We start from the raw sequence: 111,619 nt of genomic DNA on the forward strand, positions 1-111,619 counted from the left end.
GCGCTATCTAATGTGGCCTTCCTCGCGCAACTGGTCCGCTTCTTGCTTCTCGTAGCGCCACGTGATGTCGGCTTTCTCGTCCTGCCAGTCCCACGGTTCGACGAGAACGATGTCGTCCTCGCGGATCCAGATGCGTTTTTGCATCTTGCCGGGAATCCGTGCCGTCCGCTCCTCGCCGTCTGCACAACGCACTTTCACGCGGTTCGCTCCGAGCATGTTCGTGACCTCGGCAAAGACCTCGTCCTCGTCGGGCATCCTGAGGTCGTTTCGTCCGTTGTCGTCGCTCATACTGGAATATTGGTCAGGTGAGGTTTTAAATTCGGTGGAGTCGCTTCCGGCCCGAAACCATCGGATTATTGTACGCGCCCCGACCACCGACGGTATGATCAAACGACTCGGTGCGGCCGGCATCGTCGGCCTGCTGGCACTGCTCGGCGGAATCGTGCTTATCGCCACTCAGAACCTCCTTATCGCGGGCGGCCTGGCGCTGATCGTCGCCGGTCTCGGCCTCGTGGTGCGCTCGCTGATCCAGAGCGTGATGGGTTCGATGGGAATGGGCGGGATGCTCTGAGGCAGAGCGCTCGTCGTCGGCCCGATGCTCGGTGATGAGTTGATCGACCATCTCCGTTTTCCGTTCTTTGCGGCGCTCCTCGGCCCGGTCCTCCCAGTCGTCGATGACGCTCTCGATGTCTGCTCCCCGAGCGACCGCGAGTTCGTCCACTTCCTGCATCCGGACGTCCGACACCGGTCCGACCGGGATTCCGTGCTCGAAGAGGATCTCGTCGGCGATGTCCGAGAGGTTTCCGCCGTTTTTCAGGACGACCTGTGGCTCGACGTCGACCAGCCGTTCGGCCGTACTGCGGCCCGCACCGCTGGCGTCCCGGAGATAGATCACGTCGTCCTCGGCGAGTCCGTACTGCTCGTGGGCCGCTTCGAGCGCGTTCGTCGTGAATTTCTCGACGGGCTTGACCGGAACGAGGTCTTTCTTCTTCGCCGAGACGTCCGCGAAGTTCGAGTGATCGAGTTTCCAGAGCTCTTTGAGTCGGTCGAGTTTCGCTTCGATGTCCTCGGCCCGCTCTTCGGCGTCTTCGACCTGGCGTTCGAGCCGTTCGTTCTTCCGTTGCAAGCGCGTGACGTCGCGGCGTTCACGCGCCTCGCGGCGCTCCTCGCGTCGCGCGTCGGAGAGTTCGCTTTCGAGTTCCTCGATCCGGTCGTCCTTCTCGGTGATGGTGCCTTCGAGGCTCTCGACGTGCTCTTCGAGGCGCTCGACCTGGCGCTCCAGGTCGCGGATCCGTTTTTCGTCGTCGGTTAGTTCGCGCGGCGTGTGCTCTGACTCCGCAATCTCTTCTTCCTCGTCCTCGCGCAGGCGCTGGATCACCGTTTCGACGGACTCGTCGTTGCGCACCACCTCGGCGGTCACCTCGCCGCGCTCGAACGCGCTCGGCACCTTGCGGGCGATGCGCCGGAACTGGTCCTCGTGGTCGTCGAAGGCAAACAGCGCGGCGGCCATCGCGTCCCGTTCATGATCGTTGTTGTAACTGTGATCGCGGGTGCGGTGTTGTTTGGTGTCGATCGGCAGATCAGTGTCGGGCGTCCACGGTGCGGCGTCGAAGCTTCGCCGGATCTTCTCGACGGTCTCGGGCATCGGCGTGACGTCTGCGGCAAGCACGACCGGCCGCCCGCGTTCGATGATCCACTCGATCACCGCCGCGGTGTCCGCCGTACGGGTACTCAGCACGTCCAGCAGGTCGCCGTCGAGCGAGACGACTGCGACCGCGGTCGTCGTGCCGGGATCGATCCCGACGATGACGTGATCCCGGCGCTTGGCGAGGGGATGGAACTCGATGCCGTCGCGGCGTTCGCGCTCGATTTCGATCCGCGTGTCCCCCGAGCGTTCGCGCGAGAGCGGGATGTCCTGTGGCCGCGCCGATACCTCGAAGACGGCGTTGCTGTAGCCGCCGTACTTCTCGGTGACGTCCATCTCGTACTCCAGATTCGCGTCGTCGAGTACGCTCTCGACGTCGCGGGCGCGACGCTTGACCGAGCCGTGGATCCGGCGCGTGTAGCGGTCCTGGCTGAAGCCGCCCTTGCCGGTCGAGCGGCCGCGAGAGACCTTGACTTCCGTCGTATCTGTAAAGGCCGACACCTCGTGGCCGACGTTCTGGGCGGCGAGTCGCGCGGCCGCCTCGGCCTCTTTCATCGGCTCTTTGCCGTAGGGGACGCCGTGGCGCTTGGCGACCCGCGAGAGTGGTTCGGGCTGTTCGTCGCCGGTTACCTGCACGAGGCGGGTTCCGTCGGGGAGGCTCCCCAGAAACCCGACGAGGGCATCCTTGTTCTCGGCGAGTTCGTACATGTTGTCGGTGGCGAGCATCGCCGGTTCGCGATCCTCGATCAGCCGACGGAGCTTTCGATAGGTGACGACGTCGCGTTCGAGCGACTCGCCGTCGTGGATACACAGCGCGTAGGAAGGTGTCGATCCCCGAACATCCCCACTCTGGATGTCGACGCCGAAGACGACGGCGTCGAGCGCACTCGTTCGATGGCTCACGTACCGTGGTAAGCGGTGACGGTAAGTGAATCTTGTCCCCGTTACCCCTTCGTCTGACCCCAGACTGCGCCCCCGGCGAACAGCACTGTCAGGCCGAGAACGATCCCTACCTCCGGCGAAATCAGGAACGCAATCAGGACGAGGGGGAGTGTGATTCCCGCCGCGACGAGGAGCTGAATTTTCGTGATAGTGGCGTCGAGTCGTGTTTCCAGGTCGTCGATCCGTTGTTCGAGCTCTTCGGTGGAGGGCTCGCTCGCCATATTCGGATATCGTGACGACTAGCTGATAAAATCTCCCGTTTTTCAGCGCTAAGTATCGGCGCTGCCCCGGTCTGAGGCGCTCAGGAGTCCGGAAACGGCACGTCGACGGTATCGCCGTCGTCGGGGACGAACACCTCGCCGTCGAACGCTTCGCTGGCCTCCAGGCGGTGGTCGCTCACGTCGCCGGTATACCGCGAGGAGATGTGGACGAGTGCGAGGCGTTTCGCGTCCGCGCGCTGGGCGACCCCGGCGGCCTCGCTTGCCGTCGAGTGGCCAGTCTTCAGAGCGCGGTCGAGTCGGTCCTCGGCGAAGGTGGCGTCGTGGACGAGCAGGTCGGCGTTCTCGGCGATATCGACTGTCTCGTCGCTGGGTCGAGTGTCGCCGGTGTAGACGAACGTCCGGCCGGGCCGTGGCTCACCGACGACCTGCTCGGGGTCGACGACCGCCCCGTCGTCGAGTTCTACTGGCTCGCCCTCGTGGAGTTGCGAGAACTTCGGCCCGACGGGAACGCCGAGTTCCTCGGCGTGCTCGCGGTCGAAGCGGCCCTTCCGGTCGTCCTCGATCAGGGCGTAGCCGACTGCGGTCGTCCGATGGTCGACGGGGAAGGTGCGGACCACGTACTCGTCGGTCCGGAGCACCACGTCGTCGTAGCCGACCTCGTTGATCCGGAGCGGAAAGGAGGGTCGCCCGCCTGCGGACTCGATGAAGGCCTTGATACTGCCCTTTTCGCCCGGCGGGACGTGAATCGTCATCCCCGTCTCGCGGTCGTTGAAATCCATCGTGTCCAGCAGGCCGGGCAGCCCGTAGGTGTGATCGCCGTGGGTATGGGTAATAAAGAGATGCGAGACGTCGAAGCCGGTGCCAAAGCGCATCATCTGGCGCTGGGTGCCCTCGGCGCAGTCGAACAGGAGGTGGTCGCCTTCGCGGGCGACCGAAATCGCGCTGGGGTTGCGTCTGGTTGTCGGTACGGCCCCGCTGGTCCCCAGAAACGTCACGCGAAGCGTCATTACCTCTCACTGGTCGCCCGCCCGGTAAACCGGCTTCGGATCCCGACCGACCGATTCTTACCCCCGCGAGCGCTACGACCGGGTAATGGACTCGCCGCTGTGGACCGACGTGCACGCCCCCGATCTGGACGAGCTGCCCCAGGACGACGTCCGCGAGTATCTCCAGCGCGGCGTCGACGACCCGCTGAACCTGGTGCTTCACGGCCCGCCGGGGAGCGGCAAGACCGCCGCCGTCCGCGCGCTCGCTGCCGAAGCCCACGAGGACCCGGACAACGATCTGATCGAGATCAACGTCGCGGATTTCTTCGACCGGACGAAGACGGAGATCAAGAACGACCCGCGCTTCGCCTCGTTTCTCGAGGGGCGCAGTTCGATGGCGAAACGCGACATGATCAATCACGTCCTCAAGGAATCGGCCAGCTACGCGCCGGTCTCCGGCTCCTACAAGACGATCGTGCTGGACAACGCCGAGGCGATCCGCGAGGACTTCCAGCAGGCGCTGCGGCGCGTGATGGAGCGGCATCACCAGACCACGCAGTTCGTCATCACGACGCGTCAGCCGACCAAGCTCATCCCGCCGATCCGCTCGCGATGTTTCCCGGTACCGGTCCGCGCACCGACCCACGAGGAGATAGCGACCGTGCTCGAACGGATCGCCGTCGCCGAGGACGCCGAGTTCGACCAGAACGGCATCAAGTTCATTGCGGGCTACGCCGATGGCGACCTCCGCAAGGCGATTCTGGGTGTGCAGACGACCTACGAGCAGGAGGGTGAGATCACCCGCAACGCCGCCTACGAGGCGCTCGGCGAGGTCGGTACCGACGATCAGGTCAAGGAGATGCTGACGCCGCCGAGGCGGGCGAGTTCACCGACGCCCGCTCGACGCTCGATGACCTGCTCGTCGACGAGGGACTCTCGGGCGAGGAAGTCGTTCAGGATATCCTGCGGATCGCACAGTCCCGATACGACGGCGACCGGCAGACGAAGCTCTATCGCCTGGCGGGCGAGATCGATCTGGATCTCACCGAGGGAACGAATGACCGCCTGCACGTCTCGCATCTGCTCTCGCGACTGCCGGAGTTGACCTGGTCGGCCGAAGCCTAACTGCGAATTTTGTAGTCATACACTTCGGGAACCGCAGCTCTACACTTCAATAGACGTAGTATTGGCCGAGAAACGGGTTACTCGCTACTTAGTACGAGGACATAGCGCGTTAGCGAGCGGTGGACGCGTCGCTCGAATCGCGCGTCGACCGTCCAGTCGGCCGCTCTCGCTTCCTGTTCCCACGAGCGGTCCGCGACGACGACCGCGCGGTCCGCGATGCGGCGCGCTTCGGCAAGCGCGCCCGCGACCAGATCCGAGAGATCCAGATTGGCGATTTTCGACTGGCGACCGTAGGGAGCGTCGAAGACCACGGCGTCGGCGGCGCCGTCTGGCAGCGGGAGGTGGGTCGCGTCGCCGCGCAGGGTGCCGAGGACGTGCTCCTCGTCGACGGCGTCGGCGAGGTTCCGGGCCGCTCCGCGGACCATCTTGTCCTGGGCGTCGACGCCGAGCACCGACGCGCCGACCAGTCCTCCCTCGATCAGGACGCCGCCGGTGCCACACATCGGATCGACGAGCGTTCGACCGGGCTCCGCACCGGCGATGTTCACCAGTGCGCGCGCCAGCAGCGGATCCATGCTTCCAGGCTGGAAGAAGGGGCGGTCGGTCGGCGCGCGCGACCCGTACTCCCGGACGCTCTCGACCGCAAGCCAGCCCAGAGCGCAGAGTCTCTTGGGGTCGTCTTCGATCGGAACGGGGGTGGCGGTGCCGGCCGTGACGGCCTCGCGTGGGTCGATATCGCCGTCGCGCTCCCACGCCACTTCCCCGGAAAATACCGCCTGCAGGACGTGGTCTGGGTCGTCGAGGTCCACCGAGAACCCCCGGTCGACGAGCACGTCGCCGAGCGCGCGCTCGACGCGCTGGGTATCGATACCGGTGCTCGCCCGGACGTCGACGGCGCGCACCGCGACAGAGCCGGAGCGGTCGAGCGGTGCCGCGGAGAGCAACGCCTCGGCGCTCCGGACGTCCGCGTCTGCTGTCCCGACGAGTTCGCTCGCTCGGCGCGTGTACGCGAGTTTCGAGACCTTCTCGCGGTCGATTGCGGGTGCCCGTACGACGCCCGGCGCGATCAACTCGGCACCGCTGGCGGCGCTCGCCGCCTCACAGGCCCCGAACCGGTCGTCTTCGCCGCCGAGTTCCAGCAGGTACACACGTGATGATGGGTCGCCGTCGCTCAAGAATCGGCCGGTTTCGGCTGTCATTTCGGATCGTTGACCTGCAAGGAACCCAACGTATGGTTCCGTGGCATCAACCTTTATAAAGCTTAAATACAACCTTTAAACGTACTATGAGCGACCCCAAGGAAACTATCAATATCGAAAACGTCGTCGCTTCGACGGGGATCGGACAGGAGCTCGATCTCCAGAGCGTCGCAATGGACCTCGAAGGCGCGGATTACGATCCCGAGCAGTTCCCCGGTCTCGTCTACCGCACCCAGGAGCCCAAGTCGGCCGCGCTCATCTTCCGCTCCGGTAAGATCGTCTGTACTGGCGCGAAGTCGACCGACGACGTCCACGAGAGTCTGCGGATCGTCTTCGACAAACTCCGTGACCTGGAGATCAACGTCAACGAGGATCCCGAAATCGTCGTCCAGAACATCGTTACGTCTGCGGATCTGGGTCACAACCTCAATCTGAACGCCATCGCGATCGGTCTCGGTCTCGAAAACATCGAGTACGAACCCGAGCAGTTCCCCGGCCTCGTCTACCGTCTCGACGATCCGGAAGTCGTTGCGCTGCTGTTCGGTAGCGGCAAACTCGTCATCACCGGCGGCAAAAGCCCGTCGACGCCGAGCACGCCGTCGACAAGATCGTCTCCCGCCTCGAAGACCTCGGCCTGCTGGAGTAACGACTCTTCGATACCGATTCTTCGAGCACAGTAGATCAGCATTTACAAGTTCACCCACTGGAACACCGACATATGATAGCTCTCTCTGTCGTTCCCGAGACGATTCCGGCCGTGCTCGGGACGCTTCTCATCGTGACCGTCTTTTACGGCATTACCGCGCATCTGGCCGCCCGGTTCGTGCTCGGCGACGTCCGCATCGAGCACGGACTGATGGTCGGTGCTGTCCCCGCCGTCCTCATCGTCGTCGGGGTCCAGTTGCTGGGTGGGGGTCCCGAAGTACTCCTCGTCATTATCGCGGCACTCGTCGCCGATTACTTCGCTATCAAGCGGTTGTACGACACCGACCGACGCTTCGCTGGCGCGATTACGATCTCTCACTTCGCGATCAGCATTCTGCTCGGGTCCGTGCTCACTTCGCTGCTTATCTGACGCCGCAGAAACGGCTGCACGAACGGTCTCGTCACTAAAACGGTGTTAAATATGCTTAGAAACGCCATGGGCTGTTTTCACAGATGAGTTTTCACCCCCACCGCTAACTGAGAAGCCGTCGTACGTACTAGCGTGACTCGTATGATTCACCACGCCCTCGCAGACGCTATCGACAGTTCGGTGACCGGCACTCACGTCGGGATGACACACCGGAACGCGACAGCAGCGGCGGCGGTGGTAGCATGAGCAACGACAGCGGTGTGCTGCGCGCGGTGTTGCTCGTCGTCGGTCTCCTCGTCCTCCTGCCGATGCTGTGGATGGGATCGATGATCCTGTTCGGTGGCTTCGGCGGCGTCGGCGGCGTCGGCGGCGTCGGCGGCCACATGGCACCCGGTGGCGGCGGCTGGTTCGGCCTGTTCGGCATCGTGCCGCTGCTGTTGTTCATCGCGCTGGTGTATCTGCTGTACGTCGGCCTCCGCGACGGTGGACAGGAGCAAGAAGACGCTGCGCTCGAAGAACTCCGCACCGCGTACGCTCGGGGGGACCTCTCCGACGAGGAGTTCGAGCGCCGGCGCGAACGGCTTCGTGAGGAGCGCTGAGGCGTTACTCGACGAGTCGTTCGATCTCTGTTACGAGGATATCGCTTGCCCCCTCGGATTTTACCTCGGTGATCGTCTCGAAGACGTCCCGCTCGTCGACGACCGCGTGGACCGCGACCATCCCGTCCGTGCCGTTCTCGCTGGCGATGTCCATGACTGTGGGGCCGCCCATACCGGGGATCACGTCACGGACCGCGTCGAGGCGGCTCTCGGGGACGTTCATCATCAGATAGCGTTTGCCGTCCGCGCTCAGCACCGACGAGAGCGCGGTCTCGATCTGGCCGACCTTGTCGTCGTCGAGCACGTCGTCGCGGGCGAACAGCCGTACTGAACTGTCGAGCACCTCGTCGATGATCCCGAGCCGATTGACTTTGAGCGTCGTCCCCGTGCTCGTGATGTCGATAATGGCGTCGGCCATCTCGACGTGCGGGGTGAGCTCTGTCGCACCGGTAACCTCGACGATGTCGGGGTCGACACCCTGCTCGTCGAAGTAGTTCCGAGCAATCGTCGGGAACTCGGTGGCGACCTGCTTCCCATCTAGTTGCTCGACGCTCTTGATGTCTCCCTCTTCGGGTGATGCGAGGACGAGTCGGCACTGCCCGAAGCCGAGATCCAGCAGTTCGGTGACGTTTTCGGGGGCGGCCTCCGCGAGCTGGTCGTGGCCGGTGATGCCCACGTCGGCCGCGCCGTCGCTGACGTACTTTGGGATGTCAGCCGCGCGGGCGAACAGTAGCGTGACATCCGGATCGACCGTCTCGGCGTACAGTTTCCGATCCGCGCCATCGACGACGTGCAGGCCCGAGCGCTCCAACAGATCGAGTGCTGGCTCGTGTAGACGACCTTTGTTGGGGACAGCGATTCGCATTGCCAGTGGCTTCGCGGCCCCGGGTCAACTGTGTTTCGGCCTGCACCGGTTCGGTTAACTGGCTCCCCTCCGAACTCCGCGCCATGACGACATTGCGAATCGCGGGCGGGAAGGTTCTCCGTCCCGATATGTCCGTGATAGACGCCGACGTGCTGGTCGATCAGGACGCCGGCGAGATCCTGGAGATCGGCCCCGATATCGAGGGCGAGGACGAGTATCTCGACGCGGAGGACTCGCTGGTGATTCCCGGCCTCGTCAACGCCCACTGTCACGTCGCGATGACGCTACTGCGTGGCTACGCCGACGACAAGCCGCTCGACCGCTGGCTACAGGAGGATATCTGGCCGACCGAGGCCGAGTTGACGCCCGAGGACGTCTACGCCGGGACGAAACTCGGCGTGCTGGAGATGATCAAGTCCGGGACGACCGCCTTCGGCGACATGTACTTCATGGTGCCCAACATCGTCGAGGCGATCGAGGAAAGCGGTCTGCGCGCCCGTGTCGGTCACGCCACCGTCACCGTCGCGAAAGACGACGAGGCGGCCGCCGAAGACGTCCAGACGAGCGTCGAAATCGCCGGCAAGTACGACGACATCGAGGACGACAGGATCACTACTGCCGTGATGCCCCATAGCCTGACGACCGTCGCCACCGAGTACTTCTCCGACTTCGTCGAAGGGGCGCGGGGCCTCGACGTCCCGCTGCATTACCACGCCAACGAGACGCCGGGCGAGGTCGCCCCTATCGTCGACGAGCAGAGCCTCAGGCCCATCGAGTTCGCCGACGAACACGGGATGCTCGGTGCCGACGACTATCTCGCTCACTGCGTTCACGTCGACGACCGGGAGATCGAACTGCTCGCAGACTCGGGCGCGGCAGCGATCCACTGTCCGGCCTCGAACATGAAACTCGCCAGTGGGATGGCTCCAGTTCAGGACCTGCTCGACGCGGGCGTCACAGTCGGTCTCGGCACCGACGGCGCGGCCTCGAACAACGACCTCGACATGTTCGACGAGATCCGCGACGCCGCCATGATCGGCAAACTCGCGGCCGACGACGCCAGCGCGGTCGACGCCGAAACCGCCTTCTCGCTCGCGACGACCGGTAGCGCCGACGCGCTCGGTTTCGACAGCGGCCGCATCGAACCCGGTGCCAACGCCGACCTCGCGGTCATCGACCTCGACGCCCCGCGACTGTCCCCGCCCCACGACCTCGTGAGCCACCTGTCCTACGCCGTTTCGGGCAGTGACGTCCGGCATACGGTGGTCGACGGCGAGGTTCTGATGCGCAATCGCGAGGTTCTGTCCCTCGACGAGGAGGCCGTAATCGAATCCGCGACCGACCACGCCGCATCGCTGGTCGCCCGTGCGGAAGCGGACGACTGACTCTGCATATCGAAGTTAAACGTTTAGAAGAGGTATTAAACTCTGTAACGGCTTTTGATAGGTTGCAATTTACTTGCCAGATCGTCTGAACCGACTGAACGAGACTCTCCCTTTATCATACTGACCTGTCTGGTATCAGTACAGATGACACGCAACCGTACTCAACTGTTCGCAATCCTCGGTGCCGTGCTGATGATTGCGTCGCTCGTGGCACCGGCGGCCGCGGGAGCGGCTGTGGCAGAAGATGATACAGAGGACCTGACGATCACCGTCTCCGATGACAACGTCGTCACGGTCAACGACACCGACGGGCCCGTCGAGGGCGCGAACGTGACTCTCGAAATCGTCGACGACGATGTCGAGGATGAAGAAGAGACTGAAGAGGAAGAAGAGACCGAAGAAGAGACTGAGGACGACGAATCGGACGACGAAGAGTCCGATGAAACGTCTACAGAGGAAGAAGAGACTGAGGACGACGGATCGGACGAAGACGAGGAAGAATCCGAAGACGACGAAGAGTCTGAGGAAGACGAAGCGGAAGAAGAGGACGAGGCTGAAGAGGAAGAAGAGGACTACACCTACGACGGTACTGAGGAGTACACGACCGACGAGAACGGCACGGTCGAACTCCCCACGCCCGAGGATGCGGTCGAAGTCACGTTGACGGCGACCGACGGCGAGCGAACCGGTGAGACGACCGTCACGCTATCGCCTGATGACGCAGCGACGAACTTCGGACAGGAAGTGTCCTCGTTCGTCGCGACCCTGCAGGACGAAGACGTTAGTGGGCCGATGGGTCTGCAGGTCGCCCAGTTTGTGACTGACAACAACCCGGCAGCTGACAAGATTCCGGACCACGCGGGTCCGCCAGAGCACGCAGGTCCTGACGGTGAGGACGACGACAAGCAGGGACCGCCGGCCAACGCAGGACCGAGCGATGACGACGCCGACGAAGACGACGAGGAAGACAAACGCGGTCCGCCGGCCAACGCTGGACCGGGCGGTGACGACGTGGACGAGGACGAAACGGAAGAGGACGACACTGACGCGGACGACACCGAAGAGCAGACTGACGGCGACGACGCCGACGTCTGATCGGTTCCGTAGCGTTTCTTTTTGTAGCTCACTCCTCGCTGCGCCGTCTATACTCCCACGTTCGCGCATCAGTCTGGTGCCACGGTTGAGCCAGTCCCGCTGGTAGTAGACGCTCCCGAGGAATAGGTCGCGCCAGACGTAGTCGGCGACGATGGCGACGTAGGCGGCGAGGACGCCGTACTCCAGGTGGACGCCGCCGACGTAGGTGACGCCGAGCAGGAAGACGAACGTCCCGGTCACTTTGGCGACGAAGGGCGGGCGCGTCTCGCTACCGCCCCGGAGCGCACCGGCGAGGATGGCGTACGGGCCGATGAGCACGGTAGCGACGGCGTAGGCCCGAGCGAAGTTGACGGCATAGCCGATCGTCACCGGATCACGCGTGAAGATGCGGACGAACTCGTCGGCGACGAAAAAGAGCACACCGCCGAGGCCGCCCACGGTGAGCGCCCCCAGTGCAGCCGTCGCCAGCCCGTCGTAGTAGGCGCTCTCCGGTTCGCCGCGGCCGAGCGCCTGCCCGACGAGGACGTTCGCCGCGACGCCGTAGCCCCGCGAGAGCGGTGCGGCGACCTGCTGGTAGAGCCGCATCCCGATGTGGTAGGCGGCGTTGACCTCCGTCCCGAACGTGAGCAGGATGGCGTTGAAGGGGAACTGTGCGACGACTTCCGAGAGCCCTTCCGCGATCCGCGGCGCGCTGATGACCACGAGTTGTTTAGCGATGACGTGATCGGAGGGGCGGATGAGACTGATCTCGCTTGCCTCGCTTCCGAGGACCAGCAGGAAGACGACCGCCGCAAAGACGTCCGCGACCGCCGTCGCGATTGCGATACCGACCACGCCGTACTCGGGTATCCCGGCGACGCCGAACGCCAACCCGACCGTCAGTCCGATGTTGAGGACGTTGCTGGCGAGATTGACGTACATCGGCGTCCGCGTGTCGCCAGTGCCCTGGATCGACTTGGCGGCGATCAGGGTCGTATGCCGCGCCGGCGAGGAAAAGAGGATGACGGCGAGATAGCTCGCGCCGATCACCACGACGTCCTGTTCGGCTCCGAGTACGCCGATGGCGGCCTGTTCGAACAGCAACCCGAAGACGACGAAGGGGATCCCGGCGAGCAGGCCCAGCGTGAGCGCCGTGCTCACCGCTTCGTCGCGGTTGGCGCTCGCGCCACTGCCGGTGTCCTGACTCGATAGTGCAATCGCGCCGTCGCCGACGCCCAACCCGAACCAGAGCGGTAGCCGGGCGTAGATATCCGCTGCCCGACGGCGGTGATGGCCGCTGGCGAAAAGAACCCAGCGACGATCACGTCGGTCGTCCGCATCAGCGTTCGCAACACCTGCTCGGTCATCACCGGCCACGAGAGAGCGAACACCGACTGCCAGACCGATCTGAGGCGGGCCCATCCGGTCGAATCGGTGCTCGAATCGCTCACTAACTCCGCTTGGTGGAGGTGATAGTTGAACGTTGAGGAAGGGGAACTACCGGTCGACCGGAGTTTGTTGCCCGTGGGGATCGTGATCGGCCTTCGAACGCGACGCCGGATGCCCGGGCGCGCGTCGCTCCGGCCGTCGCACGATCTTCGTGCTACGCAAGGCCTTTACCTTAAAATACCCTACCATGGGTAAGGTTAGCCGGTCGATCGGCCGGTGACCGTACTCAAATGCAAAATCAATCCCAACAGCAGGCCTACGACCGCGGGACGACGATATTCTCGCCCGACGGTCGCCTCTATCAGGTCGAGTACGCCCGCGAAGCAGTCAAGCGCGGTACCGCGAGCGTCGGCGTCCGGACGCCCGACGGCGTCGTGATCGCCGCGAACCGAAGCGTTCGCTCGCCGCTCATGGAGCGCTCCAGCGTCGAGAAGATCCACCGAGCCGACGATCATGTCGGTATCGCCAGCGCCGGCCACGTCGCCGACGCGCGCAAACTCGTCGACGTCGCGCGCCAGCGCGCTCAGACGGAACAGCTCCGCTACGGCGAGACGATCGGTGTCGAGACGCTGACCCGCGCAGTAACCGACCACATCCAGGAGTACACCCAGACCGGCGGCGCGCGCCCGTTCGGCGTCGCCCTGCTCGTCGCGGGTGTCGAAGACGGTACGCCGCGCCTGTTCGAGACTGACCCCTCGGGTACCGACTACGAGTGGCAGGCAGTCGCCATCGGCGGCGGCCGCGAGGACAGCCAGGCGTTCCTGGACGACCACTACGACGACAATCTCGATCTCGACGGCGGGATCGACCTCGCACTCGGCGCGCTCGAGGAGACCGTCGAGGATGACCTCACTGCAGACGACGTGGAGGTCGCCACCGTGCCGGTCGACGACGAAACCTACCGGACCGTGGCCCACGACGACCTCGAAGCGATCTTTGCGGAGATGAGCTTCGATGAGTAACTGGAACACCGGTCGGTCGCCGATGGACCCCAAACTCGGCCCGCCAAACGGTCACGAATCCCGAAACGACGACGATGTGGTCACGTCGACCGGAACGACGACGGTGGGCATCGCCACCGAGGACGGCGTCGTAATCGGTACCGACATGCGCGCCAGTCTCGGCGGCCGCTTCGTCTCGAACAAGGACGTCCAGAAGGTTGAGCCGATTCACCCGACGGCGGCGATGACGCTCGTCGGTTCCGTCGGCGGTGCACAGTCGTTCATCCGCTCGCTTCGGTCGGAGGCGGCGCTGTACGAGACCCGCCGTGGCGAATCGATGAGCATCCCCGCGCTGGCGACGATGGCCGGCAACTACGCCCGCGGCGGCCCGTTCCGCGCGATCAACCCGATCCTCGGCGGCGTCGACGCAGAGGGCAGTCACGTCTACAGCATCGACCCCGCAGGCGGCGTCGTTTCCGACGACTACACGGTCACGGGGAGCGGGATGCAGGTCGCCTACGGCGTCCTCGAAAACGATTACGAGGAGGGCCTCTCGCTGGAGGAGACCCGCACACTCGTCGCTCGCGCCGTCCACAGCGCGACCGAGCGCGACACCGCTAGCGGCAACGGCGTCTTCCTCGCCGACATCACGGGCGACGGCGTCGAGATCGAGGGCCACAAGGACTTCGACGACGTGCTGTAGCGTCGGGTTTTTCCATTGGGCCGTCTACTGGCTGTCGAACGGGTTTTCGGCGCTCGATAGCCGGATACAACTATCGAGGGCGTCGAAGTCATCGTCCCAGGTATACAGATACTCTAACTCCGTCCGTTCCATGTATGCCGCGATCGTCGCATCTCCGAAGGCGAGGCCCTCGTAGGTTTGGAACAGTTCTACTGCTCGGTGAAAGTCGGCTTGTGCCGAGTGAACGATCTCGAAGCCTGCTGATTCGGACAGGCGTTGACGGAGGTCGATAGCAATATCGTGACGTTGACGCTCGTGAATCCAGTTCAACGTCTCTAGCAGGACACTATCTGTTACCACACCGGTCGGTAGTTCTCCGCTGTCGATGCCCCGAACGATATCGACTGCTCGTCGGTGGCGATCGTCTGCTCTCGTGTTCTTGTAATCAATGAGGACGTTCGTATCGACGACAGCTCTTCCCATCAGTTATCCTCTTCAAACGTTGGATCGGATTCGTATCCTGCAACATCGTGTCCCTCGAGGCCATCGCTCCCGAGATCGGCCTGTAGATCGTCGTCGTCGAATGCCCCGTATCGCTGGCGAACGATCTCTACGGACAGATTTCCTTCTTTGTCGACGTCCCAGCGGAGCCTGTCGCCAGGTTCGATGTCCAGCCGTCGGCGGAGCGAAGCGGGGACAGTGACCATCCCACGGTCACTAACTTTCGTTTCTTCGGGTGTTCCGTCGGTTGCCATATCACGAAATACTGCGTCTCTTCATATACATGTTGCCCTACATGTGATATGCACTCGTTAATAACGAATCACTTCGTACCGAGATCCGAGACAGGTCCGGTAGCGTAAAGGAGATGCTGGCCCTCCGTTCGAGCATGAGTGATTACCAGCCGATCTCCGAGCACCTCGACGACGTCGAGGGCGCTCGCGAGGACGGCCACCGAAAGATGGACTGGGCACGCCAGCACATGCCGATTCTGAACGCGCTTCGCGACGACTTCGTCGCCGACCAGCCCCTGGAGGGCCAGCGCATCGGGATGGCGATGCACGTCGAAGCGAAGACGGCGTGTCTGGTCGAACTGCTCGCGGAAGGCGGTGCTGACGTGGCGATCACCGGCTGTAACCCCTCTCCACCCACGACGACGTCAGCGCGGCGCTGGACGAGCACGACCACATCAGTAGCTACGCGAAACGCGGCGTCGACGACGAGGAGTACTACGCCGCCATCGACGCCGTTATCGACCACGAACCGACGATTACGGTCGACGACGGCGCGGACCTGATCTTCCGCATCCACGAGGAGTACCCCGAACTGATCGACTCCATCGTCGGTGGCTGTGAGGAGACCACTACCGGCGTCCACCGCCTGCGCGCGATGGACGAGGACGACGCGCTCGACTACCCGGTCTTTGCCGTCAACGACACGCCGATGAAGCGGTTGTTCGACAACGTTCACGGCACCGGTGAGTCCTCGCTGGCGAACATCGCCATGACGACGAACCTCTCGTGGGCCGGCAAGACCCTCGTCGTCGCCGGCTACGGCGACTGTGGCCGCGGCGTCGCGAAGAAGGCCTCGGGCCAGAACGCGGACGTCATCGTCACCGAAGTCGAACCACGCCGCGCGCTCGAAGCCCACATGGAAGGCTACGAGGTCAAGCCGATGGCCGAAGCCGCGAAAGAGGGCGACGTCTTCATCACCACGACCGGGAACCGCGACGTCATCACCGATGAACACTTCGAGGCCATGCAGGACGGCGTTCTGCTCGCCAACGCGGGCCACTTCGACGTCGAGGTCAACCTCGATCAGCTATCGGACCTCGCAGTCGACACCTACGAGGCCCGAGACGGCGTCCAGACGTACGAACTCGACGACGGCCGCCGCCTCAACGTCCTCGCCGAGGGTCGTCTGGTCAACCTCGCCAGCCCCATCGCGCTGGGCCACCCCGTCGAAGTGATGGACCAGAGCTTCGGGATTCAGGCCGTCGCCGCCCGCGAAATCGCCCAGAACGGTGACGAGTACGCGGCCGGCGCCCACGACGTCCCGGACGACCTGGACCGGGAGATCGCCGAGATCAAACTCCACGCCGAGGGTGTGGAGTTCGACTCGCTCTCCGACGAGCAGGCCGAGTACATGAGTAGCTGGGACCACGGGACGTAAGCGCTCAAACCCGCTTCTTTGCGGCTATTCTGCGGTTTCGACGGCTGTGGTAGCGTCTGCTGATTCCTCGCTCTCGTCGCTGTCGATCACGCCCTGATCCCAGTTCCCGACGACGAACCAGACAGCAACGACGCCGGCGGCGGCGACGTGCGAGAAGGCGATGCCCCACCAGACGCCCATCGCGCCCATCGAGAGCGCCGTGATGAACACCAGCGTCGGCGGGATCCGCAGGCCCCACTGGGCGAGCGCGGAAAAGAGAAACGCCGTGCGAGTGCTACCAGCGCCGCGAAAGCCGGCGTTGATGACCTGAAACAGGCCCATGAACACGTAGGTCGGGCCGATGATCTTGAAGTAGTCCGTCCCCATCCGGACGACGGCCTCGGCCCCCTCGCCCTCGATGAAGACCGAGACGATAGCCTCGGCGAAGACGAACGCGAGCAGGCTGAAGACGGCGAGGACGCCGAAGATAATCCCCGAACTGAGCAGGACGGCCTTGCGCGCTCGGCCCTGTTTGCCTGCGCCGAGGCTCTGTCCGACTGCGGTTTCGGTGCCCTGTGCCAGGCCGACAGCGGGGAGATAGACCAGCGTGTTGATCCGGTTTCCGATCCCGTAGGCGGCGACGGCGTCGGCGCTCACCAGCCCCACCAGCGCCGTCATACCGGTGTACGCCAGCGAGTCCGCACCGCGTTCGAGGCCGGAGGGCCCGCCGACGTCGATGATCTTCCGGACCACGTCGAGTTCGGGTTTGAGATCCGCGAGCGAGAGGTCGATGCCGACCCGGCCGGTAAACAGCAACCAGAAGCCGATGGCTGCGCCGACGCCCCGCGAGAAGACGGTGGCGACGGCAGCACCCTGCACGCCGTAGCCGGTAAAGCCCGTCGCGGCGAGCAGGTCAGCCTGGAGGTCGACCAGACCGACCCACGCGAACAACGGGTTGCCCTCGAAGCCGAGGATCAAGAACGGATCTAGCAGGACGTTGATGCTCACGCTGAGCACCATCAGATACAGCGGTGTCCGCGTGTCGCCCCACCCACGGAGGATGGCCTGGAAGATGAAGAAGCCGAACATGAAGACGACGCCGATGAAGATAGTCCGGGTGTACTCGACGGCCATCTGATGGGTCGCTGTGCCGGGATCGGTGCCGATGTACGGCAGCAGGATGGGCGCGAGCAGGTAGCCCATCGCGGCCAGTAGTACGGAGGTAATAGAGACGAACGTGATCGTCTGGCCGGCGACGCGGGCGACTCTCTCCTCGTTGCCCGCACCCTTGTGCTGGGCGACCAGCACCGTTCCGGCGACGGTCAGCCCGCTCCCGACGCTGATCATCAGGAAGGCAAAGGGAAGCGCAAAGCCGAGCGCGGCGACGGCGTCCGCACCGAGGCGTCCGACGAAGTACGTGTCGATCAGGTTGTAGGTGACCTGCAGGAGCTGTGAGGCGACTATGGGACCCGCAAGAACGAGCAATGGAACCAGTAGTCGCCCCTCGGTGAGGTCGACCGACCGGTCGTCACTCATCGTTCACCTCGCTCCGGATCTTTGAACAAGTCGTCGTTCACAGTTAGGATAGTCGAGGCTCTCCGTCACTGAGTTAAACATCTCACGGTCCTGGCACGGAAGAGGGCGGTCCCGGCGGGAGAATGTGGGTAGAACTGTCGTCGGCGTTACTCGGTGAAGTCCTCGATTGTCGGCCGGTCGTGGTCGCCGGGGAACTCGTCGACCGGTGCCTGCACCTGGTCGCCGCTTTCCATGTCCTTGATCGTCACTTCGTCGTTTTCGAGGTCGCGCTCGCCGACGATGACGACCGTGTCGGCGTTGATCGAATCGGCGTAGTTCATCTGTGCGCCGAAGCTACGGTCGGCGACGTCGCTCTCGACGACGTTGCCAGCGCCCCGGAGTTCGCGGGCGATCCGTGCGGCGACGGGCCGCGTATCCCCGACCTGGAGGACGTAGTAGTCCGTCGAGAGGCTTTCCTCGGGCCAGACACCGGCGCGCTGGAGGAGCAGCGAGAGCGTCGCGTCGCCGGGCGCGAAGCCGACTGCGGGTGTCGGCTGGCCGCCGAAGCTCTCGATCAGGTCGTCGTAGCGCCCGCCGCCGAAGACGGCGCGGGAGACCTCGCCAGTCGAGTCGAAACACTCGAAGACGACGCCGGTGTAGTAATCGAGTCCCCGCGCGGTCTCGAGAGAGGTCGCAGTACTCGCGGACGCCGAAGTCGGCGGCGGCGTCGAGGACGTTCTGGAGATTGGTGACCGCCGCCTCGATGCGGTCAGTTCCCGCGAACTCGATCAGGTCGTCGAGTTCGTCCTCGTCGACGTCGAGCAGGTCGTCGAACTCGCGGGCCTGCTCGTAGGAAAGCCCCGCGTCGACGAGCAGTTCGTGATACTCGGCCTCTTCGATCTTTGCGCTCTTGTCGACGGCACGGATCGCGGCCTGTGTGGCGATTTCGCCCTCGAAGCTCTCCAGCAGGCCGCCGAGGATATCCCGGTGAGAGACGCGGAACTCGAAGTCGTCGGCGTCGAGGCCGAGGTTCGTCAGCATGTCGGCCGCGACGGCCAGCACTTCGGCGTCGGCGGTCGGCTCGCTGGAGCCGAAGATGTCGACGTTGGTCTGATAGAACTCGCGAAAGCGTCCCTGCTGGGGCTCCTCGTAGCGCCAGAACGCCCGTGTCGAGAACCACTTGATCGGCTTCGAGAGCTCCTGCTGTTTGGCGACGACCATCCGTGCGACCGTCGGCGTCAGTTCGGGCGTCAGCGCGATGTGTCGGCCACCCTTGTCCTCGAAACTGTATAGCTCCTCGACGATTTCCTCGCCGCTCTTGTCGATATAGAGCTGTGCGTCCTCCATCGCGGGCGTACCGATCTCACGGAAGCCGTAGCTTCGTACCGTGGACTCGACCGCGTCGAACATCTGCCGACGGGCCTGCATCTCCTCCGGATAGAAATCCCGGAACCCCTTGATACGTTCGTACATGTCCTCCGGTTGGCCGAGCGGACGCTTGAAACCTGCCTTTCCTAGATGGCGATCATCGTTACACCGGCCACGGCAAGCACCGCAGCGACGATCCGGATCCGGAAGTGTTCTTCCCCGAGCACGACGCCGCCGAGGATCACCGCGACGATGGCCTGTGTGTTCACGATCGGCGAGGCGATGCTCGCCGGAATCAGCGAGAACGCCAGAGTCGTCGTGTGCTCGCCCAGCGCGACGATCACACCCGCCCCGGCGAGTTTGGGCAGGTCGGCGCGCAGGGTATCGGGGACGTTCTGTACCGCCGAGGGGAGAAAGACGAGGAGGACGCCGGCGAGCAACAGCGGCACCCACAGTGCGGTCGGCACCGCGAGTTCCTGGAGAACGACCCGCCTGCCGACGTCGGTGACCGCAAACAGCATCGCCGAGAGCAACGCCAACTGTGCCGGACGGGAGTGGGCGGCGCGCCGGATCGGTTCGAGCAGGCTCCCGGCCCGGTAGTTCGCCACGTAGACTGCGAGCGTCGCGACGACCACGCCAGTGACCTGCAACAGCGTGAGGAACTGGCCCAGCAGGAGCACCTCGATTGGGAGCACGAAGACGGGAACGATCTTGTTGATCGGCGCGACGTAGGAGACCTCGCCGGTCTGGATCGCGTACAGAAAGAGGATGAACGCGCCCGCGGTGCTCAGGATCGTCAGTGCGATCACGATGACGTGTTCGAGGCCAGCCCCGGACAGCGAGGCGGCGTCGCCGTTGGCGAGCCCTCTCGCCGTTATCGGCGCGTAAAACAGGATCGCGAAGGCGTTCACACAGACCGCGAGCGTCGTCGCCGGGAACTCGTCGAAGTAGCGCTTGAGGACGAACAGGTAGCTCCCCCAGACGAACGCGGCGAGAATCGAGTAGACAATGCCGATTTCCATCGAGTTACCACCCCAAGCCGCTCGAATCGACTGTCGGCTTCGCCAGGAAAATCATACCAGGAAATTGCCTGTGATCTCTGAAACATCCGTCGAAACCCCGTTTGGATGCCTTGCAGTGTAGCGGTCCCATCGCAAGCGTTTACTTGGCCGGTACAGTAGCTCTCGCCATGGCTCACTGTCCACTGGCGGATGACTGCCCGAGTTTCTCCGAACGCATCGAAGGGATGGGATGTAGCCACTACGGCGACCGTGGTGGCAAGGAGTGGTGTAACCACTACGGTCAGCCGATCTCCGAACTGAAGACGCAGCCCGTCAAACCAAACGAAGAAGTCGTCGTCGACGTGACCGACATCCACGAGAGCGGTGCCGGCGTCGGCCGGACCGAAGACGGATTCATCATCCTCGTCGATGGAATCCTTCCCGAAGCCCGCGCACGCGTCAAGATCACTAACGTCCACTCCAACCACGCCCAGGGCGAGGAGGTAGAGCGACTCCCGATGGACGAGGAGGAGGAAGACGAAGAGACCGAGGACGCCGATGCCGACGACGAGGAGACGTCGGACCGCGAGCGAACTGATCCGACCGACCGCAGCCCACAACTCGGAAGTCGCGAAGACTTCTGGGGCTCGTAAGCGGCAAACGTCCCGACCCGCCAGCTCTGGACAGCCACCGGCCCGCGATTCTATCGGCGACATACCCACTTGCGTTCTTCCCGTTGCATCCGCCTTATTAACGCTTGTTTGGCGAATACTGCTCACATACGTTACTTTTTTTATGCCTCATTAAAACGATAGCTGTATGGCATCTGACAGAGGAGTACCAAAATACAGCCGCCAGGACCTGCGGAAGGCAACGCGCTTTACCGATGGGGACTACCGGGGTATCAATCCCCGTGAGTTCTACCGGCGACTGAAACGACGGCTCGAAGAGATCCAGACGAAAAACGACTTCAAGTACGAGACGGTCGGGACACAGGACTCTGATCTGGACATCATCAGCGAGGAAGTCGGCCAGAAGACCGGGCGCCTCGACGGCCGGCTCATGGCGGAATCGGACTGGGGCATGCTCGGCACCGGCAAGATCGAATACAAACCGTACGGCCCCCACGGGGCACTTATGATCGTGATCGGCCTGCTCGTGGCCGTTGCCACCGGACTCGCCGAGGAACTCGTGTACGCGGCCCTCGGTGGGGTACTCGTCGTCGCGGGGATCTACCTGTATTTCAAGACCGAGACTGGGGAGTTCCCCGTCGCTGAAAGGACATCATCCGGATTCTGATGACTGGCGAGGTTAGCGAACGAACCATCGAGGACACCGACGAGGAACGGACCGACATCTTCGCGAATATGAGTGTCATCTACGCCGGTGACACGTTTGTCAACGTCTACACCGGCCGGATGAGCTCGAACATCGACGCCGACTCCTTCGAGGAACTCGACTGGACGCTCGGCCGCCAGCTATCGAAAACCGTCCAGGAGTGGCACGACGACATCGTCTCAAGCGAGCACGCGCTCAACCCTAGCTCCGGATTCATCGACCATCTCGGCGCGTGGTCGAACCGCGACACCTCGAACCGCCGATACAAGAATACGATCGATCAGGTCCAGTCACGTATCAACGGCTCGTTCGACGTCCGACTCGCGTACACCGAAACGCTTCTCGACGAAGTCGAGGCCGACGTGCGCGACGATGTCGCTGACCAGCAGGAAGCGATCAACGCGGAACTCGAAGAGCTTTCACAGGAGATGGAGGTCTACGTCGAGCGAGAAGGGCTCAAACACACGCAGTAATCGCAGTTCCGCCGTATCCGTCAATTATATTATTTCCGATTACAGTGTTAGTCTATGTCACATATCAAGGGAACTATCCACGGACTCGCTTCGATGGGTGCGATCATCCTCGCCGGCCTGACCAACAATCTGCTCACGGAACACGTCGGCGTCGTCGAGCGCCTCTCGGAACTCTCCGTGCGGCTACTGGTCGAGACCGCACGGCTCCCGGTCGACGAGGGCGTGGCCCGGATCGTCATCCCGGCGGGCCTCGTCGTGGGCCTGTGGGTGTTTCTCTTCGAACTCAAACAGGTGACAAACGAGGGTTAGCTCTCGCCAAGCCCCGCGAGTGCGCCGCCGATCCCCCTGCAATGATCGGATACCCGAGTCCGCGCAGGACCGCATCGGACATCGCTGGACCGACGCTGACGAGTCCGTCGGCGCTCTCGACGGTTGCAAAGGCCAGACTGAGACAGAACAGTCCGCCGTAGCCGATCACGACGAACGCACCGCCCATCGCTCCCTCGACGGGGTTGCTCACGCCGGCGCGCCGAGCCAGAATCAGCCCACACAGGCCCAGGGCGACCGCCGGTACGGCGAGATACATCGTCTCGGTGGCGCTCGGAATCGTCGCCCAGTACTCCAGAAACTGTATCGACTCCGTCCGATCGCCCAGATCGAACTGGATCGGGACACCGTGGCCTGCATAGAACACCCAGAGCACCGCTTCGACCATCGGCTCCGACCCGAACTGTGCGCTCGACAGTGCGTTATCGACCAGTTGTATCTGTGCTTCTAGCTGCTGATCTACGTACTGTTCCGGGTTGTTCGGTGCCGTCGAGGCGTGATAGGCGCCCAGTCCAGCCCAGGCGGCGAGGGTCAGGATCAGCCCGACGACCCCCAGATCAGCCCGCCCAAGAGTCCGGGTAGCCCGCCATCCTGGTGTGAGGTGCCAGTTGTTTCAACAGTTGACATGTGAGTGTATAGAGGTATATCGGGAAAGTAAATATTACGGCTCCAACAAGTAACCCGGAAACCGCCACGGCGACTCGATTCGCGGGCAATCCACTTTTGAGCACTGATGCGTTATTCTCTGTCATGACACTCGATGCCGATTCTACCGCACTGGTCGTCGTCGACATGCAGAACGGCTTCGCCCATCCCGACGGCACGCTGTACGCGCCGGGGAGCGAGGAGGTGATCGAACCGATCACTGGGTTGGTCGAGCGGGCCCGCGATGCGGGCGTCCAGGTCGTCTACACGCGCGACGTTCATCCGCCCCAGCAGTTCGACGGTAACCACTACTACGACGAGTTCGAGCAGTGGGGTGAGCACGTCCTCGAAGGCTCGTGGGAGGCCGAACTCGTCGAAGAGCTAATGATCTACCCCGAGGATCACGTCGTCGAGAAACACACCTACGACGCGTTCCATGAGACCGAACTCGACGGCTGGCTGAGCGCACGCGGGATCGACACTCTGGTCTTCTGTGGGACGCTTGCGAACGTCTGCGTGCTCCACACCGCCGGGAGCGCGGGCCTGCGGGACTACCGACCGGTTCTCGTCGAGGACGCTATCGGTGCCATCGAGGAGGACCACCGCGAGTACGCCCTCGAACACGCCGACTGGCTGTTCAGCGAAGTCAGCACCCGCGAGGACGTCGCTTTCGAGTGAGTCAGAGGAGATATACTGCGGGCGGGCGTATCCGCCGGAACGATGAGCGATGAGTCCATCGAACGCGACCTCTCGGACCGGCTATCGACGGCTATCGGCGCCGACGTGACCGATATCACCGAGCAGAGGGCGGCCTGGTCGGCCGCGTGTTTCGCGTCAGCCTCGCCGGTCGGGAGCCAGTCGCGGTGAAAGTCGACGACGTCCCGCTGGAGAACGAAGCGCGGATGCTCGCGTATCTCGCCGACGAGACGGCGCTTCCCGTCCCCGCGGTCCACCACGTCGAATCGGGGCTGCTGGTGATGGAGTACGTCGACGGCGACGGTATCTTCGACGAGCGGGCCGAGCGCGCGCTCGCCGATCATCTCGCCGCGCTCCACGACATCTCGGCCGACGCCTACGGCTTCCCGTTCGACACGCTTTCGGGGCCGTTCCTCCAGTCGAACCCGTGGGCCGACTCGTGGATCGACTTCTTCAGAGACCAGCGCCTGCTCCCGTTCGCGCGAGCGGCCAGCGACGACGGGTCGCTCTCCAGTGACGGGTTCGAGCGCGTCCAGGCGCTTGCCGAGCGCCTCGACGACCTGCTCGTCGAACCGGCCGAGCCAGCACTGCTCCACGGCGACCTCCATCCCGGCAACGTCGTCGTCGGCGACGGGGCGGTACAGGCGGTGATCGATCCGGCTATCTACTTCGGCCACGACGAACTCGGCCTGGCGTACGCGGAACGTTCGCCAGAACTCGGCGAGAGCTTTCTCGACCAGTACCGACGCCATCGGCCGATCCCGACGGGCTATTTCGAGGAGCGCCGCGACGTCTACACCGCGTTTCACGTGCTCGAAAACGTCCGGTACTTCGGCACGGAGATCCGCCCGCGACTCGACGAAGCGCTCGCGGCGGTCGGGGTCTGATTCGGTCGTAGATCGGGCAGATTCCTGACAGCGGCGCCCCCGGATAGAACGCCTTATGGGGCCGATGACGAACAGGGAACCATGGACGTTCAACACACCGCAGTCGCTGTCTCGGATCTCGATGCGACGAAAGCCTTCTACGAGGACGGACTCGGACTGACTCACGATCAGGACTTCTACGCCGGCGAGACGCACCACTACTACGTCACTGGCGACGAACTGGATACCGCGATCCAGTTCGTCCACGAGGAGGGGCAGTCGGTCTCCCCTCGGGCATCGTCCACCTCGCGGTCCGTGTCGAAGACGTCGAGGCGACCGTCGAGGCGCTCGTCGCGGCCACCGACTGCCCGGTGACCAACGGACCACTCACCATCGAAGCGGCCGGTGCTCGCGCCGCCTTCGTCGAGGACCCCGACGGCTACGAGGTCGAGATTTTCTCGCCGCTCGAATAGATCGGCTTACTCGATCCTGACGCGCACGTCCTCGCCCACCGGGAACGTCGTGTCCGGACAGATCAGTTTCGCACCGAAGGTCTCCCGGTCGGCGAACAGCGCGATGCCGGTGATGGGTTCGTCGTTCGCCAGCACGCTCACGTCGTCCCACGCGACGTCACGGCCCGTCGCGACGCCGACGCGGCGTCCTGCCAAGTCGACCTCGGCGTCGTCCGTACTCGCGCCGAGCAGTCCGCCACAGTCGTAGTGTGGGAAGCCGCCGTCCAGCACCGCTCGCCCGCCGAGTGTCCCCATCCCGACGAACTGCTCGCCCGGTGCGGGATGGGCGGGTGTGTCCAGAATCGCATAGGTGTCGCCGCGCTCTGTGACGCGACCCGTCCCGTCCCACGAGAGCGGTTCGACGTCGACCGCTGGCTCGATCCGGATCGATCCCGACGCCCTGAGCGGGTCGGCATCGCGCGGCCGGAAGCCGACGTGGAGGTGGTTGTCGACCCAGGGTGCGAAAAAGCCCGCGCGGATCGGCCGCCCCAGCGAATCCCCGACCGCGACCTGCGTGCCCGGTTCGACGCCCGGATCGACGTGCATGACGCGAGCCAGGTGACTCCCGGTGTCGATTACGATCAGGTGATCCTCGTCGGCGGCGTAGGACTTCGGCGGCGCCTGGACGCTCCGAACGAGTTCGACCGTGCCCGCAACGGGGCTTGGCGCAGCCGTGGCGTCGGCGTCGGGATACAGATCGACCGCCGATCCGGTGTCGTGTGCGGTGTAGGGAGAGTTGTACAGCGAGAACCGGCGATACCGGTCGAGGACTCGCCCGGGCAGAGTCACCATCGAACCGATTTTAGCATGGGGCTCCCTAACACGTGTCGATGCGTCTCGTTCGCGGCCGCGCGGCGACACCGACCACCGACCGAGAAGCCACGGCGGCGATGCTTGATCGGACGGCAACGGACCGACAGCCCTCGGTTCGCGTCTGGACGCCCCATCGCCAGGTCGCGTTCGGGCGTCGTGACGCCGCTTGCGAGGGCTACGACGCCGCCCGCGCCGCGGCGACCGAACACGGGTTCGTGCCAACCGAGCGGAGCGTCGGCGGTCGTGCCGTCGCCTACACCGGCACCACGATAGCGTTCGCCCACGCCCGCCCGATCGATGACCTCCGGCGCGGCCTCGGCGAGCGGTACGACGCCGCGACGGCCACTGTCCGGCAGGCGCTGTCGAGTCTCGGCGTCACCGTCTCGGCGGGGGAACCCGCGGAGTCGTTCTGCCCCGGTTCGCACTCGCTCCAGGCGGCCGGCAAACTCGCCGGTGTCGCCCAGCGAGTCCGGGCCGATGCCGCACTCGTCTCCGGTGTAGTCATCGTCACCGATCGCAAGGAGATAGCCGACGTTCTCTCGCCCGTTTACGACGCGCTCGGCGCCCCGTTCGACCCGAAATCGGTGGGTGGCGTGGCCCACGCCGGCGGTCCGGACGATCCGGATCTCGTGGTGCGAGCGCTCGAAGATGCGTTCGTCGACGGCGACCCGCGACCGATTCTCTCGGTCGACCGATTTCTCGACGACTAGAACAGTCCGGCCAGCGTTACGAGGCTCTCGATTCCGATGGCGAGTGCAACCAGCGCGCCGCCGTAGACGGCCGACCCAGCCATCGACCACGCTGAGAACCGATAGCACGGGGTGTCCGACATCGCGGTCGGGACGATCAGCGATCCTCGCACGACCGGGAGGACGTTCGTCACGGCGACGGCGGCGGGTCCCCAGCGGTCGAGCAACCCCGTTGCCCGATTCATGCGATCGGCGTCGATCGGTACGTGTTCCATCTCGGCGAGGTCGATGCCGTACCGTCTGACGAGCAAGAACAGGACCGACTGGCCGACGGTCGCTCCGAGGACGGCGGCGGCGAGCACTGGCACGAAATCGAGCAGGTTCGTCCCGGCCGCCACGACGACTGCCACGAACAGCGTCCGCGTCGGGATCACCTTCCCGACGAGCGCACCCTCCAGTACGAAGACCAGAAAGAGCACTGCGATGCCGTAGTGATCGATGATGTCGATCACCGGGCCCGCTACCGCATCTATCATTTCAATGCTGAAATAGGTCTCTGCGTATATAGCTCTTCTATTCCGGCCGAGCGCGGGCATTCGGGACGTTTAGGAACCCCGACGACCCAGTGTTGGTATGCTCATCACGAACGCCCTCCTGCCGGACGACCGCGAGGTCGACGTCCGGACCGAGAACGGGCGCATCGCCGCCCTCGAACCATCGCTCGACGGGTCGGCCGATATCGACGCGGACGGCAAACGGCTCTTCCCGGGCGCAATCGACGTCCACGTCCACTTCCGACAGCCGGGGTACTCCCACAAGGAGACCTGGGAGACCGGTTCGAAAGCGCCGCGGCCGGCGGCGTGACGACTGTCGTCGACCAGCCAAACACCGACCCGCCGACGATAGATGGCGAAGGATTCGACCGGAAGGCCGAACTCGCCGCCGCCTCCTACGTCGATTACGGCATCAACGGCGGCGTCACCGCCGACTGGACTCCCGAGGAGTTGTTCGACCGGCCGCTCTTTGCGCTCGGCGAGGTGTTTCTCGCTGACTCGACCGGCGACATGGGTATCGATGCCGACCTGTTCGCCGAAGCGGTCGAGCAGGCCGGCGAACGCGACACGACCGTGACCGTCCACGCCGAGGACGCGACGCTGTTCGACGAGTCGGTCCAGGAGATGCCAGCCAACGGTACCGGCCCGGACGCCAACGCCGACCTGTGGAGCGCGTTCCGCACCGCGGAGGCCGAGGAAGCCGCAGTCGAGCGCGCTATCGAGGTTGCAGGCGACACGGGGACGGACGTCCACATTGCCCACACCAGCACGCCGGAGGGTATCGAGGCCGCCGTCGACGGCGGCGCGACCTGTGAGGTCACGACCCACCACCTGTTCCTCTCGCGGGAGGATCTGGACGACCTCGGTACTCATGGCCGGATGAACCCGCCGCTCCGTGACGAAGAGCGCCGCCGGGACGTCTACGAGGCGGTCGCCGACGGCACCGTGGACATGATCGCCACCGACCACGCACCCCACACTCGCGACGAGAAAGACGCCGGCATCTGGGATGCGCCGAGTGGCGTCCCGGGCGTCGAGACGATGCTACCACTGCTCCTGGAGGAAGCGCGCCAGGATCGGTTCTCCTACGAACGCGTCCGTGACCTGATCGCCGCCACCCCCGCGGAGACGTTCGGCCTCTCCCGGAAAGGTCGTATCGAGGAGGGCTACGACGCCGACCTCGTGCTCGTCGACACCTCCGAGGCGACCGAGATCGACGGCGAGATGCTCCACTCGAAATGTACGTGGACGCCGTTCGAGGGGCGTCCGGGCGTCTTCCCCGAACTGACGATGGTCCGGGGCGAGGTCGTCTACCGCGATGGCGACTTCGGCGACGCCGCCGGCGAGAACGTCCGCGAACTCGACGGGCAGTAGCTACTCGGCGCTCGCGTGCAGGTCGCCGCCACAGTGTGGACAGTCGTCGGCGTCCTGGCGCAGTTGCTCGCTCGACGATCTGACCTCCCGCATCACCGCCGAGATCCGGTCCTCGGTGTCGAGTTCGTCCTCGACGTCCAGGTCGACACCCTCTACCTCCAGCAGGAACTTCGCGACCTCGGTGACCTCGTACATCATGTCGTCGAGTTCCTCGGCAGTGAAGAAATCCGACATTGCGCCGTAGAGAAACGTCGCACCCGCAGTTCGGACCTTCTCCTCGAACGAGGAGCGGGCCTGATTGACTGCCTGTGGGCTGTAGGTGTCGGTCATGAAGGGGACGAGTTCGGGCAGGTTCTCGCCGACCTTTGTCATCTCGACGCCCGTCTCGGTTCGGAAGTCCGCACAGAGTCGCGCGATTGCCCACTCGCGTGCCGTGATGTAGGTCCGGTCGCGCAGAAACTCGTTGACCCGGTCGTACTGCGCGCCGTCCATCTTGGTGAACTTCTCGTACTTTCGGACGTCGTCGGGGACCTGCGAATCAGTCTCCGGAACGGAGGGCTGTGGCGAACTCGACGATTCGGTGTCGTCCGGTTCGGTCTCCTCGTCCACCTCGTGGTCCTCCTCCGATCGCTCGTCGTTCGGGCCTACTCGCTCTGTCATGTCCTGCCCTTGCCGAGGCGTCGGCAAAAGAATTGCCGTCGTGACGGGGCGTGGAGCGGGACAGCGCTCGAAGGAAACGCATTTGCGTCCCCGACCCACGCTATCTGATGATGGAACTCGCCGAGGTCCTCGCCGATTTCGAGCTTGCAGATTTCGCCGACGCGTTCGCGTTCGAGTCGTTCAACGAGATGCAACGCGAGGCCCTGCCCGGACTCCTCGGGACGGACGGGAACGTCGTCGCCAGCGCACCCACCGCGAGCGGCAAGACCGCGCTTGCCGAACTCGCGATCTGCAAGACGCTCGCCGAGGGCGGCACTGCCCTCTTCGTCGCCCCGCTTCGTGCCCTGACAAACGAGAAGGAAGCGGACTGGGAGCGCTTCGAGGATCTGGGCTACTCGGTGTACGTCGTCACCGGCGAACGGGATCTGAACCCCGGCGGGCGCGCCGGGCCGACATCTTGGTGATGACCCCCGAGAAGACCGACTCGGCGACTCGCAAACACGATAGCCGCCGCTACGACTTCATCACCGACGTGGACGTCTGTGTCATCGACGAGGTGCACTTGCTCGACTCGGATCGGCGCGGCAGCGTCCTCGAAGTAACGATTTCACGGCTTCGACGGCTCTGTGATCCTCGCGTCGTCGCGCTCTCGGCCACGATGCCCAACATCGACGACGTGGCGGCGTGGCTCGACGCCCCCGCCGAGACCACCTTCGAGTTCGACGACGAGTACCGGCCGGTCGACCTGCATGCGGACGTGCGAACGTACACGCACGGAGAGAACTCGTTTGCCGACAAGTACCGGCGGCTCTACCGGGCGATGGACCTCGCCGAACCCCACATCGACGACGGCGGGCAGGCCCTCGTCTTCGTCTCCTCGCGCCAGGACACCGTCCAGGCGGCCAAGAAGGCACGCGACGAAATCGCCGAACGCGACCTCGATATGGGTGCCCGTGGCGATTACGACTACCACAACGAGACCCAGCAACTGGAGAACGATACCCTGCGCAAGTCGGCGCTCGACGGCGTCGGCTTCCACCACGCCGGACTCTCGAAAAACGACAAGGACCTGGTCGAGGAGTGGTTCCGACAGGGACAGATTCAGCTCCTCTTCTCGACGTCGACGCTCGCGTGGGGTGTCAACCTCCCCGCACGCTGTGTCGTGATCCGGGACACGAAGTATCACGACCCGCTGGAGGGCGAAGTCGATATGAGCCCCCTGGACGTCCTCCAGATGCTCGGGCGGGCGGGCCGACCGGGCTACGACGACGTGGGGTATGGCTGGATCGTCTGTGACCGTTCGGACGCCGACATGTATCGCAAGCTTCTGCGGGACGGCAAAGAGATCGAGTCCCAGCTGCCGATGACCTCGACTCCCACCTCAACGCCGAGATAGCGATGGGTACGATCAACGACCTCGACGACGTGATGGGCTGGCTGGAGACGACGTTTTACTACCAGCGCGCACAGAGCGCGCCGGTACAGTACGACTTCGAGAGCCTGCGCGAGCGCGTCCGCGAGACGCTTTCGGAACTGGTCGAGGCTGGCTTCGTCGAGACCGACGAACTGGGCGTCGATCCGACGCCGCTGGGCACGCTCGCCTCGAAGTACTACCTGCGGCTGGATACCGCCGGACGGTTCCACACGGTGGCGACGGCGGCCGAGCAAGATGTCGACGCGGTGCTCGAAGCGGTCGCGACCGCCGAGGAGTTCGACAGCGTCACCGCCCGGCAGGCCGAGCGAGACGCCATCTCCGCAGTCCTGTCCGGCAAGAGCTATTCCGACGACATCGAAGCGGGCCAGCGGAAAGTACTCGCCATCCTGCACTCCTCGATGACTGGCTCGACGCCCGCCGATCTGACGAGCGACGCGTGGGTGATCCGCCAGAACGCCGTCCGCCTGATCTCCGCGCTCGGGGCCTTCTGTGAGCGCTTTGCCGGGCCACAGGCCGCCAACCTCGTCCAGCGCGTCGAAGCGCGCCTCGAAAACGGCGTCAGCGAGGGGGCGGTCGGACTCACCGCCATCGACGGGATCGGTTCGGGGCGAGCGAGCAAACTCGCCTCCGAGGAGATCACGACGCCGGGCGAGGTTATCGCCGCCGGCGTCGACGGACTCGTCGCCGCCGGACTCTCGGAGGGCGTTGCCGAGCGCGTCATCGAGTCGGCAGGCGAACTGCCGACCATCGAAATCGAGTGGGGAGAGTTTCCCGAATCGATCGCACGCGGCGAAAACGAGATGTGTGAAGTCACGATCCGAACTGTTGCCGGTAACGCCGCGGTCGGCGTCCGTGTCACGGTTAACGGCGTCGAGATGACCGCCGACGAGACCTACCTGAGCGACGAACTCGCCGTCCCGGTCGGCGTCTTTGGGGGCGACGAATCGCCGCTGGAGTACGCCATTGAGGTCTGTTTCCCGGAGTTGCCCCTGTTGCCGGTGCGGGACTCCCGGACCGTCGACGTCGAGTAGGCTCTGCTACTGCACCGTTCCGCCGTTGACGACTGCCAGCACGGTCTCTCGCAGGTCTTCGGGGCCTTCGGCTACGACGTCCGCCCCGGAAAAGTCCATGCCGGGGTTGATATCGGTCCGGTAGGCGATACTCGTCATTCCTGCGCGGTTTGCCGACTCGATCCCGTTTTCGGAGTCCTCAACGGCGACACAGTCCGCCGGATCGACGTCGAGCGCGGCGGCCCCTTCCTCGTAGACAAGCGGTTCGGGTTTGCTGCGGCCGTCGACGGCGTTGCCGCTGACGACGCCATCGAAGTGGTCCCGGATGCCGAACCGGTCGAGCACGATGTCGATCCAGTCGTGTGGCGAGGAGGAGACGACGGCGAGGTCGACCTCTCGCTTCTGGAGTTCTTCTGCGAGTTCCTCGAACCCGGAAAGTAGGGCGACCCGCTCGCCGTATAGCTCCTCGGCGGCGGCCTCGTAGTGGGATTCGAGGGTCTCACGGTCGACCTGTAGCTGGTCAGCGTAGTTCTCTTCCAGATAATCGTAGATCTCCCGGTAGTTCATGCCCGTTATCTCCTCGTCCTCGACGACGCCCTCGCCGACCGCCTCGGGGAGCACCCGTTCCTCCTCGAGTTCGACCCAGTACTCCTCGGAGTCGACCAGTACGCCGTCCATATCGAACAACACGGCCTTCATGTACGGTGCATAGACGACTCGCCCGGATATAGCTCCCGTCATCGTACTGTGGGTTGCACCGGTACCGTCCACAGGTTCAAGTACGAATCCGGGCCCAGAGCGGTCCATGTCCGACACAGCCGATCCAGTCCTGCACGAGACCGACCACTCGATCCGCGTCTTCGCCGGCGAGTGTACCGCCATCTACGACAGCGAGGGCCGCGAGGAACACCGCGGTCACGTCACCGTCGTCGTCAAACCCGACAACACCGTCCTCGTTCACGACGCCGACGGCTACCAGCCAGTCGCGTGGCTCACCCGCGCCGATTCGGTGACCTGCGCCCGCGACCGCGGCTTCTCGGTGACGGCCCAGTCCGGCGACGAGACGCTCCGCGTCGTCGGCCACCGCGAGGACGGCTACGCCAGCTATCCGGCGACCGAAGCGGGCGTACCGGTCGGCACCTGCCCCGACTGCGGGCGCTCGCTCGTCCGCGCGAGCGGGGCCGTCTCCTGTCTTGGCTGTGGCGAGCGCTACGGTCTGCCGGCCGGCGCGTCGATCCGGTCGGAGCAGTGTGAGTGCGGTCTCCCCCGGCTTCGCGTCGAGCGCGGGGTCCCCTTCGACCTCTGTATGGACCGCGAGTGCGAGTCCCTCGACAGCGCGGTCCGCGAGGAGTTCGACCGCGCCTGGGACTGTCCGGAGTGTGGGGACGACCTTCGCGTCCTCCGCCGCGGCGGGCTTATCGCTGGCTGTAACTCCTACCCCGACTGCGAGACGGGCTTTTCCATTCCCGCGGGGACCGTGATCGGCTCCTGTGAGTGTGGGTTACCGCTGTTCGAGACCGCGACCGGGCGGCGGTGTCTGGACGCGACCTGCGAGCGCGTCGCGCAGGCAGACACGTAACCGTCGACGAGGGCGTGCGGCTGAGGACCGACCGTAGCACCTTTGCCCGCCCACGGGCGAACGTTTACCAATGGAAGGCACACTCCGCGACGGCGTCGTCCACCTTTCGGGCAACGCACGACAGCAGTTCTACGACGCTCGCGGCTACGGCTATCCGACCGGCGGGAACGATATCGCGGTCGCCCCCGTCGAGGCCGCGCATCTCCTCTTCCGGGGCGATCTGGATGCGGTCGTCGACGGCGACCGACGCCTCGGCTTCCGCGAGTTCCTCACCGGCACCGGCAGCGATCAGTTCGGCCTGCGATTCCTCGTCTACGCCGACCTGCGCGCACGCGGATTCTATCTCTCTCCGGCCCGCGAGCGGTGGACGCCGAACTCGGCCGACATCGAAACCGTTGATTTCGTCGTCTACCCGCGGGGCAAGGGCCCGGAAGACGGCCGGGTCGCCTACCGGATCCGCGTCGTCGGCGAGCGCCAGCGCCAGCCCGCCGCGTCGCTCGGTGACTGCACGCTCGCCATCGTCGACGAGGAGAGCGAGATTACCTACTTCGAGACGGGACGACCCGATCTCACTGGCTCGACGACGGTCGACCTCCCCGACGGGGTGCCGGCGGTCCTCTTCGCTGACCGGGCTATCTGCTGGGAGCCGCCCGAACAACTCCACGATAGTGGCTTTTATGGCCAGCCTCTCGCCGAGCGAAACGCCGACGGGATCCACGGACTCCAGTTGTCCCTCGTCGAGGCGGCACAGCTCGCCGACGCGGCTGCAATCGACGTTCCCGGCGGCTACGAGGCTGTCGTCGAACGCGGCCGTGCCGTGGAGGGCGAGCGGTTCGACCGGCGGCTCACTGCCTACTCCGCGCTCCGGGAGCAGGGAATCGTTCCCAAGACCGGCTTCAAGTTCGGCGCGGATTTCCGGACCTACGCCGACGTGGAATCGGTCGAAGAGCTCAGTCACTCCGAACGTCTCGTCCGGGTACTGCCGTCGAACCACGAGTTCGCGCCGCGAGACCTCTCGCAGATATTCGGCTGGCCCACGGCGTCCGCAAGGAGATGTTGTTCGCGCTGCCCGACGGCGAGGGCATCGACTGGCTCGCAGTCGGGCGCATCACGCCCTGACGGGGTCCCGAAACGAACGGTTTATGCGCCCGCCCGTACCAACCTCGGATAGTCGCACGGATGACCCGAGATACAGACTCCCGTGACGCCAGCGCATCGCCGTCCGAACGACACGCCTCGGACGGGGAGGACTGGCACTCGTCGGTCCGAACCGACGGTTCAGGCGCTACCGACAGCGCCGCGGGGGCCGACGAGGTCGCACTCGACCCCTGGGGCTCCTCGTCGGTCGCGGACTACCGCAAACTGTTCGAGGAGTTCGGCATCGCCGAGTTCGAGGAGCTACTGGACTCGGTGCCGAACCCCCACTACCTGATGCGCCGCGGCGTCATCTTCGGCCATCGGGACTACGAACCCGTCGCGGAAGCGATGCGAGAGGACGATGCGTTCGCCGTCCTCTCCGGGTTCATGCCGACGGGTGATCCCCACATCGGTCACAAACTCGTCTTCGACGAGATCATCTGGCATCAACAGCAGGGCGGCGATGCCTACGGGCTGATCGCCGACCTCGAAGCCCACAGCGCACGCGGCCTCTCCTGGGACGAGATCGACGAGCACTCGCGGGACTACATCCTCTCGCTGCTCGCGCTCGGCTTCGACCCCGAGGCAGGAACGCTCTACCGGCAGTCCGACAACCGTGAGGTGCAGGATCTGGCCTTCGAACTGGGTATCGAGGCGAACTACTCCGAACTCGGTTCGATCTACGGCTTCGACGGCGAAACCGACGTCTCGCACATGCAAAGCGTCGTCACGCAGATGGCCGACATCCTCTACCCGCAGGTCGCCGACCAGCCCAAGCCGACGGTGATCCCGGTCGGCCCCGATCAGGACCCACACATGCGTCTGGCCCGGGATCTGGCCGCTCGAACCCGCTTTTTCGGCGTCACGGAGGCGTACGCCAGTTTCGAGGCGAACGAGACCGAGCGTCGTCTGATCGCAGCGGCATACGAGGCCCTGACGGCGCGGCGGCCCGCACGGACGGAGAGCGCGACACCGTCCGCTGTGAGGACGTCGCCGACTGGCTGCGCGAGCACGAACCCGCGCCCGAAGAGGCCCGCCAGTCCGTCGTCGAAAAGCTCGACGCCGCGGGCAAGGAGCCGGTTCGACCCCGCGTCCGGCTACTCGACCGGAACGCCACCGAGGACGCCTTCGAGGCACTGATCGAGCGGATCGAGGGCGAGAAGCGCGTCTACGAGAACCACATCGACACCTTCGAGCTCTCCCGCGAGGCTGCCGACGAACTCGCTCGGCAGGCCGAACTCGATCACGGCGGCTACGGCTTCCGCCCGCCGTCCTCGATCTACCACCGGTTCATGACGGGGTTGACCGGCGGAAAGATGTCCTCGTCGATTCCCGCGTCGCACATCTCGCTGCTCGACGACCCCGAGGACGGCTACGACAAGGTCAAATCGGCAACTACGGGCGGCCGCGAAACGGCAGAGAAACAGCGCGAACTCGGCGGGAAAGCCGACGAATGTCCCGTCTACGAACTGTACGCCTACCTGCTCGCGGACGAGGACGACGAGTTCGCAAAGGACGTCTACGACGAGTGTGTCGGCGGCGAACGGCTCTGTGGTGGCTGCAAGGAGCAGGCCGCCGAACTCATGTCGGAGTTCCTCGAAGAGCACCAGGAGAAACGCGACGAGTGGGAAGCGAAACTCGACGACCTCGATATCGACCTCGATAGCGACCGGAAACGACAGTAGACCCTCGCGAATCCTTTTTGCCTGACCGCCGTGAAATTTTTTACCTGGCTCGAAGAAGCCGTAGCTATGTCCACTCGCGTCGACACGCTCAAACAGTCCGAGTACACCGGCGAAAACCGGTGTACGCCCTGTACAGTCGTCAACGTCTGTATCGCGGCCGTGCTTTCGGTCGCGGTCGGTTGGCTCGTCCCGCTTCTGGGTGTCGCCGTCTTCGGCCTCTCCCTCCTCGCGATATATTTCCGGGGCTATCTCGTCCCCGGGACGCCCGCGCTGACGAAGCGGTATCTTCCGGATCGCGTGCTGGCGCTGTTCGACAAAGCGCCCGAATCCGACTCGACTGGAGGCTTCGTCCCGGCATCCGAGGACGGGGCGACTACCGGAGCCACCGCGTCGGACGACGACGGGGACAGTACTACCGATGCCCCAGCTAGCGAGACGGGCGCGACCGATCCGGACTTCGTCCCCGAGCAACTGCTCGCAGATCTCGGCGTGGTCGAACCCTGCGAAGCGGTCGATGATCTCTGTCTGACCGAGGAGTTCGAGCGCTCGTGGCTCGACGCGACTGCACAGCATCGCGACGAGATCACCGACCCGGCGTTCCTCGCGCCGCTGTTCGACGCCGACGCCGAGGGTATCGAGAGCAACGAGGGCGAGGACTCCGTGGCGATCCAGGCAGCGGGTATCGGCCGCCAGCGCTGGATCTCGACGGGGGCGCTGCTCGCGGACGCCGCTGCGAACGAACTGCTCCTCGCAGAGCACGGGCGGTGGACGGCCCTCGACCCGCACCAGCGCCTCCCGATTCTGAAAGCGCTCCGGTCGTTCCTGCCCGTCTGTCCGCTCTGCGATGGCGAGATCCGGATGGGTAACGAGACGGTCGAGTCCTGTTGTCGGTCCTGGGAGGTGGTCGCGGTCGCCTGTACCGACTGTGAGACGCGCTATCTGGAAGTCGACGCACGGAGGATAGAGGGCGCAGCGGAATAATCGTCAGTTCGTCCTGTTCCGACGGCGACGCGGCGTCAGGCGTCCTCTTCGAGCCACCCGGCCGGTCCGCTATCGTCGTCTCTGTGCTCGCCGACGGTTCGACGGTTGCTCTCTCCAACCCGGTCAGCGATGGTTTCAACCAGTTCGGAGAGTGGCTCGGCCACCTCGCTGTCCTCGTCGGTCACTGCCGGTCGCCCCGTTCCTTCCGCGCCGAGTTCCGGGTGGACCGGAAGCCGACCCAAGAGTTCGACGCCGTAGTCCTCGACGATGCCGTCCGCGCCGTCCTGGCCGAACACCTCGTGGACGTCCCCGCAGTTCGGGCACTGGAACCCGCTCATGTTCTCGACGATGCCGAGCACCTCGGCGTCGTGTTGCTCGAACAGTTCCAGTCCCTTGCGGGCGTCGTCGACGGCCATCTGTTGGGGCGTCGTGACGATCACCGCGCCAGCCACCGGGACGCTCTGGAGCAGGTTCAGCGAGGCGTCACCGGTCCCCGGCGGGAGGTCGACGACGAGATAATCGAGCAGTCCCCACTCGACGTCCTCGATGAACTGCACCAGTATGTTGTTGACCATCGGTCCCCGGAGGACTGCGGGGTCGTCCTCGTTCTCGGTGAGAAAGCGCATGCTCATGACGCTGATCCCGTCCGAAGTCGGCGGGACGAGACGCTGATCGTCGGTCAGCGCCGGTTCGTCCTCGACGTTGAGGATGCGCGGGACGTTCGGCCCGTGGATATCCGCGTCGAGGATGCCGACGTTCGCGCCGAGGTCGCTCAACCCGGCGGCGAGGTTCGTCGCGACAGTCGTCTTGCCCACGCCGCCCTTGCCGCTCGCGACGGCGATGACGTTCTTGACGTTGGGGTACACCTCGGTGTCGAAGCCCAGTTCCTCGTCTACGCCGGCGTGTAGCTCCGGCTCCAAGCCGAGGTCCGAGACGGCCGTTCGGATTCGATCACCGAGTTCCATCTCGCCCGGTGCGTAGGGTGTGTTCAGCGCGAGCGAGACGTGACCCGTCCCGTCTTCGACAGCGACGTCGTTTACCAGCCCGAGCGAGACGACATCGTCGTCCAACTGTGGGTCGGTCACTGTGCTGAGTTGATCGAGGAGTTCGCGTTCGGATGTCATGGATGGTTCGTCGTAGTTGTTCCCGCTGGAAGCCGGGCCGCATTTGCTCTGCTCATAGCCGATTGCTGTTTCGGGCTCGGTACCGTTCGTATTCGCCCTGTTCGATCGTAGCTTGGTGGTGTAACTGTATATGCTCCCAGTCGGTTTTCATTTCACGAGAACGATCTATCCCGTGTTGGTTTCTATCATGACCGTGACTCGCAAGGTTTTTTCTGACTCCTCACTATGGGTTCGTATGGCACCCGAACCCGCTACTCGTGCCAGTGGTGCGGCGATCCGACCACCAGCCAGTCAGGGTCTCGGGTTTTTCTTTTCGGTCTGATCGATCGGTGGACTCACGCAGACGGCTTCTCGCCCGACGCGTCGACGAAACCGACCGCTAAACCGGAACCGGTAACTGACGACCACGCAGTGTGACATACATGAATCCATGAAACTCCCAGCATCACAGGTCGCGGTCCTCGAAGCCGCGAGCGCGGACGAGGCACAGACGATCGACCAGATAGCGACGCTGACAGAGGAAAAGCCCGAGACCGTCACCGGCGCGGCGTTCAATCTCGAATCCGATGGGCTCGTCTCGATCGAGGAGACGGTCGAGGAGAGCGTCGAACTCACCGACGAAGGGCGGCAGTATCTCGAGGAGGGGCTTCCCGAGGTCCGCCTCTACGAGGCGGCCACAGAGCTCGGTGCGGACGAGGATGCCGTCTCCATGGGCCAGGGTATCGGTGCGTCCGGCCTCGACGGAGCGGCCGTCGATATCGCGCTCTCGAACTACGCCCGGAAAGGCTACGGCACCATCGACAGCGGCGAGATCACGGCCGATCCCGACGCCGATCCCGATACCGATGCGGAGGCGGCGGCGCTCGAGGCGCTGGCGTCCGGCGATCCGGCCCCGGCCGACGAGGAGACGCTCGACCAGCTGCTCACCGTGGGCTCGTCGATCGCTCGGAGCGGACGGTCCGGTCGGTGCGACTCACCGACGACGGCATCACCGCGCTGATGGAGGGCGTCGAGGTGGCCGAAACCGTCGACCAGCTCACCCCCGAGATGCTCACCAGCGGCGAGTGGAGCGAGGTCGAGTTCACGGAATACAACGTCGAAGCGGACGCCCCCGAGTACGGCGGCGGGAAAGAGCACATCCTTCGCCAGACGGCCAATCGCGTCAAGGACGTCCTCGTCGGCATGGGCTTTCAGGAGATGGAGGGCCCCCACGTCGACGCGGATTTCTGGATCAACGACTGTCTGTTCATGCCCCAGGACCACCCGGCGAGAACCCACTGGGACCGCTTTGCAATGGACAACCCCCAGGAGATCGACGACCTTCCGGCCGACCTCGTCGAGCGCGTCGAGCGCGCCCACCGCGAAGGCGTCGGCGAGCACGGCGACGGCTACCACTCACCGTGGGACGAGGACTTCGCGCGTGCGCTCGCGCTGCGCGGGCACACCACGTCACTCTCGACTCGGTATCTCTCCGGCGAGCAGGTCGGCGAACTCGAACCGCCCCAGCGGTACTTCAGCGTCGAGAAGGTCTACCGTAACGACACGCTCGATCCGACGCATCTGCTGGAGTTCTTCCAGATCGAGGGCTGGGTGATGGCCGAGGACCTCTCGGTGCGTGACCTCATGGGCACCTTCGAGGAGTTCTACGCCCAGTTCGGGATCACCGATATCGAGTTCAAACCGCACTACAACCCCTACACCGAACCGAGTTTCGAGCTCTTCGGGACCCACCCCGAGACGGGCGAACTGATCGAGATCGGCAACAGCGGCATCTTCCGCGAGGAGATGCTCGAACCGCTGGGCGTCGACTGCGACGTGATGGCGTGGGGGCTCGCCCTCGAACGCCTGCTCATGCTGATCTACGGCTTCGAGGACATCCGTGATGTCCACGGGACGCTGTGTGATCTCGAACTGCTACGCGATACCGAGGTGATGTACTGATGCCAACAGTCGACGTCGACCCGGACGAACTGCGCGAACTGACCGACCACGAGGAGAAATCCGACGAGGAACTCAAAGACGACCTGTTCTCGCTCGGCCTCGAGTACGAGGGCTCGACCGAGAACGGCGACTTCGAACTGGAGTTCGCGCCGGACCGACTGGATCGGCTCTCCGTCGAGGGGATCGCCCGGTCGCTCCGCTACCAGTACGGCGACGACCGTGGCGTTCACGTCCCTAACACGAACGACGCTGACTGGGTCATCGAGGTCGAAGACGCCCCGGAGGACCGCCCCTACGTCACCGGTGCGGTGATCCGCGGCGTCTCGCTGGACGAGGCTGCGCTGGATTCGCTTATCCAGTTGCAGGAAAAGCTCCACGCTACGATGGGCCGCAAGCGTGCGAAGGGTGCCATCGGCATCCACGATCTTACGATGCTGAAAGGCACGTCGCTCGACCCGACCGCCGGGGACGAGCGTACGACCAACAGCATCCGCTACACGAGCGTCGAACCGGATGGCGACCGGTTCGTCCCGCTCGACTCCGACCGGGAACTCACTCCCGGAGAAGTGCTCGAAGAACACTCGACGGGGGAGACGTACGCCGACCTCGTTAGCGAGTACGACCGCTATCCGGCGATCTACGACGACATCGGCCTGTTCTCGTTCCCGCCAGTGATCAACGGTCGCCGTACCGAGGTGACGACCGACTCGCGCAATCTGTTCGTCGAACTGACGGGCACCGACCAGTGGACGATTGACCGAATGTGTGCGATCATCTGCTACGCGCTCGACGCCCGCGCCGCGACCATCGAGGACGTCATGGTGGAGTACTCCGACCGCGAACTCTCCACCCATCAGACCGCGGCTGACGAGCACGAGGCGCAACGAAGTCTCGTGCGCCCCGACTTCGAGCTATCGGAGAAGGCTGTCTCACACGAGCGGATCGAGACGCTGCTCGGCGTCGACTTCGACCCCGACGAAGTGATCGACCTCTTCGAGCGATCCGGCCTCGATGCCGTGACGGCTGAGGACGACGAGGGCAACCTGATCTACGAGGCGACGATTCCGCCGTATCGCGTCGATATCCTCCATCCCCTGGATCTCGTCGACGACCTCGGCCGGGCGTATGGATTCAACGACCTCGAACCGCGGTACCCCGACGTGAGCACTGTCGGTGGGCGACACGAACGCTCCCGACTGGAAGATGCCGTCCGAACCCAACTCGTCGGACTCGGCTTCGAGGACATGCTGAACTTCTACATGATCAACGAGGCCGAGAACTTCGATCGGATGAGCCTCTCGCCGGATGCCGATGCCGTCGGCGCGGGGACGCCGACCACGATCAAGAACCCCTACAGCGAGGACTACACCATGCTTCGGACGTGGGTGCTCCCCTCGCTGATGATGGTGCTCGAAGGGAACACACACCGGCGGTATCCACAGGACCTCGTCGAGATCGGTCTCGCCGCGCAGGTGGACCAATCGGAGAACACGAACGTTGCCGAACACCGTGCGGTCGCTGGCGTACTCGCCCGACACGATGCCACCTACGAGGACGCCAAGGGCCGTCTCCAGGCGCAGCACGGAACTTCGGCGTCGAACTGGAGACGCCGGCGACGACGCACCCGAGCTTTATCGACGGCCGGACTGCCGAGGTCGTCATCGACGGTGAACCGGTCGGTATCGTCGGCGAAGTCCATCCCGGGGTGCTGGTCGAACACGAACTCGAACTGCCGGTTTCGGCGTTCGAGTTCCGACTGGACGCGCTACAGTAGCGAACAGGCACCGCTTTCGCCCGTGGCGTGTCGCGGTGCACAGTTCGAACCACGCCACGGCATCGGCCAGTACACGCGTCGCTCTGGGCTCGGTCTGGTAGAAAAACCTGTAGCCGATGCGCTATAGATCCACGCCGACGGCGTCCTCGACCGAATCGAAGCCGTCCCGATCGAGCAGGTCCAGCAGCCCCTCGTTGATTTTGCGTGCGATCCCGGGGCCCTCGTAGACTAGCCCGGTGTACAGTTGGACGACGCTCGCTCCGGCCCGGATCTTCTCGTAGGCTCCTTCCGCACTGGAGATGCCGCCCACGCCGATCACCGGTACGTCGGTCCGTTCGGCGACGAACTGTACCGTCCGTGTTCCTCGCTGCTCGATCGGCTTCCCGGAGAGACCGCCTTCTTCGGCGGCGTTCGGATTCGTTAGCGTCTCCGCTCGCTCTGTCGTCGTGTTGATGGCGATGATGCCGTCGAGATCGAGGTCGTCGACGACGGCGAGCGCGTCTTCGATCGAACTCTCGGGCAGATCCGGCGAGAGTTTGACGAGTAGCGGATACGCACCCTGTTCTTTGAGTCGCCCGAGGATCCGTTCCAGATGCTCCCGGTTCTGTAGCTCTCTGAGGCCGGGCGTGTTCGGGCTGGAGACGTTGACCACGAAGTAGTCGCCGTGTTCGGCCACGCGCTCGTACGTGTACGCGTAGTCGTCTGCGGCCTCCTCGAGCGGCGTGGACTTCGACTTGCCGATGTTCACACCGATTGGCACGTCGGGGAGTTCGAGTCGGCGCATCTGCTCGCCGATCTCGTCTGCGCCGTCGTTATTAAAGCCCATCCGGTTGATGAGCGCTTCGTCCTCCGGGAGACGGAACATCCGCGGACGCGGGTTCCCGGGCTGTTTCTCGGCGGTGACACCTCCGATCTCCACGTGACCAAACCCGAGCGCGCTCAGCATCGACGGGACTTCCGCGTTCTTGTCGAAGCCAGCAGCCACACCGACCGGTGTCGGGAACTCGAGATCCCACAGGTCGACTGTGAGACGGTCGCTTTCGACTGCATATCTGTTTGCAACCGCTCGTTCGACTGGCGTGTTCTGTGCGATCTTGAGGCCAGTGTGGACGAGATTGTGAGCGGTTTCCGGTGGGAGTTTGAAAAATATCGGCTTTGCGAGACTGTAAACGTCCATCGTGTGTCACCCTGGGCCGTTTGGCTATAAAGTTCCCGAAGACACGATATCGACGGTACGGGGGTTAGAAGTCGTGCTCTACTTCGTCCTGGTCCGCTTTCTGAATGATGATCTTGCCCTCCCGAACACGTACAAAGACGTCGTCGCCGATCTCCATCCCAGCCACCGCCAGCTCGTCTTCGTGTAGGTTGATGTGGACGTTGTGGTATTCTCCGTCTTCGCCCTTCGCACCACTGGGACTGAGCTTCTTTTTCCGTACCATCGAGGTATTCTATGACGAAGTTCGCCACACGACATACTTAAGTGTTTTCTACGGACGCAACTATTTCGGGGACGGTAGCCGTGCGCGTGACATCCTTTCGGGGCTACATATCGACTGTACCACCCTTTCGTCGTACGTTTTCACACTCTCATGCGAGAACAAATGGGTTAGAATTATATACTAAGCACTGAATCGGCGTCCCCTCGGGGATATATTTATATTGAGTCATGTGCTCGGTTCTCATGGAGGCAACAAACCATGGTACGTGAAGACGGTAAGCGAAACTTTGCACTGCGCGAACAGGAAGGCGAGGAACCGAGCGTGTTTTCGGGTAACACTCCCCGACAGGCTGCCCTGAAAGCCGCCCGGCGTCTCGAACCAGCACCGTCGGAAGACGAGGCCGAGATGACGGAACTCCGACTTCGGGAGAAAGGTACCGACAAGGTCCATATCTATGAAGGCTGGGCCTGGCACGAGAAGGCGCCGGACGACAAGCCGGACTGGATGCCCGAAGAGATCACCGAGGCGAACGTCTCGAAACAGGGCATCGAGCACCTCGACGAATAAATCGTCCGCCAGGAATGGCTTTTTTGTCGTGCTCGGCCAGTTCGGTAGCCGAGCACCTTCGACGCTCTCTGTAACCACCTTTCACTTCTGTTACCGTATCGCATCTGTGCGGCCACCTTACGACCTGAACACAGCTCGTACCGTGACCTGCTGTACCGAGTCATCCCGTTGCCATGGTACGCTCTTCCGATGGCGGATTCGTTCGACGGCCTTAAGTTTACCACCGGCTTCCGACAGTATGCAAGCGACGTGACGCAGTCGACTCCCACCGAGTCGCTCGGTGTCCCTCTGGTCACGACCTGACTCGGAGGCAGGTACGCTCCACCGCTCACACGCTCGTGGCAAAACGATGCCCTTAAGTGTGAAAGTGGACTACTGTCGTATTGCGCACGGCGGTTCCGTCGACATCCTCGACGGAGTCGGAATCCGACGCCCTTAAGTGTATAAGGGTACTCGGATTGAATGCGAACGACACGATGCGACCGACGGCCCGTTCAACTCGGGCCTCAGTCGCCTGGACCGAAAGACGCGCTTCAGAAGGCCTTAAGGGCTTTCTCGAGGTAATATTTGGTCCGAAAGAGATGAGGATTCCACCCCTGCGGTCCGCCGTACACGATGGAATCTGATGTTAGCTTTGGTAGTTCGGCGACATCCGGGCGCTCGTGCCTGGTCGTCGCCGGATTACGGACTCATGCAATGTTACAAACGCGATCATGTTCCCTGACGGGGAACATAAGGTGACGCCATCCCTCTGGGATGGCATCCCGCCTAACCGCCCCCACCAGGGGGCACATTCCGGTTGATCCTGCCGGAGGCCATTGCTATGGGGATCCGATTTAGCCATGCTAGTCGCACGAGTTCAGACTCGTGGCGGAAAGCTCAGTAACACGTGGCCAAACTACCCTCTGGACAGGAATACTCTCGGGAAACTGAGGCTAATGCCTGATACCGTTCCGCTGCTGGAACTGCACGGAACTGGAAACGCTCCGGCGCCAGAGGCTGTGGCTGCGGCCGATTAGGTTGACGGTGGGGTAACGGCCCACCGTGCCAGTAATCGGTACGGGTTGTGAGAGCAAGAGCCCGGAGACGGTATCTGAGACAAGATACCGGGCCCTACGGGGCGCAGCAGGCGCGAAACCTTTACACTGCACGCCAGTGCGATAAGGGGATCCCCAGTGCGAGGGCATATAGTCCTCGCTTTTCACCACCGTAGGGAGGTGGTGGAACAAGAGCTGGGCAAGACCGGTGCCAGCCGCCGCGGTAATACCGGCAGCTCAAGTGATGGCCGCTGTTATTGGGCCTAAAGCGTCCGTAGCCTGCCAGGTAAGTTCGTCGGGAAATCTACGTGCCCAACACGTAGGCGGCCGGCGAAACCTGCCTGGCTTGGGACTGGATGGCTCGAGGGGTACGACCGGGGTAGGAGTGAAATCCTATAATCCTGGTCGGACCACCGGTGGCGAAAGCGCCTCGAGAAGACAGATCCGACGGTGAGGGACGAAAGCCAAGGTCACGAACCGGATTAGATACCCGGGTAGTCTTGGCCGTAAACGATGTCCGTTAGGTGTGGCACAGGCTACGAGCCTGTGCTGTGCCGCAGTGAAGACGATAAACGGACCGCCTGGGAAGTACGTCCGCAAGGATGAAACTTAAAGGAATTGGCGGGGGAGCACTACAACCGGAGGAGCCTGCGGTTTAATTGGACTCAACGCCGGACATCTCACCAGCATCGACAACAGGAGTGACGATCAGTGTGATGAGCTTATCAGACCTGTTGAGAGGAGGTGCATGGCCGCCGTCAGCTCGTACCGTGAGGCGTCCTGTTAAGTCAGGCAACGAGCGAGACCCGCATCCTTAATTGCCAGCACTGGCTCGCGCCAGGTGGGTACATTAGGGAGACTGCCGTGGCTAACACGGAGGAAGGAACGGGCAACGGTAGGTCAGTATGCCCCGAATGTGCTGGGCGACACGCGGGCTACAATGGCCGAGACAGTGGGATGCAACCCCGAGAGGGGGCGCTAATCTCCGAAACTCGGTCGTAGTTCGGATTGAGGGCTGAAACTCGCCCTCATGAAGCTGGATTCGGTAGTAATCGCCACTCAGAAGGTGGCGGTGAATACGTCCCTGCTCCTTGCACACACCGCCCGTCAAAGCACCCGAGTGGGGTCCGGATGAGGCCGAGTTCCTCGGTCGAATCTGGGCTCCGCAAGGGGGCTTAAGTCGTAACAAGGTAGCCGTAGGGGAATCTGCGGCTGGATCACCTCCACTGACCGGGATCGGGGCGACGCCCCGACCCACCTATATACTCATGCACTGTCCGCACGCCGGCCGACGCCACCACGACGCGTCCGGGCGCTAACGAACTATCAAAGCTAACACTATACACGCCTCTCCGGGCTCTGCCCGGAGTGGGCCCATAGCTCAGCGGTAGAGTGCCTCCTTTGCAAGGAGGATGCCCAGGGTTCAGAATCCCTGTGGGTCCATGACTCGTGCTCGAATCGCGAACCGTTGCCCTTAAGTGGGAAACGGCGCTCGGTTGGAGTACGAAGCGAAACTGATGCACCATCCCGTGTAAGCGCGGATGGGAAGGGTTGAACACTCGGCTAGACCACCCCGGGTGTGACGAGACCATGTGTACGTGCGATCCAGACGTCCACTGGACCAGTTCGGCAGACTTGCGAGTCTGCTCAACCGCAGTGGTCCAACACAGACGACACACGATTTAGACGATTAGACGACAGACGTGGCTACGACGCTGGCTGGTGAATAGCTCGGCTCGAGAGCCGACGACGGACGTGCCAAGCTGCGAAAAGCCCGAGGGAGCCGCACGGAGGCGAAGAACTCGGGATCTCCAAATAGGAATCCTCACCGCAATTGCTTTGCGCAATGGGGAACGCCGAGAACTGAAACATCTCAGTATCGGCAGGAATAGAAAGCAATCCGCGATATCGTTAGTAACCGCGAGTGAACGCGACACAGTCCAAACCGAAGCCTTCACGGGCAATGTGGTGTTCGGGCTGACTTGCAGCACTTGAACCTCGATCAGAAGTCTCCTGGAACGGAGCGTGAAACAGGGTGACAACCCCGTACGATCGAGCAGTAGAGTGTGCGTCAGTTCCAGAGTAGCGGGGGTTGGATATCCCTCGTGAATATCTCAGGCATCGACTGAGAAGACTAAACACTCCTCGAGACCGATAGCGAACAAGTAGCGTGAGCGAACGCTGAAAAGCACCCCACAACGGGAGGTGCAATAGGGCTTGAACTCAGTCAGCCACTGAGCGACGGGGCATACAAGGTCCATTGGAAAACGACCTGGGGGCGACCCCACAGTAGGACCCAATGGAAGCCGATGTCGCGTCGTGCGTTTTGAAAAACGAGCCAGAGAGTGTGTCTGAATGACGAGTCTAACCGGTGCATCCGGGAAGGCATAGGGAAACCGACATGGCCGCAGGGCTTTGCCCCAGGGCCGCCGTATTCAAGTGCGGGGAGTCATTCGGACACGACCCGAATCCGGACGATCTATGCGTGAGCAAGGTGAAGCATGGCGAAAGCCATGTGGAGGCCTGTTAGAGTTGGTGTCCTACAATACCCTCTCGTGACTCACGTATAGGGGTGAAAGGCCCATCGAGTCCGGCAACAGCTGGTTCCAACCGAAACATGTCGAAGCATGACCTACGCCGAGGTCGTTCGTGAGGTAGAGCTACCGATTGATGACCCCGCCTCCGAGAGGAGTCGGCTCATCTGTCAAACTCCGAACTTACGAACGCTGTTGACGCGTGGATTCCGGTGCGCGGGGTAAGCCTGCGTACCGTAAGGGAGACAACCCAGCGCCGGGTTAAGGTCCCAAAATGTGGATTAAGTGCAACCGAAGGTGGTCCCGAGCCCCAGACAGCCGGGAGGTGAGCTTAGAAGCAGCTACCCTCTAAGAAAAGCGTAATAGCTTACCGGCCGAGGTTCGGGGCGCCCAAAATGATCGGGGCTCAAATCCACTACCGAGACCTGGCCGCACTCTTCACAGAGTGATCGAGTAGGTTGGCGCTCCAGTTGGGTGGAAGCACGGGTGAGAACTCGTGTGGACCGACTGGTGACGACAATTCTGGCCATAGTAGCAGCGATAGTCGGGTTAGACCCCCGACGGCCAAATGGATAAGGGTTCCTCGGCAATGCTGATCAGCCGAGGGTTAGCCGGTCCTAAGATCTCTCGCAATTCGAGGAGATCGAAACAGGGTAGCAGATTAATATTTCTGCGCCACCGTACATTCAAAGGAGACGTTTCGGGGTCGCCCAGGCTGGGCTCGCGCCCAGTGTAACCGTCCAACTCCGTGGAAGCCGTAATGGCACGAAGCGGACGAACGGCGAGATACCGCAAGCTGGGTCAACCTGGAACCCGTGAAAATCTGAGTACGGTGTCCGTACCGAGAACCGACACAGGTATCCATGGCGGCGAAAGCCAAGGCCTGTCGGGAGCAACCGACGTTAGGGAATTCGGCAAGTTAGTCCCGTACGTTCGCAAGAAGGGATGCCTGCTCTTTATGGAGCAGGTCGCAGTATCTCGGACGCTCCGACTGTCTAGTAACAACACAGGTGACTGCAAATCCGCAAGGACTCGTACAGTCACTGAATCCTGCCCAGTGCGGGTATCTGAACACCCAGTACAATGGGACGAAGGACCCGTTAACGGCGGGGGTAACTATGACCCTCTTAAGGTAGCGTAGTACCTTGCCGCTTCAGTAGCGGCTTGCACGAATGGATGAACGAGAGCGTCACTGTCCCAACGTTGGGCCCGGTGAACTGTACATTCCAGTGCGGAGTCTGGAGCCCCCAAGGGGAAGCGAAGACCCTATGGAGCTTTACTGCAGGCTGTCGCTGAGACACGGTCGCTAGTGTGCAGAATAGGTAGGAGCCGCTACACAGGTACCCGCGCTGCGGGCCACCGAGGCAATCTTGAAATACTACCCACTAGTGACTGTGACTCTCACTCCTGGCGGAGGACACCGGTAGCCGGGCAGTTTGACTGGGGCGGTACGCGCTTGAGAGAAGATCGAGCGCGCCCCATGATTATCTCAGCCGGGTCAGAAATCCGGCGCAGAGTGCAAGAGCACAAGATAGTCTGACAGTGTCCTGCCTAACGAAGGACGCTGACGCGAAAGCGGGGTCAGCGAACCAATCATGGCCCTCAATGGGCCAGATTGATGACAGAAAAGCTACCCAGGGATAACAGAGTCGTCACCCGCAAGAGCACATATCGACCGGGTGGCTTGCTACCTCGATGTCGGTTCCCTCCATCCTGCCCGTGCAGAAGCGGGCAAGGGTGAGGTTGTTCGCCTATTAAAGGAGGTCGTGAGCTGGGTTTAGACCGTCGTGAGACAGGTCGGCTGCTATCTATTGGGGGTGTTTGAGTACTTGACAGGAACAAGCGTATAGTACGAGAGGAACTGCGCTTGGGTGCCACTGGTGTACCGGTTGTCCGCAAGGGCACGTGCCGGGCAGCTACGCACCACGGGGTAAGAGCTGAACGCATCTAAGCTCGAAACCCACCTGGATACGAAGTACTCTTGAGGCAACTCGTAGAAGACGAGTTCGATAGACTTGGGGTGTCCGCGTCGAGGCAACGAGACGTTGAGCCCGCGAGCACTAACATGCCAAGCCATTCACTCATATCCGAGTGTATCATCTGCACTGGTCCACAACGTAGAGCGACTCGCTCTGCTGACCTGGTCCAGGCGTAAACTGGATCGCACGTACACGAATATGGTGGTCAACTGACCAACGGACAGGTGTCCATTATTGTGGTTCGAGTCCACGAGTTGGCGTTAAGGCGGCCAGAGCGGCAGGGCAACTCCCGTACCCATCCCGAACACGGAAGATAAGCCTGCCAGCGTTCCGGCAAGTACTGGAGTGGGAGACCCTCTGGAAACACCGGATCGCCGCCTGCTATTCATAGACCCTCCGCGCCCATTCGGGCGCGGGGGTTATTTCATTCAGAAGGAGAGCGGCAGTGCCGGTCAGCGCGGACGCGTGGCCGATGCCGACCCGACTCCCACTGTCGAAACGCAGGGCTTAAGCGGGAGTCCCGTCTACGTTTTCTTGCGCCAAGGTGGCAGAGTTCGGCCTAACGCAGCGGCCTGCAGAGCCGCCCATCGCCGGTTCAAATCCGGCCCTTGGCTTTCTTTTGTTGCGAGCAACGTTGCGAGCGGCAAGATCAAATGACGATTCGACCTCTGGGACGACCGACCGCCAATCGGTTCGAGCACTGCGACGCTGAACGGTGCGGTCACCGAACTCGACGCCGCCGGTAACGAGACGAGCGAAACCCAGACGGTGTAGACGACTGAAGCGTTCCCACGGATGTCACTGGACCCGACTCTGGACGTGACTGTCGACGAGGACATCACGATTCGGTTTGCCGTGACCAACAGGGGCACTGAGGCTGTCGAGTTGACGTTCCGAACTGGACAGCACGCCGACGTTACCGTCCACGATACCGACACTGACGTGGCCGTCTGGCGGTGGAGCGACGACAAGATGTTCACTCAGGCGCTCGAGCGCGTGACCTTGTCTCCCGGTGAGACTCTCGAACACGAATACACCTGGTCCGATCCCCAATCGGGGGACTACGTCGCAGTCGCGACCCTTGAAGCCGACAGAGATGCCGAGACACGAGTCGAGATGACGATATGACACTTTGTCGGCATCTCCCGGGGGTTTTCCGGACGAATCGTCGTTCCCCTGGGTGACTGACAAACTACTCGCGTTTCGGGCCGACGGATAGAAAACAGACCGCACGAGATATCTCTCGGACATCTCGGTGGGTCGCTGACAACGTGTGCGAGAGTCACATCAAAATACTGAACTGCCCATGCTCCCTTTTCAAAGATAGTGACTGATCAGCCCCGCGACTCGGACCGCCCTCCAGCGGACCCGAACGATACGACGGCCGAACAGGACGATTCCGGCGACGAGCCGAAAGAATCGATCACCGAGGAAGCCTGATCCGGCCGCTCTTTCATCTCGCGTGGCCGATAGTTGTCATCCAACTGTTGCAGGTGACCTACAACGTCGCTGACACGCTCTATCTCGGCCGACTCTCTGCGGATGCTGTCGGTGCGATCAGCCTCGCGTTTCCGCTGATCTTTCTGCTGATCGCCGTCGCGGGCGGCTTTACGACCGCGGGTGCGATCCTTGTCGCCCAGTATATCGGTGCGAAGGGTGACCGGTCGGCAGGGCTAGTCACGGGCCAGACCGTCTCGTTCGTCAGTCTGCTCTCGGTCGTTATCGGTATCGTCGGCTACTTTTACACGCGCCCGGCGCTCGAACTCCTACCGAGTGATCCGGATACCGCGGCAAACGTCATTCCGCTGGCCGCGGATTACATGGAGGTCTTCTTCCTCGGGATGCCGCTGCTGTTCGGGTTTTTCGTCTTTTCGGCGCTCATGCGCGGGTATGGCGACACGCGAACGCCGATGCTGGTGATGGTGGTCTCGGTGGTCGCGAACGTCCTCCTCGATCCGTTCCTGATCTTCGGCTTTCAGAACAACCCGCTCATGCTGTGGACCGGACTGCAGGGGGTCGAAGCGTCGCTGCTCGCTAGCACTGGGTTCACTGGTTGGGGTATCGAGGGCGCAGCGGCCGCGACGATTATCGCCCGCGGGGCGGGGACGGGGCTGGGACTCGGTATCCTCTTCGGTACGTCGGTCGGACCCGCCGTTCGCCTGAGCCATCTCCGCCCGGACCTCGATATTATCGAAGATATCGTTCGGCTGGGTACGCCCAGCATGATCGAGCAGAGCACGAGCGCGCTCGCGATGATCAGTCTGACCGCGATGGTCGTCACGTTCGCGCCGACAGTGGTCGCCGCGTACGGACTCGGGAACCGACTGATCTCGCTGGTCTTCCTTCCCGCGATGGGGCTGGGTCGAGCGATAGACACGATGGTCGGGCAGAACCTCGGTGCGGACCGGGCGGATCGAGCGGCGCGGTCGGCGTGGCTCGCTGCCACGACCGGTGCGGGCGTCATGCTCGTCGTCGCGGTAATCGCGGTCACGTTCACCGAACCGATCGTGAGTATCTTCCTCGGTGACGTCCCCGACGCACCGGAGACCATCGCGCTCGGCGTCGACTACGTTCAGATCCGCTCGGTCGAGTTCGCCTTCATCGGCGTCTCGCAGGTGATGCTCGGCGCGTTCCGTGGGGCCGGGAACACGAAGGTGGCGATGGTCATCTCGATCATCACGCTGTGGGTCGGCCGCGTGGGGACGGTCTATCTGCTCGTGTTCGCCTTCGATATGGGCGAGACGGGTATCTGGATCGGGATGGCGGTCGGGAACGTGCTCGGGGCGATAGTCGCGGTAGGATGGTTCCTGCGTGGGACCTGGAAGGAAAAGTATATCGACGAACCGGCGGTCGAGGCGTCGGACACGACTGCGCCTGCCGATCAGGACGACTAGGTCGGTTCCCCGACGTATTTGTAGCCGCCGCCGTTTTCGGGAGATATGGACGATCGGATCAAACGACACGCCGAGGTACTGGTCGACTGGAGCGCGCGGATCGAGGCGGGCGACGACGTCGTCCTCGCAGTCAGTCCGGGTGCCCACGAACTCGCAGTGGCGACGGCGGAGTTACTCGGTGAACGGGGGCGAACCTCGTCACGACGCGGTCGTCCGGCGAAATCGCCAGAGCGTATCTCAGCGCCCACGACGACGAGTTCGACGCGGACCCGGCTCACGAACTCGCGCTCTACGAGAACGCGGACGCCTATCTCTCGCTGGGGGTGGCCACAACACGTCGGCAACGGCGGACGTCCCCGCGGAGCGCCGGCAGGCCCACGCGAAAGCGAGGGAGGGAGTGCGCGAGGCCCGGATGGATACCGACTGGGTCTCGACCGTCCACCCTACCCGATCGCTTGCCCAGCAGGCAGGCATGGCCTACGAGGAGTACCAGGAGTTCGTCTACGACGCCGTTCTGCGGGACTGGGACTCCCTCGCCGACGAGATGGATCGGATGAAGGACCTGCTCGACGAGGGAAGCGAGGTCCGACTTGTCTCCGCGAACACCGACCTGACGATGTCGATAGACGAGCGAACGGCGGTCAATAGCTGTGCCACAGTCGCCTACGACTCGCACAACCTCCCGAGCGGCGAGGTCTTCACCGCCCCCTACGGCACGACCGGCCACGTCGAGTTCGACGTCCCGATGACCATCCACGGCAAGCGGGTCCGGGACGTCTCGCTGACGTTCGAGGACGGCGAGGTTATCGAGTACGACGCCGGCCAGAACGCCGACGTGATCGGTGATGTCCTCGATACCGACGCGGGCGCGCGCCGCCTGGGCGAACTGGGGATCGGCATGAACCGCGGGATCGATCGCTTCACCGACAACATCCTGTTCGACGAGAAGATGGGCGACACCGTCCACCTCGCGCTCGGTCGGGCCTACGACGCCAACATGCCCGACGGCGTGGCTGGAAACGACAGCGCCGTTCACGTCGACCTGATCACGGACGTCAGCGAGGATTCCCGGCTGGAAATCGATGGGGAAACAGTCCAGCGAAACGGCCGGTTCCGGTGGGAAGAGGGCTTCGAGTAGCGAGACCGGACCTACTCAAACACTAAGCGAATCCCGCCCGTGCATACTGTCATGGGGAGAGAGATCCTCGTTCCGGTCGACGGTTCGGACACCGCCTGGAAGGCTCTGGAGCACGCGCTCGAACACCACGAAGGGGATTCGATTACGGTGCTGTACGTGATCCATCCGCTGGAGGGCGATTACGTGACAGAGAATGGGGAACAGATCAAGCAAAGCGAGCAGATTGCCCGAGAGGCCCGCGACCGGTTCGACCGGGTGGACCCCGAAGCGACGGAGTTCGACGTCCAGTTCCGGGAGGGTCGGCCGGCACACGTGATCCTCTCGTACACTCGGGAACACGACATCGACCAGGCCGTGATGGGGAGCAAAGGCCTGTCCGGCGTGAAGCGGTTGCTACTCGGAAGCGTCGCCGAGACCGTCGTCCGCCGCTCGGACGTGCCAGTCAACGTCGTTCGATAGCTAAAACGTGCTTACTGTGCGGTAGAAAACAGCGGCTCAGTCGTCTTCGGTCGACGTCCGGTCGAGATCCTTCTCTCCAGTATGAATCTTGTATCCGTCCTGTGCAACCTTCTCGGCGAGGACGGCACACTTGATTCGCATCGGACTGATGTCGACGCCAAGCATGTCGACGATATCGTCTCGATCCATCTCCATCAAGTCCTCGATAGATTTGCCGGGTAGCTTCGTCGAGAGCATGCTTGCGCTCGCCTGGCTGATCGCACAACCGTCACCCTGGAAGGCGACGCCCTCGATCGTCTCGTCGTCCTCGGCCAGTTTGACGTCGACCCGGATCTCGTCGCCACACATCGGGTTCTCGCCGACGTGCGTGTAGGTCGGCTCCTCGATCTCCCCGTAGTTTCTCGGGTTCTTGTAATGATCGAGGATCTGCTGGCGATACATATCTGATCCCATTCCCATTGTTGAAAATAGATAGGTGCGTCTGCGGCAAAAGGATTCCGACGCCGCCACCGGATCGCTAGCGGTCGATTGCGATAGATCGCCGTTTCAGAGTCGTTCGAGGAGTTTCCCGCTTGCCGAGGTGCCCTTCCGATTGAACGAGAGCACGCGCACGCGGAGCATCTCCGCCGGTTGGACCTCCTTGGGAACGTCCTTGACGAAGATCACGAACCCCTCGACCTTGACGACGGCATCGGTCTCCCCGCTATGGTGTTCGGTCAGCTCTTCGACCCCAGCCTCGATAATCTCGCCTTTCTCGACCGGCGCGTCACGGCTCTGTGCCTTCTGGTGGGCGCGCTTCGAGGCCGAACTGTCGGATGCACGTCGCGAGCGCCACCAGAGCACGACTGCGACTCCGATGACGGCGACGACGAGCACTGTTCCGAACAGTGGCGTCATCTCCGGTGGAACGTTCATCGTCACCCTGTGGTCGCTCATCCCTGAAAAACCCCCGTTACTGACCAGTCGGTCGTGCCAGAGCAGGGGTCCAGAACAAAGGAACTGCCAGAACGAGGCCGCTTCAGGCGACGAGTTCCCGCGCATCCGAAGCGCGCGCTTCGAGGTCTGACTCGGTCCCCTCGTCAGACCGTCCCGAGGGTACAGTAATCCTTCAGGCGAAGAGTTCCCGCGCGTCATCTATCGCATCGATCAGGATATCGATCTCTGCGGGCGTGTTGTAGATGTAAAAGGACGCGCGGGCGGAGGCGGCGACGCCGAGTTTGTCGTGCAGTGGCTGGGTGCAGTGGTCGCCGGCGCGGATTGCGACCGCCGAGTCGTTCATGATCGACGCGAGGTCGTGGGCGTGGACCGACCCGAGGTTGAACGCGACGAGACCGCCGCGGTCGGGGCCGGGTTCGGGGCCGTAGATCTCGATGTCGTCGAACTCCGAAAGCCGGTCGTAGGCGTAGTTGGCCAGGAACTCCTCGTGTTTCTGGATGTTCGCCATCCCGATGTCGTCGAGGTAGTCCGCGGCCTCGGCCATCGCGACCCCTTCGGCGATCAGGGGCGTGCCCGCCTCGTACTTCCAGGGCAGATCGTTCCAGGTCGCGTCGTCGAAGGTGACCTTCTTGATCATGTCGCCGCCGTAGAGGAACGGCTCCATCCCTTCGAGGATCTCTTTTTTGCCGTAGAGACCGCCGATCCCTGTCGGCCCAGCCATCTTGTGGCCGGAGAAGGCGTAGAAATCGGCATCCATCGCTTCGACGTCGACCGGTCGGGTCGGGACGGCCTGCGCACCGTCGACGAAGATGTACGAGTCGTTCTCGTGAGCGATGTCGGCCAACTCGGCGACGGGGTTGATCGTTCCCAGCGTGTTCGAGACGTGGACGACGCTGACCATCTGGGTGTCCTCGCCGATCAGTTCGCGGGCGTGGTCCATGTCGAGGCGGCCGGTCTCGTCGACGCGGATGTACCGGACGTCCGCGCCGGTTCGCTTGGCGATCTGTTGCCACGTCACCAGCGCGGCGTGGTGTTCCATCTCCGTGAGGACGACCTCATCGCCGGGTTCGAGTTCGTGTAGTCCCCAGGCGTAGGCGACGAGGTTCATGCTCTCGGTGGTGTTCTTCGTAAAGATCATCTCCTCGCGGCCGCCGCTCGCGCCGATAAACTCGGCGAGGCGGTCGTGGGCCTCCTCGTAGGCGATGGAGGCCTCCTGGCTGAGGTGGTGGATCCCGCGGTGGACGTTGGCGTTGTACCCACGGTAGTAGTCGCCGAAGACGTCGATGACCTGGTTCGGGGTCTGGCTCGTCGCCGCGTTGTCGAGATAGACGACCTGTTGGCCGTCGTTAACTTGCCGCTGCAGGATCGGGAAGTCCTCGCGGATTCGCTCGACATCGAGGGGTGCGGTCTCGTGGCTTCTCATTACTGAAGCGGAAGGACTCCAGGCAAAACACTCCTTCGGTCGCGTACCATCTGCCGCCTGTCGGACGGGTCTGGACGCCGTTTTACTGCCGCGCGAGACGCCGCTACGGTGCCATCTGAGACGCCGTCAGGACGCGCGAAGTTCGGTGAGGATCGACGGTCGCGTAAAGCGCAACATTAGTTCGGTGTAGCGTGCGAACAGCCACGCCAGCCCGTTGGTCACGTGCAGGACGAGGATGCCGACGACTACGCCAATAGCGCTGAACGCGAGGGCGCTCCACGCCGAGTCGGCGTACGTCGAGATTACTTCGCCGGTTTCGAGCGTCGCGCTGTAGGGAAGTGCCAGACTGACCTCCCAGCCGCCACGGTCGAAGACGAACTCCGGCAGGGTGAACTCGATGGAGCTACCCATCACGATGCCGACGTTCGGATTGCCGTAATGTAGCGGCGCGAGCAACAGCGTGACGACGACCGATCCCAGCACGGTGACGACGATGAACGCGAACAGGCCGAGGAAGAACTTGCTGAACAGATAGGCGGTGCTTTTCCACGTGGCGACGTCGAGGAGCAGGGCTTTCAGACGTCCGAGCGCACCCGTGTCGGCAGCGGGGTCGGCCGCCGGGATGTCGACGTCGAGTAACACCTCCGCGAGCGTTCGCTCGACTGCGGCTAACTGGGTGGCGAAATAGATAGTCAGCACCAGCAGGGGAGCCCGAAGACGAGGATGATCAGTGCGAGGCCAACGGAAAAGCCAGTGACGAGGAAGACGAAGTATGCCAGTCCGAGCGGGAAGGCCAGCAGCAGGTAGAGCAGATTGAAGTAGGTCTGGCGGCGGAGGGGGCCCCGAGGAACCAGCGAAGCCCGTCCGTTGCAACGCTGTAGGTGTCGGTTCCCGTGCTCATCGCTTTCCCTCTGTCGTTTCGAACGGTACGATCCGTTTCGGTATTATCTTTTGTGTCAGTAGTCATCTCACGGTCTCCGTAACGAGTGTGCGATTGCGAGCAGGCCGGCGAGGTTACAGCCCGTAATCACGAGCAGTATCTGGGCATCGGTCGCGTCCGTCAGGCCGTCGACGCTGTACGACAGCACGAAAGGGACGACAGTCAGGAACCCGACGCCGACCGCGAGGTAGAGCATGGGTTCGCTCTGGTTGCGTCTGTACCCTCGATAGGCGAGTCCGGCCACGACGCCGCCGAGTGCCGCGCTGGTCAGCGTGACGAGGAAGATGGTCGCGCTACTGCCGAGTTCGGCCTCGATGGCCGAGAGGACGGTCTCTGCGATCATCGGGACCACCACCCGCGGGCAGTGTCGCGGTCGGTCGGTGTGTAGCGTGTCCGTCTCATGGGTTTCCGAATATCGAGTACAGTATCGCCAGCAGGCCTGCGATTTCGCCGCTCGTCGCAACGACCTGTATGGTTACTGAGGGGAGATCGGTTAGCGTCGGGAGCAGGAACCGCGTCACGGTCGGTGCGGCACTGAGCAGCGCGACGCCGATAGCCAGCCACAGCAGTGCGGGCGCGCTGGCGCGCTGGTAGCCCCGGTAGGCGCGTAGCACGATCCAGCATGCCAGCAGGAACGCCAGCGTCTGGCCGACGAACACCAGCACGCCGACGAACGGGCTGCCACCGGTCGTCGTCAGCAGTGGCGTGATAGTCATCGGATCAGAGCTCCTCGTACAGTCTGGTGAATCGGTCGGAAGGGTCCTCTTCCGTCCGGTACACGTCGATATCCATCTCACCGTCCTCGATTTCGACCGCGACGCGTTCGAGTCGGGCGGCGTAGGTCTTGTAGTGGTGACCGTCCGGATCGAGTTGCTGTTGGGCCTCCAGCAGGTCGTGCTCGTCGAGTCGATCGATCCGTCGGTAGATCGTCGGGGGCGAGGCATCACAGCGCTCGGCAAGCCGCTCTGCATCCATCGGCTCCTTGCTCGTCTCGATGAGGATAGAGCGTGCATACTCGTCGTCGAGTATCGCGAGCAGCTCGGTTTCCTCATCGTCGGTCATTCATTTGTTCGTTATCACACATCATATAAAAACGTCCACAGTTTCTCGGTCGGAAACTATGACGGCGGTATTAATGTATGCCGGGCCGATGCTGGAAACGACATGCCCGCTATCGAAACCGACTCGCTGAGCAAACGCTTCGGCGACGTCGTTGCGGTCGACGACGTGTCCCTCCAGATCGACGACGGAGAAGTGTTCGGCTTTCTCGGCCCGAACGGTGCCGGAAAATCGACGACGATCAACATGCTGCTCGATTTCGCCCGCCCGACGAGCGGATCGGCTACCGTACTCGGCTACGATATCCGAGACGAGTCACAGGAGATCCGCAAGCGTGTCGGCGTACTGCCCGAGGGGTTCGATCTCTACGAGCGCCTCTCCGGTCGCAAACATATCGAGTTCGTACAGCGCGCGAAAGGTGCGAACGGCGACCCCGAGGAGTATCTCGCCCGCGTCGGCCTCGACGGCGACGCCGCCGACCGCAACGCCGGTGACTACTCGAAGGGGATGAAACAGCGCCTCGCCTTCGGCATGGCACTGGTCGGCGACCCCGATCTGCTGATCATGGACGAACCCTCGAGCGGCCTCGATCCGACCGGCATCCAGGAGATGCAAGAGATAGTCCGCTCGGAGGCCGAGCGCGGAACGACTGTCTTCTTTTCGAGCCACATCCTCGATCACGTCGAGGAGGTCTGTGATCGTATCGGTGTGATGAACGAGGGCGAACTCGTCGCCGTCGGAACCCTCGACGAACTCTACGCACAGATCGGCGGGGACGCTCACCTCCAACTGTCGGTTGACGACGTCTCCGACCGGACGGTCGAGACGCTTTCGGACATCGACGGCGTCTCCGGCGCGACAGCACGCAACGGCAACCTCGATATCACTTGTAGCCGGTCGGCGGCGAAAGCGAAAGCGATCAACCATGTCGAGGCCGCCGGAACGACCGTGCGCGACATTCAGGTCGAGGATCAGGACATCGACGACCTGTTCGCGGAACTCACCGGGAACGGGACAAAAGAGGACGCGGAGAAGACGGCCAAGGAGGTGCCAGCATGAGTATCGCGACCGTCGCCCGAAAGGACTTCGAGGACGCCGTCCGATCCAAGATGCTCTGGTCGCTGGCGGGCCTCCTCGTCGGCCTGATCGTTCTCGTCTACGGCGCGATCTGGTATTTCGAGGGTGACCTACCGTCCGGCGACCTTGCGGCGATACTCGCGTTGCCCCTCCAAATCATTATCCCGCTTGCGGCGCTGATCGTGGGTTACATGTCAATCGTCGGGGAGCGACGCTCCGGCAGCATCAAGATCCTGCTCAGCCTCCCGCCGACGCGTGAGGACGTCGTCGCCGGAAAGCTTCTGGGTCGTTCGGGCGTCGTCGGGGTCGCGATACTCGCGGCGTTCGTCGTCGCGATCCTCCTGACCGGTCTGCTGTTCGGCGAGGTGCCGGTCGGCGGTCTGGCCGGGCAGCGGCCGCCCACCTGTTGCTCGGCTTCGCGTTCGTCGGCATCGCGGTCGGCTTCTCCGCGGCGGTCGCCTCCCGCGGTCGCGCGATGGCGGGCGTCGTCAGCACCTATCTGGTCTTTCTGGGCTTCTGGGACGTGCTCGTCGGCGGCATCTACCGGATCGTAACCGGTTCGTTCCCGGCTGCCCCATCAGCCCCGAGTCGCCTATCGAGCCGTGGGCGCTGGCGCTCAAGCGACTCAATCCGATGGAAGCGTACAGTGTGGTCGCCTCGGGGCTAATCGACCAGCAGGTTCCCACGCTGACGCTCCAGTTCCCTATCGGTGTCAACGTCTTCGGCGATGCACCGCTCGAAGACTTTGTCGTCGGGGAGGTTCCGTTCTACCTCTCGGAGTGGTTCTCGGCCGTCGTGTTGCTCGCCTGGATCATCGTCCCAGTCTTCCTCGGCTATCTGCGGTTCCGCACTGCCGATCTCGGCTGACCCGACCCGTTAAGTCGCTCCACCCCTGCGCTCCTGTATGGTGACCAAACGGGCGCTCGGCGCCAGTCTCCTACTGCTCGGACTCGCGTTTGTCGGCCTCTTCCACACCGTTGCGGCCTTTGCCTTCGACAGCGGGCAGAGTGGATCGGACTCACGCTCGCGGGACTGTCGCTACTCGGTCTCGTGCTGGTGAATACGGGTGCTGACGAGTCCGCAGAAGAAACGTGAGGTTACGCCAACCGTAGCATCTGCGCGTGTACCGTCGAACCGACTTCGAGAACGTTCGACTCCTCGACGAAGCCGTGTTCGATAGCCAGCGCCACCGAGTCCGCCCCGACGATGTTTGCAATCGTCGCCCGGGAGAGTGCCTCGACGACGTCCGCCTCGTCGAGTTCCTCGCCGCCGTAGAACTCTTCGGTCACGGTCAGGGAGATGTCGTCGCTCTCGTAGCTCTCTCCGAGCGTGTCGGGATCACAGACCGAAACGAGCAGTCCCTTCTCGGTCGTCCGCTCGTTGACGATCACTCTCCGATCTCCTCGTCGACCATCTCCCGCTCGGCCTCCCGGCGCATGTCTTCGGCCTCCTCGGCGATCTCTTCGGCCTCCTCGTGCTTGCCCAGTTCTTCGAGCGCGCGGGCCTTCTCTTCGAGGGTGACCTGATTACGCATACCCAGCCTGATGGCGTTGTCGAAGGCGTTCAGGGCGTCCTCGGCCAGACCGCGTTCCAGCATCAGGAATCCGCGGTTGTACCAGGCTTCGGCGAAGCGCTGGTCGATCTCGACGGCGCGTTCGGCGTGTTCGAGTGCCTGCTCGCTTCGGCCGGACTCCCAGAGCGCGAACGCGAGGTTCGTCTCCGCCGTCGCGGCGTGCTCGCTGGAGCCATCCATCGAGATGGCCTCCTTGTACGCGCCGATCGCCGCGTCCCATTCTTCGAGTTCCGCGTGGGCGACGCCCTTGTTCACCCAGGCCTCCTGCTCGACCAGTTCGTCCTCGGCAAACCGGGCGGTCCGCTCGAACGTCTCGGTCGCCTGCTCGTACCGGTTGATCGCCATGTAGTTCAGGCCGACGTCGAGCAGGGCGTTCCCGTCGATCTCGTCGTTCGAGGTTGTCTCGTCGTCGAGCAGGTCCGGGATCACGCGGGAGTCGACCGGGTCGACTCTGTCCGGGTCGACTTCGAGTTCGGGCGGGTCGAGATCGAACTCGTCGTAGTCGCCGGAGAAGCCCTCTCCCTCGGAGAACTCGTGGTCGTCCTTGGGATTGTCTGCTGAATCTGTCATACGGATAAATTCGTCTGGGACGATGTTAAGACCTGCGTTAGCGCCTTCCTGCTCTCGGAGGCCCGCGCGGTGGCCCGCGCGCTGTCGACGGTTTTCCCCTCCCGGAGCACGGCGTCGACGAACAGTTCGCCCGCTTTGTACGACGAGCGCACCATCGGTCCCGAGGCGCAGTACAGGAACTCCAGTTCCTCCTCGGCGACGCGTTGCCAGGTATCGAACTTGTCCGGGTGGACGTACTCGCCGACGGGCAGGTGGTCCGCGGAGGGGCGGAGATACTGGCCGAAGGTGACGACGTCGACGTCTGCCTCGCGCAGGTCCGCGAGCGTCTGGTAGACCTCGTGGTCGTGCTCGCCGTGGCCCAGCATGATCGACGTCTTGGTGTAGACGTCGGACTCCCGCTCGACCTGTTCGAGGACGCGCAGGCTCTGCTCGTAGCCCGCGCGGGGGTCCCGGACCTTGCCCTGTAAGCGCTGGACGGTCTCGATGTTGTGGGCGATCACGTCCGGTTCGGCGTCGATGATCTTCCGGATTAGCTCGGGTTCGCCCTGGAAGTCGGGGATCAGCACCTCGACGAGGGTCTCGGGGTCGCGACGCTTGATCTCGCGGATCGTTTCGGCGAAGTGACTCGCACCCTGATCGGGCAGGTCGTCGCGGTCGACCGAAGTCAGGACGACGTAGTCGAGGCCGATTTCGGCAACTGCCCCGGCGACCTCGGACGGTTCGTCGGGATCGAGCGGTTCGCCGCCACCGGTTTCGACGTCGCAGAAGCCACACGAGCGGGTACACTTGTGGCCCATTAGCATGAACGTCGCCGTTCCGGGGCCGTCGTTTCCGCTCCAGCACTCGCCCATGTTCGGGCAGTTGGCCTCTTCACACACCGTATGCAGGTCTCGGTCCCGCAACGTCTGTTTGATCCCGGTAAACTCCTCGCCGGTGGGGAGCGGGCTGAGGAGCCAATCGGGCTTCCGCGAGCGACTCATACCCTCGGCTAACGACGCGAAGGTCTATAACGTTGCCCGTCGCGGCGACGTTATCGCTTTTGAGTCACGCGCGCTTACTCTCTCATATGAGCAGACGACTGTTCGTGAGCGTCGACCTGCCCGACGAACTCGCCGACGAGGTTGCGGCCGTCCAGGACGAGTTTCGCGACGCGGGCGGGCTCAGTTTCACCGATCCCGAGCAGGCCCACGTTACCGTGAAGTTCCTCGGCGACGTGGCGTCCGGGCGCGTAGAGACGGTTGAGACTGCGCTCGCCGCCGCCGTCGAGGACGCCGGCGTCGACCCGTTCACCGCCCGCGTCGAAGGGCTCGGCGTCTTCCCTTCGATGGAGTACATCAGCGTCCTCTGGGCGGGCTTTTCGGCGGGGCCCGAGGAACTCACCGCGCTCCACGAGGCCATCGAGGCGCGGATGGTCGACCTCGGCTTCGACGCCGAAGACCACGAGTTCACCCCACGTCACGCTGGCGCGGATGGACCACGCCGGCGGCAAGGAACTGGTCCAGGCTGGCGTCCGCGAGCTCGATCCGGTCATCGGCGAGTGGACCGTCGAGGACGTCCGACTGACCGAGAGCGAACTGACCTCCGAGGGTCCCGAGTACTCGACTGTCTCGCGAGTCAGCCTGTGAGCGACGACACAGCGGTCGCACTCGCTTGGTGCACTGTCGGGTGCGGATTCACCAGCGCTGGTGCTCTCGCTGGACGGCTAATGCAAACTGTTCGATTGGTACGCCGAGATGCGAGAGGGCATCCCGGTCCGATACGACGCCGAACGTGACTCGTGGGACGTCTTCCGATAGCTCCATGAGCGTTAATCGGTTCCGGCCCTGATACAATACCACATCGGATTCACAGAACAATGCTCACTCCAGAACTCCTTAGCGAGTACGACGCGAACGCCCCCACAGAGACGTCGACGGCGACGTTTGGACTCGGCTGTTTCTGGGGGCCTGACGCCGCGGCCGGCGCGATGGATGGTGTGGTTCGGACACGGGTCGGCTACGCAGGCGGGACGAAGCCCGATCCATCCTACGAGGTGATCGGTGACCATACCGAGGTCGTGCAGGTGGAGTACGATTCGACGACACTCTCGTTCAGTGACCTCCTCGACTGGGCGTTCTCCGAACACTCTCCCCGTCGCCAGTCGAGCAAACGACAGTATCAGAACATCGTCTTCACCGAGACGGCCGCCCAGCGCGAGCAGCTTCGAGCCTTTCTGGACGACAGTGACTTGCGCCGACAGCAAGTCGAAACCCGGCTCGAACCACCCGACGAGTTCTACCTTGCGGAGAGCTATCACCAGAAGTTCCAGCTACGGAGCCAGCGCTGGATCACCGACGTCTTCGACGAACTACAGTACGACGCCGAGGCTATCAGGGAGTCGCCTGCGGCAGCGAGACTGAACGCTCACGCTGCGGGACAGGACGTGGCTGCTCCGTTCCTTCCGGAGTCGTACGATCCGACGTCGCGACGAGACGGCTAGTCCGGACCGCTGGCTCGGTCGGTATGCACAGAGGAAAGAACGTTTTAGCCTCGACGGCTAGTCGTTCTACAATGAGTGAATCGGACGGCGCAAAACAGGTCAGCGATCCCGACTACCACAGCGAGAACCACACCGCCGCCCAGACCTGTGGCTGGACGGCCAACGCCCTTCGCGGCGAGGGCAAGTGCTACAAGTACGCCTTCTACGGCATCGAGTCCCACCGCTGCATCCAGATGACGCCGGTCGTCAAGTGCAACGAGCGCTGTGTCTTCTGCTGGCGCGACCATGCGGGCCACGCCTACGAACTCGATGACGTGGAGTGGGACGACCCCGAGGCGGTCGTCGACGCCTCGATCCGCCTCCAGAAGAAACTGCTCTCGGGCTTTGGCGGCAACGAGAAGGTTCCCCGCGAGGTGTTCGAGGAGTCGATGGAGCCACGCCACGTCGCCATCTCGCTGGATGGCGAACCGTCGCTGTACCCCTATCTCCCGGAACTGATCGAGGAGTTCCACGCGCGAGACATGACGACCTTTCTCGTGAGCAACGGCACCAACCCCGAGATGCTGGAGCGGTGTGATCCCACCCAGCTCTACATCAGCGTCGACGCGCCGGATCGATGGACGTTCGACGAGGTCGTAAAACCGGTCGAGGACGAGGCCTGGGAGCGACTGATCGACACGATGGACGTCCTCGCAGAGAAAGACGACACCCGCACTGTGCTCCGAACGACGCTCGTCGACGGCGAGAACATGCGTGATCCGGACTGGTATGCGGCCTTTTACGACCGTGCCGACCCCGACTTCGTGGAGCTCAAAGCGTATATGCACGTTGGCCACTCGCGCGGGCGTCTCGACCGGAGTTCGATGCCCGACCACGAGGACGTCGTCGAGTTCGCCGAGTCGATCCGGGAGCACATGCCCGAGCACGACGCGATCAAGGACGTCCCGGACTCCCGGGTCGCACTGCTGTCCAGAGACGCCGATACGTGGGTGCCGAAACTGGAAAAGGGCAGCGAGTTCTGGAGCGAATAATAAAACGCCGCCGTTTGACCCATATCGCTTATCTCTATGGGACCACTAACTCCCTGTAACACGGTCAACCTGGTTCAAGTTTTTGAGATGCATCCCATATTCGATATGCTTATGAGTCGGTAGTTCAGAAGGTTCTCATATGTCGAACGCACCGACGCTGGCCGTCGGACACGACGAGCTTGCCGTGTTAAAACTACTGGCACTCGACGGGGGGACCACGGGAGAGATGAAAGCCTCCTGCTCCGGGCTCTCCGAGGACCTCGATGTCTCGACACAGACGGCATCGCGTCGTCTCCAGCGGCTCGAAGATGCGGGCTATCTCACGCGCGAGACGGTGACCGACGGGCAGTGGCTCTCGATCACGGACGAGGGCGAACAGGCCCTTCGGGCGGAGTACGAGGACTATCGTCGAATCTTCGAGGGCGAGACGACGGTGGAACTCGAGGGCACCATCACCGGCGGGATGGGCGAGGGGAAACACTACATCTCCCTGCCGGGCTACATGAAGCAGTTCCGCGAGCGGCTCGAGTACGAACCGTTCGAGGGGACACTCAACGTCGAACTCACCGAGTCGAGCATCAGGCGGCGCTCCGCGATGGAGGCTCTCGACCCGGTCCACATCGACGGCTGGGAAGACGAGGACCGGACCTACGGTCCCGCCGTCTGCTACCCCGCGACCATCGAGACCGCCGACGGGGAGCGCTATGAGGGCACACACGTCATCGCCCCCGAACGGACCCATCACGACGAGGATCAACTCGAACTGATCGCGTCCGATCGACTCCGAGACGAACTCGGACTGACGGACGACGAACTGGTCACCGTCTACATCGAGGACAAGTGAGATGGCGGGCAACACCAGCAACGCCGATATCGCAGACGTGTCGACGACCGACCCGGTCGAACGTGCGGTCGCGGCGTTTCGCGACGGCAACCCCGTCTGCGTCCACGACTTCGACGACCGGGAGGGTGAGACTGACCTCATTTACCCCGCCGGCGCGGTTGACCTGACGCCGTTGCGCAACTGCGAAACGACGCGGGCGGGCTGATCTGCGTCGGCCTCTCCGGGTCGGTCGCCGACGCCGCCTCGCTTCCGTTCCTCTCCGACGCCATCGACCATCCCGCCAGCGAGACGGCCCACCTCGCGTACGGCGACCGCTCGTCGTTCTCGCTGACGGTCAATCATCGCGACACGTTCACCGGGATCACCGACGAGGATCGCTCGCTGACGATCACCGAAATCGCCGGCTTCGCGGCGGCAGTCGAGGACGGCCAACCGCTCGACGCCGAGGACTTCGCAAGCGAGTTCCGCGCCCCGGGGCACGTCCACCTGCTCCGGGCCGCGGATGGCCTCCTCGACGAGCGCCAGGGCCACACCGAACTCGGCATCGCGCTGGCTGACGCCGCCAGCCAACCCCTGCGGCGGTCGTCTGCGAGATGCTCGACGACGACACCGGCCGGGCGCTGACCACCACGGCCGCTCGCGAGTATGCGACTGCAAACGGGATTCCCTTCGTCGACGGCGAGCAACTGCTCGAACGGCTGGGCAGAAGAACTGCTTCAGGTCGTCGCGTTTCTGTTCTTCGAGATGATGGCGTGCCGCGTCCTTGAGCGTCTGAATCGACCCTTTTTTCGCGGTGATCGGCGCGATGGTCTCTTGCCACTGCTTCCACGGCGGGTAGATCCCAAGCCGATCACAGAGGTCGTTCAGTCGCTCGTCTCGGTCGTCGACCTTGTCCATCTTGTTGACCGCGACGACCGTCGGGATATCCAGTTCCTGCAGGAAGTGGAACATCTCCACGTCGTGCGGAATCTCGCCCTCGCCCGAGTGACGGTCGATGATGTCGATGACGCTTTTGCCGTCGACGACCAGCACCGCGACCATGATGTCGTCGGCATGGCGTTCGACGTACTGGACGACCTCGGTTTTGATCTCCTCGCGGACGTCCTCGGGGACGCCCGACATGAAGCCGAAGCCGGGAAGATCGGAGAGCATGAAGTCTTGGCTCGCCCAGTCGTAGTGATTCGGCGAGCGCGTCACACCGGGTTTGCCGCCCGTCTCGAAACTGTGGCCCGTCAGCTCTCGCATAATCGTCGATTTCCCCACGTTCGACCGACCGACGAAGACGACCTCGTCGGAGCGGTTCGGTCGGTTCTCGAACATACATATCGTTGGCGAGCAGCGGGGAAAAGGCTCACGTCACGAGTGCCGCGTTCTCAGAGGGTCCCGACGTCGTAGCTCTGATCGCGGGCAACGACGGTTTCGGGCTCGAAGCGGATGAACTGCCACCGGTCGCTCCAGGGGCTTTTGAATCGCTCGTCCCACGTTTCGGGGTCGGGGCCGAGATACCGCCGGAGCAGGCGGTCTGCCCGCTCCTCGTCGAAGGGTTCGACCGTCGCCATCCCGCGAAAGCCGACGTGTCGGACGACGCCGGAACCGGGCAGGAAATCGACCATCGCCAGCGCGGCATGGGGCGTCTTCCGCACCCGGTCAAGGTAGGTCTTCCCGTCGTCGGCGATGATCCAGACCGTCCCGTCCTCCCAGAGATACCACAGCGGCGAGATCCGGGGCAACCCCTCGTCGGTCGTCGCGAAGAAACAGAAGAGGGGCCGTTCGAGCACCGCCTCCAGTGGGACGTCCATCGAGTTCTCGACGATCTCCATGCCGCCCCGTACGCGGGGTCGTACCATCAATTTCGGGGCCGAACACTCATATACGATGCCGGGACCAGTCGCACCGTGTCCTGACGAAGCCGCCACGGCGCGGCCAGCGGGTGTGCACCGGACCGCGTCGTGACTCTCGTGTGGTGCCTGTTCGCCAGAAAAGCGGCGCTGGGGTCTGAGTACGGTGGTCCTACCGCTCGAACGGCAGTTCCGGCTCGTAGCCGATGGCGTCGACGGCCGCCGCGAGGACGCCCTCGACGTTCTCGTCCTCGGTCACGCTCATGTAGTGGTCGGCCTCGACGTCCCGGGAGAGATCGATCTTGTTACATACCGTCAGCACCGGCACGTCGTCGAACTGCGATTCGATTGCATCCCGTAGCTCTAGCTGGACGCCGATCGGGTAGCCACAGTCCATGCTGGCGTCGAGGATCACGATCACGCAGTCGGCGAGGTGTTCGAGCGCGCTGACCGCCTGCGATTCGATGTCGTTTCGCTCCTCCGGCGGCCGGTCGAGCAGTCCCGGCGTATCGACGATCTGGTAGCGCACGTGCTCGTCCATCGACGAGCCCTCGCCATCTCGGAGTTCGCTCGGTACGTCGGAGCCGTGGAAGTGCCCGACGCCGATGCCGCGGGTCGTAAAGGGGTACTCCGCGGTTTCGTGGCGGGCCCGCGTGACGTCGTTGACAAAGGAGGACTTGCCGACGTTCGGGTAGCCCGCGACCACGATTGCTGGCTTGTCGGGGTTGATCTCCGGCAGCGTCTTGAGAGCGTCCCGGGCCTCCCCGATCAGTCGCAGGTTCGTATCGACCTGCTCGACGACGTCCGCCATCCGCGCGAACGCCTGCTTGCGGTGTTTCCGCGCCAGTTCGACGTCGGATTTTCGCATCTTCCCCATGGCCTCGTCGCCGATCTGCTTGGTCTGGCGGCTCGCCCAGCTTACCTCCGAGAGGCTCTGTCTGAGCGCGTCGACGCCGTCGGCCTCGGTGTCGTACTCGTGCGTCTCGACGATTGCCTCGGCCAGTTCGCGGTAGAACGGATCGATCTCGTCGAAGTCGGGCCACGCCGTGACGACGTTCTCCAGGTTATCCGAAAGGATGTTCGACGATGTCTGTACCATTGACTCCTGGGCCTCCCGGCCCTGCTTCGCCCGGCCGGATCGCGACGCGCGCGAGAACGCCTTGTCGATGAGTTCCTCCGACCATGGCGTCGTCGGAAGATCCTCGAAAATCATAGCCGATCGTACGATAGCTGGCTATAAAAGGCCGTTCTTCGGGCCGCGTGCGTGTTGATGTGCTTATACGCCTCGACTGTCTACGGTCGTTCATGACGAACTGGCGTGCGGTCGTGATCGGATTTATTACTCTCACAGTGCTGAGCGTGTTCGGCGTCGTCCTCCCCGGGCTTGGTCAGTTGACGGCCGGGTTGCTTGGCGGACTGGTCGCCGGCTACCTCGCAGGGGGCGGGCTGGCGAGCGGCGCGTGGCATGGCCTGTTGGCAGGGAGCCTCGGCGGCATCGTTGCGGGAGTGTTCCTCTGGGTGGGACTGACAATCGTCGGCTCGGTGGGCGGGCCGGTCGGCGGCGCAATCGGAGCGACCGGCGGGTTCGTCCTCGCACTCCTGATCGTGTTCTTTTCGCTGGTCGTCGCCGCGGAGTCCGCGCTTGCCGGCGCGTTCGGGGGCGTGCTTGGCGAATAGAAGGACTACTCCAGCGAAATGTACGTCTTGGTGTCCTTGACGCCGGGTAGGGCCTGGATCCCGCTCGATGCGGCTTCGAGGACCTGGTAGACTTCGTCGACGGCTACTTCTCCGATGATGTCGTACTCGCCCGCCACGATGTGGGCCTCTACGACGTGGTTTTCTTCGCGGACATCCGCGAGCAAGCTTTCCGACTTCCCGGCCGCCGTCTTCACCATGACGAACGCGTGAACCATGCTGTGTGGTACTCCGTGGCACGTCAAAAACCTTTCTTCGAGTCCAACCCGGCGACGGAATCGCCTCTCTGCTCGCCGATGGGGTAACATTATTCAAGGGGGCAGCGTAAGCAGTGATATGCGGTTTGTTATCATAGGGGCGGGTCGTGTCGGGTCACGGACCGGTCGCGTCCTCAATGAAGAAGGACACGAAGTGACGCTGGTAGAGCGCGATGCGGCGGTCGCGGAACGGGCCCGTGATCAGGGGTTCGACGTCGTCGGCGGTGACGGCTCTCGCGAGGAGATTCTCTTACGAGCGGGGATCGACGACGCCGACGCGCTGGGCGCGCTTTCCGGCGATCTCAACACGAATTTCGCAGCCTGTCTCATCGGGAAACATCACGGCTGTCGGACCATTCTGCGGATCGACGAGGACTACCGCGAGAATATCTACCGGAAGTACGCCGAAGAGGTCGACGAGATCATCTACCCCGAGCGTCTGGGTGCGATTGGTGCCAAGAACGCGCTACTCGGCGGCGATATCCGTGCGATCGCCGACATCGCTCAGAACCTCCAGGTCGTCGAACTGACGGTGACGCCGGAATCGCCGACGCGTGGCTACACCATCAGCGAACTGCAACTTCCCGCAAACGCGACGGTACTCGCGTTCGGAAAGGAGGGCGAACCACTCGATATCCCCAACCCCGACGAGTCGCTCGCCGAGGGTGATCGACTGGTCGTGCTCGCGGACTTCGACGTGCTCGGTGACGTGCGACAGATCCTGGTCGGAGACAACAGTCGGGCCACGGCACAGACCGGCCCGGGAGGCACCTGACGATGGTTACTGCTTACGTCATGATCAAAGCGAATACGGGCGAGGCGGATCGACTGCGTGACGATATCTCGGCGCTCGACGGCGTCGAGAGCGCACACATCGTCGCCGGCGACGTCGACATCATCGCGAAGGTGATCGTCGACACGCCGGGCGAAGTGAAAAACATCGCGGCGACGGTGATTCAGGAGGTTGAGGGCGTCGAGGACACCCATACGTATATCGCGATGGATTAGAGCGGCGTTCCGCCGCGGGCGGCGTCGTCGGAATCCGCGTTCTGCTGTGCTCGATCGAGTAGCCCCGCGACCGGTTCGCCGTACTCGTAGCCGGGGATCACGCCCTGGACGTAGGTGCCCTCGACGTAGTCGATCACTGCCTTCGCGGCGTCGACGCCGTTGCTTGCGTTCCAGGCTCGCAGGCCGAACGTCGCGGTAATCGTCTCGTCGCCGCGCTCGACGACCGGGTCGTCGGTATCGCTCGGACCGGCCGCGTGGTAGGCGTCGTCTAGTCTCCGTTCGAGGGTGTCGAACCAGCCGTTCGCGACGGCCGGACCGACGGTCTCGCTCTCGACGACAGCCGAGAGCGCCGGGAGGTGGAGTTCGATCTCGAACTCGGCGTCGCGTTCACCCGCTGCTGGACTCGCTCGGACGGCGGCTTCAAAGGGCGTCGTCGTACATTCGTATCCGTTCTCGGTCGACTCGAACGCCCCGTGACGGTCGAGCGCGCGGCGGGCCGGTTCGGGAATCTTGTCGGCTGTCATTACGTCTCTCTGGGAGTTCGTCGGACATGGGCGTTGCGCTCTCGGAGCCGGACAACGAAGCGGCGACCGCTAGATGTCGTCCCGAAGCACCTTTCGCACCGACTGGGCGACGTTGTTGAAATCGCCCATCGTGAGGCTATCGGTCGTGACGAACACGCCCTCTCGGTTGTCGGTGACTCGCATCAGATAGCCGTTTTCTGAATACCCGGATCGTGTACTGATAGTCGCCCAGTTCCGTCCCCTCGTAGGCCGCCTGTGCGGTTTTGAACCCGCGCCACTCGATGCCAATGAAACTGGTGAGGTCGGCGTCGCGACTCAGGTCGTCCCGGAGGTAGAGCTGTTCGTAGTCATCGCGTGTGAAGTACGTCACCGACCGGAGACTGTCGCCGAGCGAGGTCCGACTCGTCCGCACGATGTTGTCGGCCGCCTCGTCAGCGAGTAACTGGCTCGCCATATCACCTCGTCGTTCGCCGTGTACCCATAAGTAACTGACCCCGTCTGCGCTCTGGACCGGACTCCGTCCCAGACTTCGAAAACTATATCGTATGGCTTCAGAGCGTGAAGTTAGCCGTTCCAGAGCGCCATTCGTGTCTGATCCGACCGTTCACGGCCGTGGACCACCAACTTTAAACGAGCAAGCGGCCAACGAGGCCGTATGGCTTCATTCGAAAAAGCAGAGGATCGAATCCTCTCCAAGATGATCTGTATGCGATGTAACGCGCGCAACGCCGAAGGAGCGGACCGCTGCCGCAAGTGTGGCTACGGGAACCTGCGTCCCAAAGCCAAGGAAGCGCGAAGCGCCTAATCCTCCGGATACTTCGGTTCTCGTTTCTCTGCACGGGTTAGCGCCGTCTCTATCACGTCTTCGACGTCGCCGTGGAACTCGTCGCCATGGCCTGCGTACATATGCTCGACGCCGTCGGGTAGCCGGTCGAGAATGCGCTCGATACTCTCGATCAGGGCCTCGCGTGACTGGTTCGGCCGATCGGTCCGCCCGAAGCTACCGTAGTCGAACGCACCGTCGTCGTGAACCACGACATCACCGCTAAAGATCGTGGACTCGCTGATCAGCGAGACGTGATCGTCGGCGTGGCCCGGCGTGCGGACGACCTCGAACGCCTCGCCGCCGATAGAGATCTCGTCGCCGTCGACGATGCCATGGCTCCGGTGTGGGTGGCTGTCGTAGGCGAAACAGTCCGCGTCGAACCGATCCAGTACGGCATCGAGTTGCTGGACGTGGTCGCCGTGCTGGTGGGTCAACACGACGGCCTCCAGGTCGTCGGTGTGCTCGGCGATGACGTCCTCGACGCCCGGCATCGCTCCGGCATCGATCAGGGTCGTACGCTCTCCCAACGCGAGGTAGGCGTTGCAGGTGAACGACTCGGCGTCGGCGGTCACGTTGATCACGTCCATACACGGTCAATGGTCCGGGATGAGGAAAACGGTGGGGGTCCGGTGATGGAAGGTCGTTGTCTGGTGCCGCCCCGCCCCGAAAAGAACAAGATTTTAAACGATGGTCGGGTAGGACTCACCACTATGGGTAAGAAATCGAAGTCGAAGAAAAAGCGCCTCGCCAAGCTGGAGCGACAGAACAGTCGTGTCCCGGCGTGGGTGATGGTCAAGACCGATCGTGACGTGACACGCAACCCGAAGCGACGCAACTGGCGGCGACAGGGCACTGACGAATAATGAGCGCAAGTGATTTCGAGGAACGCGTCATGACCGTTCCCCTACGAGACGCCAAGGCAGAGCCCAAACACAAGCGCGCCGACCGCGCAATGAAGCTCGTTCGCCAGCACCTCACCCAGCACTTCTCCGTCGACGAGGAGAACGTCCGTCTGGACCCCTCGATCAACGAGGCAGTCTGGTCTCGCGGCCGCAAGAAGCCGCCGAGTAAGCTTCGCGTACGCGCCGCCCGCTTCGAGGAAGAGGGCGAAAGCATCGTCGAAGCAGAGCACGCAGAGTAGCTTTGCTCCGCGCCGCGTTCACCGGATCCGCATACGTCGGTGTCTTTGCCGCTGCCACTGACGATTACCTGCTGATCCGCCCCGATACCGACGACGAACTCGCCGACGAGATGGCCGACGAACTCGGAGTCCCCGTCGTCCCGACGACGGTTGCCGGCTCCGGCACCGTCGGCGCTCTCGCGACCGGCAACGAGAACGGTCTGCTGGTCACGAGTCGCATCTCCGACGACGAGCGCGACCGACTCGAAGGCGAGACCGGCAGCGACGTCTACGAACTCCCCGGCCGGATCAACGCCGCCGGCAACGTCGTCCTCGCGAACGACTACGGCGCATACGTCCACCCCGAACTGCCCGAGGAAGCCGTCGAGACAGTCGAAACAGCCCTCGACGTCCCCGTCGAACAGGGCGAAATCGCTGGCGTCCGCACCGTCGGCACCGCCGCGGTTGCGAACGCCGACGGCGTCCTCTGTCACCCGAAAACCACCGACGCCGAACTCGACTACCTCGAAGAGCTACTCGACGTTCGCGCCGACGTGGGAACGATCAACTACGGCGGCCCGCTGGTCGGCTCCGGCCTGGTGGTCAACGAGAACGGCTACGTGGTCGGTCGCGACACGACTGGCCCCGAACTCGGTCGGATCGAAGACGCGCTCGGCTACATCGACTGACTCGACGTGCGGGCTCACGCCCGGGTCAACGTTTTTGCTTTCTCGTCGGCTATCTGCTGGTATGAGCACTGTCAGCGAGACGACGCACGTCCCGGCGCCGCCAGAAGACGTCTTCGCGTTTCTCGACGACCCCGAGAACCACATGGCGGTGACGCCGAGCATTGCCCAAATCGACAACGTCGAGCGACTGGAAAACGGCGGGAAACGGCTCGATCACACGTTCCGAATGGCCGGTGTCGCACTGGAGGGCGAACTGGTCGAGACCGTCCACGAGCCAAACGAGCAGATGGTTTTCGAGATGCGCGGCACTCTGGAGGGTGAACTCGAACTGGTTTTCGAGCCCGAAAGCGGCGGCACGCGACTGACGTATTCGGCGACATATGACATTCCTGGACGGGTCATTTCGACGGTTGCCGAGCCGTTCGCACGCCGGTACAACGAGCGAGAGCTACGGACGACGCTACAGAACGTCCAGACGCATTTCGAGGTTGCGAGCAGTATGGAGTCCGGCGGCGTCCCCGAGTAGCAAGGTTCTTCCGACTTCGGGGCGGACTGAATGGTATGAGCCAATTTACGGTTAACGGGAAGTTTCAGGCTCGCGGCGGCTGGCAGGATTTCAGAATCCACAGTCGACGCGGAGAACGAAGACGTTGCTGAAGAACGAACCTACGCTAACCTCGGGAGCCAACACGGCCTCAAGCGCCCCCAGATCCAGATCGAGGGTGTCGAACAATGATGGGCGGTGGCGGCGGTGGTGGCCAGCAGCAACTGCAGGAGCTCAGCCAGCAGCTACAGGAGATCCAGGAGCAGATCGAACTCCTCGAGGGTCAGGTCGACGAACTCGAAACCGAGTCCGAGGAGATCGACGAGGCCATCGAGGCCATCGAGACGCTCGAGTCCGATTCGACCGTGCAGGTTCCGCTCGGCGGCGGTGCCTACCTGCGCGCTGACGTTCAGGACATCGACGAAGTGATCGTCGGCCTCGGCGGCGGCTACGCGGCCGAGCAAGCACAGGGCGACGCTATCGAGACGCTTGAAGCCAAACAGGACGACGTCGCAGAGCAGATCGAGGGCGTCGAAGAAGACATCGCAGAGCTCGAGTCCGAGAGCAGCCAGATCGAAGAGAAGGCTCAGCAGCTCCAGCAACAGCAGATGCAGCAGCAGATGCAGCAGATGCAAGAGCAGGAAGGCGACGAGCAGTAAGCAGGGATGTTCGATAGCCTCAAGGAGAAACTCGGGAGCTTCCGCGAGGACGTAGAGGAGTCCGCCGCGGAGAAAGCCGACGCGGAGGCCGCCGAAGCTGAAGGCGAAGCGGAAGCGGCCGAAGCGGAAGCGGCCGAGGCAACCGCCGGCGAGGCGGAGGCCGACACTGCCGCTGACACGGAGACCGCCGACGGGCCAGCGACGGCCCAGGAGGCTGCTCCCGAAACCGCACCCGCCGAGACGGAGCCCGCAGAGGAGTCGAACGGTCCCGGGTTCGCCAAACGGGCGAAGTCGGCGGCGACCGGGCAGACGATCATCGAGGAGGAAGACCTCGAAGCGCCGCTCGACGAACTCGAGATGGCGCTGCTCCAGAGCGACGTGGAACTCACGGTCGTCGACGAGATCCTGGAGAAGATCCGCGAGGAGACGATCGGCGAGACTCACCGCTTTACGAAGAGTACCACTGGCGTTGTCCAGCGCGCGCTCCGTACCGCGCTGATCGACGTCATCAGCGTCGGGCAGTTCGACTTCGACGAGCGCGTCGCCGAGGCCGACAAGCCGCTCGTGATGATCTTCACGGGCGTCAACGGCGTGGGGAAGACGACTTCGATCGCGAAGATGGCCCAGTATCTCGAGGAACAGGGCTATTCGTCGGTGCTGGCAAACGGCGATACCTACCGTGCCGGGGCAAACGAACAGATCGAGGAGCACGCCGAAAGGCTCGACAAGAAACTGATCACGCACCAGCAGGGCGGGGACCCTGCCGCCGTGATCTACGACGGCGTCGAGTACGCCGAGGCCAACGACGTCGACGTCGTGCTCGGCGATACGGCCGGTCGGCTCCACACGAGCAACGATCTGATGGAGCAACTCGAGAAGATCGAGCGCGTCGTCGATCCGGACATGACGTTGTTCGTCGACGAGGCGGTTGCCGGACAGGACGCAGTCCAGCGCGCCCGGCAGTTCAACACTGCTGCCGAGATCGACGGGACGGTCCTCACGAAGGCCGACGCGGACTCGCAGGGTGGCGCGGCGATATCGATCGCTCACGTCACCGGGAAGCCGATCCTCTTTCTCGGGGTCGGGCAGGGCTACGACGACCTGCAGAAGTTCGAACCCGAGGTACTGGTCGATCGACTGCTCGGGATCGACGGCTGAGGCCGCTTCGACCTACTTTTTACGCCTGTAGCTGTTCTGCCGCGCGTAGCGCCCGGCGTGCCAACCGGTCACGATAGCGGCGATACCACCGACGACGAGCGCGAGCGCGAAGCCGACCGCGTACACTTCGACGGGCGTCAGCAGTAACTCCTCGATGCCGACGGTCGACGCCGCGACGCGGTTTAGCCCGGTGACGAGGGGTGGCGTTGCCGCGAGTCCGACGACGCCACCGAGCATGCCGACGAAGAGCCCCTGTACACCGATCGTTCCGGCGAGCAGCCGTCGGGAGAGCCCGATAGCCCGGAGCGCGGCGAGTTCGTCGCGTTGCTGGTAGGCGACGAGGACGAACAGGTTGACGAGTAACACCGTGCTGCCGACGATTGCGAGGCCGACCAGCGTCACGCCGCTTGCGATCACGGCCGGCCTGTCCGTGAGCACCGTCTCGACCTGTTGTTTGCTGGTCTGGATGTCGTACTGGGGATACTCGCGCCGGAGGCTGTCGCGAACGGCGACGCTGTCGGCGTCCTCGGCCGTATCGGCCATGATGAACGTGGCCCGGTCGGTACCGCTCGTCCCGGCGAGATACTGGAGGTCGGCCAGCGGAACCGTCGCCGCGGGTGATCCAAGCAGCGTCGAGTGGTGGGAGGACGTACCGACGACTGTAAACTCGTGCTCGGCCGTCTGCTTGCTCGATCCGATCCGGATCGAATCGCCGACCGAGATGTCGAGCGCTCGGGCGGTGCGCGGATCGAGCACGATCTCGTTGCTCACAGGTGCTGAGCGCGGTGCGGTCCGGTAATCCGCAGGCTCCAGTTCGAAGCCGCCGCCCTGCTGGAAGTCGTACCCGCCGTGGGTCTCGTGGACGCCGACGGCCGAGACGCGGCGTAACTCCCCTCTTCACTCCCGAGATACACCTCGTGGAGGGCGATCGGCGAGGCGGTTCTGACGTCCTCACGCCCTTTGAGCGCCGCGGCGACCTCGCTTGCGTCGCTGATGGCGTTCTCGGTTGCCGCGTCCTCGTTCGTGAGCCAGAGGTCGCGGTCGGCGTCGGCAAGGCTCTCCTCGCCCACCTCCACAACGCCGACACCGAGACTCGCCAGTAGGGTCACCGCGAGCACCGCCGCTGCGACTGCGAGGACGGTCATGGCTGTCCGTCCGGGCGAGCGACGGAGCTGTGCCGCCGCGACGCCCACCGCAGCGCTCACCTGCACGACCCCGCGCCGGATGCTCACCGTCCCACCTCCTCGAGGACGGTCGTTCGTGCGGCGACGACCAGCGGGTACGGGACGGCGAGCAGGCCTGCGATGAGCGCAACGCCGATGGCGTAGGGAACGAACAGCGGATGCACTGCAGCGACGGCCGCCCCGGCGAGGTAGTTCGCGGCGTAGATCCCTGCCCACCCCAGCGCGATGCCGACCAGGGCCCCGACCAGCGTGGTGACGAGCGTCGAGACGGCCACGATGGCGAGTCGGCTGTATGCCGGAAACCCGACGGCTTCGAGCACTGCGAGTACGCGTCGGTCTTCGTCGACGGTCATCCCCATCGTCGTCGTTATGAACGACGCACAGATGCCGATGCCAACCACGAGTGCGAGCAGACTCGTCACGAAGGCGAGTTCGTCGTCGAACAGGGATGCCGGACTCGCCGCCCCCGTTCGTTCGACTGCGGCGTCCGGGTAGGCGTCCGCTCCGGCGGCGGCCGCCGCGTCGCGGTCACCCCACACCAGCATTCGATCCGCAAGGTCGTCATCTGCTGCTCCTGACAACGCCTGCAGGTCGTCGAGATGAACCAGCGCGACGGAGGCATCTTCGACCGTCGACGGTTCCGTTGCCGTGACAGTGAACGCCGTATCGCTGTCGCTGCGATAGCTGGCACGTACCAGTTGCTCGGCGTCGCCATCGAACCGGTCTGCGGCCGTCTCGGAGAGGACTATCTGTCGTCTATCGCTCGTCTCGAGTGCCGCAGTCGATAGCCCGGCCACCGTTCGTGGCTCCTCGTCCGGGACGACACCGACGAGCACCAGAACGGCAGACTCGCCGCCGTCGGCGGGTTCGAGGGTCGTCGGCTCGACGAGGACTGGCGAGGCGTGCTCGACGCCCTCCTTTGATCGGATGCTCTCGGCTTGCTCGCTCACCGCCCCGAGGCGCGTCCCTTCGACGCCGTCGATGGACGATACGACCGTCTCGCCGTCGGATGTGATCCGGACGTCCGCGTCGTCTGCCGTCGCGACGCCGCCGCCAGCGAGCGCGATTGCGACGCCGGTGACGAGCAACAGCATGGCGACGGTCAGCGCGACGCCGGCGAGGGTGGCAACGAGTCGGCCCGAGGTCGTTTGCGTCGCCTGTTTCCAGAGCCGTGTCAGCGTCAGTCCGATGACTCCTCTGATGCGGCGTCGTCGCGGCCCCCGCCGTCATCGCTCACGACCGACCACCTGCCCGTCGTGCAAACTGAAGACGTGATCAGCGACGGCCAGGGTCGCGGCATCGTGTGAGGCAAGCAGAACCGCTCGGTCCCGCCCGAGCGCCGTCAGCAGTTCCAGTACGGCCGCTCCCGTTTCGGTGTCGAGTTCGCCGGTCGGTTCGTCGGCGACGATCACGTCCGGATCGGTCGAGAGCGCCCGTGCGATAGCGACGCGCTGGCGCTCGCCGCCGCTTAGTTCGCCCGGAAGGTGGGTGGTCCGGTCACCGAGTCCGACAGCCTCGAGTAACTCGGTCGCCCGCTCGCGTCGCTTCGTGCGCCCGACGCCTGCGCCGACGAGCGGGAGGGCGACGTTCGCCCGGGCCGACAGCGAGGGCAGCAGGTGAAAGCCCTGAAAGACGATTCCGACGTGTCGCCGCCGGACCCGTGTGCGTCTGCGACTGCTCAGTTCGGTGAGGTCGATCCCCAGCAGGGAAACCTCGCCGGTGGTCGGCACGAGGAGGCCCGAGACGGCGTGCAAGAGAGTGGATTTCCCGCTGCCACTGGGGCCTTTCAGGCCGAGGATCGTTCCGGACTGAACCTCTAACGAGACGTCCCGAAGCGCCAGCAGCGAGCGGTCGGGCCCGGAACGAAACCGGCCGCTCCCGAGCCTGTACTCGTGGCTCACCTCGTCGAGACGAACCGCAGCCCCCCGACTCGTTTCGGCGTTCCCCTCGGCGTCTGACGGGCGTGATGCCCGCGGCGAGCGATCAGTGAATCCCACGCAGTCGGTGAGACAGGCTGTCTACCCATTGTTTCTCTGGGCTTACTTCCGGTGGGCCGTAGATAATCCCTCTTTTCGGACCACTGACGCGATGGTCCACGCAGCGGGTTTATGATCTCCCTCGCTTGCTTCGATGCCGGGGTAGCTATCGGTCGACTACTGCTCAACATCGGCTGACACCGCCCGTAGCGGTCGTTCTCTCGGATATCAGTCCGTGGTTGATCATGAGTAACGACCCTGTTCCGGTCGCTCTTTCGGCCGTTCGTCAGTCCAGTCGATCGGGAGTCGACGCTCGGCGCGCTCGCTATCCGTGTCTCTCGTCGAGATACGAAGCGCTGTCGGCGCGTCAGGGGGCTTTCGAGGGTGTCGATAGCGCTACGAGCGGTCCCAGCCGCTGACGAACAGCGCGAGCACCGGCACGATCTCCAGACGCCCGACCCACATCAGGAAGATCATCAGCAGTTTCGAGGCGTTCGAGAACCGGAGATAGCTACCGAACGGCCCGAGCGAGCCAAAGCCCGGGCCGATGTTGCCGATCGTCGCCAGCGAGGCGCTGAACGCTTCGAGGACGGTTAGCTGGTAGCCGATCCGTGCCGAGTCCAGCGAGAGGAACACCGCCGAGACGGCAAACAGCATGAGATAGAGCAGCGTGAACGCGACGATGCCGCGGACCGCGTCCTCGCTGACGACGTTTCCGGCCAGTCGGACCGGCCGGACGGCGTCGGGGTGGGCCGTAAGGAACAGTTCGCGACGAACCGTCTTGATCACGACGAGCCACCTGATTACCTTGATCCCCCGCCGGTCGATCCGGCGGAGCCGCCGATGAACATCGCAAACAGGAGCACCATCTGTCCGTGTGCGTCCCACTGTGCGAAGTCACTCGTCGCGAAGCCAGTCGAGTTCATCAGCGAGCCGACCTGGAAGGCGGCCTGCCGAAGCGTGTTCTCCGTGAACCCCTCGGTTGCGCCGCCGAGTTCGAGGACCGGTGCTGCACCGCGGGCAGCACGAACGCCAGGACCGCGATCAGGACAGCGATCGCACCGGTGTACGTTCGGAACTCGGGGTTTTTCGTCAGTTCGCTAGCCTCTCCACGGAGCACGTGCCAGAACAGCGCGAAGTTCACCCCGGCGATCACCATGAACGGGATGATCACCCACTGGACGGCTGCCGAGAACGCCGCGATACTATCAGCCTGTGGAGAGAACCCGCCGGTCGGCATCGTCGAGAAGCCGTGTGCGACGGCGTTGTAGAAATCCATATTCGGTGCCATCCCCGTCAGACTGAGTCCGTACAGCAGGACGACGAGCAGGACGGTAAAGCCGAAGTAGACCAACCAGAGCGCTCGTGCAGTCTCCGCGATTTTCGGCGTCAGTTTCTGCAGGGTCGGGCCGGGCGCTTCCGACTGCATCAGTTGTGCGCCGTTGACCGCTACTTCGGGCAGGATGGCGATCATCAGGACGATGATCCCCATCCCGCCCAGCCACTGTGTTAGCTGTCGCCACATCAGGAGTGCGTGAGAATGCTGATCGAGGCTGATCTCACCCATCACCGTTGCACCGGTCGTCGTGAAGCCGCTCGTCGACTCGAACAGCGCGTGGATCGGATGCGCAAGCGTCGATCCCGTTCCGTAGCCCGCAAGCAGGTAGGGTATCGTCCCGATCAGTGCCGCCGCCCCCCACGAGACCGCGACGAGCAACAATGCCTCCTCCGGTCCGATATCGGGATCCGGATCGAGGCGTTCGAGCGCCCAGCCGACGCTCACAGCGATGGCAATCGAGGCCAGGAACACCCAGACGTCCTCCCAGTAGACGACGGCGACGGTTAGCGGGACAAGCATCGTCAACGCGAGATACTGCACGACCGTTCCGACGAGCGAGAGGCCTGCCCGCCAGTCGATCTGCCACTTCATCTGTTGTCCCCCGATACGTGCATGCTCGGTTGCACCCTCTCGTAGCACAATAAATCATCGGAACGAATACGCACTGCTCCGTAAGGCACATATCACCGCCTGCTCAACTCCCGTAGCATGAACGGGGCTGAGTACTCGTGCGCGTGATAATCGTCGGTGCCGGGGAGGTCGGCCAGTCGATCGCCCAGAACCTCTCCGAGACTCACGATGTCGTCGTTATCGAACGCGACGAGGGACTCGTCGACGACCTTACCTACGAGATCGACGCGCTGGTGATCCAGGGTGACGGGACTGATCTCTCGACGCTCCAGGAGGCCGGGATCGAGGACGCCGACCTGCTGATCGCTTCGACGGACAACGACGAGGCGAACATCGTCGCCTGCGGTGTCGCAAAGACGACGGGCGACGTGTTCACGATCGCCCGCGTCAAGCGCAACAACCTCCTGAAGACGTGGCAGGGGACCGAGAGCGCGTTCGGCGTCGACTTCATGGCGAGCTCGAACCTGCTCACCGCCGAGGCCATCTTCCGTCTGTCGGGCTTTCCCGGTGCACACGACGTCGACTCCTTTATCGGTGGCCTCGTCAGGATGGCCGAGTTCGAGGTCGGGGCCGAAAGCCCCGTCGCCAACCAGACGGTTCAGGAGGCCGACCGCTACGACTCGCTCACCTTTGCAGCCCTCTTCCGTGACGACGAACTGATCCTGCCCCGCGGTGACACCGTCATCGGGCCGGGCGATCGGGTGGTCGTCATCGGGAGTGCCGACTCCGTGTCGGACTTCGCTACGGATACCATCCGGTCCGGCGGCGACGACATTGAGGAAGTCGTGATCGTCGGCGGCAGCGAGATCGGCTTTCAGACGGCTCGGCTGTTCGAGGAGCACGGCTATCGCCCTCAGCTGATCGAACAGGATCACGACCGTGCCCGAGAGATCGCAGAACAGCTCCCGAACACGTCGGTCTGGGAGCACGACGCAACCGATATTGACTTCCTCGAACGCGAGCACGTCGACGAGGCCGACATGATCGTCGCGGCGCTGAAACACGACGACCGGAACCTGCTTGTGTCGATGCTCGCCAAGAAGATCGGCGTCGACCGGACGATCTCGGTGATCGAGAACACCGAGTACGCCGAACTGTTCGAGACCGTCGGTATCGATGTCGCAATCAGCCCACGCGAGGAGATCGCCGAAGAGATCGTTCGGTTCACCCGCGACGAACAGATGGAGAAGATCGCGATGCTTGAACACGATCGGGCCGAGGTGCTCGAACTCGAGATCAGTCAGGAGAGCCCGATCGTAGGCCAGCGCATTGTGGATGCGACCGACTTACTCCCGGATTGCGTCGTGATCGGCGCGATTTCGCGTCAGGGAACACTGGTGATCCCCCGCGGCGATACGGTGATCGAGGCCGGTGATCACGTTGTCCTGTTCACTGAAACGGAGATGATCGACGACATCACGAGTGCGATCTGATTCCGGCCGGGCCGCCGATTAGCAGTTTTACCTACTCTGCTGAACTCCTCTCCATCTGATAGACACTACGTCCTGAATACAGAGCATACGCTCAGCACGATGATTTCGTTTGTTTTACTTCTGAAACGCGTGAACCATTCGCTCAATTGACCGTCAAATATAATTGATGACAAGTCCCCAGGTCTCTGGTAATGTTATACCGAGGAGGGTGCCTCCGATTCCCAACGCGATGAGACTCAGCATAACCGATGGGGCCGACTCGTCTTTGATTCCGACGAACAAATGGTATAAGAGCAATGACCCGGCGCCTTGAACGGAGAAAATTCCAACAATTGTGCTGGTGATTAGGAATACGGGATCCGCTTCGAGTGAAAATGTCGGATACGGAGCCCCCATTTTCATAATTGTTGTCATGATAACTCCTGTAATAACGTATAGAACGAGAACTCCGCCGAACAGAATCGCTCCTTCGGCCCCGATCTCTGCTGATAGTTGCAGAACCTCCGCTATTAGAGTGGTACTCTCGTCTGTTCTCAGTTGGATGGGGAACATGTGAATATCAACACACGGTTGTGATGCCTGGTGGGTCTACCATATCGTCCAGTGTATAGAAGAAATACTCAGGGCAGAGGTATATATCACACGGTGTAGTGGATGATAATATACTAAAATATACTTTCACTATTGGGTGAAACGGAAAATCATTACCATCAAATTAATCTATACGGAGTAATAACCTCTTCCAAGGCCAGAATAAGCAATGAGTGATGGGGAACTGAAACGAGATCTAGGACTCTATTCAGCAGTGACGCTGAGTATGGGTGCAATGATCGGTGGCGGCATCTTTGTTCTCCCTGCAGTTGGATACAAGAAGGCAGGACCAGCAATCATCGTTGCCTACCTGCTAGCGGGGTTAATCGTCCTCCCGAACGCGCTTTCAAAGGCGGAAATGGCGACAGCAATGTCGGAAGATGGTGGCACCTATATTTACATTGACCGGGCGATGGGTCCGCTGTTTGGCACGATTGCAGGTATCGGTGTCTGGTTTTCACTTGTATTCAAAAGTGCGTTTGCGCTCGTCGGCCTCGGTGCATACTTATTATTGCTCGTGAGTATTCCGGCTAGCCTCGTGAAAGTTGTCGCACTTGGGCTCGGGGCCGTTGTCATCCTACTCAATATCGTCGGGACTGAAAAAAGCGGCCAGGTACAGGGTGTTCTGGTAACGTTCGTCGTACTCGTGCTTGGCGCCTACGTCGTCGGTGGGGTCGAACCCTTAGAGTCAGTATCATACACGCCGTTTGTCACCCACGGAATCGGTGGGATTGCCACCGCCACTGCGTTCGTCTTCGTTTCGTATGCTGGGATCGGAGAAGTAGCCTCTGTTGCCGAGGAGATCACTGAACCAGGCCGTAACATTCCACGTGCAATGCTTATCTCTATTGGAGTGATGATGGTGATTTATACTGCTGTCGTGGGCGTCATCGTCGGTGTTGTGCCGGCTGAGACCCTCATCCACGGCGGCCCGGATGGTGGCACCTCGCTCACTCCGATGGCCGATAGTGCCGAGAGGGTGTTCGGTGGTGTGGGTGTCACGGTGGTCGCTATTACCGCTGTGCTTGCACTTACTAGCATGGCAAATGCGGGTGTTCTCGGAACCTCACGGTTCCTCCTTGCAATGAGTCGTGACTCGCTCTTGCCTGATCAGGTTGGCCGGATCAACAGCCGGTTTTTGACGCCGGTAAACGCTGTTCTCGTGACTGGTGGGGTGTTGCTTGCGCTCATCGCGTTCGTTCCAGTTGTCAATCTTGCAAAGTTGGCCAGTGCCTTTCTCATTCTTGTTTTCTCCTTGGAAAACGTCTCTGTGATCGTCTTTCGGGAGGCCGGCGTCGATTTCTATAACCCGGAATTTCGGTCTCCCGGATACCCCGTACTGCAGATTCTCGGCGTGGTCGGTGGTGTTATATTGATCATTCAGATGGGACTACTCTCGATCATTGGTGCCATTGGAATCGTTGTCGGAAGTGTCGTCTGGTACCTTGCCTATGCACGCTCACGTACTGACCGTACCGGGGCACTAGCAACGTACTTCGATCGTGAGCCGGATTTGTCGGACCCACTGGATGAGGTTACCACCAGTTCAAAACAAGACGAGGACTGAGAACCTCCAACGAGCGGGCTGTTCTGTACTCTCGTGTTCAGAAGTCTCGTCAGACCGTGATCCTCTGTCTCTCGCACGGCGTTCTTGATAGGTGACGGATTATGCAACGGAACCACTGGTACGTGAGTTCCCTGTACTGAACAATTACTGATCGGCGTCAACCACGCTCTGGATCGTGTGACATGCGGGCGCTGTATTCAGGCACGGTCGCCGAGAACTGTCTCTGATACAACTACGACAAGGCCTCTTACCCGTACTGTTCGATAAAGTAGTTCGTTCCTTGGTCCGTCCCGGCAACCACGATTTCGTCGTCGGGGATGAACTCGGTATCCGCGTCGAGATCGGTCAGCACCTCGCCGTCGCGCTCGATGGCGACGACCGTACAGCCGGTTCGTTCCCGAACGTCGGCGCTTTGCAACGACTTTCCGGATAGCTTCGGCGCCGTCGTCCGTACCAGTTCGACGCTCGAACCGACGTTGAGCACCTCTTCGTCGTCGACGACTCGCGTGGCGATCGAGCGCCCGCTGACGGTCGCCAGCGAGAGGACGTGATCTGCCCCAGCACGGTAGGTCTTCTGTACTGCCCGTTGCTGTTGGGCGCGGGCGACGATTTCGATCGAATCGTTCAGATCTCGGATCACCAGCGTCGTGAACTCGGTCGTCGTATCGTCCGGCAGGGCAAGCACGACCGAATTCGCCCGCTCGATCCCTGCTTCCCGCAGTATCTCGGGGTCCGTCGCGTCGCCAACGATGTCGACGCCATCCTTTTCCGTCTCGTCGACGGTGACGTATGGCACTCCCGCCTCCTCCAGAGCGGTGGCAACGGTCTGGCCCACTTCACCGTAGCCGATGATGATCGTCTCGCCCCGACGGAGACCGCGAACGGTGCCCACCGTCTCCCGGCGGAGCCGATCTAGCTGGGATTCGGTTCCAGTTACGAGCAGTGTCGTCCCCCGCTCCATCGGCGTGTCGAGCGACGGCGGTGTCTCGAAGTCGCCTCTGAGCCACGTCCCGATGACGTTGACGCCGTATCGCTCCCTGAGGCCGCTCTCACCGAGCGTCTGTCCAGCCAGATCGCTTCCCTCGTGTACCGGCAGTTCGGCGATCTCTATATCCTCCCCGAGTCGTAATGAGTCGCCGAGATCAGTGCTGACCGTCGTTGTCAGTTTTCTGGCAAGCCCCTCCCCGAGCGCTGCCCGGGGTGTGAGGACGTCACCTGCCCCAGCCAGCCGGTGGTATTTCGCCAGGGTCGAGTCTTCGACGACGCTGATCGTCTCTACGTCCGGGTTAGCCTCCTTCGCCGCGAGGACGATACTCGCGTCGATCCGGTCGGCCCCGTCCGCGACGAGTGCCCGGGCATCAGCGATGTCGACCGCCTGGAGGTCCTCGATCGACTCCGGGTCGCCCTGGATCGCCGTGTGGCCGTTCTCCCGGTACTCGACCGCACGCTCGCGGTTCGGCTCCACGACGACGTACTCGATCCCTTTCGACTCCAGTTCCTCGATCAGCGACTCCGCCCGGGTGGTGTCCGAGCAGATAATCACGTGATCGTGCATTGCCTCTTCGAGTTCCGTTGGTGCGGACGGCGAGAGCGCGTCCTGGAACAGCGGGACGAACACAGCCGGTAGCGCCAGAAAGAACAGCGCCACACCGGTGAGGTCGAGTACCATGATCAGCAGGTTCAGTTCGGCGCTCTGCCAGGGCGAGTCAGAGCCGTACCCGGTGGCAGTGAACGTCTCGACGACCACCTGCATCGAATGAAGGAGCGAAAGATCGGTACCGGCCGGCGGGTATGGCCCTGGCTCGAAGGTTTTCATTGCCACATCGTAGGCGACCGAGAAGACGATGATAAGACTCGCAATAGAGAGGAGATAGTACGCTGCACGACGTCTGACGCGACTCATACAAAGCCTCGCGCTTAACCCATCAAAAGAGTGTCGCTCACGGCGTCGGTGCGGTGATCGTCCGACGCGGCCCGCAGGTTATCGGGCCGTCGAGGACCCTATCGCCGCCCGAACAGCCGCTGGCGTAGCGACCGGTCGGTCGGTCGTTCGGCCAGGATCACGGACGCGTCGACCTCGTCGACGACATCCAGCGCCAGCGAGCGGTTCACCAGCCGCGAGAGCAGCCCGCGCTCGGTCGCACCGAGTAGCACGAGTGTGTGATCCTCCGCGGCCTCGGCGATCGCTCCTCGACGTCGCCGGAGTCATCGACCCTGAGCACTGCGTCGCCGAAGCCGTGCTCGGCCGCCCAGTCCGCGAGGAACTGCTCGCCCGCCTCGCGCTCGTCTTCACTGTCGACGACGTGGAGCAGGCTGATCTCCGACTCGACCGCCGACCGGAGCGTCCGCGCCAACTCTGCGCTCAGGTCTGAGTCCGGGCCGCCCGCAGTCGGGATGAGGATCTTCGATGGGTCGAAATCGCGATCTTTCAGGACCAGGAAGTCACAGGGCAGGTCGTGGGTTAGCTCGTCGATCGGCCGCTCGGCTCGGCCCGCAGTCCACGGCCGGCCACCGCCCCAGCCCATGATGACTTTGTCGGCCTTGAACTGCCGCGCCGCGTCGAAGATCTCCTCGAACGAGCGATGAGACAGGATCGTCGACGTCTCGATCTCGACGTCTCTGTCGGCGGCCTGCTCGCGGGCACGTTTGAGCTGTTTCTCCGATTCATCGTCGATCCGGTCGAGCTGTTCTGCGCCCCGATTGAGCGACGTCTGATCGGGGACCTGCACGATGTGGACGGCGTGGACGATGCCGTTCTCCCGTTCCTTGGCGATCGTACCGGCAAGATCCAGGAGCGGTCCCTCAGTGCGTGGGTTCGAGAGCGGCACCATCACCCGGTAGGGCCGGGTCTCGTCGGGACTGGCGGCTTCGGCGGCCGACACCGCGGCGTCGGGCATCTCCTCGGAGCGTTCGAGGATTTGCTGGCCGAGAACGCCGTCCTCGGTGGCCTCTCCGCGTGCGTAGAACAGATACCACAGTAGCGCCGCCACAACGAAGGCCATGCTGAGAGCGATCACTTCCAGATCCATGAAGTATACGAGGCCAAACGACAGCATGACACCGAGAATCGGCGTTATCGGGTAGAACGGCACCCGGAAGTCAGGATCGTAGCCAGGAACGTCCGATTCCCGGAACGTGATCAGTGCGACGTTCATCAGCCCATAAACGATCAGGTGGAGGACGCTCGCCGCGCTGAGAGGATCTTCAGATCCTGGCCAAGCGCGATAATAAAGACGAGTATCATCCCACCGGTGAGCGCAATCGAGCGGTACGGCGTCGCGTAGGTCGGATGGATCTTGTTGAGCCAGTCGGTGACGATCCTGTCACGGCCCATCGCGAAGTTGATCCGGGCCGACGAGAGGATCGAGGCGTTGGCCGACGACGCCGTTGCCAGCAGCGCAGCGACGGTGATCCCCGTCACGCCGACCGCGCTCAGTGACAGCGACAGCGGCCCGGAACCGAGTGTCGGTAGCGCTCCGAAGGTGATCTCCGACACCTGCGAGACGGGGACCTCTTCGGAAAGCTGATCGTAGGGGATGATCCCGACCATCAGACCGACGATGATCGCGTAGATCACGGTCACGATGCCGACGCTCCCGATGATCGCGATCGGAAGGTTCCGGCCGGGGTTTTTCAGCTCTTCCGCGACGGTCGCGATCTTGGCGTAGCCGAGGAAGGAGACGAACACGAGCGCAGTGCCGGGGAGGATCTCGGTCGTACCCAGCGGTGCGACGCTGCCGTCGGTAATCACGGTGCCCCAGTCGAAATAAAACAGCCCCGAGAAGGAAAACACCGCGAGGATCAACAGCAGCGAGGAGACGATAATCGTCTGGATCCCGCCGGTCTCTTTTGCGCCGATGTAGTTGACCCCGATGAAGATCGACCCGGCGATCAGCCCGCCGATCTGGATGTCCTGCAGCATGAACAGGCCGAAATCGAGCGTCGGGAGCGCAAGCACCGTCCCGTCGAGTAGCCCGGTCAGGTAGCCGCCAAACCCGATACAGTAAAACGCCGAGGCGAAGGCCAGTCCCATCCAGTCGCCCATTCCGGAGACCGAGCCGAACATCGGACCGAGCGCCCTGTTGATGTAGTAGTAACCGCCACCGGCTTTCGGCATCGCCGTTCCGAGTTCGCTCACCGCCAGGGCGTTGATCATCGCGATCATCCCCCCGATTACAAAGGAGAGGACGACGATCGGACCGGCCTCACGGGCGGCGATCCCCGGCAAGACGAAGATCCCTGCCCCGACCATCGTCCCGATGCCGATCATCATTGCGGAGACCAGGCCGAGGTCTTTCGCGAGCTCCTCGTCGGCCATCCGTCAGTCCTCCTGTGGCAGCACGATGACGGGCCGATCGGTCCCGACTAGGATCTTTTCCGCGACGCTCCCCGTGAGCAGTTTCACCCACCGGCTTGCGCCACGGGGCGTGAAGACGATCGCCGAGGCGTCGATCGACCGGGCGTGATCCAGCACCGTCTCCGCGATGCTGGTACCGTAGAGTATCTCCGTTTCGAGCGATGTCGTCGTTTCCCCGAGGACGGACTGGGAGTGCTCGAAGATCCGCTCTGCCCGTTCCTCGCGCTGACTGACGCCCGCCTTGTCGGGGGCACCGCCCGCCTTCTCGATCACGTGGACGATGTGGACGACAGCGCCGTTTTCAGGTAGATACTCCTGCAGAGCCTTACAGGTCGACTCGGCATCCGCCTCGCTTGCGATCGGCACAAGGACCCGCTCGAAGGTGTCCTTATCCATTTTGATCACCGCTTAGCTCGAACCGGCGTTCATCGGCTGGTCCCTCGTTCGTCGGGACAGCGACACGCGACTTCCTCTCGGTACGGGAAGGCGGTCCGATCCACGGTGCGCGTGATGGGTCGATCATTACTCTGTCCGTTCCAGCGGTGCCGTTATAAGATCTGTGATACTGTCTATGAATTGGTCACATCGGGGCGGTATTGTTTCCATATCTACACTCTTCTCTCTTTTTTCTCCTCTTTTGCGATCCGGGCACTGTATAGGGTGCCGAGATAGAACCCGTACGAACTGGCGACTCGGCGAGACCGACCGACGGATCGTCTATGCGCTGATGAACGGTGTACAGAACGTATCCACGCGGCGATCTGGAGGACGTGAAGGCCCCACCAGAGACGATCCGACTGGACGACGTCGTCACCGCCGTCTCGCAAATCGGCCTCGACCGGGAGACGATTACACCGTACCGAGCGACGGCGTAAGCTACTTCGACAGCCCGGTCAACCGCTCGCGCAGTGTCCGCTTGCGCTGTTTCTCGGTCAGCAGCACCGAGCAGTCCACGTCGTCGAGGACACTCATCACGAGCGCCTCGTTGAGGAGTCGCGAGAGCAGGCCGCGTTCTGTCGCCCCGATGACCAGCAGGGTCGCGTCCTCCGCTGCGGCCGCAATCGACGTGTCGACGCTACGGGCGTCGACGATCCGCTCGGCGTCTTCGAGTTCGTTCTCTGCCGCCCACTCCTTGAGGAACGCCTCGGCCTCGGCCTCGGTTTCGTCCTCGCCGACGGCGTGCAGCAGGGTTACTTCGGAGTCGAACTCGGACTGGAGCAGTCGAACCACGTCCGCTCCGAGCACGGAGTCCGGGCCGCCCGCGGTCGGCAGCAGGATCCGCGAGGGATCGAAGCCGCGGTCTTTCAGGACGAGGAAGTCACAGGGCAGGTTGTGAGTTAGCTCGTCGACGCGGGATTCGACGCGACCGTGGGCGTGTGGTCCCCACCCCATCACGACCTGATCGGCCTCGAAGGTTCGGGCGGCGTCGAAGATCTCCTCGAACGAGCGGTGCGAGAGGATCGTATGTGTTTCCAGCGGTGCTCCGAACGTCTCGGCGTTCTCTCGTGCACGGGCCAGCAGTTTCTCGGACTCGGCGTCGATCCGGTCGACCTGCGTAGCCCCGCGATCCAGCGGCGTCTGATCGGGGACCTGCACGATGTGGACCGCGTGGACCGTGCCACCCCGCTGTTTGGCGATTGCACCCGCCAGCGTTAGCAGTTCGTCTTCGGTCCGGGGTTCGCCAGCGGCACCATCACGCGGAAGTCGTCGCCGGTTACGTCGGGACCGGCGGTCTTGACGCCGGTCGGGTTCGCGTGGTCCGGTTCGACGGAGTCGACGGCGTCGACCGCCGCATCGGGTAGTTCGTCGGCACGACCCTGGACGTACTGCCCGAGAATCCCCTGTTTCGTGACGTGCTTTCGCGCGTACAGCAGATACCACAGCGCGGCACCGACGACGAAGCCGATCGACAGCGCGATGACGGTGCCGGACATGAACCGGATCAGTGCGATCGATGCGATCGCACCGACGATCGGCGTGACGGGGTATAGCGGCACCCGGAAAGCGGGCTGGTACTCCGGCGGGTTCGCCTCGCGCATCACGATCAGGCCCGCGTTGATGAGTGCGAAGATGATCAGGTGGAGGACGCTCCCGGCGGTCGCCAGCATCTCGACGTCGCCGTAGGCGATGAAGCCGAGGATCAGCGCGCCGGTGAGCGCGATCGAGCGATACGGCGTCGAGAACCGCTCGTGGATCGCGTTGAGCTCCTCGGTGACGATCCGATCCCGGCCCATCGCGAAGTTGATCCGCGAGGACGCGAGGATCGAGGCGTTCGCCGACGATGCGGTCGCAAGTAGCGCGCCGACCAGAACGATAGCGCCGCCGATCGACGCGAGGCCGAACGGCTCCATCATCACCTTCATCGCGTCGACGGCGGCGGTCTCGTTGCCCGCAACCAGGCTGACGTCGACGGCGGCGAGCATCACGACCATCAGCAGGCCGTACAGGATCGTCACGAAGACGACGCTGCCGACGATGGCAAGGGGAAGATTCCGGCCCGGGTTTTTGATCTCCTCGCCGACGGAGGCGATCTGACCGAAGCCGAGATAGGAGACGAAGACGATCGCCGTCACTGGCAGTAGTTCGTTGTACCACTCGGCGTTGACCGGCGTCAGCGACGAGAGGTCGGCGTTCCAGATGCCGACGACGGTAAACAGCGTCAGGATGCCCAGCAACGAGAGGACGATGATGTTCTGGAGTCGTCCGGTCTCCTTCGCGCCGACGTAGTTGACCGTGACGAACAGCGCCGCGCCGAGCAGGCCCCACACCTGCGCCGACTCGAACGTGATCACGATCAGATCGATCGCCGGAAGCGGGAAGAACTCGCTGACGTACGCTCCGAAGCCGATCATGTAGAACGCCGACGCAAAGGCGAGGCCCAGCCAGTTTCCCCAGCCAGCGATCGATCCGAACAGCGGCCCGAGCGAGTGGTTGATGTAGTAGTACATCCCGCCGGACTTGGGCATGGCCGTCCCGAGTTCGGCGACGGCGAACGCGGTTAGGACGGCGACCAGCCCACCGATGACGAACGCTGCGCCGACCAGCGACCCGGCGCGCTCGACGGCGGGGCCGGGCAACACGAAGATCCCCGCACCGATCATCGTCCCGATTCCGATCGTCAGTGCGGCGAGCGGGCCGAGATCCTTGGCGAGTTCCTCGTCACTCATCGTCGTCTCCGTCCGGATCCGGCAGGACGATTACGGGTAGGTCGGTGTCTGTAACCATCGATACCGTCGTCTGTCCGGTGAGAAGCCGCGTCAGGATCCCGGCTTCGCGCGGCAGGAAGGCAATTGCAGTCGCATCGAACGAATGCGCGTGGTCGACGACAGTTTCGACGACGTCGGTGCCGTACAGGATCTCGGTCTCGACTGCTACCGGGTGCTCCGCGAAGTAGTCCTCGACGAGCGAGAGCGCCGCTTCGGCGTACTCCTCGCGCTGTTCGACGCCCGCCTTGTCGGGCGCGCCGCCCGCTTTTTCGACGACGTGAACGACTGATAGCACCGTTTCGTCGGTCAGATAGGGTTCGACTGCTCGTGCGGTCGCTTCGGCGTCGTCGTCGCTCGCGACGGGGAGCACCAGCCGCTGAAGGAGGTCCCCGGTCATCAGTTCCACCGACCCCGCGAGTGCTGGTCGGCGAAACGATTCCGGCAGCCAGATGTACCGCTGCTGTCGGACAGTTGTATCATTGTCGAACGGATGTCGGGGAACGTTGATAAGTCATTCGCACTTGCTGAGCATGGGCTGAATACGTACGAATGCGTTCGTTCGTGAGCCATCAGACGACATGGATGACTGGACTTAATTACCGAGAGGGCACAAGCAGTATCGTGTCCCGACGACCATGAGAATCCGGGTCGACTGGCGGGAGAGCCTGAACCTCACGGGAACCGTCCTCAAGTATCTGGCACTCCCGCTTTGTTTTCCGCTTGCGCTAGCAGTCTACTACCGGGAGCCGCTCGTGCCGTTTCTCGTGACGATCGCGCTCACGCTCCTCGTCGGCGTGCTCTTCGAGCAGTTCGAGAGTGACGACGACCTCGGCCCGCGGGAGGCGTTTCTCATGGTCGCACTTGCCTGGCTGCTGGTCGCCCTCGTCGGCGCGGTCCCGTTCGTTCTCGCCGGTCGAGGGACGATCGCTCATCCGGTCAACGCCGCCTTTGAGTCGATGAGCGGCATCACGACGACCGGCGCAACCGTCCTCCGGGGCTTCGACATCCACGCCCGGTCGATCATGATGTGGCGACAGCTGATCCAGTGGCTCGGCGGTCTCGGAATTCTCATCCTCGTGACGGCTGTCCTCTCGCGACTGTCGGTCGGTGGGGCACAGTTGATGGAGACCGAGACGCAGTACGAGAACGTCGACAAGCTCACCCCCGAATCAGGGACACGGCGCGCCTGATTCTGAAACTATACGCCGGGCTCACCGTTGCGGCGATCGTCGTCCTCTACGCGCTCGGTCTTTCGGGGCTCGCCCCGAATATGGACCTGTACAACGCCGTCGCCCACGCCTTTACGAGCGTCTCGACTGCCGGGTTCTCTCCGGAACCGCTCAGCGTCGAGGCGTTCGCGCCGATCGTCCAGTGGGCGCTGATCCCGTTCATGTTCCTCGGGTCGACCAGTTTCGTCCTCATGTACTTCGTCCTGCGAGGTGACGTCGACCGACTCCGCGAGAGCGAGGAGTTCCACTTCTACTTGGGAACCGTCCTCGTCTTCTCGGGGCTCGTGTTCACGATCCTGACGCTCAAGGAGAACCCGACAGGCGACGGCCTCCACGATACGGTCCGTCAGTCCCTGTTCAACGTCGTCTCGATCATCACGACGACGGGCTACGCGAACGCGGACTTCAATCAGTGGTCGCCCTTTGCCAAACACCTCCTGTTGATGTGTATGTTCCTCGGTGGGATGGCGGGGTCGACGACCTGTTCGATCAAGTCGCTGCGCTGGCTGGTCATTTTCAAGGCGTTTCGCCGGGATCTCTTCACGTCGGTCCACCCGGGCGCGGTCCGTCCGCTCCGCCTGAGCGACACCCCAATCGACGAGGAGACGATCCGCGACATCTACTCGTACACGCTCGTCGCTATCGTCGGCGTCTTCCTGGTGACGGTCGTGATCGTCGTCGATGGCGCGCGCTCCGGGCTATACGATATCGGCGGGTTCGACGAGTTCGATGCGCTCGGAGCCGCCGCTTCGACCTTCCTCAACATCGGCCCCGCGTTCGGACCGGCCGGTCCCTACGGCACCTACGACGTGTTCTCGATGACGACAAAGACCGGAATGGTGCTGTGGATGTGGATCGGCCGCATCGAGATCATCCCCGTGCTCGTGTTGCTCACACCGTCGTTCTGGCGGTCGTGACCTCTCACGTCCCCTCGCGATCGGCTCCTGGTGACCCGAGCGAGAAAGGCTTTACCGACTGGCTCGCCTACCGAGTAGTAAATGGTACTCGACGATCTCGGAACGTCCCTTCGCGGGACGCTCGACAAACTACAGGGACAGACTCGTATCACGGAAGACGATGTCGAGGACGTCGTCCGCGAGATCCAGCGCTCGCTGATCCAGGCCGATGTCGACATCGAACTCGTTCAGGGTCTCTCCGACAGCATCGAAGAACGCGCACTTGAAGAGGAGCCGCCGGCAGGGACGTCGGCCCGCGATCACGTCCTCAAGATCGTCTACGAGGAGATGGTCGCGCTGGTCGGCGAGAGCACCGAGCTCCCGCTCGAAGAACAGACGATCATGCTCGCCGGGCTTCAGGGGTCGGGAAAGACGACCTCCGCCGCCAAGATGGCGTGGTGGTTCTCGAAGAAGGGGCTTCGTCCCGCAGTCATCCAGACTGACACCTTCCGCCCGGGCGCGTACGACCAGGCCAAGGAGATGGCCGACCGGGCCGAGGTGGAGTTCTACGGCGATCCCGACGCCGAGGATCCGGTCCAGATCGCTCGCGAGGGCCTCGAAGCCACCGAGGATGCCGACGTCCACATCGTGGACACGGCGGGTCGGCACGCGCTCGAAGACGACCTGATCGACGAGATCGAGCAGATCGAAGACGTCGTCGATCCCGACCGCAACCTGCTCGTGCTCGACGCGGCGATCGGACAGGGCGCGAAAGAGCAGGCCCAGCAGTTCGACGAGTCGATCGGCATCGACGGCGTGATGATCACCAAACTGGACGGGACGGCGAAAGGTGGGGGCGCGCTGACCGCTGTCGACCAGACCGACTCCTCGATTGCCTTCCTCGGCACCGGCGAGGAGGTCGGCGACGTCGAACGGTTCGAGCCCAGCGGCTTCATCTCCCGACTGCTCGGCATGGGCGACCTCAAACAGCTCGCCGAGCGCGTCGAGCGCGCGATGGACGAGACGGGGATGGAGGAGGACGACTGGGACCCCGAAGACATGCTCCAGGGATCGTTCACTCTCAAGGACATGCAAAAACAGATGGAGGCGATGAACAACATGGGGCCGCTCGATCAGGTGATGGACATGATCCCCGGCATGGGCGGCGGGATGATGGACCAGCTACCGGACGACGCGATGGACGTCACACAGGAGCGAATGCTCGATTTCGACGTCGTGATGGATTCGATGACCGAGGACGAACTCGAATACCCGCGTGCGATCGGTGCCAGCCAGATCGAACGTATCGCGCGCGGAAGCGGCAAGCCCGAAGAGCGCGTCCGCGAACTGCTCCAGCAGCACAAGATGATGGAACAGACCATCAAGCAGTTCCAGGGGATGGGCGACGGCGACATGCAGCGGATGATGAAGAAGATGCAACAGCAGGGCGGCGGCGGTGGCGGGATGGGCGGTCTCGGTGGCGGCGGCGACGGCCCGTTCTGAGCGGACCCTCCTGCCGAACCGGCTGGGACTCCAGCCTCTCAGTTTACCTTTCGGTACGATCTACTTTGGGTTTTGAACTACTCCGATAGCTCATCCAGTGGAATCGTCCGACGTGAGTGAAGTACCCGGCGGAGTCGGCCGCCAGCCACCGGTAAGGTCTTCTTACCGTTCGGCGATAACCGTTAAGTTCGTCCGACGGCTGAACAGCGGTATGGAACGACGACGATTTCTCGCTGCCGCCGCGGTCGGTGGAACTGCCGGACTGACCGGCTGTACCTCCATCCTCGGCGATGATGACGGCGCTGTGCCCGAACGGAACCCCGCCAACGAAGTCACAAACAACGTCACCACCGCCGTCGGACTGGCGAACACGGCCGCCCTATCGCTGGATGCCGTCGATACCCAGTTCGACGACCCGACGACGATAGAGTTCGACGAAACGGAGCCACGCGACCGGCTTGAAGAGGCCCGCACCGCGCTCGATGATGCTGAGGCCGCCGACGACGGGAGCAAGGCCGACGACATCGCCGCGGTTCGCAAGTACGTCGGTCTCGTCGAGTCGATGATCGATATGTTCGTCGCGCTACTCGGCGGCGCGGAGCAACTCGCTGACTCCGACGAGACGTTCGATCCGGAACAGATCGACCGACTCAAATCGAGCGTCAGTGCGGCCCGCGAGACCGTCGAGCGCGCTGTCACTGCACGGGACGCCGGCGTCGAGAGCCGCGACACCGTCGACAGTGACCGTCTGGCCGCGCTCGACGCGGAGTTCGAGACTGTCGCCGAGGGCTTTGCCAAACTCGTCGCCTTCACCGATGGGTTCGATGCGCTGACTGCGGGCTACGGGACGCTACTCGACGGTGTCGACCACATCGACACGGCCCAGAGCCAGTTCGAGGCCGAAACCTACAGCGACGCGCGAGCGGCCTTCGCCGACGCGACCACGGCGTTCGAGTCGGCCGGTTCGACGTTTGCTGGCGGCCGCTCGGACGCCCACGAGGAACTCGACGCGGAGTTCCAGCGTGCTATCGGTCGAAGCGACTCCCTGACCCGACTTTCGTCGAGCCACGAGTCGATGCTTGAGGGGCGCGAGCGGTTGATCGAGGGCCGCGACCAGTTCGAGGACGGGAACTTCGATGCCGCAAGCGATGCCTTCGCGGCGGCCGAGGACTCGTTCGCGGCGGCGTCCGAGGAGGTGGCCGACGACTCACGACCTGCAGGAGAGTTCGAGACGCAGTTCGAGCAGGCCCGCTGCCGTGCAGAGAACCTTCAGACGTCCGCAGAAGAGTTCGATGCCGCGGCCACCGCCGCGGACGACGGAAAACTTCGCGAGGCGGAGACCCGCTCCGATGCAGGCCAGGCGGCGCTCGATGCTGTTGTGAACTGCTGATCGTCGCTCGTCCGAGACGCTCTTTCCGTTATAGATCCTGCCAGACGTCCTCGTCCCAGTTTCCGGGCCCGTCGTCGCTGTCCTCCGACTCTTCAGGCTCTTCGTCTCGTGGTGACCCCCTGGCGGATCCATCGTCCCCCGCCGACGTTGACCGACTCATCGGGTTCGGGCAGGTCCATGCTCGGCCACGCGCCCTCGTCCCAGTTGCCGATCTTGCTGTAGTAGTAGACGACGTTACCGGTGATGACCGCGAAGAGGTCCCGTCGCCGGTCGTGGACGACCCGTTCTTTGGTGTCGATAGCGACGTCGACGACGTCTTCGAGCGTATCGAGTTCGATATAGTTGTTTCCGACCCACATCGGGATCGATCCGGTCGAGATCCAGTCCGCGTAGCGACGCCGGTGGATCTCCTGTTTGATCGCGTCGATATCCATGCTCTCGGGATCCGCCGCTCGAACCGTCCCGGCACCGGTCAACAGCAACAGGCCCACGAGGCCGGATAGCGATACTGCGAGCCAGTTCGGCGACTCGGTCCGTTCGACGGTCACCGTCGTGTCGGGGGACGCCGAGTCGGAGAGGTCGGACTCGAACCAGTACGCCCGGTCGGTCACGATCAGATTGCTCGACGTGCTCAAATCGCCCTGGTATCGTCCGGTATCGTACTCGGTTTGTAGGTGTACGCTGGTCTGTACGCTCCCGACGCCGGCGAGGCGTTGCTGGAGGTCGGCGAGGTCCTGCTGGAGGTCCACCACGTCGATCGATACCGACGACGTTGCCTCGCCGTCTTCGACGGTTACCGCCTCTTTTGCGAGTACTTTCTCCTCGTACCAGAACACGTCGCCGTCACGGGAGCCTTCGATCTGTACGGTCGCCCTGTGAGTTACCTCTGTCCCGTCCGGCGCGGTCGTCCGCGGTTCGATATCGACGACTGGCGAGGCATCTATCAGATACGTCGACCCGTCGTCCGAGATTCCGTCCCACTCCTCTTCGTCGACGACGTCGGCGCTGACCGCTCCTGTCGTCTCTATGGTTTGTCTGTCAGTCTGTTCGGTCGCCATCGTCGTGGGGGGCGTTAATGCGATTCCCGCCGCGACGATCAGCGCGAGCAGACCCGCGACTGCCAGTGCGATCATGACTCTCCGACCGTGGTTCGCGATCAGCAGTTTCGCGCGGGGATCATCGATCAGTGGCATCTTTGGGAAGTGAGTTGGTGTCGAGTCGTCGGCAGGTTCGATGAAGCCACGACGAGGTCATTGCCTCGCTCTCCGTCGGAACCCGGACTCGTACCGGTGGATTCTCTACGGTAAGCTATTCCTATACAGGAACTCCACTGATATAATTTTGTTGGAAAGACCGTTTGCGGAACAGTTTCACCCGTCCTGCCGTCAGAACCGTCATCAGAGCCACTTTCAGAAGCTTGCGGCGGAGCCGATACATCAGTGGAACGTCCTTGCCCGACCGGAGTCGGATGTCACCCGTTCCGAACAGGACGACGATCGCGAGCAGGCCGCCCACTGCGATGACGACGTTGATCGTCAACAATGCAACAAGCGGGTGGATCGAGTGCAACGCCGCGATTACGGTTGGCGGGAGTACCACGATATAGCGGTGTTCTGTGACGTACCGTGTGTACCGTCCCTCCGCTTCGGGAACCGAAAGCGTCACGCTGGTCTCCGCAGTCGAATCCCTGCTCACCCACGTCCGATCGGGCGAGGTGGAGACGTCCTCCCCGGGATCGAAGAACACGACAACCGGGACGAACCCGTCGTTGCGGACTGAATGCTCGACCGTCGAACTCCCGCCGGCTTCGATCACCAGCGGGTCCTCGCCCGGGGATTCGGCACTCGCGACGCCATATTCCTGGATTCCGGCGGGGACGACCATCGCCGCAGTCGCGGCGACGACGAGGACGACGATAACCGCGCCACCCACTACCCAGATTCCGACGACATCGGGGCGCGAACTCGACCGGCGGATCTCGCGGGCGCCTCTCGACCCCGTCAGCGCGGCAACCCCGATGAAAAAGACGCCGAGCGCGACGAACGCGCCGCCCATCTGTGTCCGCTCCAGTCCCCCCCGCCGCCGGCCGCGGAGACGACCGACTGCTGGAGGCCGTCGGCCGCCGATTGGACCCCCATGATCCCCGTCCCGAGATGGGGAATCGTCACGGCGGTATCCCCAACCTGGAGCGCGTGCGCGACGATCTGTCCCTCGGACACCGGTGGTTCACCCCCGTCCTGATCGGTAAACGGGTTGGCATCACCTTTGGTCACGTATCCCTCGTCGGTCTCGCCGACGACGCGATGGGTCGTCAGCCCACCGCCCTGTAGCTCCTCGGCATCGAAGACGACGATGTCGCCTTCGCTGACGTCGCCCGCGAGCAGGGCCGGGACCGCAACGAACCCGTCGCCGGCGTCTACCGCCGGCTCCATGCTTCCCGTAGAGACGAAGCCGAGCAAGATTGGCTGGCCGAGCAACTGCCCAAGCAAGAGTGCGAGGACGAGCACGACCAGTGCCGTGCCGAGCGCCGCTTCCGCGTACGATCTGAGCGTCATGGCGTCCCCCGCGTGCCGCCCGGAGGAAGCCGACCCGATAGTATCCGGGAAGCATCGTGCATACACCTACGTTGGTGCTCACCGGGTGATATATTTACTCCCCGCCGGTCAGACGTAGCGGCGGACCAGTTCCCAGATGCTACTGCGGCCGATCGCCAGGAGTCCGAACAGGGCCGCGACGCCGACCGTCGCGGTGGCAGGGTTGGCCAGATACCGCTGTGCGGTTTCCTGGACGGTTCCGCCCGACGACCCCACGGTCACCGTGCCGGCGTCGGCCCCGCTCACGCTCACCGACAGCGTTCCACCGCGGGTGAACTGCCGCGTGAACGTGACCGTCGCTTCCTCGCCTGCCGCGACGGTGACGGGTTTGCTCTGGTAGACGATACCGTCGACCGCCAACTCGGCCGTGAACGTCCCATCCTGATCGCCGACGTTCGCCACTGTCGCCGTGACGTCGACGGCGTCGCCGGGATCGATGTTGGTCGCCGACAGCGAGGCCTCAGTTACCTCAAAGGCGGGGCCGTCGGGTGGCTCCCTGACGACCATCCTCCCCGCACTGGTCGTGTAGATCGTCACGCCCCGGACCGTGCTGACGCTGACGTCGAACGCCCCGACCTGCTCGAAGGTCCGCTCGAACGTGACCACCTGCCTCTCGCCTGCCGACAGCCGGACATCCCGCTGGGCGACCACCGTCTCGTCGACTTCGAGGCGCACCGTCTGGATGCCGCGCGCGTCGCCGCTGTTCTCGACGGTCGCGGACACCGTCGCCGTCTCGCCCGCAACGATTTCCTCCGGTTCGACGGTCACGTCGGTGATTCCGATCGACGCCGATTCGTCGTCCTCGCTCTCGATGCGGATCGTGAAGTACTCGCCGTCCAGATCCTGCGTGCTGTCGACGGTCAGCCCTACCCCGACGGACTCGCCGGGATCCAGCCTCACTCGCTCGACTGCCTCGCCGGTATCGCTCCGGTGGAACTCGACGCCGTCGACATCGCTACTGACCCAGACCCGTTGTTCGTCGTCGCCGGTCGATCTGATCCGGAACGCCTCGTCGACGCTCGACTTCGAGTACGGCACCACGTCGACGGAAATCTTGATCTCCCCGTCCTCGACCGTCGCCACGCTGTCGTCGGTGGGTTCGATGACGATGTCTCCTCCGGGAGAGTCCTCCTGTGCGGCCACAGCCGGCACTGCGAACAGCAAAAGCAGGCAGACCGCGGCGGTGAGTAGGACTCTGGTTGGTGGCATATCGACGATGCATTAGATCGGGATGGTAATGCCCGGTCTCGGATTTCTGGGCGTTGACTACGGGTTATTCTTCGTGATTGTGATCGTGAGGGTCCCGGTGCTGTCGGAGCTACCACCCGTTTCAAGAACAGTTTCGCCAACTGTTGTTGTGCTTCCAGATCCGACATTTGTCGGGTTCATGCTGGGACTGTTGAACGAGAGATTATAATTTCCGCCATCGAGACCGAACGTCACGTCGAAGTCATCAGTAGTGGTAGCACTGTCGTTGACGATGTGGAACAGATCGTTGTAGGTCACTGTTGAGTTCGCTGGGAGGTCCTGTCCGCCACTCAGAGCGCCTGTGCCGAACACGACCGTCACATCTTGATCCATGACGCTGACCGCATTCCCGTCGAAGTCATTATTCGTCGCAGGGTCCTGATTATAGTCAGTGTCAGGAGCCGTGGGGAATTCATTCCCTGGCGTCGTGATTTCCGAGCCGCCTTCGTCAAGGAGCGCGATACTATCGTAGCTATTCGAGTCGATAACGATGTCGACGAACTCTTCTGCCAGGTCGCTTCCTGTGACGACGTTGACTTCGAGACTACGCTGTGCTTGCGTCTGGCTGAACGCACCCGATCCGAAAACTGCGCCGCCGCCTACTGTTAGTGCGCCCAATCCGACTATCATGTTACGTCTACTCGTTGGCATTGGTAATTTCTCCGTACAGTCTGCGTCGGAATCCGTAGGATCGGATTACCGACCGACTTTCTAACTACTACTCAGGACCCTATCTACTTTGTATTGAGTAGCTTGAACTTACTACGCCCGCGCCTGCCGAACCGCAGGGTGGGCTTGAAGCAGCGTTTCGACGGATTCGATCGGCGGCTCGCGGTGGTCGTCACGCGCGGTTGACGTCGGATCAACCGCATTGAGACTGCATATCGCGGGGTTTTGCGGCAATATCTACTTCTTCCGTGATGCTGCTAGCCATGGCTATCGAGACATCGATTTTGCCGAATCGCGGTATGCGAGTGGGTTCAAGCCCGGCTTGAAGACAGTATCGGCTAGGCAGTGACACTTCAAGCCCCCTAATACAATGTGGGTGTAGTTACTACATATGGGTAAGCGCATACTAAGCGCAAAGACTCAACAATGAAATCAAATCGACGAAGCGTTCTGGTCGGACTCGGTGCACTGACAGTCGGCGGTGGCGCAGTATTCGGTACGGGCGCGTTCAGTAGTGTGGAAGCTGACCGGCAGGTTACAGTCAATACAGCGGGCGATTCGGCAGGATTGCTCCAACCAGTTGTCAACGAGAGCAATTATACCGGCCTCACTGATAGCGCGCCAACAGGAACGAACAGTGAGAGTATAATCGGCATCCAACTTGACCAGATCAACGACAATGCTACTACCACGTTCGATGCGGCATTGACCATCACAAACGCTGGCTCTAACCCGGTTACTCTGACTATCGACGATAGCAGTCTTACTGGCGTTACGGTTACTCCGGCCAGTACTTCACTTGATGCATCGGGAGGCGCCAGTCCTTCAACAGATCTTACAATATCAGTCGATACCAATAGTAGCGTTTCTGGTGGCACAATGACAATAACGGCTACTGACAGCAGCTGATATTGCCAGTAAAAGGCTATTTAATATCACAGTCTATATCTATTCTTTCCCCCGTTATATTATTAAGATATGAAATCTTTTGATATGGACATATTCTTCAGCGCCTCCATCCGCGGCGGACGCTCCGACGTTGACCTCTACGCTGACCTCATCGACGTTCTCGAACAGCACGGCGACGTCCTCACCGAACACATCGGCGAGGAGAACGTCGAACAGAAGGAACAGGACGCCGGCCTCACAGATACGGACATCTACGAGCAAGACGTCGAATGGCTTCGGCAGGCCGACGCCGTCGTCGCGGAGGTCACCACTCCCAGTCTGGGCGTCGGCTACGAACTCGGGCGGGCCGTCGCGTGGGAGATCCCGGTGCTCTGTCTGTACCGTCCCGACTCCGAACACGAACTGTCGGCGATGGTGCGCGGGAACGCCGACGCACGCGTCGTCGAGTACGAAACGCTCGCGGACGTCGAACCGGCGATCGAGGAGTTCCTAACCGAGCACGTCTGAGACACGGAAGGACCACCCACAATTTTCCGCTGCCCGTCTTCCCCACGACAGCACTCGCCCACTCAGGAACGTGGGCGGGACTGAAAGGGGCTGGCCGGAGCGGGCAGGGGCTTTCGGGGTTCTCTTGACGTCGAGACCAGCAACACTCAGCTTAACTACTTCTCTTGTAACCCGAAACAACTAACAGCTATCCTTACATCCCCTGCAATAACTACTCTCTATGTCGACTACCGACGAGATGCCCGACCAGGGCGAGATCTTCGATCTCCTGAGCAATCATCGCCGTCGGTACACGATCCACTTCTGCAAGCAGCAGGGCGAGACAGTGACCGTCTCGGACCTCGCCGAGCAGGTCGCGGCCTGGGAACTCGACAAGGAGATCGTGGAACTCGACTCCGCCGAGCGCAAGCGCGTCTACACCTCCTTGCAGCAGACCCACCTGCCGACGCTCGACGAAGCGGGGATGGTCGAGTACGAGAACGGCGAGGTGACGCTGACCGAGCAGGCCGAGCAGATGGAGGTCTACATGGATATCGTCCCCGGCGACTCGATCCCGTGGGGCGAGTACTATCTCGGGCTGTCGATCATCGGCGGGATGGTGCTCACGGGGGTCTGGTTCGAGGTTCTCCCTACTGAGGCTGTGCCGGAGCTCGGGTGGGCGTTTGCGGTGCTGGTGCTGTTTGCTGGTTCGGCAGGCTATCACGTCTATCAGGGTCGACAGAACCGGCTCGGAGAGATGGAACGGCCACCGTAAGATCGGTGGTGAGGTCGACGTCGACGGCGTCTCCGGGTTTCCAAGCTTTTACTGTTTAGTTACTAGATAAACACGTTCACAGCAGTTATAATGCTTGAGAACGTATAATTTAGTAATGAAACGGCGGGCGTTCCTGGGGCTGGGGCCTCCTCAATCGGCGTCGGTACGCTGTACGGTACTGGCGCGTTTAGCTCTGTGTCCGCCGGTCGGGGGATTTCGGTGAACGCCGCCGACGATCCGAACGCTTTGCTCGGGGTCGAGGGAACTGCGGCGGATACGACCCCCTCATTCACGAACAACACAGCCAACCTTACAATGGATGTCACACTCGACAGTAACGATGACATCGAGTTCGACGTGAACGGGGATGACACCTACCAGTCACCACCAGTCAGTTTTACGATCGGTGCTGGAACTTCACAAGACGTGGCGCTTGCTGGGGGCGATCAAGAGGCTACTGTGACTATTTCGGCGGAACTCCTCGACTCGGCCGGCGATGCAGTTGGAAATATAAATCTGGATCGGGTGTTCGATATCCCTCAAGTTGCAGCTATCAGAGAAGTCACCGGTACAGTCTCAGCTGCTGGCAACAGTGGGAAGTACGAATTTAAACTTACTAACGAGAGCAGCAAGGAGGTGACGCTCAATGGATTTGGCGTCGACCGGACGAACCCGTTAGCTGAGAAAGTTGGAGGGAAAAACAGCGACACGATTTTGGAGCGGAACGGGACGCAGATAATTGATGAAGTAATTACGGTCGGTGGTGCTATCGTTGATGTCATCGGTGGTCAGGAAGTGACCTTGGCTCCCTCCGATCAGGCAAGTTTCGAGTTTCTTCGCTTCCGAGACGCTTCTGACAAAAACTTCGGGGTTGATGACGTTGATCTAACCGTGAGAGCCGAAGACGGTTCGAGCGCTATTGTAGAACTACGCCCCTAGTTTAGACCCACGATTTTTGTGTAGCCTACCATCTCTTCGCATTCAAATCAGTAGGATGATCTATATATATAGGATCAATACCGCTGTTCTCCTCGGTGGGTGATAGCGACTTCTCGAATTATTATAAATTTTCTTTTATTTTTCAAGCAGTAGATCTGTTTGCCGGGTTAATTCATGTTGTGTGATCGGCTGCGAACCATCTTTCTGTATCGTAGATGATTCTCTGGTCTCCGGACGCCGATCGCTAACCATTTTTTTGTGCGATCCAACACACGACCGTGACAACCCTCCCCTCCCTCCTCCTCTCTGACGTCCTCCCGCGCGTCCTCGGCATCGCCCTCGCAATCGGCGTCGGCGTCACGCTCGCCAACCTTGCCGTGGAGTTCGGAGCCGTCGAGTACGTCGCCGTCCTCTCCAGACCGCTCACCGGGCCCGCGAACCTCCCTGACGAGGTGGGAACGGCTATCCTCACCACCGCAACCTCTACCACCGCGGGCTATGGGATGCTCGCGGAGTTCCGCGAGTCCGGCCTGCTCGACGACCGGGCGACCCTCGTCGCAGTGACGATTAACACCTTCTTCGGCTTCGTCCAGCACATCTTCACGTTCTACATTCCCGTGTTGATCCCCATCCTCGGCCTGCAGGTCGGCGTCCTCTACGTCGGCGCGCGGGCCGGTATCGCGCAGCGATCACGCTCACCGGCATCCTCGGCGGCGCGCTCCTCCTCTCCGAGCGCAACGTCGATCCCGCGGCAGCGCCGTCGGTCGACGCGCCGGACGATGAAGAACCGACCCGGCGCGAGAAGGTGCTGAGCGCACTCCGGAGTACCTGGACACTCCTCCGGCGGATCGTCCCGCGCCTGGCAATCATCTACACGGTCGTGGTCGTCCTGGTCGAGACCTATGACGTCGCGGAAGCGCTCGACTTCGCCGCGCCGCTGTCGGGACTGCTTGGACTCCCCCGAGTCGATCCCCGTGATCGCCGTGTACGCGGTCGATACGACGGCAGGCGCGGTCGCCATCGCACCACAACTGGGCGATCCGTTTACGACTACCCAGGCGGTGGTCGCCATGCTCGTCGGCGGCGTCGTCTCCTTCGCCTTTTCGACGTTCAAGCGGTCGATCCCGTTCCAGTACGGCATCTGGGGGCCGAGTTCGGGACGAAGGTGATCATCGTCAACACGGTGTTGAAAATAGCGTTTATCAGCCTGACAGTCGCGTTGCTCCTGCTTCTGCCGTGACAGTCAGTTCTCCTCGCCCGTGACCGGCTGTCCCTCTTCGGTACGTGGCGCGATCTGATCGACGAACTCCTCGACGCTTGGCTTGTCGACGTAGACGCGGACGTGGATATCGCCCAGTTCGTCCGGGTTGCCGACCGCGAAGTTAATCACGCCCTCGAAGGCGGGCTGTTTCTTCAGTTCGAAAGTGAAGACGTCGCGGTTGCGGTTCTCGAAGAACGCGCCGCGTGCCGTATCGAGGATCGCCTGTCTGTGTAGCTGTTCGGAGAAGTGATCCATCGAGTGGGCTTCTGCCTGAATCTCGCCGTGTGTTTCCGTCAGTTCTGCTTCCGGGAAGAGATTGGTCACCGCGTCGCGTACGCGGTCAGTAACCTCGGTATCCCGTACCGGTGCCGTAATCTCGACGTCGATGCTGTATATCATTGTACGTGCTCGTGGGTTCCCTCGATGACGCGCTCGAACTGCTGCCGGAACGCCTCAAGGGAGTCGGTGTTCGCTATCGTCAGGTCCGCCCGCTCCATCGCCTCGTCCATCCCGAAGCCGAGTTCGCGCTCGTCGCGCTCGCGCAGCGCCTCGCCGCCGTCTTTGGCCTCCGTGTCCCGGCCGCGCTCACTGATGCGTTCGGCCCGCGTCTCGAACGGTGCCTCGATGCTGACGAGATAGAACGCGTCGCCGAAGGCCTCCTCGAAGACGTCGACCTCGACGCCGCTCCGGATCCCGTCGACGAGAACGGTATCGTGTTCTTCGAGCGCATCACGAAGCAGCGGGAGTGACTGCTCTGCGATGGCTGCCGGGCCGTTCTCCTCGCGGAGCGCCTGTGCCACCGTGCCGTGGTGTGTCGCGGGATCGAGCCCGCGGTCGCGACACTCCTCACGGATCACGTCTCCCATCGTCACGACCGGCACGCCCCGCTCCTCGGCGACGGCCGCGGCTTCGCCTTTCCCGCTTCCGGCGAGGCCGACGGTTCCGATAACTCTCATTAGCGAGAGGTAGCGCCGACGCGCGCTTAAGCGCTGTGAATCAGCGACCTTCCATCTCGGCGCTGAGCTGGTTCAGCTGTTCGATGCGCTTCTCGGTCGGCGGGTGCGTGCTAAAGAGCTTCGCGATCGCGCCCTTCGATACCGGGATGATGAAGAAGGCGTTCATCTCCGCCTCGTCACGCATGTCGTCGCTCGGAATCTTCTCCATCTCACCCGAGATAGTCATCAGCGCGGAGGCGAGCGCCGCCGGCTTGCCCGTGATCGAGGCGGCCCCACGGTCGGCCGCGTACTCGCGGTAGCGCGAGAGCGCGCGGATCAGGATGTAGCTGAATACCCAGACGACCAGCGAGATCAGGATGGCAACGATGATCCCGCCGCCCTGTCGGTTCCGCCCCCGCCGAAGAACGCGCCCCAGCGGACGATCATGAACGCGAGCGTCGACAGGAACGACGCGATGGTCATCACCATGACGTCCCGGTTCTTGATGTGGGCGAGTTCGTGGGCGAGTACGCCCTCCACCTCGTCGTCGTTCAGTTGCTGCAACAGTCCGGTCGTCACGCAGACCGCGGCGTTACGCTGGTTCCGGCCGGTCGCAAAGGCGTTCGGCACCTTGTCGTCGGCGACAGCGACGTTCGGCTTCGGCAGGTCGGCCTGCTGTGAGAGTCGCCCGATCTGTGCGTGCAACTGCGGATACTCCTCCTCGCTCACCATCTTCGCGCCCATACTTCTGAGCGCCAGTTTGTCGCTGTAAAAGTACTGTACGAACGAGAAGCCGCCGATCAACAGTCCTGCGACCAGTATACTCCCGCCGGTGTAAACCCAGATACCCGCGAAGAAGACGATGTAGAGTGCAAACAGCAGGAACATCGTCACTCCCATCCGAGCGCGGAGTCCCCAGTCGGCTTTCCACTGCATGGATACAGGTATGTGCTCAACGGCATTAAGACGTACTAACTTGTTCGATAATTGGAAGACGTCCTCCCAGCCCATACCGGGTAACAACGACGCCCTATTCGCCCTTCGGACGGGCATCCTTTCGAACAGTGGGGCCTACTTCCCTGTCTCTCCAATCACGACGACTACAGCGAGGTACAGGTCGACGACTACGGACCGGCCGCGAATGCGAGACCTGCAACGGTCGTCGGAACGCCGGTCTTAAACGCCACAGGGGCGTACAGACGTTCAATGAGTGAATCCCGTGCGTTCTGCCCGCGCTGTGGTGACTCCATCGAGACGCCACTGGAGGTCCGCGAGGCCCGCCGCGGCGACGCCGCCATCTGCGATAGCTGTTACTTCGACGAGTTCGAGCTGATCGATGCGCCCGACCGCGTGCAGGTGCTGGCCTGTGCGACCTGCGGCGCGGTCCACCGTGGCAATCGCTGGGTCGATATCGGCGCGGAGGACTACACCGACGTCGCAATCGACGAAGTGACCGAGGCGCTGGCCGTCCACATCGATACCGACGAGTTCTCCTGGCAGGTCGAACCCGAGCAGGTCGACGAGACGACGATCCGGATGCACTGTTACTTCACCGGCCTCGTCGGCGACGAACCGGTCGAGGAGCAGGTGACCGTGCCAGTGAAAATCTCGCGACAGACCTGCCAGCGCTGTGGCCGCATCTCCGGCGATTACTACGCCAGCATCGTCCAGTTGCGGGGCGTCGACCGGACGCCAACCTCGGACGAGATCGAGCGCACGAAAGAGATCGCAAACGAGGTCGTCGCCGAGATGGAGGCCACGGGCGACCGGGACGCCTTCGTCACGGAGATGACGGAGAACGACGACGGACTGAACATCCGCCTCTCGACGAACAAGATCGGGATGAAAGTCTCCCAGCGCGTCGTCAACGAGTTCGGTGGGAACTTCACCGACGCCGAGACGCTCGTCACCGAGGATTCGGACGGCAACGAGGTGTATCGGGTGACCTACGCGATCCGCCTGCCGCCGTACCGGCCGGGCCACGTCATCGACCCGAAAGACGACGACGAAGGACCGGTCCTCGTGACCAGCGCCCGCGGAAACCTGAAAGGCACCTATCTGACGACCGGCGAGCGCTACGAGGCGTCCTACGAGGACGGCGACTCGCCCGATGCGCGCCGACTGGGCACCATCGACGACGGTGAGGAGACCACGCTCGTCACCGTCGAGGACGAGCATGCCGTCCAGGTGCTCGATCCTGAAACATACAGAGCGAAGACGATTTCGCGTCCGGAGTACCTCGATCCGGATGCCGAGACGGTCCCGGTGCTGAAAAGCCGTGCCGGGCTACACGTCCTGCCCGAGGACGACCGGTCGCAGCGAAACGACGATGAGTGACCGGCTACGCGACCAGCGAGGTCGGGTGCGATGAGCGGCGACAGCGATGAACTTGCCCTCGCCGCGCTCGTCGAGAAACCCCGAACAGAGGTGGCAATCGAGGCGCTCCGATCGGAGGGTGTCTACGACGACGGCCGGATGGTTACGGAACACGACGACGGCACCGTAGCGCTCCCGGTCACCGACCCGCCGCAGGCGACGAGCGTGCTCGACGTCGTGCGCCAGACGGATCCCGAACTCCGCGCCCCCGACCTCGCCGACCTGCTCGCAGAGCGGGGTGGACCGACGAGGAGGTGGCGCGTGCGCCAGCCTCGTGGGCGGTGATCGGAAGTGTCGTTCTGGTCACGCTTGAGGACTGTCCCCGTGAAGAGGAAGTCGGCGAGGCACTGCTCGACCTCCACGGCGAGGCCGAGACCGTCCTCGCCGACGGCGGCGTCTCCGGCGTTCGCCGAGAGCCGAGCGGTCGAGTCATCGCCGGCGTCGACGACACCGAGACGATCCACACCGAACACGGCACCCGGTACGCGCTGGATCTTCGTGAGGTGATGTTCTCGCCGGGCAACAAGGCCGAACGCGTCCGAATGGCCGACGTCGTCGCTGGCGAGGACCCCCGCAACGGCGACCGACCACGACGGCCCCGAGCGCGTCTTCGACATGTTCGCGGGAATCGGCTACTTCACGCTCCCGATGGCCCGGGCCGGCGCACAGGTCACCGCGGCGGAGATCAATCCGAGCGCCTACCGCTATCTCATCGAGAACGCCGTGCTCAACGACGTGACTGACAACGTCGAGGCCTATCGTGCGGACTGTCGCGACGTCGACGTCTCGGACGCGGACCGCGTCGTGATGGGCTACTACGGCGTCAGCGACGAGGCCGGACAGGAACGCGACGATGGGGCGCGCTCGATGGAGGCCCACGAGTTTCTCGATACGGCGTTCGACGCCGTCGCTTCGGGTGGAATCGTCCACGTCCACGCGGCGACGCCAGAGTCGCGACTGTGGGACCGTCCCATTGCGCGGATCGAGGACACCGCCGACCGGGCCGGGCGTGGCGTCGAGTTCGTCGGCCGACGGCGCGTCAAGAGCCACGCCGAGGGCGTCTGGCACGTCGTCTGTGACGTCCGCGTCGAGTGAGTCACTCCTCCCAGTAGTCGACATCGTCGTCGATGTTGTAGTAGCCATGGAGCGACCGTTCCTCGCGTCCGCCCGGCGGCGATCCGACGAAAACGCCGAACTTCTCCATCTCGGGGTAGAGCGTGACGTCCGGTTCGTTCATCGTCGAGAACATCAGATAGCGGAGCGTCTCCTCGCCGTCGTTGAGGATCCGGTGACCGCCACGCTCGTTCGGCGGGAACGTCGCGAAGTCGCCGGGACGGAGCGGTTCGAGTCCCGTCTCGCGTTGCAACTGTCCGGTGCCGGCGAGCACGTAGAGCGCCTCCTCGTTGGCGGTGTGGTAGTGATACGGCCACGACCGGTCTCCTGGCGCTAACTCGTAGAGACTACAGCCGAGTTCGTCGGCGTCGGCCGCGCTGGAGAGTTCTTTGCGACGGAAGCGCGTTTCCTCCCTATCGTACTCGTCCCAGTCGAGGTCATCGACGTTGATTTTCATGATTTTATCAGCCTCTTGGTAGAGACTTTTTCAGGGTGCAGTATAGCTATTCGGCCGCCCCCGGTAGCGACCGGGTCCCGTGGTCGTCCCGCTGTCTTCAGAGCCGATATCGGTCCCAGAGCATCGAAGCGTTCGCTGAGGGCGTCGAGCCCCATCACGTCCCAACCGAGTACGCTCACGAGTGCTTCGGCGTCGAGTTCACGACGCTCGAAGGCTCGCTCCGGGAGCACGGCTGGGAGGACAAAGACGGCATGGCGTCTGTCTGCCGTGTCACCGCGCTCTGACCGGCGTAGCGCCGGAGAACGGTCCGTAGCTCCCGAGAGCCCGTTCCGTCCGCTTGCCGCATGATTAATGACGGTCCAACGTGTACCGTCGTATATGGATCGACAGCAGATTTTCGCGCTGTTCCTGACGTTCCTGATG

Annotated in this window: 93 protein-coding genes, 2 tRNA genes, 3 rRNA genes and 29 pseudogenes; 70 read left to right on the forward strand and 57 right to left on the reverse strand. The window is 63.0% G+C overall.

The genetic code is table 11. The features are described from left to right. Positions 1 to 3 precede the first annotated feature (3 nt). From eif1A to rnz, 4 genes and pseudogenes are all read right to left on the reverse strand, one after another. Complete coding sequence (gene eif1A / locus ACFQH2_RS02820) at positions 4 to 288, reverse strand: translation initiation factor eIF-1A (protein ID WP_377056610.1); 285 nt, start codon at positions 286 to 288, stop codon at positions 4 to 6. Between the two features lie 295 nt (positions 289 to 583). After that, positions 584 to 2,548 (reverse strand): annotated as a pseudogene (locus ACFQH2_RS02825) (DUF460 domain-containing protein); the annotation flags it as partial. 41 nt (positions 2,549 to 2,589) lie between these two features. Continuing rightward, positions 2,590 to 2,808 (reverse strand): hypothetical protein, encoded by a 219-nt coding sequence (locus ACFQH2_RS02830; protein WP_377056616.1) that lies wholly within the window; start codon positions 2,806 to 2,808, stop codon positions 2,590 to 2,592. An 80-nt stretch (positions 2,809 to 2,888) separates the two neighbouring features. Continuing rightward, positions 2,889 to 3,815, reverse strand: a complete 927-nt coding sequence (gene rnz / locus ACFQH2_RS02835) for a ribonuclease Z (RefSeq protein WP_377056618.1) — start codon at positions 3,813 to 3,815, stop codon at positions 2,889 to 2,891. A gap of 85 nt (positions 3,816 to 3,900) precedes the next feature. On the opposite strand from rnz, the pseudogene ACFQH2_RS02840 reads away from it, so the two are divergent. Continuing rightward, positions 3,901 to 4,919 (forward strand): annotated as a pseudogene (locus tag ACFQH2_RS02840) (AAA family ATPase). Positions 4,920 to 4,996: 77 nt separating this feature from the next. On the opposite strand, the gene ACFQH2_RS02845 reads toward ACFQH2_RS02840, so the two are convergent. Continuing rightward, a complete protein-coding gene (locus ACFQH2_RS02845; protein ID WP_377057138.1) occupies positions 4,997 to 6,067 on the reverse strand; it encodes a methyltransferase domain-containing protein in 1,071 nt (356 codons plus the stop codon). A 137-nt stretch (positions 6,068 to 6,204) separates the two neighbouring features. Between ACFQH2_RS02845 and ACFQH2_RS02850 the strand changes: the two are divergent. The 3 genes and pseudogenes from ACFQH2_RS02850 to ACFQH2_RS02860 all read left to right on the forward strand — a co-directional run bounded on the left by ACFQH2_RS02850 (position 6,205) and on the right by ACFQH2_RS02860 (position 7,792). Next, positions 6,205 to 6,764, forward strand: a pseudogene (locus ACFQH2_RS02850) (TATA-box-binding protein). A 72-nt stretch (positions 6,765 to 6,836) separates the two neighbouring features. Beyond that, positions 6,837 to 7,193: a DUF7473 family protein gene (locus ACFQH2_RS02855; RefSeq protein WP_377056624.1), complete on the forward strand. Its 357-nt coding sequence runs from the start codon at positions 6,837 to 6,839 to the stop codon at positions 7,191 to 7,193. A 242-nt stretch (positions 7,194 to 7,435) separates the two neighbouring features. After that, positions 7,436 to 7,792: an SHOCT domain-containing protein gene (locus tag ACFQH2_RS02860; RefSeq protein ID WP_377056626.1), complete on the forward strand. Its 357-nt coding sequence runs from the start codon at positions 7,436 to 7,438 to the stop codon at positions 7,790 to 7,792. A 4-nt stretch (positions 7,793 to 7,796) separates the two neighbouring features. Here ACFQH2_RS02860 and hisG read toward each other — a convergent pair whose 3' ends face one another. Further along, positions 7,797 to 8,657, reverse strand: coding sequence for an ATP phosphoribosyltransferase (hisG, locus tag ACFQH2_RS02865; protein WP_377056628.1), 861 nt, complete (start codon positions 8,655 to 8,657; stop codon positions 7,797 to 7,799). A gap of 83 nt (positions 8,658 to 8,740) precedes the next feature. Between hisG and ACFQH2_RS02870 the strand changes: the two genes are divergently transcribed. Both ACFQH2_RS02870 and ACFQH2_RS02875 read left to right on the forward strand, forming a co-directional pair. Next, complete coding sequence (locus tag ACFQH2_RS02870; protein WP_377056630.1) at positions 8,741 to 10,042, forward strand: amidohydrolase; 1,302 nt, start codon at positions 8,741 to 8,743, stop codon at positions 10,040 to 10,042. Between the two features lie 144 nt (positions 10,043 to 10,186). Further along, entirely contained in the window at positions 10,187 to 11,137 is a 951-nt protein-coding gene (locus ACFQH2_RS02875) for a hypothetical protein (RefSeq protein ID WP_377056632.1), read from the forward strand. 45 nt (positions 11,138 to 11,182) lie between these two features. Here the strand turns inward: ACFQH2_RS02875 and ACFQH2_RS02880 are convergent. Next, positions 11,183 to 12,483 (reverse strand): annotated as a pseudogene (locus tag ACFQH2_RS02880) (MATE family efflux transporter); the annotation flags it as partial. Between the two features lie 312 nt (positions 12,484 to 12,795). Here ACFQH2_RS02880 and psmA point away from each other — a divergent pair. Beyond that, entirely contained in the window at positions 12,796 to 13,527 is a 732-nt protein-coding gene (gene psmA, locus ACFQH2_RS02885) for an archaeal proteasome endopeptidase complex subunit alpha (protein WP_377056634.1), read from the forward strand. Beyond that, positions 13,520 to 14,209, forward strand: coding sequence for an archaeal proteasome endopeptidase complex subunit beta (gene psmB, locus ACFQH2_RS02890; protein WP_377056636.1), 690 nt, complete (start codon positions 13,520 to 13,522; stop codon positions 14,207 to 14,209). The genes psmA and psmB overlap by 8 nt, the downstream gene beginning before the upstream one ends. Before the next feature lie 24 nt (positions 14,210 to 14,233). Here the strand turns inward: psmB and ACFQH2_RS02895 are convergent, their stop codons facing one another. Together ACFQH2_RS02895 and ACFQH2_RS02900 are read right to left on the reverse strand one after the other, a co-directional pair. Further along, positions 14,234 to 14,671, reverse strand: a complete 438-nt coding sequence (locus tag ACFQH2_RS02895) for a type II toxin-antitoxin system VapC family toxin (RefSeq protein ID WP_377076436.1) — start codon at positions 14,669 to 14,671, stop codon at positions 14,234 to 14,236. Next, positions 14,671 to 14,943 (reverse strand): AbrB/MazE/SpoVT family DNA-binding domain-containing protein, encoded by a 273-nt coding sequence (locus ACFQH2_RS02900; RefSeq protein WP_377056640.1) that lies wholly within the window; start codon positions 14,941 to 14,943, stop codon positions 14,671 to 14,673. The genes ACFQH2_RS02895 and ACFQH2_RS02900 overlap by 1 nt, the downstream gene beginning before the upstream one ends. A gap of 134 nt (positions 14,944 to 15,077) precedes the next feature. On the opposite strand from ACFQH2_RS02900, the pseudogene ACFQH2_RS02905 reads away from it, so the two are divergent. Beyond that, positions 15,078 to 16,360: pseudogene (locus tag ACFQH2_RS02905) on the forward strand (adenosylhomocysteinase). Positions 16,361 to 16,384: 24 nt separating this feature from the next. Here ACFQH2_RS02905 and ACFQH2_RS02910 read toward each other — a convergent pair. From ACFQH2_RS02910 to ACFQH2_RS02920, 3 genes and pseudogenes are all read right to left on the reverse strand, one after another. After that, on the reverse strand, positions 16,385 to 17,875 hold the full coding sequence (locus ACFQH2_RS02910; RefSeq protein WP_377056644.1) for an MATE family efflux transporter: 1,491 nt from the start codon (positions 17,873 to 17,875) through the stop codon (positions 16,385 to 16,387). A 146-nt stretch (positions 17,876 to 18,021) separates the two neighbouring features. Then, a pseudogene (hisS, locus tag ACFQH2_RS02915) lies at positions 18,022 to 19,327 on the reverse strand (histidine--tRNA ligase). Positions 19,328 to 19,368: 41 nt separating this feature from the next. Next, a complete protein-coding gene (locus tag ACFQH2_RS02920; RefSeq protein WP_377056648.1) occupies positions 19,369 to 20,244 on the reverse strand; it encodes an EamA family transporter in 876 nt (291 codons plus the stop codon). Positions 20,245 to 20,411: 167 nt separating this feature from the next. On the opposite strand from ACFQH2_RS02920, the gene ACFQH2_RS02925 reads away from it, so the two are divergent. From ACFQH2_RS02925 to ACFQH2_RS02940, 4 genes are all read left to right on the forward strand, one after another. Next, positions 20,412 to 20,876 (forward strand): TRAM domain-containing protein, encoded by a 465-nt coding sequence (locus tag ACFQH2_RS02925; RefSeq protein ID WP_377056650.1) that lies wholly within the window; start codon positions 20,412 to 20,414, stop codon positions 20,874 to 20,876. Positions 20,877 to 21,042: 166 nt separating this feature from the next. Then, a complete protein-coding gene (locus ACFQH2_RS02930; protein ID WP_377076437.1) occupies positions 21,043 to 21,522 on the forward strand; it encodes a hypothetical protein in 480 nt (159 codons plus the stop codon). Further along, the gene (locus ACFQH2_RS02935; protein ID WP_377076438.1) at positions 21,522 to 22,034 is read left to right on the forward strand and encodes a hypothetical protein; all 513 of its coding nucleotides are present in this window, start codon (positions 21,522 to 21,524) and stop codon (positions 22,032 to 22,034) included. The genes ACFQH2_RS02930 and ACFQH2_RS02935 overlap by 1 nt, the downstream gene beginning before the upstream one ends. Before the next feature lie 54 nt (positions 22,035 to 22,088). Further along, complete coding sequence (locus tag ACFQH2_RS02940) at positions 22,089 to 22,343, forward strand: hypothetical protein (RefSeq protein ID WP_377056654.1); 255 nt, start codon at positions 22,089 to 22,091, stop codon at positions 22,341 to 22,343. Here the strand turns inward: ACFQH2_RS02940 and ACFQH2_RS02945 are convergent. Next, complete coding sequence (locus tag ACFQH2_RS02945; protein WP_377076439.1) at positions 22,318 to 22,749, reverse strand: hypothetical protein; 432 nt, start codon at positions 22,747 to 22,749, stop codon at positions 22,318 to 22,320. The two genes, ACFQH2_RS02940 and ACFQH2_RS02945, sit on opposite strands and share 26 nt — an antisense overlap. Positions 22,750 to 23,111: 362 nt before the next feature. Here ACFQH2_RS02945 and ACFQH2_RS02950 point away from each other — a divergent pair, with 362 nt between their 5' ends. From ACFQH2_RS02950 to ACFQH2_RS02965, 4 genes and pseudogenes are all read left to right on the forward strand, one after another. Continuing rightward, the gene (locus ACFQH2_RS02950) at positions 23,112 to 23,684 is read left to right on the forward strand and encodes a cysteine hydrolase family protein (RefSeq protein ID WP_377056658.1); all 573 of its coding nucleotides are present in this window, start codon (positions 23,112 to 23,114) and stop codon (positions 23,682 to 23,684) included. Positions 23,685 to 23,726: 42 nt separating this feature from the next. Beyond that, a pseudogene (locus ACFQH2_RS02955) lies at positions 23,727 to 24,589 on the forward strand (fructosamine kinase family protein). An 81-nt stretch (positions 24,590 to 24,670) separates the two neighbouring features. Further along, positions 24,671 to 24,943, forward strand: coding sequence for a VOC family protein (locus ACFQH2_RS02960; protein WP_377076440.1), 273 nt, complete (start codon positions 24,671 to 24,673; stop codon positions 24,941 to 24,943). Further along, entirely contained in the window at positions 24,865 to 25,041 is a 177-nt protein-coding gene (locus ACFQH2_RS02965; protein WP_377076964.1) for a VOC family protein, read from the forward strand. Before ACFQH2_RS02960 ends, ACFQH2_RS02965 begins: the two co-directional genes overlap by 79 nt. A gap of 6 nt (positions 25,042 to 25,047) precedes the next feature. Here ACFQH2_RS02965 and ACFQH2_RS02970 read toward each other — a convergent pair whose 3' ends face one another. Then, a complete protein-coding gene (locus ACFQH2_RS02970) occupies positions 25,048 to 25,872 on the reverse strand; it encodes a hypothetical protein (RefSeq protein ID WP_377056664.1) in 825 nt (274 codons plus the stop codon). 38 nt (positions 25,873 to 25,910) lie between these two features. Here ACFQH2_RS02970 and ACFQH2_RS02975 point away from each other — a divergent pair, with 38 nt between their 5' ends. After that, on the forward strand, positions 25,911 to 26,603 hold the full coding sequence (locus tag ACFQH2_RS02975) for a lipoate--protein ligase family protein (RefSeq protein WP_377056666.1): 693 nt from the start codon (positions 25,911 to 25,913) through the stop codon (positions 26,601 to 26,603). Here ACFQH2_RS02975 and ACFQH2_RS02980 read toward each other — a convergent pair. Beyond that, positions 26,600 to 27,118, reverse strand: coding sequence for a DedA family protein (locus ACFQH2_RS02980; protein ID WP_377056668.1), 519 nt, complete (start codon positions 27,116 to 27,118; stop codon positions 26,600 to 26,602). The two genes, ACFQH2_RS02975 and ACFQH2_RS02980, sit on opposite strands and share 4 nt — an antisense overlap. A 97-nt stretch (positions 27,119 to 27,215) precedes the next feature. On the opposite strand from ACFQH2_RS02980, the pseudogene ACFQH2_RS02985 reads away from it, so the two are divergent. Beyond that, positions 27,216 to 28,510, forward strand: a pseudogene (locus tag ACFQH2_RS02985) (dihydroorotase). Here ACFQH2_RS02985 and ACFQH2_RS02990 read toward each other — a convergent pair. Continuing rightward, entirely contained in the window at positions 28,511 to 29,170 is a 660-nt protein-coding gene (locus ACFQH2_RS02990; protein WP_377056672.1) for a DUF5806 family protein, read from the reverse strand. 110 nt (positions 29,171 to 29,280) lie between these two features. On the opposite strand from ACFQH2_RS02990, the pseudogene ACFQH2_RS02995 reads away from it, so the two are divergent. Next, positions 29,281 to 31,636 (forward strand): annotated as a pseudogene (locus ACFQH2_RS02995) (DEAD/DEAH box helicase). A gap of 6 nt (positions 31,637 to 31,642) precedes the next feature. Here the strand turns inward: ACFQH2_RS02995 and ACFQH2_RS03000 are convergent. After that, positions 31,643 to 32,314 (reverse strand): HAD family hydrolase, encoded by a 672-nt coding sequence (locus ACFQH2_RS03000; protein ID WP_377076441.1) that lies wholly within the window; start codon positions 32,312 to 32,314, stop codon positions 31,643 to 31,645. 106 nt (positions 32,315 to 32,420) lie between these two features. Between ACFQH2_RS03000 and ACFQH2_RS03005 the strand changes: the two genes are divergently transcribed. From ACFQH2_RS03005 to ACFQH2_RS03020, 4 genes and pseudogenes are all read left to right on the forward strand, one after another. Then, positions 32,421 to 33,194 (forward strand): topoisomerase DNA-binding C4 zinc finger domain-containing protein, encoded by a 774-nt coding sequence (locus tag ACFQH2_RS03005; protein ID WP_377056678.1) that lies wholly within the window; start codon positions 32,421 to 32,423, stop codon positions 33,192 to 33,194. 70 nt (positions 33,195 to 33,264) lie between these two features. Then, positions 33,265 to 34,313: pseudogene (gene endA / locus ACFQH2_RS03010) on the forward strand (tRNA-intron lyase). A gap of 60 nt (positions 34,314 to 34,373) precedes the next feature. Then, positions 34,374 to 36,016, forward strand: a pseudogene (locus ACFQH2_RS03015) (tryptophan--tRNA ligase). A 66-nt stretch (positions 36,017 to 36,082) separates the two neighbouring features. Next, positions 36,083 to 36,997 (forward strand): hypothetical protein, encoded by a 915-nt coding sequence (locus ACFQH2_RS03020; protein WP_377056684.1) that lies wholly within the window; start codon positions 36,083 to 36,085, stop codon positions 36,995 to 36,997. 35 nt (positions 36,998 to 37,032) lie between these two features. On the opposite strand, the gene ACFQH2_RS03025 is transcribed toward ACFQH2_RS03020, so the two are convergent. Continuing rightward, positions 37,033 to 38,121: a P-loop NTPase gene (locus ACFQH2_RS03025; RefSeq protein ID WP_377056686.1), complete on the reverse strand. Its 1,089-nt coding sequence runs from the start codon at positions 38,119 to 38,121 to the stop codon at positions 37,033 to 37,035. Between the two features lie 430 nt (positions 38,122 to 38,551). Between ACFQH2_RS03025 and ACFQH2_RS03030 the strand changes: the two are divergent. Then, positions 38,552 to 40,062: pseudogene (locus tag ACFQH2_RS03030) on the forward strand (phenylalanine--tRNA ligase subunit alpha). Further along, a pseudogene (gene pheT / locus ACFQH2_RS03035) lies at positions 40,062 to 41,836 on the forward strand (phenylalanine--tRNA ligase subunit beta). The pseudogenes ACFQH2_RS03030 and pheT overlap by 1 nt, the downstream one beginning before the upstream one ends. A 121-nt stretch (positions 41,837 to 41,957) precedes the next feature. Here the strand turns inward: pheT and ACFQH2_RS03040 are convergent. After that, on the reverse strand, positions 41,958 to 43,013 hold the full coding sequence (locus tag ACFQH2_RS03040) for a quinone-dependent dihydroorotate dehydrogenase (protein ID WP_377056692.1): 1,056 nt from the start codon (positions 43,011 to 43,013) through the stop codon (positions 41,958 to 41,960). Positions 43,014 to 43,077: 64 nt separating this feature from the next. After that, positions 43,078 to 43,275 (reverse strand): hypothetical protein, encoded by a 198-nt coding sequence (locus ACFQH2_RS03045; RefSeq protein ID WP_377056694.1) that lies wholly within the window; start codon positions 43,273 to 43,275, stop codon positions 43,078 to 43,080. 258 nt (positions 43,276 to 43,533) lie between these two features. Between ACFQH2_RS03045 and ACFQH2_RS03050 the strand changes: the two genes are divergently transcribed. The 10 genes and pseudogenes from ACFQH2_RS03050 (at position 43,534) to ACFQH2_RS03095 (ending at position 53,883) form a co-directional block, all read left to right on the forward strand. Then, positions 43,534 to 43,842 (forward strand): non-histone chromosomal MC1 family protein, encoded by a 309-nt coding sequence (locus ACFQH2_RS03050; RefSeq protein WP_377056696.1) that lies wholly within the window; start codon positions 43,534 to 43,536, stop codon positions 43,840 to 43,842. A 792-nt stretch (positions 43,843 to 44,634) separates the two neighbouring features. Beyond that, a 16S ribosomal RNA gene (locus tag ACFQH2_RS03055) occupies positions 44,635 to 46,105 on the forward strand. Between the two features lie 144 nt (positions 46,106 to 46,249). Further along, positions 46,250 to 46,322, forward strand: a tRNA-Ala gene (locus ACFQH2_RS03060). Between the two features lie 255 nt (positions 46,323 to 46,577). Continuing rightward, a 23S ribosomal RNA gene (locus ACFQH2_RS03065) occupies positions 46,578 to 49,495 on the forward strand. A gap of 158 nt (positions 49,496 to 49,653) precedes the next feature. After that, a 5S ribosomal RNA gene (rrf, locus tag ACFQH2_RS03070) occupies positions 49,654 to 49,775 on the forward strand. Together the 16S, 23S and 5S rRNA genes with 2 tRNA genes alongside form the textbook arrangement of a ribosomal RNA operon. A gap of 155 nt (positions 49,776 to 49,930) precedes the next feature. Continuing rightward, a tRNA-Cys gene (locus ACFQH2_RS03075) sits at positions 49,931 to 50,006 on the forward strand. A 181-nt stretch (positions 50,007 to 50,187) separates the two neighbouring features. Continuing rightward, entirely contained in the window at positions 50,188 to 50,520 is a 333-nt protein-coding gene (locus ACFQH2_RS03080) for a BsuPI-related putative proteinase inhibitor (protein WP_377056698.1), read from the forward strand. A 195-nt stretch (positions 50,521 to 50,715) separates the two neighbouring features. After that, positions 50,716 to 52,286 (forward strand): annotated as a pseudogene (locus ACFQH2_RS03085) (MATE family efflux transporter). Positions 52,287 to 52,331: 45 nt separating this feature from the next. Then, positions 52,332 to 53,424 (forward strand): annotated as a pseudogene (locus tag ACFQH2_RS03090) (aminopeptidase). Positions 53,425 to 53,475: 51 nt separating this feature from the next. Beyond that, positions 53,476 to 53,883 carry a universal stress protein gene (locus ACFQH2_RS03095; RefSeq protein ID WP_377056704.1) on the forward strand — a complete coding sequence of 136 codons (408 nt, stop codon included), beginning with the start codon at positions 53,476 to 53,478 and terminating at the stop codon, positions 53,881 to 53,883. Between the two features lie 36 nt (positions 53,884 to 53,919). Here ACFQH2_RS03095 and sufU read toward each other — a convergent pair whose 3' ends face one another. The 7 genes from sufU to ACFQH2_RS03130 form a co-directional block, all read right to left on the reverse strand. Beyond that, complete coding sequence (sufU, locus tag ACFQH2_RS03100; protein WP_377056706.1) at positions 53,920 to 54,342, reverse strand: Fe-S cluster assembly sulfur transfer protein SufU; 423 nt, start codon at positions 54,340 to 54,342, stop codon at positions 53,920 to 53,922. Between the two features lie 87 nt (positions 54,343 to 54,429). Beyond that, positions 54,430 to 54,798 (reverse strand): TRAM domain-containing protein, encoded by a 369-nt coding sequence (locus ACFQH2_RS03105; protein WP_377056708.1) that lies wholly within the window; start codon positions 54,796 to 54,798, stop codon positions 54,430 to 54,432. A 193-nt stretch (positions 54,799 to 54,991) separates the two neighbouring features. Beyond that, positions 54,992 to 56,242: an aminotransferase class V-fold PLP-dependent enzyme gene (locus tag ACFQH2_RS03110; protein WP_377056710.1), complete on the reverse strand. Its 1,251-nt coding sequence runs from the start codon at positions 56,240 to 56,242 to the stop codon at positions 54,992 to 54,994. Positions 56,243 to 56,368: 126 nt separating this feature from the next. After that, on the reverse strand, positions 56,369 to 56,941 hold the full coding sequence (locus ACFQH2_RS03115; RefSeq protein WP_377076442.1) for a sensor domain-containing protein: 573 nt from the start codon (positions 56,939 to 56,941) through the stop codon (positions 56,369 to 56,371). Positions 56,942 to 57,210: 269 nt separating this feature from the next. Continuing rightward, positions 57,211 to 57,525 carry a DUF7521 family protein gene (locus ACFQH2_RS03120; protein WP_377056714.1) on the reverse strand — a complete coding sequence of 105 codons (315 nt, stop codon included), beginning with the start codon at positions 57,523 to 57,525 and terminating at the stop codon, positions 57,211 to 57,213. A gap of 55 nt (positions 57,526 to 57,580) precedes the next feature. Further along, positions 57,581 to 57,898, reverse strand: a complete 318-nt coding sequence (locus tag ACFQH2_RS03125; protein WP_377056716.1) for a DUF7521 family protein — start codon at positions 57,896 to 57,898, stop codon at positions 57,581 to 57,583. 4 nt (positions 57,899 to 57,902) lie between these two features. Next, positions 57,903 to 58,244: a helix-turn-helix domain-containing protein gene (locus ACFQH2_RS03130; protein ID WP_377056718.1), complete on the reverse strand. Its 342-nt coding sequence runs from the start codon at positions 58,242 to 58,244 to the stop codon at positions 57,903 to 57,905. Between the two features lie 102 nt (positions 58,245 to 58,346). Between ACFQH2_RS03130 and ACFQH2_RS03135 the strand changes: the two genes are divergently transcribed. The 5 genes and pseudogenes from ACFQH2_RS03135 to ACFQH2_RS03155 all read left to right on the forward strand — a co-directional run bounded on the left by ACFQH2_RS03135 (position 58,347) and on the right by ACFQH2_RS03155 (position 60,378). After that, positions 58,347 to 59,300 (forward strand): ABC transporter ATP-binding protein, encoded by a 954-nt coding sequence (locus ACFQH2_RS03135; RefSeq protein WP_377056720.1) that lies wholly within the window; start codon positions 58,347 to 58,349, stop codon positions 59,298 to 59,300. Between the two features lie 50 nt (positions 59,301 to 59,350). Then, positions 59,351 to 59,629 (forward strand): annotated as a pseudogene (locus tag ACFQH2_RS03140) (ABC transporter permease); the annotation flags it as partial. A gap of 95 nt (positions 59,630 to 59,724) precedes the next feature. Continuing rightward, positions 59,725 to 59,985 (forward strand): hypothetical protein, encoded by a 261-nt coding sequence (locus ACFQH2_RS03145; protein ID WP_377076443.1) that lies wholly within the window; start codon positions 59,725 to 59,727, stop codon positions 59,983 to 59,985. Beyond that, a complete protein-coding gene (locus ACFQH2_RS03150; RefSeq protein ID WP_377076444.1) occupies positions 59,952 to 60,185 on the forward strand; it encodes an ABC transporter permease subunit in 234 nt (77 codons plus the stop codon). Before ACFQH2_RS03145 ends, ACFQH2_RS03150 begins: the two co-directional genes overlap by 34 nt. 37 nt (positions 60,186 to 60,222) lie before the next feature. Continuing rightward, complete coding sequence (locus ACFQH2_RS03155) at positions 60,223 to 60,378, forward strand: hypothetical protein (protein ID WP_377076445.1); 156 nt, start codon at positions 60,223 to 60,225, stop codon at positions 60,376 to 60,378. A gap of 37 nt (positions 60,379 to 60,415) precedes the next feature. Here ACFQH2_RS03155 and ACFQH2_RS03160 read toward each other — a convergent pair whose 3' ends face one another. Genes ACFQH2_RS03160 through lipA form a run of 3 tightly spaced genes read right to left on the reverse strand, consistent with a single transcriptional unit; the run spans position 60,416 to position 62,441 of the window. Next, entirely contained in the window at positions 60,416 to 60,709 is a 294-nt protein-coding gene (locus ACFQH2_RS03160; RefSeq protein ID WP_377056726.1) for a DUF424 domain-containing protein, read from the reverse strand. Further along, entirely contained in the window at positions 60,706 to 61,461 is a 756-nt protein-coding gene (locus tag ACFQH2_RS03165) for a tetratricopeptide repeat protein (protein ID WP_377056728.1), read from the reverse strand. Before ACFQH2_RS03165 ends, ACFQH2_RS03160 begins: the two co-directional genes overlap by 4 nt. Next, positions 61,458 to 62,441, reverse strand: coding sequence for a lipoyl synthase (gene lipA, locus ACFQH2_RS03170; protein WP_377076446.1), 984 nt, complete (start codon positions 62,439 to 62,441; stop codon positions 61,458 to 61,460). Before lipA ends, ACFQH2_RS03165 begins: the two co-directional genes overlap by 4 nt. An 86-nt stretch (positions 62,442 to 62,527) precedes the next feature. Here lipA and thpR point away from each other — a divergent pair. Beyond that, positions 62,528 to 63,086: pseudogene (gene thpR / locus ACFQH2_RS03175) on the forward strand (RNA 2',3'-cyclic phosphodiesterase). 48 nt (positions 63,087 to 63,134) lie between these two features. On the opposite strand, the gene ACFQH2_RS03180 reads toward thpR, so the two are convergent. Continuing rightward, positions 63,135 to 63,263 (reverse strand): hypothetical protein, encoded by a 129-nt coding sequence (locus tag ACFQH2_RS03180; RefSeq protein ID WP_377056734.1) that lies wholly within the window; start codon positions 63,261 to 63,263, stop codon positions 63,135 to 63,137. A gap of 53 nt (positions 63,264 to 63,316) precedes the next feature. Here ACFQH2_RS03180 and ACFQH2_RS03185 point away from each other — a divergent pair, with 53 nt between their 5' ends. The 4 genes and pseudogenes from ACFQH2_RS03185 to ribB all read left to right on the forward strand — a co-directional run bounded on the left by ACFQH2_RS03185 (position 63,317) and on the right by ribB (position 66,582). After that, entirely contained in the window at positions 63,317 to 63,940 is a 624-nt protein-coding gene (locus ACFQH2_RS03185) for a peptide-methionine (S)-S-oxide reductase MsrA (protein WP_377076447.1), read from the forward strand. A gap of 71 nt (positions 63,941 to 64,011) precedes the next feature. Continuing rightward, entirely contained in the window at positions 64,012 to 64,971 is a 960-nt protein-coding gene (gene twy1, locus ACFQH2_RS03190; protein WP_377056738.1) for a 4-demethylwyosine synthase TYW1, read from the forward strand. Between the two features lie 139 nt (positions 64,972 to 65,110). Then, positions 65,111 to 65,815 (forward strand): DUF120 domain-containing protein, encoded by a 705-nt coding sequence (locus ACFQH2_RS03195; RefSeq protein ID WP_377056740.1) that lies wholly within the window; start codon positions 65,111 to 65,113, stop codon positions 65,813 to 65,815. A gap of 1 nt (position 65,816) precedes the next feature. Continuing rightward, positions 65,817 to 66,582 (forward strand): annotated as a pseudogene (ribB, locus tag ACFQH2_RS03200) (3,4-dihydroxy-2-butanone-4-phosphate synthase). On the opposite strand, the pseudogene engB reads toward ribB, so the two are convergent. From engB to ACFQH2_RS03215, 3 genes and pseudogenes are all read right to left on the reverse strand, one after another. Next, positions 66,521 to 67,135, reverse strand: a pseudogene (gene engB / locus ACFQH2_RS03205) (GTP-binding protein EngB); the annotation flags it as partial. The pseudogenes ribB and engB sit on opposite strands and share 62 nt — an antisense overlap. 53 nt (positions 67,136 to 67,188) lie before the next feature. Then, on the reverse strand, positions 67,189 to 67,662 hold the full coding sequence (locus ACFQH2_RS03210) for a pyridoxamine 5'-phosphate oxidase family protein (RefSeq protein WP_377056746.1): 474 nt from the start codon (positions 67,660 to 67,662) through the stop codon (positions 67,189 to 67,191). Between the two features lie 163 nt (positions 67,663 to 67,825). After that, complete coding sequence (locus tag ACFQH2_RS03215; protein WP_377056748.1) at positions 67,826 to 68,866, reverse strand: NOG1 family protein; 1,041 nt, start codon at positions 68,864 to 68,866, stop codon at positions 67,826 to 67,828. Between the two features lie 92 nt (positions 68,867 to 68,958). On the opposite strand from ACFQH2_RS03215, the gene ACFQH2_RS03220 reads away from it, so the two are divergent. Then, positions 68,959 to 69,330, forward strand: coding sequence for a DUF5518 domain-containing protein (locus ACFQH2_RS03220; RefSeq protein ID WP_377056750.1), 372 nt, complete (start codon positions 68,959 to 68,961; stop codon positions 69,328 to 69,330). A 5-nt stretch (positions 69,331 to 69,335) separates the two neighbouring features. On the opposite strand, the gene ACFQH2_RS03225 is transcribed toward ACFQH2_RS03220, so the two are convergent. After that, positions 69,336 to 69,566, reverse strand: a complete 231-nt coding sequence (locus ACFQH2_RS03225) for an Lrp/AsnC ligand binding domain-containing protein (RefSeq protein ID WP_377056752.1) — start codon at positions 69,564 to 69,566, stop codon at positions 69,336 to 69,338. 118 nt (positions 69,567 to 69,684) lie between these two features. Here ACFQH2_RS03225 and ACFQH2_RS03230 point away from each other — a divergent pair, with 118 nt between their 5' ends. Continuing rightward, a complete protein-coding gene (locus tag ACFQH2_RS03230) occupies positions 69,685 to 70,380 on the forward strand; it encodes a potassium channel family protein (RefSeq protein ID WP_377056754.1) in 696 nt (231 codons plus the stop codon). Between the two features lie 2 nt (positions 70,381 to 70,382). Then, positions 70,383 to 70,613, forward strand: coding sequence for an Lrp/AsnC family transcriptional regulator (locus ACFQH2_RS03235; RefSeq protein WP_377056756.1), 231 nt, complete (start codon positions 70,383 to 70,385; stop codon positions 70,611 to 70,613). On the opposite strand, the gene ACFQH2_RS03240 is transcribed toward ACFQH2_RS03235, so the two are convergent. Together ACFQH2_RS03240 and ACFQH2_RS03245 are read right to left on the reverse strand one after the other, a co-directional pair. Further along, entirely contained in the window at positions 70,610 to 71,137 is a 528-nt protein-coding gene (locus ACFQH2_RS03240) for a DUF5813 family protein (RefSeq protein ID WP_377056758.1), read from the reverse strand. The two genes, ACFQH2_RS03235 and ACFQH2_RS03240, sit on opposite strands and share 4 nt — an antisense overlap. 69 nt (positions 71,138 to 71,206) lie before the next feature. After that, a pseudogene (locus tag ACFQH2_RS03245) lies at positions 71,207 to 71,591 on the reverse strand (hypothetical protein). Between the two features lie 201 nt (positions 71,592 to 71,792). Here ACFQH2_RS03245 and ACFQH2_RS03250 point away from each other — a divergent pair. Beyond that, positions 71,793 to 71,942 (forward strand): 50S ribosomal protein L40e, encoded by a 150-nt coding sequence (locus ACFQH2_RS03250; protein WP_377056762.1) that lies wholly within the window; start codon positions 71,793 to 71,795, stop codon positions 71,940 to 71,942. On the opposite strand, the gene ACFQH2_RS03255 is transcribed toward ACFQH2_RS03250, so the two are convergent. Then, on the reverse strand, positions 71,939 to 72,550 hold the full coding sequence (locus ACFQH2_RS03255; RefSeq protein ID WP_377056764.1) for an MBL fold metallo-hydrolase: 612 nt from the start codon (positions 72,548 to 72,550) through the stop codon (positions 71,939 to 71,941). The two genes, ACFQH2_RS03250 and ACFQH2_RS03255, sit on opposite strands and share 4 nt — an antisense overlap. Before the next feature lie 123 nt (positions 72,551 to 72,673). Here ACFQH2_RS03255 and ACFQH2_RS03260 point away from each other — a divergent pair, with 123 nt between their 5' ends. The 7 genes and pseudogenes from ACFQH2_RS03260 (at position 72,674) to ftsY (ending at position 76,133) form a co-directional block, all read left to right on the forward strand. After that, positions 72,674 to 72,826, forward strand: a complete 153-nt coding sequence (locus tag ACFQH2_RS03260) for a 50S ribosomal protein L39e (protein WP_377056766.1) — start codon at positions 72,674 to 72,676, stop codon at positions 72,824 to 72,826. Next, positions 72,826 to 73,104 (forward strand): 50S ribosomal protein L31e, encoded by a 279-nt coding sequence (locus tag ACFQH2_RS03265; protein ID WP_377056768.1) that lies wholly within the window; start codon positions 72,826 to 72,828, stop codon positions 73,102 to 73,104. The genes ACFQH2_RS03260 and ACFQH2_RS03265 overlap by 1 nt, the downstream gene beginning before the upstream one ends. A 2-nt stretch (positions 73,105 to 73,106) precedes the next feature. Beyond that, positions 73,107 to 73,772, forward strand: coding sequence for a translation initiation factor IF-6 (locus ACFQH2_RS03270; protein ID WP_377056770.1), 666 nt, complete (start codon positions 73,107 to 73,109; stop codon positions 73,770 to 73,772). Positions 73,773 to 73,833: 61 nt separating this feature from the next. Next, positions 73,834 to 74,298, forward strand: a complete 465-nt coding sequence (locus tag ACFQH2_RS03275; RefSeq protein ID WP_377056772.1) for an SRPBCC family protein — start codon at positions 73,834 to 73,836, stop codon at positions 74,296 to 74,298. Positions 74,299 to 74,333: 35 nt separating this feature from the next. Next, a pseudogene (gene rpl18a / locus ACFQH2_RS03280) lies at positions 74,334 to 74,508 on the forward strand (50S ribosomal protein L18Ae). Beyond that, entirely contained in the window at positions 74,508 to 74,975 is a 468-nt protein-coding gene (pfdA, locus tag ACFQH2_RS03285) for a prefoldin subunit alpha (protein ID WP_377057141.1), read from the forward strand. Before rpl18a ends, pfdA begins: the two are co-directional and overlap by 1 nt. A 6-nt stretch (positions 74,976 to 74,981) precedes the next feature. Further along, positions 74,982 to 76,133 (forward strand): signal recognition particle-docking protein FtsY, encoded by a 1,152-nt coding sequence (gene ftsY / locus ACFQH2_RS03290; RefSeq protein ID WP_377056776.1) that lies wholly within the window; start codon positions 74,982 to 74,984, stop codon positions 76,131 to 76,133. 12 nt (positions 76,134 to 76,145) lie between these two features. Here the strand turns inward: ftsY and ACFQH2_RS03295 are convergent. From ACFQH2_RS03295 to ACFQH2_RS03310, 4 genes and pseudogenes are all read right to left on the reverse strand, one after another. Next, positions 76,146 to 77,365, reverse strand: a pseudogene (locus ACFQH2_RS03295) (ABC transporter permease). Then, on the reverse strand, positions 77,362 to 78,411 hold the full coding sequence (locus ACFQH2_RS03300; protein ID WP_377076448.1) for an ABC transporter permease: 1,050 nt from the start codon (positions 78,409 to 78,411) through the stop codon (positions 77,362 to 77,364). Before ACFQH2_RS03300 ends, ACFQH2_RS03295 begins: the two are co-directional and overlap by 4 nt. 132 nt (positions 78,412 to 78,543) lie before the next feature. Next, on the reverse strand, positions 78,544 to 79,314 hold the full coding sequence (locus ACFQH2_RS03305) for an ABC transporter ATP-binding protein (protein WP_377056782.1): 771 nt from the start codon (positions 79,312 to 79,314) through the stop codon (positions 78,544 to 78,546). 375 nt (positions 79,315 to 79,689) lie between these two features. Further along, a pseudogene (locus tag ACFQH2_RS03310) lies at positions 79,690 to 81,223 on the reverse strand (TrkH family potassium uptake protein). Positions 81,224 to 81,360: 137 nt separating this feature from the next. On the opposite strand from ACFQH2_RS03310, the gene trkA reads away from it, so the two are divergent. Further along, complete coding sequence (gene trkA / locus ACFQH2_RS03315) at positions 81,361 to 82,695, forward strand: Trk system potassium transporter TrkA (protein WP_377056786.1); 1,335 nt, start codon at positions 81,361 to 81,363, stop codon at positions 82,693 to 82,695. 153 nt (positions 82,696 to 82,848) lie between these two features. Here the strand turns inward: trkA and ACFQH2_RS03320 are convergent, their stop codons facing one another. Further along, entirely contained in the window at positions 82,849 to 83,247 is a 399-nt protein-coding gene (locus ACFQH2_RS03320; RefSeq protein ID WP_377056788.1) for a hypothetical protein, read from the reverse strand. Positions 83,248 to 83,455: 208 nt separating this feature from the next. Between ACFQH2_RS03320 and ACFQH2_RS03325 the strand changes: the two genes are divergently transcribed. Continuing rightward, a complete protein-coding gene (locus tag ACFQH2_RS03325; RefSeq protein WP_377056790.1) occupies positions 83,456 to 84,853 on the forward strand; it encodes an APC family permease in 1,398 nt (465 codons plus the stop codon). 247 nt (positions 84,854 to 85,100) lie between these two features. On the opposite strand, the gene ACFQH2_RS03330 is transcribed toward ACFQH2_RS03325, so the two are convergent. From ACFQH2_RS03330 to ACFQH2_RS03340, 3 genes and pseudogenes are all read right to left on the reverse strand, one after another. Then, complete coding sequence (locus ACFQH2_RS03330) at positions 85,101 to 86,756, reverse strand: potassium channel family protein (RefSeq protein WP_377056792.1); 1,656 nt, start codon at positions 86,754 to 86,756, stop codon at positions 85,101 to 85,103. Positions 86,757 to 86,854: 98 nt separating this feature from the next. Further along, positions 86,855 to 89,171: pseudogene (locus ACFQH2_RS03335) on the reverse strand (amino acid permease). A gap of 3 nt (positions 89,172 to 89,174) precedes the next feature. After that, positions 89,175 to 89,606, reverse strand: coding sequence for a universal stress protein (locus ACFQH2_RS03340; RefSeq protein WP_377056796.1), 432 nt, complete (start codon positions 89,604 to 89,606; stop codon positions 89,175 to 89,177). Between the two features lie 338 nt (positions 89,607 to 89,944). Between ACFQH2_RS03340 and ACFQH2_RS03345 the strand changes: the two genes are divergently transcribed. Then, on the forward strand, positions 89,945 to 90,085 hold the full coding sequence (locus tag ACFQH2_RS03345; protein ID WP_377056798.1) for a hypothetical protein: 141 nt from the start codon (positions 89,945 to 89,947) through the stop codon (positions 90,083 to 90,085). Between the two features lies 1 nt (position 90,086). On the opposite strand, the pseudogene ACFQH2_RS03350 reads toward ACFQH2_RS03345, so the two are convergent. Together ACFQH2_RS03350 and ACFQH2_RS03355 are read right to left on the reverse strand one after the other, a co-directional pair. Then, positions 90,087 to 92,377 (reverse strand): annotated as a pseudogene (locus tag ACFQH2_RS03350) (amino acid permease). Beyond that, the gene (locus ACFQH2_RS03355; protein WP_377056809.1) at positions 92,370 to 92,813 is read right to left on the reverse strand and encodes a universal stress protein; all 444 of its coding nucleotides are present in this window, start codon (positions 92,811 to 92,813) and stop codon (positions 92,370 to 92,372) included. The pseudogene ACFQH2_RS03350 and the gene ACFQH2_RS03355 overlap by 8 nt, the downstream one beginning before the upstream one ends. Before the next feature lie 238 nt (positions 92,814 to 93,051). On the opposite strand from ACFQH2_RS03355, the pseudogene ACFQH2_RS03360 reads away from it, so the two are divergent. From ACFQH2_RS03360 to ACFQH2_RS03370, 3 genes and pseudogenes are all read left to right on the forward strand, one after another. Next, positions 93,052 to 94,562 (forward strand): annotated as a pseudogene (locus ACFQH2_RS03360) (TrkH family potassium uptake protein). An 81-nt stretch (positions 94,563 to 94,643) separates the two neighbouring features. Then, positions 94,644 to 96,044, forward strand: a complete 1,401-nt coding sequence (locus ACFQH2_RS03365) for a signal recognition particle protein Srp54 (RefSeq protein ID WP_377056813.1) — start codon at positions 94,644 to 94,646, stop codon at positions 96,042 to 96,044. Between the two features lie 211 nt (positions 96,045 to 96,255). Next, the gene (locus tag ACFQH2_RS03370; protein ID WP_377056815.1) at positions 96,256 to 97,434 is read left to right on the forward strand and encodes a hypothetical protein; all 1,179 of its coding nucleotides are present in this window, start codon (positions 96,256 to 96,258) and stop codon (positions 97,432 to 97,434) included. Positions 97,435 to 97,526: 92 nt separating this feature from the next. On the opposite strand, the gene ACFQH2_RS03375 is transcribed toward ACFQH2_RS03370, so the two are convergent. The 5 genes from ACFQH2_RS03375 to ACFQH2_RS03395 all read right to left on the reverse strand — a co-directional run bounded on the left by ACFQH2_RS03375 (position 97,527) and on the right by ACFQH2_RS03395 (position 101,906). Further along, entirely contained in the window at positions 97,527 to 98,627 is a 1,101-nt protein-coding gene (locus ACFQH2_RS03375; protein ID WP_377076449.1) for a DUF5305 domain-containing protein, read from the reverse strand. A gap of 121 nt (positions 98,628 to 98,748) precedes the next feature. Then, positions 98,749 to 99,489 carry a hypothetical protein gene (locus ACFQH2_RS03380; RefSeq protein WP_377076450.1) on the reverse strand — a complete coding sequence of 247 codons (741 nt, stop codon included), beginning with the start codon at positions 99,487 to 99,489 and terminating at the stop codon, positions 98,749 to 98,751. Further along, a complete protein-coding gene (locus ACFQH2_RS03385) occupies positions 99,435 to 99,989 on the reverse strand; it encodes a signal peptidase I (protein ID WP_377076451.1) in 555 nt (184 codons plus the stop codon). Before ACFQH2_RS03385 ends, ACFQH2_RS03380 begins: the two co-directional genes overlap by 55 nt. 108 nt (positions 99,990 to 100,097) lie before the next feature. Next, entirely contained in the window at positions 100,098 to 101,237 is a 1,140-nt protein-coding gene (locus tag ACFQH2_RS03390; RefSeq protein WP_377056821.1) for a CARDB domain-containing protein, read from the reverse strand. Positions 101,238 to 101,294: 57 nt separating this feature from the next. Beyond that, positions 101,295 to 101,906, reverse strand: a complete 612-nt coding sequence (locus ACFQH2_RS03395) for a hypothetical protein (protein ID WP_377057155.1) — start codon at positions 101,904 to 101,906, stop codon at positions 101,295 to 101,297. Positions 101,907 to 102,938: 1,032 nt separating this feature from the next. Here ACFQH2_RS03395 and ACFQH2_RS03400 point away from each other — a divergent pair. The 4 genes and pseudogenes from ACFQH2_RS03400 to ACFQH2_RS03415 all read left to right on the forward strand — a co-directional run bounded on the left by ACFQH2_RS03400 (position 102,939) and on the right by ACFQH2_RS03415 (position 106,294). Continuing rightward, positions 102,939 to 103,361, forward strand: a complete 423-nt coding sequence (locus ACFQH2_RS03400) for a nucleoside 2-deoxyribosyltransferase (RefSeq protein WP_377056823.1) — start codon at positions 102,939 to 102,941, stop codon at positions 103,359 to 103,361. 220 nt (positions 103,362 to 103,581) lie between these two features. Further along, the gene (locus ACFQH2_RS03405) at positions 103,582 to 104,115 is read left to right on the forward strand and encodes a DUF7344 domain-containing protein (RefSeq protein WP_377056825.1); all 534 of its coding nucleotides are present in this window, start codon (positions 103,582 to 103,584) and stop codon (positions 104,113 to 104,115) included. A 219-nt stretch (positions 104,116 to 104,334) separates the two neighbouring features. Continuing rightward, positions 104,335 to 105,054, forward strand: coding sequence for a hypothetical protein (locus ACFQH2_RS03410; protein WP_377076452.1), 720 nt, complete (start codon positions 104,335 to 104,337; stop codon positions 105,052 to 105,054). A gap of 278 nt (positions 105,055 to 105,332) precedes the next feature. After that, positions 105,333 to 106,294: pseudogene (locus ACFQH2_RS03415) on the forward strand (nucleoside recognition protein). Positions 106,295 to 106,297: 3 nt separating this feature from the next. On the opposite strand, the gene ACFQH2_RS03420 reads toward ACFQH2_RS03415, so the two are convergent. The 3 genes and pseudogenes from ACFQH2_RS03420 to htpX form a co-directional block, all read right to left on the reverse strand. Beyond that, positions 106,298 to 106,714: an RNA-binding domain-containing protein gene (locus ACFQH2_RS03420; RefSeq protein ID WP_377056831.1), complete on the reverse strand. Its 417-nt coding sequence runs from the start codon at positions 106,712 to 106,714 to the stop codon at positions 106,298 to 106,300. Next, positions 106,711 to 107,271 carry an AAA family ATPase gene (locus ACFQH2_RS03425; RefSeq protein WP_377056833.1) on the reverse strand — a complete coding sequence of 187 codons (561 nt, stop codon included), beginning with the start codon at positions 107,269 to 107,271 and terminating at the stop codon, positions 106,711 to 106,713. The genes ACFQH2_RS03420 and ACFQH2_RS03425 overlap by 4 nt, the downstream gene beginning before the upstream one ends. A gap of 40 nt (positions 107,272 to 107,311) precedes the next feature. After that, positions 107,312 to 108,186 (reverse strand): annotated as a pseudogene (gene htpX, locus ACFQH2_RS03430) (zinc metalloprotease HtpX). 270 nt (positions 108,187 to 108,456) lie between these two features. Here htpX and ACFQH2_RS03435 point away from each other — a divergent pair. Beyond that, a complete protein-coding gene (locus ACFQH2_RS03435) occupies positions 108,457 to 109,587 on the forward strand; it encodes a 60S ribosomal export protein NMD3 (protein WP_377056837.1) in 1,131 nt (376 codons plus the stop codon). A gap of 30 nt (positions 109,588 to 109,617) precedes the next feature. Beyond that, a pseudogene (locus ACFQH2_RS03440) lies at positions 109,618 to 110,721 on the forward strand (class I SAM-dependent methyltransferase). Between the two features lies 1 nt (position 110,722). On the opposite strand, the gene ACFQH2_RS03445 reads toward ACFQH2_RS03440, so the two are convergent. Further along, a complete protein-coding gene (locus ACFQH2_RS03445) occupies positions 110,723 to 111,196 on the reverse strand; it encodes a cupin domain-containing protein (protein WP_377056841.1) in 474 nt (157 codons plus the stop codon). Positions 111,197 to 111,231: 35 nt separating this feature from the next. Between ACFQH2_RS03445 and ACFQH2_RS03450 the strand changes: the two genes are divergently transcribed. Beyond that, positions 111,232 to 111,480, forward strand: coding sequence for a hypothetical protein (locus tag ACFQH2_RS03450; protein WP_377076453.1), 249 nt, complete (start codon positions 111,232 to 111,234; stop codon positions 111,478 to 111,480). Positions 111,481 to 111,619 lie beyond the last annotated feature (139 nt).

Source organism: Natronoarchaeum sp. GCM10025703, assembly GCF_042661985.1.
Classification (GTDB): Archaea; Halobacteriota; Halobacteria; order Halobacteriales; family Natronoarchaeaceae; genus Natranaeroarchaeum.

Excerpts from the sequence above, each read along its gene's own strand:
- ACFQH2_RS03400 (WP_377056823.1), top strand. The coding sequence starts at position 102,939 with ATGGACATATTCTTCAGCGCCTCCATCCGCGGCGGACGCTCCGACGTT.
- psmA (WP_377056634.1), top strand. The coding sequence starts at position 12,796 with ATGCAAAATCAATCCCAACAGCAGGCCTACGACCGCGGGACGACGATA.
- ACFQH2_RS03040 (WP_377056692.1), bottom strand. The coding sequence starts at position 43,013 with ATGGACGTTTACAGTCTCGCAAAGCCGATATTTTTCAAACTCCCACCG.
- ACFQH2_RS03275 (WP_377056772.1), top strand. The coding sequence starts at position 73,834 with ATGAGCACTGTCAGCGAGACGACGCACGTCCCGGCGCCGCCAGAAGAC.
- ACFQH2_RS02875 (WP_377056632.1), top strand. The coding sequence starts at position 10,187 with ATGACACGCAACCGTACTCAACTGTTCGCAATCCTCGGTGCCGTGCTG.
- ACFQH2_RS03080 (WP_377056698.1), top strand. The coding sequence starts at position 50,188 with ATGTCACTGGACCCGACTCTGGACGTGACTGTCGACGAGGACATCACG.
- ACFQH2_RS03405 (WP_377056825.1), top strand. The coding sequence starts at position 103,582 with ATGTCGACTACCGACGAGATGCCCGACCAGGGCGAGATCTTCGATCTC.
- ACFQH2_RS02990 (WP_377056672.1), bottom strand. The coding sequence starts at position 29,170 with ATGACAGAGCGAGTAGGCCCGAACGACGAGCGATCGGAGGAGGACCAC.
- ACFQH2_RS02950 (WP_377056658.1), top strand. The coding sequence starts at position 23,112 with ATGACACTCGATGCCGATTCTACCGCACTGGTCGTCGTCGACATGCAG.
- ACFQH2_RS02945 (WP_377076439.1), bottom strand. The coding sequence starts at position 22,749 with ATGGTCGAAGCGGTGCTCTGGGTGTTCTATGCAGGCCACGGTGTCCCG.
- ACFQH2_RS03025 (WP_377056686.1), bottom strand. The coding sequence starts at position 38,121 with ATGACATCCGAACGCGAACTCCTCGATCAACTCAGCACAGTGACCGAC.
- ACFQH2_RS03395 (WP_377057155.1), bottom strand. The coding sequence starts at position 101,906 with ATGATAGTCGGATTGGGCGCACTAACAGTAGGCGGCGGCGCAGTTTTC.
- ACFQH2_RS03180 (WP_377056734.1), bottom strand. The coding sequence starts at position 63,263 with ATGGAGCTATCGGAAGACGTCCCACGAGTCACGTTCGGCGTCGTATCG.
- ACFQH2_RS03260 (WP_377056766.1), top strand. The coding sequence starts at position 72,674 with ATGGGTAAGAAATCGAAGTCGAAGAAAAAGCGCCTCGCCAAGCTGGAG.
- ACFQH2_RS02895 (WP_377076436.1), bottom strand. The coding sequence starts at position 14,671 with ATGGGAAGAGCTGTCGTCGATACGAACGTCCTCATTGATTACAAGAAC.
- ACFQH2_RS03340 (WP_377056796.1), bottom strand. The coding sequence starts at position 89,606 with ATGGATAAGGACACCTTCGAGCGGGTCCTTGTGCCGATCGCAAGCGAG.
- ACFQH2_RS02935 (WP_377076438.1), top strand. The coding sequence starts at position 21,522 with ATGACTGGCGAGGTTAGCGAACGAACCATCGAGGACACCGACGAGGAA.
- ACFQH2_RS03365 (WP_377056813.1), top strand. The coding sequence starts at position 94,644 with ATGGTACTCGACGATCTCGGAACGTCCCTTCGCGGGACGCTCGACAAA.
- ACFQH2_RS02870 (WP_377056630.1), top strand. The coding sequence starts at position 8,741 with ATGACGACATTGCGAATCGCGGGCGGGAAGGTTCTCCGTCCCGATATG.
- ACFQH2_RS02860 (WP_377056626.1), top strand. The coding sequence starts at position 7,436 with ATGAGCAACGACAGCGGTGTGCTGCGCGCGGTGTTGCTCGTCGTCGGT.
- ACFQH2_RS03185 (WP_377076447.1), top strand. The coding sequence starts at position 63,317 with ATGCTCACTCCAGAACTCCTTAGCGAGTACGACGCGAACGCCCCCACA.
- ACFQH2_RS02900 (WP_377056640.1), bottom strand. The coding sequence starts at position 14,943 with ATGGCAACCGACGGAACACCCGAAGAAACGAAAGTTAGTGACCGTGGG.
- ACFQH2_RS03215 (WP_377056748.1), bottom strand. The coding sequence starts at position 68,866 with ATGATTTTCGAGGATCTTCCGACGACGCCATGGTCGGAGGAACTCATC.
- hisG (WP_377056628.1), bottom strand. The coding sequence starts at position 8,657 with ATGCGAATCGCTGTCCCCAACAAAGGTCGTCTACACGAGCCAGCACTC.
- ACFQH2_RS03210 (WP_377056746.1), bottom strand. The coding sequence starts at position 67,662 with ATGGTACGACCCCGCGTACGGGGCGGCATGGAGATCGTCGAGAACTCG.
- lipA (WP_377076446.1), bottom strand. The coding sequence starts at position 62,441 with ATGAGTCGCTCGCGGAAGCCCGATTGGCTCCTCAGCCCGCTCCCCACC.
- ACFQH2_RS03125 (WP_377056716.1), bottom strand. The coding sequence starts at position 57,898 with ATGACTATCACGCCACTGCTGACGACGACCGGTGGCAGCCCGTTCGTC.
- ACFQH2_RS03420 (WP_377056831.1), bottom strand. The coding sequence starts at position 106,714 with ATGATATACAGCATCGACGTCGAGATTACGGCACCGGTACGGGATACC.
- ACFQH2_RS03105 (WP_377056708.1), bottom strand. The coding sequence starts at position 54,798 with ATGAACGTTCCACCGGAGATGACGCCACTGTTCGGAACAGTGCTCGTC.
- ACFQH2_RS03045 (WP_377056694.1), bottom strand. The coding sequence starts at position 43,275 with ATGGTACGGAAAAAGAAGCTCAGTCCCAGTGGTGCGAAGGGCGAAGAC.
- ACFQH2_RS03435 (WP_377056837.1), top strand. The coding sequence starts at position 108,457 with ATGAGTGAATCCCGTGCGTTCTGCCCGCGCTGTGGTGACTCCATCGAG.
- rnz (WP_377056618.1), bottom strand. The coding sequence starts at position 3,815 with ATGACGCTTCGCGTGACGTTTCTGGGGACCAGCGGGGCCGTACCGACA.
- sufU (WP_377056706.1), bottom strand. The coding sequence starts at position 54,342 with ATGGGAATGGGATCAGATATGTATCGCCAGCAGATCCTCGATCATTAC.
- ACFQH2_RS03320 (WP_377056788.1), bottom strand. The coding sequence starts at position 83,247 with ATGTTCCCCATCCAACTGAGAACAGACGAGAGTACCACTCTAATAGCG.
- ACFQH2_RS03150 (WP_377076444.1), top strand. The coding sequence starts at position 59,952 with ATGGAAGCGTACAGTGTGGTCGCCTCGGGGCTAATCGACCAGCAGGTT.
- ACFQH2_RS03265 (WP_377056768.1), top strand. The coding sequence starts at position 72,826 with ATGAGCGCAAGTGATTTCGAGGAACGCGTCATGACCGTTCCCCTACGA.
- ACFQH2_RS02975 (WP_377056666.1), top strand. The coding sequence starts at position 25,911 with ATGCGTCTCGTTCGCGGCCGCGCGGCGACACCGACCACCGACCGAGAA.
- ACFQH2_RS03375 (WP_377076449.1), bottom strand. The coding sequence starts at position 98,627 with ATGCCACTGATCGATGATCCCCGCGCGAAACTGCTGATCGCGAACCAC.
- ACFQH2_RS03005 (WP_377056678.1), top strand. The coding sequence starts at position 32,421 with ATGTCCGACACAGCCGATCCAGTCCTGCACGAGACCGACCACTCGATC.
- ACFQH2_RS03325 (WP_377056790.1), top strand. The coding sequence starts at position 83,456 with ATGAGTGATGGGGAACTGAAACGAGATCTAGGACTCTATTCAGCAGTG.
- ACFQH2_RS03195 (WP_377056740.1), top strand. The coding sequence starts at position 65,111 with ATGTCGAACGCACCGACGCTGGCCGTCGGACACGACGAGCTTGCCGTG.
- ACFQH2_RS03330 (WP_377056792.1), bottom strand. The coding sequence starts at position 86,756 with ATGAGTCGCGTCAGACGTCGTGCAGCGTACTATCTCCTCTCTATTGCG.
- eif1A (WP_377056610.1), bottom strand. The coding sequence starts at position 288 with ATGAGCGACGACAACGGACGAAACGACCTCAGGATGCCCGACGAGGAC.
- ACFQH2_RS03110 (WP_377056710.1), bottom strand. The coding sequence starts at position 56,242 with ATGAGAAGCCACGAGACCGCACCCCTCGATGTCGAGCGAATCCGCGAG.
- psmB (WP_377056636.1), top strand. The coding sequence starts at position 13,520 with ATGAGTAACTGGAACACCGGTCGGTCGCCGATGGACCCCAAACTCGGC.
- ACFQH2_RS03230 (WP_377056754.1), top strand. The coding sequence starts at position 69,685 with ATGCGGTTTGTTATCATAGGGGCGGGTCGTGTCGGGTCACGGACCGGT.
- ACFQH2_RS03390 (WP_377056821.1), bottom strand. The coding sequence starts at position 101,237 with ATGCCACCAACCAGAGTCCTACTCACCGCCGCGGTCTGCCTGCTTTTG.
- ACFQH2_RS03020 (WP_377056684.1), top strand. The coding sequence starts at position 36,083 with ATGTCCACTCGCGTCGACACGCTCAAACAGTCCGAGTACACCGGCGAA.
- ACFQH2_RS03225 (WP_377056752.1), bottom strand. The coding sequence starts at position 69,566 with ATGGTTCACGCGTTCGTCATGGTGAAGACGGCGGCCGGGAAGTCGGAA.
- ACFQH2_RS03095 (WP_377056704.1), top strand. The coding sequence starts at position 53,476 with ATGGGGAGAGAGATCCTCGTTCCGGTCGACGGTTCGGACACCGCCTGG.
- ACFQH2_RS03385 (WP_377076451.1), bottom strand. The coding sequence starts at position 99,989 with ATGACGCTCAGATCGTACGCGGAAGCGGCGCTCGGCACGGCACTGGTC.
- ACFQH2_RS02855 (WP_377056624.1), top strand. The coding sequence starts at position 6,837 with ATGATAGCTCTCTCTGTCGTTCCCGAGACGATTCCGGCCGTGCTCGGG.
- ftsY (WP_377056776.1), top strand. The coding sequence starts at position 74,982 with ATGTTCGATAGCCTCAAGGAGAAACTCGGGAGCTTCCGCGAGGACGTA.
- ACFQH2_RS03255 (WP_377056764.1), bottom strand. The coding sequence starts at position 72,550 with ATGGACGTGATCAACGTGACCGCCGACGCCGAGTCGTTCACCTGCAAC.
- ACFQH2_RS03445 (WP_377056841.1), bottom strand. The coding sequence starts at position 111,196 with ATGAAAATCAACGTCGATGACCTCGACTGGGACGAGTACGATAGGGAG.
- ACFQH2_RS03250 (WP_377056762.1), top strand. The coding sequence starts at position 71,793 with ATGGCTTCATTCGAAAAAGCAGAGGATCGAATCCTCTCCAAGATGATC.
- ACFQH2_RS02830 (WP_377056616.1), bottom strand. The coding sequence starts at position 2,808 with ATGGCGAGCGAGCCCTCCACCGAAGAGCTCGAACAACGGATCGACGAC.
- ACFQH2_RS03425 (WP_377056833.1), bottom strand. The coding sequence starts at position 107,271 with ATGAGAGTTATCGGAACCGTCGGCCTCGCCGGAAGCGGGAAAGGCGAA.
- ACFQH2_RS02980 (WP_377056668.1), bottom strand. The coding sequence starts at position 27,118 with ATGATAGATGCGGTAGCGGGCCCGGTGATCGACATCATCGATCACTAC.
- ACFQH2_RS02930 (WP_377076437.1), top strand. The coding sequence starts at position 21,043 with ATGGCATCTGACAGAGGAGTACCAAAATACAGCCGCCAGGACCTGCGG.
- ACFQH2_RS03300 (WP_377076448.1), bottom strand. The coding sequence starts at position 78,411 with ATGCTGTTGCTCGTCACCGGCGTCGCAATCGCGCTCGCTGGCGGCGGC.
- ACFQH2_RS03050 (WP_377056696.1), top strand. The coding sequence starts at position 43,534 with ATGGTACGTGAAGACGGTAAGCGAAACTTTGCACTGCGCGAACAGGAA.
- ACFQH2_RS02910 (WP_377056644.1), bottom strand. The coding sequence starts at position 17,875 with ATGAGTGACGACCGGTCGGTCGACCTCACCGAGGGGCGACTACTGGTT.
- ACFQH2_RS03165 (WP_377056728.1), bottom strand. The coding sequence starts at position 61,461 with ATGACAGATTCAGCAGACAATCCCAAGGACGACCACGAGTTCTCCGAG.
- ACFQH2_RS03220 (WP_377056750.1), top strand. The coding sequence starts at position 68,959 with ATGACGAACTGGCGTGCGGTCGTGATCGGATTTATTACTCTCACAGTG.
- ACFQH2_RS03155 (WP_377076445.1), top strand. The coding sequence starts at position 60,223 with ATGGTGACCAAACGGGCGCTCGGCGCCAGTCTCCTACTGCTCGGACTC.
- ACFQH2_RS02920 (WP_377056648.1), bottom strand. The coding sequence starts at position 20,244 with ATGGAAATCGGCATTGTCTACTCGATTCTCGCCGCGTTCGTCTGGGGG.
- ACFQH2_RS02925 (WP_377056650.1), top strand. The coding sequence starts at position 20,412 with ATGGCTCACTGTCCACTGGCGGATGACTGCCCGAGTTTCTCCGAACGC.
- ACFQH2_RS03370 (WP_377056815.1), top strand. The coding sequence starts at position 96,256 with ATGGAACGACGACGATTTCTCGCTGCCGCCGCGGTCGGTGGAACTGCC.
- ACFQH2_RS02970 (WP_377056664.1), bottom strand. The coding sequence starts at position 25,872 with ATGGTGACTCTGCCCGGGCGAGTCCTCGACCGGTATCGCCGGTTCTCG.
- ACFQH2_RS03240 (WP_377056758.1), bottom strand. The coding sequence starts at position 71,137 with ATGACAGCCGACAAGATTCCCGAACCGGCCCGCCGCGCGCTCGACCGT.
- twy1 (WP_377056738.1), top strand. The coding sequence starts at position 64,012 with ATGAGTGAATCGGACGGCGCAAAACAGGTCAGCGATCCCGACTACCAC.
- ACFQH2_RS03235 (WP_377056756.1), top strand. The coding sequence starts at position 70,383 with ATGGTTACTGCTTACGTCATGATCAAAGCGAATACGGGCGAGGCGGAT.
- ACFQH2_RS03130 (WP_377056718.1), bottom strand. The coding sequence starts at position 58,244 with ATGACCGACGATGAGGAAACCGAGCTGCTCGCGATACTCGACGACGAG.
- ACFQH2_RS03000 (WP_377076441.1), bottom strand. The coding sequence starts at position 32,314 with ATGAAGGCCGTGTTGTTCGATATGGACGGCGTACTGGTCGACTCCGAG.
- pfdA (WP_377057141.1), top strand. The coding sequence starts at position 74,508 with ATGGGCGGTGGCGGCGGTGGTGGCCAGCAGCAACTGCAGGAGCTCAGC.
- ACFQH2_RS02940 (WP_377056654.1), top strand. The coding sequence starts at position 22,089 with ATGTCACATATCAAGGGAACTATCCACGGACTCGCTTCGATGGGTGCG.
- ACFQH2_RS03120 (WP_377056714.1), bottom strand. The coding sequence starts at position 57,525 with ATGATCGCAGAGACCGTCCTCTCGGCCATCGAGGCCGAACTCGGCAGT.
- ACFQH2_RS03355 (WP_377056809.1), bottom strand. The coding sequence starts at position 92,813 with ATGACCGGGGACCTCCTTCAGCGGCTGGTGCTCCCCGTCGCGAGCGAC.
- ACFQH2_RS03380 (WP_377076450.1), bottom strand. The coding sequence starts at position 99,489 with ATGGGCGGCGCGTTCGTCGCGCTCGGCGTCTTTTTCATCGGGGTTGCC.
- ACFQH2_RS03135 (WP_377056720.1), top strand. The coding sequence starts at position 58,347 with ATGCCCGCTATCGAAACCGACTCGCTGAGCAAACGCTTCGGCGACGTC.
- ACFQH2_RS02960 (WP_377076440.1), top strand. The coding sequence starts at position 24,671 with ATGGACGTTCAACACACCGCAGTCGCTGTCTCGGATCTCGATGCGACG.